The sequence below is a fragment of the Rhodobacter sp. TJ_12 genome, assembly GCF_020023995.1.
Taxonomy (GTDB): Bacteria; Pseudomonadota; Alphaproteobacteria; order Rhodobacterales; family Rhodobacteraceae; genus Rhodobacter.
Map to the genome: position 1 here is coordinate 223153 of NZ_NRRD01000002.1, position 97554 is coordinate 320706.

General features: G+C 62.0%; 90 protein-coding genes, 4 tRNA genes and 1 pseudogene (1 of these 95 only partly in view). 62 read left to right on the forward strand and 33 right to left on the reverse strand.

Annotated features, from left to right (window positions below; all coding sequences use genetic code 11):
• From lsrF to CKO11_RS03290, 6 genes are all read left to right on the forward strand, one after another.
• Nucleotides 1-191, forward strand: partial view of a 3-hydroxy-5-phosphonooxypentane-2,4-dione thiolase gene (gene lsrF, locus CKO11_RS03265; RefSeq protein WP_223632843.1) — the final stretch only. It extends 688 nt beyond the left edge of the window; only the last 191 of its 879 coding nucleotides appear in the window; its start codon lies beyond the left edge, outside the window; it ends in the stop codon at nt 189-191.
• A gap of 277 nt (nt 192-468) precedes the next feature.
• Nucleotides 469-2901 carry a putative bifunctional diguanylate cyclase/phosphodiesterase gene (locus CKO11_RS03270; RefSeq protein WP_223632846.1) on the forward strand — a complete coding sequence of 811 codons (2433 nt, stop codon included), beginning with the start codon at nt 469-471 and terminating at the stop codon, nt 2899-2901.
• Nucleotides 2898-3893 (forward strand): sugar-binding transcriptional regulator, encoded by a 996-nt coding sequence (locus tag CKO11_RS03275; protein WP_223632850.1) that lies wholly within the window; start codon nt 2898-2900, stop codon nt 3891-3893. The genes CKO11_RS03270 and CKO11_RS03275 overlap by 4 nt, the downstream gene beginning before the upstream one ends.
• 152 nt (nt 3894-4045) lie before the next feature.
• Nucleotides 4046-4122, forward strand: a tRNA-Asp gene (locus tag CKO11_RS03280).
• A 108-nt stretch (nt 4123-4230) separates the two neighbouring features.
• Nucleotides 4231-4307 (forward strand) — tRNA-Asp (locus CKO11_RS03285).
• Nucleotides 4308-4379: 72 nt separating this feature from the next.
• Nucleotides 4380-5645, forward strand: coding sequence for a glutamate-5-semialdehyde dehydrogenase (locus tag CKO11_RS03290; protein WP_223632851.1), 1266 nt, complete (start codon nt 4380-4382; stop codon nt 5643-5645).
• Nucleotides 5646-5759: 114 nt separating this feature from the next.
• On the opposite strand, the gene CKO11_RS03295 is transcribed toward CKO11_RS03290, so the two are convergent.
• A complete protein-coding gene (locus tag CKO11_RS03295; protein ID WP_223632853.1) occupies nt 5760-6812 on the reverse strand; it encodes a PotD/PotF family extracellular solute-binding protein in 1053 nt (350 codons plus the stop codon).
• A 155-nt stretch (nt 6813-6967) separates the two neighbouring features.
• Between CKO11_RS03295 and CKO11_RS03300 the strand changes: the two genes are divergently transcribed.
• From CKO11_RS03300 to CKO11_RS03325, 6 genes are all read left to right on the forward strand, one after another.
• Nucleotides 6968-8389, forward strand: a complete 1422-nt coding sequence (locus CKO11_RS03300) for a cryptochrome/photolyase family protein (protein WP_223632855.1) — start codon at nt 6968-6970, stop codon at nt 8387-8389.
• Nucleotides 8390-8496: 107 nt separating this feature from the next.
• Nucleotides 8497-8973 (forward strand): TrgA family protein, encoded by a 477-nt coding sequence (locus CKO11_RS03305; protein WP_223632857.1) that lies wholly within the window; start codon nt 8497-8499, stop codon nt 8971-8973.
• Between the two features lie 35 nt (nt 8974-9008).
• Entirely contained in the window at nt 9009-10148 is a 1140-nt protein-coding gene (locus CKO11_RS03310; RefSeq protein ID WP_223632859.1) for an NUDIX domain-containing protein, read from the forward strand.
• 86 nt (nt 10149-10234) lie between these two features.
• Nucleotides 10235-11263 (forward strand): cysteine synthase A, encoded by a 1029-nt coding sequence (locus CKO11_RS03315; protein WP_223632860.1) that lies wholly within the window; start codon nt 10235-10237, stop codon nt 11261-11263.
• A complete protein-coding gene (locus CKO11_RS03320) occupies nt 11260-13734 on the forward strand; it encodes a DUF3772 domain-containing protein (RefSeq protein WP_223632861.1) in 2475 nt (824 codons plus the stop codon). Before CKO11_RS03315 ends, CKO11_RS03320 begins: the two co-directional genes overlap by 4 nt.
• A gap of 89 nt (nt 13735-13823) precedes the next feature.
• Nucleotides 13824-13913 (forward strand) — tRNA-Ser (locus tag CKO11_RS03325).
• 480 nt (nt 13914-14393) lie between these two features.
• Here CKO11_RS03325 and CKO11_RS03330 read toward each other — a convergent pair.
• The 3 genes from CKO11_RS03330 to CKO11_RS03340 all read right to left on the reverse strand — a co-directional run bounded on the left by CKO11_RS03330 (nt 14394) and on the right by CKO11_RS03340 (nt 16534).
• Nucleotides 14394-15185 (reverse strand): hypothetical protein, encoded by a 792-nt coding sequence (locus CKO11_RS03330; RefSeq protein WP_223632863.1) that lies wholly within the window; start codon nt 15183-15185, stop codon nt 14394-14396.
• A gap of 417 nt (nt 15186-15602) precedes the next feature.
• Nucleotides 15603-15920 (reverse strand): DUF1992 domain-containing protein, encoded by a 318-nt coding sequence (locus CKO11_RS03335; protein WP_223632865.1) that lies wholly within the window; start codon nt 15918-15920, stop codon nt 15603-15605.
• Complete coding sequence (locus CKO11_RS03340; RefSeq protein ID WP_223632867.1) at nt 15917-16534, reverse strand: TetR/AcrR family transcriptional regulator; 618 nt, start codon at nt 16532-16534, stop codon at nt 15917-15919. Before CKO11_RS03340 ends, CKO11_RS03335 begins: the two co-directional genes overlap by 4 nt.
• 579 nt (nt 16535-17113) lie before the next feature.
• Between CKO11_RS03340 and CKO11_RS03345 the strand changes: the two genes are divergently transcribed.
• Entirely contained in the window at nt 17114-17605 is a 492-nt protein-coding gene (locus CKO11_RS03345) for a restriction endonuclease (protein ID WP_223632869.1), read from the forward strand.
• Nucleotides 17606-17715: 110 nt separating this feature from the next.
• Nucleotides 17716-17973: pseudogene (locus tag CKO11_RS03350) on the forward strand (integrase core domain-containing protein); the annotation flags it as partial.
• A 799-nt stretch (nt 17974-18772) separates the two neighbouring features.
• Here the strand turns inward: CKO11_RS03350 and CKO11_RS03355 are convergent.
• The 4 genes from CKO11_RS03355 to CKO11_RS03370 form a co-directional block, all read right to left on the reverse strand.
• On the reverse strand, nt 18773-19846 hold the full coding sequence (locus CKO11_RS03355) for a plasmid partitioning protein RepB C-terminal domain-containing protein (protein ID WP_223632871.1): 1074 nt from the start codon (nt 19844-19846) through the stop codon (nt 18773-18775).
• Complete coding sequence (locus CKO11_RS03360; RefSeq protein WP_223632874.1) at nt 19843-20736, reverse strand: ParB/RepB/Spo0J family partition protein; 894 nt, start codon at nt 20734-20736, stop codon at nt 19843-19845. Before CKO11_RS03360 ends, CKO11_RS03355 begins: the two co-directional genes overlap by 4 nt.
• Nucleotides 20730-21734, reverse strand: coding sequence for a recombinase family protein (locus CKO11_RS03365; RefSeq protein ID WP_223632877.1), 1005 nt, complete (start codon nt 21732-21734; stop codon nt 20730-20732). The genes CKO11_RS03360 and CKO11_RS03365 overlap by 7 nt, the downstream gene beginning before the upstream one ends.
• A 120-nt stretch (nt 21735-21854) precedes the next feature.
• Nucleotides 21855-22328: a recombinase family protein gene (locus CKO11_RS03370; protein ID WP_223632880.1), complete on the reverse strand. Its 474-nt coding sequence runs from the start codon at nt 22326-22328 to the stop codon at nt 21855-21857.
• A 104-nt stretch (nt 22329-22432) separates the two neighbouring features.
• Between CKO11_RS03370 and CKO11_RS03375 the strand changes: the two genes are divergently transcribed.
• Nucleotides 22433-22735, forward strand: a complete 303-nt coding sequence (locus tag CKO11_RS03375) for a helix-turn-helix domain-containing protein (protein WP_223632882.1) — start codon at nt 22433-22435, stop codon at nt 22733-22735.
• Between the two features lie 2 nt (nt 22736-22737).
• On the opposite strand, the gene CKO11_RS03380 is transcribed toward CKO11_RS03375, so the two are convergent.
• Both CKO11_RS03380 and CKO11_RS03390 read right to left on the reverse strand, forming a co-directional pair.
• The gene (locus tag CKO11_RS03380) at nt 22738-22905 is read right to left on the reverse strand and encodes a hypothetical protein (protein ID WP_223632885.1); all 168 of its coding nucleotides are present in this window, start codon (nt 22903-22905) and stop codon (nt 22738-22740) included.
• Between the two features lie 562 nt (nt 22906-23467).
• Nucleotides 23468-23746, reverse strand: a complete 279-nt coding sequence (locus CKO11_RS03390) for an SH3 domain-containing protein (protein ID WP_223632887.1) — start codon at nt 23744-23746, stop codon at nt 23468-23470.
• A 228-nt stretch (nt 23747-23974) separates the two neighbouring features.
• Here CKO11_RS03390 and CKO11_RS03395 point away from each other — a divergent pair, with 228 nt between their 5' ends.
• From CKO11_RS03395 to CKO11_RS03430, 8 genes are all read left to right on the forward strand, one after another.
• Complete coding sequence (locus CKO11_RS03395) at nt 23975-25177, forward strand: MFS transporter (RefSeq protein ID WP_411741987.1); 1203 nt, start codon at nt 23975-23977, stop codon at nt 25175-25177.
• Nucleotides 25174-25917, forward strand: coding sequence for a helix-turn-helix transcriptional regulator (locus CKO11_RS03400; protein WP_223632892.1), 744 nt, complete (start codon nt 25174-25176; stop codon nt 25915-25917). Before CKO11_RS03395 ends, CKO11_RS03400 begins: the two co-directional genes overlap by 4 nt.
• 644 nt (nt 25918-26561) lie before the next feature.
• The gene (locus tag CKO11_RS03405; RefSeq protein ID WP_223632894.1) at nt 26562-27272 is read left to right on the forward strand and encodes a tropomyosin; all 711 of its coding nucleotides are present in this window, start codon (nt 26562-26564) and stop codon (nt 27270-27272) included.
• A gap of 67 nt (nt 27273-27339) precedes the next feature.
• Nucleotides 27340-28371 carry a hypothetical protein gene (locus CKO11_RS03410; RefSeq protein ID WP_223632897.1) on the forward strand — a complete coding sequence of 344 codons (1032 nt, stop codon included), beginning with the start codon at nt 27340-27342 and terminating at the stop codon, nt 28369-28371.
• Nucleotides 28368-30812, forward strand: coding sequence for a lanthionine synthetase LanC family protein (locus CKO11_RS03415; RefSeq protein WP_223632900.1), 2445 nt, complete (start codon nt 28368-28370; stop codon nt 30810-30812). The genes CKO11_RS03410 and CKO11_RS03415 overlap by 4 nt, the downstream gene beginning before the upstream one ends.
• A gap of 405 nt (nt 30813-31217) precedes the next feature.
• Complete coding sequence (locus CKO11_RS03420; protein WP_223632903.1) at nt 31218-31622, forward strand: MerR family transcriptional regulator; 405 nt, start codon at nt 31218-31220, stop codon at nt 31620-31622.
• A 60-nt stretch (nt 31623-31682) separates the two neighbouring features.
• The gene (locus CKO11_RS03425) at nt 31683-32840 is read left to right on the forward strand and encodes an MFS transporter (protein ID WP_223632906.1); all 1158 of its coding nucleotides are present in this window, start codon (nt 31683-31685) and stop codon (nt 32838-32840) included.
• Nucleotides 32841-33028: 188 nt separating this feature from the next.
• Complete coding sequence (locus CKO11_RS03430; protein WP_223632909.1) at nt 33029-34153, forward strand: calcium-binding protein; 1125 nt, start codon at nt 33029-33031, stop codon at nt 34151-34153.
• A gap of 243 nt (nt 34154-34396) precedes the next feature.
• Here CKO11_RS03430 and CKO11_RS03435 read toward each other — a convergent pair whose 3' ends face one another.
• From CKO11_RS03435 to CKO11_RS03450, 4 genes are all read right to left on the reverse strand, one after another.
• Complete coding sequence (locus CKO11_RS03435) at nt 34397-34861, reverse strand: hypothetical protein (RefSeq protein ID WP_223632911.1); 465 nt, start codon at nt 34859-34861, stop codon at nt 34397-34399.
• Nucleotides 34858-35715 (reverse strand): hypothetical protein, encoded by an 858-nt coding sequence (locus CKO11_RS03440; protein ID WP_223632913.1) that lies wholly within the window; start codon nt 35713-35715, stop codon nt 34858-34860. The genes CKO11_RS03435 and CKO11_RS03440 overlap by 4 nt, the downstream gene beginning before the upstream one ends.
• A gap of 30 nt (nt 35716-35745) precedes the next feature.
• Nucleotides 35746-35943, reverse strand: coding sequence for a hypothetical protein (locus CKO11_RS03445; RefSeq protein ID WP_223632915.1), 198 nt, complete (start codon nt 35941-35943; stop codon nt 35746-35748).
• A gap of 222 nt (nt 35944-36165) precedes the next feature.
• Complete coding sequence (locus CKO11_RS03450; protein WP_223632918.1) at nt 36166-36885, reverse strand: FadR/GntR family transcriptional regulator; 720 nt, start codon at nt 36883-36885, stop codon at nt 36166-36168.
• 37 nt (nt 36886-36922) lie between these two features.
• Between CKO11_RS03450 and CKO11_RS03455 the strand changes: the two genes are divergently transcribed.
• The 27 genes from CKO11_RS03455 (at nt 36923) to CKO11_RS03585 (ending at nt 63645) form a co-directional block, all read left to right on the forward strand.
• Nucleotides 36923-37741 (forward strand): sulfite exporter TauE/SafE family protein, encoded by an 819-nt coding sequence (locus CKO11_RS03455; protein WP_317851792.1) that lies wholly within the window; start codon nt 36923-36925, stop codon nt 37739-37741.
• 234 nt (nt 37742-37975) lie between these two features.
• Nucleotides 37976-38743 (forward strand): SDR family NAD(P)-dependent oxidoreductase, encoded by a 768-nt coding sequence (locus CKO11_RS03460; protein ID WP_223632921.1) that lies wholly within the window; start codon nt 37976-37978, stop codon nt 38741-38743.
• Nucleotides 38744-38800: 57 nt separating this feature from the next.
• Entirely contained in the window at nt 38801-39580 is a 780-nt protein-coding gene (locus tag CKO11_RS03465; RefSeq protein ID WP_223632924.1) for a crotonase/enoyl-CoA hydratase family protein, read from the forward strand.
• Nucleotides 39581-39655: 75 nt separating this feature from the next.
• The gene (locus CKO11_RS03470) at nt 39656-40705 is read left to right on the forward strand and encodes a TRAP transporter substrate-binding protein (protein ID WP_223632926.1); all 1050 of its coding nucleotides are present in this window, start codon (nt 39656-39658) and stop codon (nt 40703-40705) included.
• A complete protein-coding gene (locus CKO11_RS03475; protein ID WP_223632928.1) occupies nt 40702-41235 on the forward strand; it encodes a TRAP transporter small permease in 534 nt (177 codons plus the stop codon). Before CKO11_RS03470 ends, CKO11_RS03475 begins: the two co-directional genes overlap by 4 nt.
• Complete coding sequence (locus CKO11_RS03480; protein ID WP_223632930.1) at nt 41235-42554, forward strand: TRAP transporter large permease; 1320 nt, start codon at nt 41235-41237, stop codon at nt 42552-42554. The genes CKO11_RS03475 and CKO11_RS03480 overlap by 1 nt, the downstream gene beginning before the upstream one ends.
• 12 nt (nt 42555-42566) lie before the next feature.
• Nucleotides 42567-43055, forward strand: a complete 489-nt coding sequence (locus CKO11_RS03485; protein WP_223632932.1) for a MarR family winged helix-turn-helix transcriptional regulator — start codon at nt 42567-42569, stop codon at nt 43053-43055.
• Complete coding sequence (locus CKO11_RS03490; RefSeq protein WP_223632933.1) at nt 43052-44881, forward strand: feruloyl-CoA synthase; 1830 nt, start codon at nt 43052-43054, stop codon at nt 44879-44881. The genes CKO11_RS03485 and CKO11_RS03490 overlap by 4 nt, the downstream gene beginning before the upstream one ends.
• 7 nt (nt 44882-44888) lie before the next feature.
• The gene (locus CKO11_RS03495) at nt 44889-45764 is read left to right on the forward strand and encodes an amidohydrolase family protein (RefSeq protein WP_223632936.1); all 876 of its coding nucleotides are present in this window, start codon (nt 44889-44891) and stop codon (nt 45762-45764) included.
• Complete coding sequence (locus CKO11_RS03500) at nt 45761-47371, forward strand: acyl-CoA dehydrogenase family protein (protein ID WP_223632940.1); 1611 nt, start codon at nt 45761-45763, stop codon at nt 47369-47371. Before CKO11_RS03495 ends, CKO11_RS03500 begins: the two co-directional genes overlap by 4 nt.
• 283 nt (nt 47372-47654) lie before the next feature.
• Nucleotides 47655-51443 (forward strand): proton-conducting transporter membrane subunit, encoded by a 3789-nt coding sequence (locus tag CKO11_RS03505; protein WP_223632943.1) that lies wholly within the window; start codon nt 47655-47657, stop codon nt 51441-51443.
• A complete protein-coding gene (locus CKO11_RS03510; protein ID WP_223632947.1) occupies nt 51436-52392 on the forward strand; it encodes a respiratory chain complex I subunit 1 family protein in 957 nt (318 codons plus the stop codon). Before CKO11_RS03505 ends, CKO11_RS03510 begins: the two co-directional genes overlap by 8 nt.
• 12 nt (nt 52393-52404) lie before the next feature.
• Entirely contained in the window at nt 52405-52857 is a 453-nt protein-coding gene (locus CKO11_RS03515) for an NADH-quinone oxidoreductase subunit B family protein (protein WP_223632950.1), read from the forward strand.
• A complete protein-coding gene (locus tag CKO11_RS03520; RefSeq protein WP_223632953.1) occupies nt 52857-53357 on the forward strand; it encodes a 4Fe-4S binding protein in 501 nt (166 codons plus the stop codon). The genes CKO11_RS03515 and CKO11_RS03520 overlap by 1 nt, the downstream gene beginning before the upstream one ends.
• Nucleotides 53354-53869 (forward strand): NADH-quinone oxidoreductase subunit C, encoded by a 516-nt coding sequence (locus CKO11_RS03525; protein WP_223632955.1) that lies wholly within the window; start codon nt 53354-53356, stop codon nt 53867-53869. The genes CKO11_RS03520 and CKO11_RS03525 overlap by 4 nt, the downstream gene beginning before the upstream one ends.
• Nucleotides 53869-54954 (forward strand): nickel-dependent hydrogenase large subunit, encoded by a 1086-nt coding sequence (locus tag CKO11_RS03530; RefSeq protein ID WP_223632958.1) that lies wholly within the window; start codon nt 53869-53871, stop codon nt 54952-54954. The genes CKO11_RS03525 and CKO11_RS03530 overlap by 1 nt, the downstream gene beginning before the upstream one ends.
• A gap of 196 nt (nt 54955-55150) precedes the next feature.
• Nucleotides 55151-55492 carry a hydrogenase maturation nickel metallochaperone HypA gene (locus CKO11_RS03535; RefSeq protein WP_223632961.1) on the forward strand — a complete coding sequence of 114 codons (342 nt, stop codon included), beginning with the start codon at nt 55151-55153 and terminating at the stop codon, nt 55490-55492.
• A 31-nt stretch (nt 55493-55523) separates the two neighbouring features.
• Nucleotides 55524-56102: a 4Fe-4S dicluster domain-containing protein gene (locus tag CKO11_RS03540; protein ID WP_223632964.1), complete on the forward strand. Its 579-nt coding sequence runs from the start codon at nt 55524-55526 to the stop codon at nt 56100-56102.
• A 16-nt stretch (nt 56103-56118) separates the two neighbouring features.
• Nucleotides 56119-58086 carry an anaerobic carbon-monoxide dehydrogenase catalytic subunit gene (gene cooS, locus CKO11_RS03545; RefSeq protein ID WP_223632968.1) on the forward strand — a complete coding sequence of 656 codons (1968 nt, stop codon included), beginning with the start codon at nt 56119-56121 and terminating at the stop codon, nt 58084-58086.
• Nucleotides 58086-58865: an AAA family ATPase gene (locus tag CKO11_RS03550; protein WP_223632969.1), complete on the forward strand. Its 780-nt coding sequence runs from the start codon at nt 58086-58088 to the stop codon at nt 58863-58865. Before cooS ends, CKO11_RS03550 begins: the two co-directional genes overlap by 1 nt.
• A gap of 3 nt (nt 58866-58868) precedes the next feature.
• Nucleotides 58869-59078: a CooT family nickel-binding protein gene (locus CKO11_RS03555; protein WP_223632972.1), complete on the forward strand. Its 210-nt coding sequence runs from the start codon at nt 58869-58871 to the stop codon at nt 59076-59078.
• Nucleotides 59075-59365 (forward strand): hypothetical protein, encoded by a 291-nt coding sequence (locus CKO11_RS03560; RefSeq protein WP_223632975.1) that lies wholly within the window; start codon nt 59075-59077, stop codon nt 59363-59365. The genes CKO11_RS03555 and CKO11_RS03560 overlap by 4 nt, the downstream gene beginning before the upstream one ends.
• Before the next feature lie 138 nt (nt 59366-59503).
• A complete protein-coding gene (locus CKO11_RS03565; RefSeq protein ID WP_223632978.1) occupies nt 59504-60196 on the forward strand; it encodes a Crp/Fnr family transcriptional regulator in 693 nt (230 codons plus the stop codon).
• A 56-nt stretch (nt 60197-60252) separates the two neighbouring features.
• The gene (locus CKO11_RS03570; protein ID WP_223632980.1) at nt 60253-60837 is read left to right on the forward strand and encodes a HupE/UreJ family protein; all 585 of its coding nucleotides are present in this window, start codon (nt 60253-60255) and stop codon (nt 60835-60837) included.
• Nucleotides 60838-60896: 59 nt separating this feature from the next.
• On the forward strand, nt 60897-61643 hold the full coding sequence (gene hypB / locus CKO11_RS03575) for a hydrogenase nickel incorporation protein HypB (protein WP_263298383.1): 747 nt from the start codon (nt 60897-60899) through the stop codon (nt 61641-61643).
• 5 nt (nt 61644-61648) lie between these two features.
• The gene (locus CKO11_RS03580) at nt 61649-61879 is read left to right on the forward strand and encodes a HypC/HybG/HupF family hydrogenase formation chaperone (RefSeq protein ID WP_223632982.1); all 231 of its coding nucleotides are present in this window, start codon (nt 61649-61651) and stop codon (nt 61877-61879) included.
• A 461-nt stretch (nt 61880-62340) separates the two neighbouring features.
• Nucleotides 62341-63645 carry an alanine/glycine:cation symporter family protein gene (locus CKO11_RS03585; protein WP_223632985.1) on the forward strand — a complete coding sequence of 435 codons (1305 nt, stop codon included), beginning with the start codon at nt 62341-62343 and terminating at the stop codon, nt 63643-63645.
• 144 nt (nt 63646-63789) lie between these two features.
• On the opposite strand, the gene CKO11_RS03590 is transcribed toward CKO11_RS03585, so the two are convergent.
• The gene (locus tag CKO11_RS03590) at nt 63790-64683 is read right to left on the reverse strand and encodes a LysR family transcriptional regulator (RefSeq protein WP_223632987.1); all 894 of its coding nucleotides are present in this window, start codon (nt 64681-64683) and stop codon (nt 63790-63792) included.
• A gap of 256 nt (nt 64684-64939) precedes the next feature.
• Between CKO11_RS03590 and CKO11_RS03595 the strand changes: the two genes are divergently transcribed.
• On the forward strand, nt 64940-66028 hold the full coding sequence (locus tag CKO11_RS03595; protein WP_223632990.1) for an alpha/beta hydrolase: 1089 nt from the start codon (nt 64940-64942) through the stop codon (nt 66026-66028).
• A gap of 152 nt (nt 66029-66180) precedes the next feature.
• On the opposite strand, the gene CKO11_RS03600 is transcribed toward CKO11_RS03595, so the two are convergent.
• The gene (locus CKO11_RS03600; protein ID WP_223632992.1) at nt 66181-68562 is read right to left on the reverse strand and encodes a methyl-accepting chemotaxis protein; all 2382 of its coding nucleotides are present in this window, start codon (nt 68560-68562) and stop codon (nt 66181-66183) included.
• A 369-nt stretch (nt 68563-68931) separates the two neighbouring features.
• On the opposite strand from CKO11_RS03600, the gene CKO11_RS03605 reads away from it, so the two are divergent.
• The 9 genes from CKO11_RS03605 (at nt 68932) to CKO11_RS03645 (ending at nt 79854) form a co-directional block, all read left to right on the forward strand.
• Nucleotides 68932-71175: a heavy metal translocating P-type ATPase gene (locus tag CKO11_RS03605; RefSeq protein ID WP_223632995.1), complete on the forward strand. Its 2244-nt coding sequence runs from the start codon at nt 68932-68934 to the stop codon at nt 71173-71175.
• A 431-nt stretch (nt 71176-71606) separates the two neighbouring features.
• Entirely contained in the window at nt 71607-72131 is a 525-nt protein-coding gene (locus tag CKO11_RS03610; protein WP_223632997.1) for a MarR family winged helix-turn-helix transcriptional regulator, read from the forward strand.
• The gene (locus tag CKO11_RS03615; protein WP_223633000.1) at nt 72128-72826 is read left to right on the forward strand and encodes an SDR family NAD(P)-dependent oxidoreductase; all 699 of its coding nucleotides are present in this window, start codon (nt 72128-72130) and stop codon (nt 72824-72826) included. Before CKO11_RS03610 ends, CKO11_RS03615 begins: the two co-directional genes overlap by 4 nt.
• A complete protein-coding gene (locus CKO11_RS03620) occupies nt 72826-74157 on the forward strand; it encodes an NAD(P)/FAD-dependent oxidoreductase (protein WP_223633002.1) in 1332 nt (443 codons plus the stop codon). Before CKO11_RS03615 ends, CKO11_RS03620 begins: the two co-directional genes overlap by 1 nt.
• Before the next feature lie 80 nt (nt 74158-74237).
• A complete protein-coding gene (locus tag CKO11_RS03625; protein ID WP_223633004.1) occupies nt 74238-75878 on the forward strand; it encodes a peptide ABC transporter substrate-binding protein in 1641 nt (546 codons plus the stop codon).
• Nucleotides 75879-75956: 78 nt separating this feature from the next.
• Nucleotides 75957-76907, forward strand: coding sequence for an ABC transporter permease (locus CKO11_RS03630; protein ID WP_223633007.1), 951 nt, complete (start codon nt 75957-75959; stop codon nt 76905-76907).
• Between the two features lie 12 nt (nt 76908-76919).
• Nucleotides 76920-77801 (forward strand): ABC transporter permease, encoded by an 882-nt coding sequence (locus CKO11_RS03635; RefSeq protein ID WP_223633009.1) that lies wholly within the window; start codon nt 76920-76922, stop codon nt 77799-77801.
• On the forward strand, nt 77798-78829 hold the full coding sequence (locus tag CKO11_RS03640; protein ID WP_223633011.1) for an ABC transporter ATP-binding protein: 1032 nt from the start codon (nt 77798-77800) through the stop codon (nt 78827-78829). Before CKO11_RS03635 ends, CKO11_RS03640 begins: the two co-directional genes overlap by 4 nt.
• Nucleotides 78826-79854: an ABC transporter ATP-binding protein gene (locus CKO11_RS03645; RefSeq protein ID WP_223633013.1), complete on the forward strand. Its 1029-nt coding sequence runs from the start codon at nt 78826-78828 to the stop codon at nt 79852-79854. Before CKO11_RS03640 ends, CKO11_RS03645 begins: the two co-directional genes overlap by 4 nt.
• Before the next feature lie 218 nt (nt 79855-80072).
• On the opposite strand, the gene CKO11_RS03650 is transcribed toward CKO11_RS03645, so the two are convergent.
• Nucleotides 80073-80657 carry an HD domain-containing protein gene (locus CKO11_RS03650; protein ID WP_223633014.1) on the reverse strand — a complete coding sequence of 195 codons (585 nt, stop codon included), beginning with the start codon at nt 80655-80657 and terminating at the stop codon, nt 80073-80075.
• A gap of 29 nt (nt 80658-80686) precedes the next feature.
• Here CKO11_RS03650 and CKO11_RS03655 point away from each other — a divergent pair, with 29 nt between their 5' ends.
• Nucleotides 80687-81649: a MurR/RpiR family transcriptional regulator gene (locus tag CKO11_RS03655; RefSeq protein ID WP_223633015.1), complete on the forward strand. Its 963-nt coding sequence runs from the start codon at nt 80687-80689 to the stop codon at nt 81647-81649.
• Nucleotides 81650-81656: 7 nt separating this feature from the next.
• Here CKO11_RS03655 and CKO11_RS03660 read toward each other — a convergent pair whose 3' ends face one another.
• The 9 genes from CKO11_RS03660 to trxC form a co-directional block, all read right to left on the reverse strand.
• Complete coding sequence (locus CKO11_RS03660; protein WP_223633016.1) at nt 81657-82367, reverse strand: aspartate/glutamate racemase family protein; 711 nt, start codon at nt 82365-82367, stop codon at nt 81657-81659.
• Nucleotides 82364-83281, reverse strand: coding sequence for an ABC transporter substrate-binding protein (locus tag CKO11_RS03665; protein WP_223633017.1), 918 nt, complete (start codon nt 83279-83281; stop codon nt 82364-82366). Before CKO11_RS03665 ends, CKO11_RS03660 begins: the two co-directional genes overlap by 4 nt.
• A 26-nt stretch (nt 83282-83307) precedes the next feature.
• Nucleotides 83308-84477 (reverse strand): ABC transporter ATP-binding protein, encoded by a 1170-nt coding sequence (locus CKO11_RS03670; protein ID WP_223633018.1) that lies wholly within the window; start codon nt 84475-84477, stop codon nt 83308-83310.
• Nucleotides 84478-84481: 4 nt separating this feature from the next.
• On the reverse strand, nt 84482-85312 hold the full coding sequence (locus CKO11_RS03675; RefSeq protein ID WP_223633019.1) for a carbohydrate ABC transporter permease: 831 nt from the start codon (nt 85310-85312) through the stop codon (nt 84482-84484).
• On the reverse strand, nt 85309-86211 hold the full coding sequence (locus CKO11_RS03680) for a carbohydrate ABC transporter permease (RefSeq protein ID WP_223633021.1): 903 nt from the start codon (nt 86209-86211) through the stop codon (nt 85309-85311). The genes CKO11_RS03675 and CKO11_RS03680 overlap by 4 nt, the downstream gene beginning before the upstream one ends.
• Before the next feature lie 32 nt (nt 86212-86243).
• On the reverse strand, nt 86244-87488 hold the full coding sequence (locus CKO11_RS03685; RefSeq protein ID WP_223633023.1) for an ABC transporter substrate-binding protein: 1245 nt from the start codon (nt 87486-87488) through the stop codon (nt 86244-86246).
• Nucleotides 87489-87532: 44 nt separating this feature from the next.
• The gene (locus tag CKO11_RS03690; RefSeq protein WP_223633025.1) at nt 87533-88957 is read right to left on the reverse strand and encodes a M24 family metallopeptidase; all 1425 of its coding nucleotides are present in this window, start codon (nt 88955-88957) and stop codon (nt 87533-87535) included.
• 875 nt (nt 88958-89832) lie between these two features.
• A tRNA-Ala gene (locus CKO11_RS03695) sits at nt 89833-89908 on the reverse strand.
• 95 nt (nt 89909-90003) lie between these two features.
• Nucleotides 90004-90471, reverse strand: coding sequence for a thioredoxin TrxC (gene trxC / locus CKO11_RS03700; RefSeq protein ID WP_223633027.1), 468 nt, complete (start codon nt 90469-90471; stop codon nt 90004-90006).
• Between the two features lie 69 nt (nt 90472-90540).
• Here trxC and CKO11_RS03705 point away from each other — a divergent pair, with 69 nt between their 5' ends.
• Nucleotides 90541-90723 (forward strand): hypothetical protein, encoded by a 183-nt coding sequence (locus CKO11_RS03705; RefSeq protein WP_223633030.1) that lies wholly within the window; start codon nt 90541-90543, stop codon nt 90721-90723.
• Nucleotides 90724-90733: 10 nt separating this feature from the next.
• Here CKO11_RS03705 and CKO11_RS03710 read toward each other — a convergent pair whose 3' ends face one another.
• The 7 genes from CKO11_RS03710 to CKO11_RS03740 all read right to left on the reverse strand — a co-directional run.
• On the reverse strand, nt 90734-91327 hold the full coding sequence (locus tag CKO11_RS03710; protein WP_223633033.1) for a thymidine kinase: 594 nt from the start codon (nt 91325-91327) through the stop codon (nt 90734-90736).
• Nucleotides 91328-91415: 88 nt separating this feature from the next.
• The gene (locus tag CKO11_RS03715; RefSeq protein WP_223633036.1) at nt 91416-92780 is read right to left on the reverse strand and encodes a DEAD/DEAH box helicase; all 1365 of its coding nucleotides are present in this window, start codon (nt 92778-92780) and stop codon (nt 91416-91418) included.
• 238 nt (nt 92781-93018) lie between these two features.
• Entirely contained in the window at nt 93019-93468 is a 450-nt protein-coding gene (dtd, locus tag CKO11_RS03720) for a D-aminoacyl-tRNA deacylase (protein WP_223633039.1), read from the reverse strand.
• Nucleotides 93465-94388: a carbohydrate kinase family protein gene (locus CKO11_RS03725; protein WP_223633042.1), complete on the reverse strand. Its 924-nt coding sequence runs from the start codon at nt 94386-94388 to the stop codon at nt 93465-93467. The genes dtd and CKO11_RS03725 overlap by 4 nt, the downstream gene beginning before the upstream one ends.
• Nucleotides 94389-94440: 52 nt before the next feature.
• The gene (locus tag CKO11_RS03730) at nt 94441-95568 is read right to left on the reverse strand and encodes a primosomal protein N' (replication factor Y) - superfamily II helicase (RefSeq protein ID WP_223633045.1); all 1128 of its coding nucleotides are present in this window, start codon (nt 95566-95568) and stop codon (nt 94441-94443) included.
• Nucleotides 95569-95583: 15 nt separating this feature from the next.
• Nucleotides 95584-96702: an SPFH domain-containing protein gene (locus CKO11_RS03735; protein WP_223633049.1), complete on the reverse strand. Its 1119-nt coding sequence runs from the start codon at nt 96700-96702 to the stop codon at nt 95584-95586.
• A gap of 9 nt (nt 96703-96711) precedes the next feature.
• Nucleotides 96712-97554: DUF2927 domain-containing protein (locus tag CKO11_RS03740; RefSeq protein ID WP_223633053.1), on the reverse strand; the 843-nt coding region annotated here is incomplete at its 5' end.

The following is a 97554-nucleotide window of genomic DNA, read 5'->3' on the forward strand; positions in this document are numbered from 1 at the left end:
TGCCCGAGCTTGAAGCGCTTGAAATGGCGTATAAAGCCATCGACCAAGGCGCGGCGGGCGTGGATATGGGGCGCAATATCTTCCAGTCGGACGCGCCGATTGCGATGATCCAGGCGGTCAACAAAGTGGTGCATGAAAACGCCACCGCCAAGGAAGCCTATCAACTCTTCCTCGATCTGAAAAACGCCTGAGCCTGCGCCCAGGCTAGGGCGATTTTCCCCTGTGCCCCGGCGCGCTTTGCGGGCCGGGGTTTTTCCTGCGTTGGCGGCACCTTGGCGGAAAGCCTAGACGCAAAAGGAGAGGTTGCGCGCAAAGGTGGATTTAGGGGGTTTCTTCTCGCCCTATAGGCGATAAGTTGCTAAACTGAATGTCTCGGGCGCGTTCCGGGGTCGTTTGTTCGAGTGGAAGGCGGATAAAGTCGTGGCGTCGCACCCTCCTCGTCAGGAACTCTTGTCCAGGGCTTGTGCCATGGCTTGCGCCGATGCGGTGCCGTGGCAGTTGCTGCGCACCGGCACGCAGGTGCAGATCTTGCTAGAGGGGCAGGGCGCACAACCGATCAGCTTTGCGCGCTTTGCCGAACGCTTTTTGCCCGAAGATCGCGCTGGGGTGCTTGGCTTTTTGGAAACCCAAGCCGCCTTGATGGACGCGCCAGAGATGCCGCGCGCGCCCGCGCGACAGATGTGCCGGATGCCGTGGGAGATTGGCTCTGACGCGGTGATGCTGAGCAGTCTTGAGGTCAGTGGGCGTGAAGCGCCGGGTCAAGGGATGTTGCTGCGGCTCGATACCTCGTTCGAGGCGGCGCGTGCCAATCTGGACCGGATTGGGGTCACCCCGGCAATGGCGTGGTCGGTCACCTATCCCGAGCGAGATTTCCGCGTGGCCGACACATGGGAGGCCCGGCTGGGCTATGCGCCCGGCGAACTGGCGCGGTTCAATTTGGAGGGGTGGGCGGCGATCAGCCATCCCGACGATGTGGCCGCCTATGAAAGCGACGAGGTGCAGGCGCGTTTGCGGGCCGGGGAGGCGGTGCAACTGCTCACCCGGATGCGCCATCGCAACGGCGCTTGGGTCAGTTTTCTGTCTTATGGGCGTGCGGTGCGCTGGCATGCCTCGGGCGCGGTGGCGCAGGTGATGGGCTGCGATCTGGATATGACCGCGTTTTCGGTCATGGAAAGCACGCTGGAACAGGAACGCGCGCGGCTGTCGCATGTGCTTGACACCCTGCCCACGGGCAAGGTGGTGCTGGACCCGGCGCGCCATGTGGTTTTTGCCAATCCCGAAGCTTGCGCCTTGATCGATGTCGCGCCCGGCGCGATCAAAGGGCAAGAGTTCTGCGCCCTGTTACAGGCGGGCGAAGGCCTGGATGAGCTGGAAGAGGCCTTGTCCGGGGAGGGGGTGTTCAGCCATCTGCGGCTGCATCGCCTGTGCGCGGGGCGGCGGCAGGTGTTGCAGGTGGATGTGGCGCCGATGCCGGATCCGAACCACCACGACCGGGTGTTGGTGTCGCTGTCGGACATCACCCAGCTTTTCGATCTGCAACGCCAGTTGGAACATTCCATCGAGAATGCGCGCTTTATCGCCACCCATGATCTGATGACGGGGCTACCCGATCGTTATCTTGCAATGCGGTTGCTTGATGATCTGATCCGCCGGTTTGACGGTGTGGGCGGGCAGGTGGCCGTGCTGTGCATCGAATTCGACAATTACCGCCTGATCAACGATACTTTGGGCCATGAAACCGCCGATCAACTGATCAAATCGGCCGCCAAGCGGCTGGAGGTTGGGCTGCCCGATGGCGCGGTTTTGGCGCGCATCAACGAGGGCGAATTCGTTTTGCTGTTGCCCGATGCCGATGCGCTGGCGGCGGAATCGCGCGGGTGGGAGATTGTGCGGGCTTTCGCGCGCCCGTTGCATCTGCCGCAGCGGCATTTCTTTCTGACGGCCTCCATCGGGGTCAGCCTTTATGCCGAACATGGCACCACGGCGGAAACGCTTTTGCGCAGCGCCGATATGGCGATGCATTGTTCACAAGCGCGCGGTCGCAATACGGTGACGGTGTTCACGCCCAAGGTCGGGATGCAGTTCGAGCGCCGCTCTGCCGTGGCGCAGGCGCTGCATCGGGCGCTTGAGGCGGGCCGGTTCGAGCTTTTCTTGCAGCCGAAATTCGACGTGTCGAACGGCATCACTCTGGTCGGGGCCGAAGCACTTTTGCGGCTCACCGACGAGGAATTGGGCGCAATTTCCCCAGGCGAATTCATTCCGGTGGCCGAGGTGGACGGGCTTGTGGCCGCGATCGATCTGGATGTGATGCGGCTTGCGGGCGCGATCTTGACGGGCTGGGCGGCGCGCGGGGTCGATGTGCCGCTGGCGGTGAACCTCAATGCGGCCACGCTAGATGAGCCGGGCCGGGCCGATTTGCCCGAACGGTTGATGCGCGCGGGGCTCGACCCGGCGCGGGTGATTATCGAGCTGACAGAAACCGGGCTGGCCGCGCCGATCGCGCAGCGTCAGCGCAACCTGTGTCGGCTCGAAGAGGCGGGCTATCGGATTTCCATCGATGATTTTGGCACCGGGCAATCCGCGCTTGGTGCGCTTCAGCATCTGCCGGTCACCGAATTGAAGATCGACCGGTCTTTTGTGCAAGCGCTTGATGGCGAAGAACCCGCACGCGCCCGTGCGATTGTGCAGGCGATTTTGGCGATGGCCCATGCCTTGGGGCTGCGCGCAATTGCCGAAGGCGTGGAGACCGAGCGCCAGTTTGAAATCCTGCGCGCAGAGGGATGCAGCCTGATGCAGGGCTTCTTGCTGGGCCGCCCGGTGGATCTGCGCACCTTCGAGTCGCTGTACCTTTCGGGGGCGGCGGCGCGACGGCTTGCGGGCGGCAGGAGGGATTCTGCATGACCTCGCCGCCGCACCATTTGCGCCGCCCCGATACGCCCGAATCGCGCGCCCGCTGGTTGCACGAGGTCGGCGGCCTTTCGGTTGCGGAAATTGGCTGGCGGCTTGGGCTTTCGGCAGAGCGGGTGCGGGCGCTGTTGGACGAGGGCGCGGTCGAACCGGTGACGATTCCGGGGGGCGCGGCGGGCGCACGGCTGATGCGGCAATTGTCGCGCCGCCTGCGCGAGATGTATCCGGCTTTGCGTGCCGTGCATTTGGCCCCGCTGGGCCCCGGCGTGCAGGACCCCGTGCCCGCCATCGCCAGCGCGGCGGCGCGGTGGCTGACCCGCTTGGTGCAATCGCGCGCCGCGCCGCAGGTGGTGGGTTTGTCGCATGGGCGTTCGCTTGCGGCGATGGTGCGCCAATTGCCCGAAATGCGTGCCCCCGATCTGTGCTTCGTGTCGCTGTTGGGGGAATTGACCCTGTCGCACACCGCCTATCCGCATGTGGTGATGAACTACCTTGCGCAGCGCTTTGGGGCGCAGGCCTTTCCCTTTCCGGCCACGCTCTACGTCGAAACGCCCGAAGAACGCGCCGAGTTGACGCGCCTGCCAGTGGTGCGCAAGGTCACCGATCTGGCGCGTGCCGCCGATATATGGATTGTCGGCATCGGTCGCGCGACCGCGCAAAACCAGCTTTTGGGCACCGGGATGATCTTGCCGGGCTGTCTGGCCAAAATCACCAACCAAGGCGCGCAATGCGAGATTTTGGGCCGCTTTTTCGATGGCGAGGGGAATGAGCTGGACACGCCCTTGGCGGCGCGCACGTTGTCGCCGCCGAAGGATCTGTTCGCCGGGCGGCGCATTGTGGGGCTTGCGGGCGGGCCGGATAAGGTTGCCCCGGTGCATGCGGCCTTGCGCGGCGGGCTGATTCAGGAACTGGTCACTGACAGCCGGACCGCAGTGGCGTTGTTGGATGCGGCAGAACAGGCCGATTACGCGCTGTTGCTGGGCTGACACGCGGCGCATTGGCCGCCGGGCGCAGTGGCAAAACCGGGCGTTGGCGCGCGCGGTGAAAAACCCGCCGATTTTCGCGTTTGAGTGCTTGACGGGGGGGCGCACTCTGCGTAGAAGCCTCCCACGCCCGAGCCAAGGCTTGGGAGAAATGCGCGGTTGTAGCTCAGTTGGTTAGAGTACCGGCCTGTCACGCCGGGGGTCGCGGGTTCGAGCCCCGTCAACCGCGCCACTTTCCAAAGCCCCTGCCTCGGCGGGGGCTTTTGGTTTTTGGGTCGCAAAACAATCTTTGTTTCCCGCTTGACGCCCCCTTTGCCAACGGCTATTTCCCGCCCATCGCGCGGTTGTAGCTCAGTTGGTTAGAGTACCGGCCTGTCACGCCGGGGGTCGCGGGTTCGAGCCCCGTCAACCGCGCCACTTCTTCCCCTTATCTTCGCTGGACGCTTCCGGTTTGCTCGCGTATCACCGCCGCAACCGGAGGGATTGACGATGCGCGATGAGCTGGATGCGAAAAACCTGATCGAGCAAATGGGCGCGGCGGCGCGCGCGGCGGCGGCAGAATTGGCCTGTGCGAGCGCCGAGCGTAAGCACGCGGCCTTGATTGGCGCGGCCTATGAGGTGTGGGACAACCGCGACAAGATCATCGCCGCCAATGCCGAAGACCTTGCCTATGGGCAAGAAAAGGGGCTGAGCCCGGCGATGATGGACCGGCTCAAGCTCGATGAAGACCGTATTCGCGGCATCGTCGATAGCCTGCGCGCGGTGGCCGAGCAGCGCGACCCGGTGGGCGCGGTGATCGCGGAATGGGATCAACCCTCGGGGCTGCATATCCAGCGCGTGCGCACGCCGCTTGGGGTGATTGGGGTCATCTACGAATCGCGCCCCAATGTGACCGCCGATGCCGGGGCGCTGTGCCTCAAGGCGGGCAATGCGGTGATCTTGCGTGGTGGCTCGGAAAGCTTCCATTCCTCGCGCGCGATCCATGCCTGTATGGTGGCGGGGCTGAAGGCGGCGAACCTGCCCGAAGCGGCGATCCAATTGGTGCCGACGCGCGACCGCGCGGCGGTGGCCGAAATGCTACGGGCGGTGGCCTATATCGATGTGATCGTGCCGCGGGGCGGTAAGGGGCTCGTTGGCCTTGTGCAATCCGAGGCGCGGGTGCCGGTTTTTGCGCACCTTGAGGGTATCTGCCACATCTATGCCGATGGCGCCGCCGATCTGGAAAAGGCGCGCAAAGTGGTGCTGAACGCCAAGACCCGGCGCACCGGGATTTGCGGCGCGATGGAATGCCTGCTGATTGACCGCAAATTCTACGACCAACACGGCGCGGTTTTGGTCGAAGACCTGGTGAACGCAGGGGTCGAGATGCGGGTGTCTGACGATCTGGCGGGCGTGGCGGGCACGGTGCCGGCACAAGCGGATGATTTCGGGCGCGAATTTCTGGATATGATCTGCGCGGCGAAACTTGTCGATGGTGTCGATGGCGCGATTGCGCATATCCGCGAATATGGCTCCAACCACACCGACGCGATCTTGACCGAAGATGACGAAACCGCGGCGCGGTTCTTTGAACGGCTTGATAGCGCGATCTTGATGCGCAACGCCTCGACCCAATTCGCCGATGGCGGGGAGTTTGGCATGGGGGCCGAGATCGGCATCGCCACCGGCAAGCTGCATGCGCGCGGCCCGGTGGGGGCGGAACAGCTCACCTCGTTCAAATATATCGTGCGCGGCGACGGCACGGTGCGCGGGTAAGGCGGGCCTGCGCCGTTGCCCCGGCTTTGGGGGCGTAGGGTGTTCTTCCGCCGGATTGCCGTATGAGAAGGGGCGCCCTTGGGCGCCCCGGTTTTGGGTCAGGCTTGAGGCCAATCAGAACCCGGCCTTGATCTTTTCGAACTCGGCCAGTTGGCGCTCGCGCAGTTGCGGGTCATTCGGCACTTGCGGCAGGATCGGCGCATCGACCGGGCCCAGACCGGCTTCGATCTGTTCCTCCATCGGGATCGTTTCCATCGCTTTCAGGCTGGCATGGCCATAGCCGATTTCATCCAAAAGCGCGCGCGCCGAGTCCGGGCGCAGCCACGAGTTCATGAAATCATAGGCTTTTTCTTCGACGCCCGGCCCGTCTTTCAGGTTCACATAGCCGCAGATGAAGCTCGACGAGCCCTCTGCCGCTTCGCGCTGGAAGGCGACTGGGTAATCATCGGCGCGCAGGTAAGCCACGCCATCGTTCCACGACCACGAAATCAGCACCTCGCCCGAGGCCATGGTCTGCGCTTGTTCCGACGGGTCGGCCCAGTAGCTCAGCACATTCGGGTGCACCTCGCGCAGCCATGCGGCGGCGGCGTCAAATTGCGCCTCGGTCACATCGGTCCAGTCGGTCACGCCGGTGGCCAGATAGGCCAAGGCCCAGACATCGTCCGAAGAATTGGGCAGCGAGATCCGGCCCGCATATTTCGGATTGGTGAAGACCTGAAGCGAGGCAACATCCTCTTCGGGCACCTCTTCGGGGTTGTAGGCAATCGCCGTGGCGCCCCAATCGGTCGGGATGAACCACACGCCCTCATCATCCGAGAAAATGCTCGATTTCATATACTTCGGGTCGATGCTGGCGAATTCGGGGATTTTCGACACATCCCACGGCTCGATCAGACCGGCATCGCGGTATTTCGACACCATCTGCGAGCAGGGGTGGGCGACATCGGCCTTAAAGCCCGAAGCCAGCTTTTGATAGGCCTCGTCGTCATCGCCATAGAAAGAATAGCTCGGGTGATCGCCATATTTGTCGATATAGCCTTGCAAGATCCCTTCGATCTCGAACCCGGCCCAATCGAAGACCAGCAGATCATCGTCGGCGGCCCGGACGGGGGCAGAAAGCGCCGTGACCAGCGCGGCGGAGGCAAGCAGCACAGTGGTTTTCTTCATTGTCGAGGGGTTCCCTGTTGGTGTGGTTTTGGGCACGCTAGACCGCGTCAAACGCGCCGACAAGGGAAAGTTTGACCGCTGCCTTGGGCGGGGTTTGGCGGTGCGTATCCGCCTTTTTCCTTGCCGAAACGCCCCCCAGCCCCCAGTTACCGCGCATGAGTGATGCAAAACCGATCCTGTTGTGGTTGCGCCGCGATCTGCGGCTGGCAGACCATCCGATGCTGACCGCCGCTGAAACCTCGGGGCGGCCGGTGATTGCCGTTTTCCTGTGCGATGATCTGGTTGCCAGCTACGGCGCCGCGCCGCGCTGGCGGCTGGGCGCAGCCTTGGCCGATTTTCTGCCCCGGCTCGAAGCGCTTGGTTGTCCGGTGGTGATCCGGCGCGGCCCGGCGCTGCAAACGCTGCGCGATCTGGTGGCCGAGGCGGGGGCGGGCGCGGTCTGGTGGAGCCGCGATCTGGACCCGGCGGCGGTGGCGCGCGACACCGAAATCAAATCGGCGCTTAAGGCTGCGGGTATTGAGGCGCGTTCGTTCGCCGGGCAGGTGATGTTCCCACCATGGGAGGTGCAAACGGGGCAGGGCGGTCCCTACCGGGTTTACACACCGTTTTGGAAAGCGGTGCGCGGCTTGCCGGTGGCGCCGCCCTTGGCGGCTATCAAAGCACTGCGCCCGGGGCCCGCGCTGCGCGGTGACCCGCTTGACGCTTTGGGGCTGGGGCGCGATATGCGCCGGGGGGCGGCGGTGGTCGCCAAACATGCCCGCGTGGGCGAAGCCGCCGCACAGGCACGGCTTGCGCAGTTCCTTGACGGTCCGATTGCCGAGTATAAGGCGCGGCGCGATTTCATGGCCGAGGCGGCGACCTCGGAGCTGTCTGAAAACCTTGCTTGGGGGGAAATCTCGCCCGGCCAGATCTGGCATGCGGGCCAGCGCGCACTGGCCGAAGGCGCGGCCGGGGCCGAACATTTCCTCAAAGAACTCGTCTGGCGCGAATTTGCGTGGCATCTGATGTTTCATTTCCCCGACCTGCCGCACAAGAATTGGCGCGCGGAATGGGATGCCTTTCCGTGGCGCGGCGATAATGACGATGCCGAGCGGTGGCGCCGCGGCATGACGGGGGAGCCCGTGGTCGATGCCGCGATGCGCGAGCTGTATGTCACGGGGCGGATGCACAACCGCGCGCGGATGATCGCGGCGTCTTACCTGACCAAGCATCTGATGACGGATTGGCGGGTGGGGCTGAAGTGGTTCGAAGACTGTTTGATCGACCACGATCCGGCGGCCAATGCGATGGGCTGGCAATGGGTGGCGGGCTGCGGCCCCGATGCCGCGCCTTATTTCCGGGTGTTCAACCCGGCGACGCAGGCCACGAAATTCGACCCCGAGGGCGCCTATCGCCGCCGTTGGCTGGCCGAGGGCAATCGCCATGCCCCTGAAACGGCGCGTGATTTCTTTGCCGCTGTGCCCAAAAGCTGGGGGCTGGTGGCGGGCGCGCGGTTGCCCGATCCGGTTGTCGATCTGGCCGAGGGGCGCGCGCGGGCGCTTGCGGCTTACGCCGATCGGGACAAATCAGCCTCCTGAAAACGGATCGTTTACTATCCTGCCACGATTGCGTCCCGATTCACGCCACAATCGGGCGTCAACCTATCCGCTGGACAGGTCTTTTTACGGTTCGGTCGGAGTATAACATGCAGAAGGTTGTTTTACGCGATACGCAGATGAAATTACCCACGACAGCAAAGCTGTTCGGGGGGCTGGGTTTGGCGGCAACAGGGTTTTTCGGGGCGCAGTTGATGGCGCAGAATCTGCCCATTGGGGCTGCGGTGAACGGTCTGGGCGGGATTGCCGCCTCGTTCGGGCTGATCTTGGGCTGGCGGGTGATCGGGATGAGCCCGGGCAAGGGTCTCTCGAAGGCGCTGGAGCGGGGCTTGCACGCCACGATCTATCTGGTGATCTGGACCGTGCTGTTTTTGGGCCTGATGCAGGTGCTGCACCGGATGGCGATGGGCCGCTATGATGCGCCCAGCGAGGCGATGCTGGATGTGTTGGCGCAAGGCATGGCGATGGCCGATGCGATCTTGCGGCTCGACTCGATCGCGGTGCTCTTTTTCGGCGGCATGGTTTCGGCTATCTTAGCCGAATGGGCGTGGAAACGCTGGCAATAAGCCCGCGCCCCTGACCGCAGAAGGGGCGTAACGCTTTGACCGAAATTTATTTCTTCTACGGCACATTGTGTCATGAACCGCTTCTCGCGGCCGTTTTAGGCGCGCGCAAAGCGCTTGCTCCGGCGCGGCTTGATCACCACGAGGTGCGCCATGCGCTGGATGTGGATGGCACCGATCTGGGCTATCCGCTGCTGGTCGAAGGCCCCGCGGGGGCCGAGGGCGGCCTGGCCGAGATCAGCGCCGATGAGGCCGAACTGCTTGATTGGTATGAAATCGGCTACCGCAAGGAGCGGCGCCAAGTGACGGCGGCTGATGGCACCGTGCACGCGGCTTGGGTCTATATTCCCGACACGGCGCGCTGGGGGATTGGCGATCTGTGGTCGCTTGAGGCTTGGGCCGCCGAAAAAGGCGCGCTGGCCACTTTGGCCGTGGCCGAGGTGATTGCCCTGCGCGGGCAGGTGCCGATGGAACAGGCTTTGGCGCGGTATCCGATGATCCGGGTGCGCGCGGCCTCGCGGTTGCGGGCCGAACAAGATGCGCGTCCGGCCACCTTGCGCCGCGCCCCCGCGCCGGGGGACATCGAGATCGAAAGCCTGCGCACGCCCTATGCAAAGTTTTTCGCGGTGGAAGATTACCGGCTGCGCCATCGTCGGTTCAACGGCGGCATGACCGCGCCCTTGGACCGCGCAGCCTTCGTTTCGGGCGATGCGACAGTGGTTTTGCCCTATGATCCGGTGCGCGATCAGGTGCTTTTGGTGGAACAATTCCGCACCGGCCCGCTGGCGCGTGGCGATGTGAACCCGTGGTCGCTAGAGGCGGTGGCCGGGCGCGTTGATGCGGGCGAAACCCCCGAAGAGGCCGCGCGGCGCGAAGCCGGGGAAGAAGCGGGGCTTACCCTAGGGCGCTTGATTGCCGCGCCATCGCATTACCCTTCGCCCGGAGCGAAATCCGAATATCTTTATTGTTTCATTGGCTTGTGCGATTTGCCCGAAACCGCGCCCGGCTTGGGCGGGCTGGAAGCCGAGGGCGAGGATATTCGCTCGCACCGGGTGAGTTTTGCGCAGTTGATGGCGCTGATCGAAAGCGGCGAGGTGGAAAACGGCCCGCTGATCGTGCTGGCGCTTTGGCTGGAACGGATGCGCGATCCGCTGCGCGCCGATGCTTTGGGCGCGTGAGCGCGGGCATGATCCGGCGCGGGGCTTGAGGGCGGCGGGGTTGCGCCCTACTCTTGCCCCCGACCCAGTATGAGCCAAGGACGACCATGACCTTTTTCCCCGACCTTGCCGCGATGATCGGCAACACGCCGCTGATCCGTTTGCGCAAAGCCTCCGAGGCCACAGGCTGCACGATCCTTGCCAAGGCCGAATTCATGAACCCCGGACAATCGGTCAAGGATCGCGCCGCCTTGTCGATCATCCGCGATGCCGTGGCGCGCGGCGCGCTGGCCCCGCGCGGCACGATTGTCGAGGGGACCGCGGGCAATACCGGGATCGGGCTGGCGCTGGTGGGCGCGTCGATGGGCTTTCGCACGGTGATCGTGATCCCGAAGACGCAAAGCCAAGAAAAGAAGGATATGCTGCGTCTAGCCGGGGCCGAGCTGGTCGAAGTGCCCGCCGCGCCCTTTTCAAATCCCGACAATTACGTGCACTACTCGCGCCGCTTGGCCGAAAAACTTGCACAAACCGAACCAAATGGCGCGATCTGGGCCAATCAGTTCGACAATGTAGCGAACCGGCTGGCGCATCTTCAGACGACCGGCCCCGAAATCTGGGATCAGACACAGGGGGCGGTGGATGGCTTTGTGGCGGCGGTGGGGTCCGGGGGCACTTTGGCGGGCACGGCGATGGCGCTTCAACCCAAGGGCGTGAAAGTGGCGCTGGCCGATCCCGACGGCGCGGCGCTGCACAGCTATTACACCACGGGCACGCTGAAATCCGAAGGGTCTTCGATCACCGAAGGGATCGGGCAGGGGCGGATTACGGCCAATCTGGAGGGGTTCACCCCCGATATGAGCTTTCGCATTCCCGATCGTGAAGCCTTGCCGCTGGTGTTCGATCTGCTGGCCTCAGAAGGGCTTTGCGTCGGCGGTTCGTCGGGGATCAATGTCGGCGGGGCAATCCGGATGGCGCAGGAAATGGGGCCGGGCCATACCATCGTGACGATTTTGTGCGATTACGGCACCCGCTATCAATCCAAGCTCTTCAACCCCGTCTTCTTGCGCGAAAAGGGCCTTCCGGTGCCCGGTTGGCTGGACCAAGATGGCCGCGCGCTGCCCGAGGTGTTCGCATGATCCGTCTTTGGCTTCAAAGCCTTGCCTTGGTGCTTGCCTTGGCGCTGCCGCTTGCGGCGCAAGATGACAATCTACCCGACTATGCGGCCTTCGATGCGGTGGCGACACAGGCGGAGGACGCGCTGTCGGAAACGAAGATCAGCGATGCACAGCTCAATACGCTGCGCGCGGAAATGGTCAAATGGCGCACGGCCTTTTCCGAGGCCCGCGATGTCAATGCCGATCAGATCGCCACGGTGAAAAGCCAACTTGCCGCCTTGGGGCCCGCCCCAGAGGAGGGCGCCACAGAAGATGACGTGATTGGCGCGCGCCGCACCGAATTGACCGAGCAACTGGCCAAGCTGCAAGCCCCCGGCATCACCGCGACCGAGGCGGAAAGCCGCGCCGACAGCATGATCCGCGCGATCGACAAAAGGGTGCGCGAACGGCAGGCCGACAAGCTGTTGCGGCTTTCACCCTCGGCGGCGAACCCGGTCAACTGGACCGATGCCGCCTCTTTGCTGCGCTGGATGGGGGCCTGGATCTATGACGAAACCCGTTGGCGTTTCACCCAGCCGGTCAACTATGCCGAGTTGCGCAACAATGCGCCGGTGATCCTTGGTCTTGTGGTGATGGCGCTGCTGCTTTTGGCGCGCGGGCGGCGCTGGATGATGCGCCTGACCGATTGGATGCTAAGCAAAACCGCGATGCGCGGGCGCAATATCGTTGTGGCGCTGGTCTCGCTTGGGCAGGTGATCTTGCCCACGCTGGGCGCGATCTTGTTGACCGTGGCGCTGGGGCAGACCTCTCTGTTCGGGCCGATCTTGACCGAGCTTTTGAATCTGGCACCGACGCTCGTCTTCACCGTGCTTATGGCGTGGTGGTTGGGGATGCGGATTTTCCCGGCGCGCCCAGAGGTCGAAAGTGCGCTTAATCTGGGCGAAGAGGGCCGGGCAGAGGGGCGCATTCATGCGTTGTCGCTGGGGCTTGCCTTGGCGGCGCATCAACTGGTGATGTTTTGGATCACGCCGCGCGCCGAAGATTATTTGGGCGGGGCGGGCAATGTCGCCTCCGACAAGGCGCAGGCGGTGGCAGAGCGCGCGGATGCGGCGCTGTCTGTGCTTCAGGCGCCTTTGCATATCTTTGCCGCCGTGGGTCTTTTTCGGATGGCGCAATTGCTGCGCCGACAGGCGCGTGGGACCACGGACGAAGATGCCAACGCCTTTCGCCGCAAGCTTTTTGGTTGGCTGGGCACCGGGCTTATATTGATTGCGCTGGCCGCCCCCGTGCTGGGCGTTGTCGGCTATGTCAGCGCTGCCGATGCGCTGATCTGGCCCGCGGTGCTGACGCTGGGGCTGTTTGCCGCCGTGGCGATAGTGCAGAACTTCTTGGCCGAACTTTACGTGACCGTGGCGCGTGGCGAAGAGGTGCGCCGCGACTCGTTGATCCCCATTCTGGGCGGTTTTTTGGTGGCGCTCGCCGCGCTGCCGGTCTTGGCGTTGATCTGGGGGGCGCGGGTCGAGGATCTGATCGAGCTTTGGACCTCGTTTAAGAATGGCATCTCGGTTGGCGGGGTGCGGATTTCGCCCACCTCTTTCATCACCTTTGCGGTTGTCTTTGGCATCGGTTACGCGGTCACCCGCGCCTTTCAGGGCGCGTTGAAAACAACGATCTTGCCCAAGACCAATATCGACAAGGGCGGGCAGAATGCGATCACCTCGGGCATCGGTTATGTCGGGCTGTTTCTGGCGGCGCTGATGGCCATTTCCACCGCCGGGATCGATCTCAGTTCCCTGGCCATTGTCGCTGGTGCCTTGTCGGTCGGGATCGGTTTCGGTCTTCAGACCATCGTGCAAAACTTCGTTTCAGGCATCATCTTGCTGATCGAGCGGCCCATTTCCGAGGGCGACTGGATCGAGGTCGGCGGCCAGCACGGGATCGTCAAGAATATCTCGGTGCGCTCCACCGTGGTGGAGACTTTCGACCGGACCGATGTGATCGTGCCGAATGCCGATTTCATTTCTGGCACGGTGACGAACTGGACCCGCGGCAACAAGATGGGACGGCTGATCTTGCCGGTGGGGGTGGCCTATGGCACCGATACCCGTCTGGTCGAAAAGATTTTGACAGATATCGCACAGGCGCATCCGCTGGTGATGATGAGCCCCGCGCCCTATGCGCTGTTTCGCGGGTTCGGGGCCGACAGTCTGGATTTTGAAATTCGCGCGATTCTGTCGGATGTGAATTTCATTCTCAATGTGAAGTCGGAGATGAACCACCAGATCGCCGCGCGCTTTGCCGAACACGGGATCGAGATTCCCTTCGCGCAGCGCGATATCTGGATCAGAAACCCCGAAACGCTTGTCGCGCAACCGGCCAAGGCCGCGCCCGCAGCCTCGCCATCCGTCTCTGCCCCGTCGTCCCCCGCGCCGCTGGGCCCAGCGGCGGGGCTTCCCGGCAATGAGGGCGCAGGGGATGGCGATGGTCGCTAAGGCGGCCTGCCTTCGGAACAGCCGGGCAATCGCGAAAAGGGGCGCAAATTCCCTTGCGAGCGCCCGCCTTTGCCGCTAAACCCGCCCGCGGACGGGTGGCCGAGTGGTCGAAGGCGCACGCCTGGAAAGTGTGTAGGCGGGGAACCGTCTCGAGGGTTCGAATCCCTTCCCGTCCGCCACTTGCCCTCGCGAAAGCGTTCTCTCGATCCGGCCGCGGCCGGATTTTTCTTTTGTTTTTAAGGGTTATGCGGGAGGGGCTGAGCACTGGCCCTCGCGCCAGGAGGCCCGGAAGCGGTCTCTCAGGGCCGATATTCTCTGGACCTGATGACTGCGCCGTTAAGGTGAATTTCTTGCAAGTAATGGAAAGTGTGAAACTTTTTGAGAGCGTCCGCTAAGCAGTTCGACGTGGGTGGGATCAGAAAAATATTATGAGCATTCCCGTCATCAGCCGCATCATTCGAGGCAGAAACAAGCGCGAACGGGGTGTTGGTATTTTTGTTGGGATCAGTAATCGCATCCAGCGGATTTGCCAGTAAAATATAGTCAAAACTGAGGATGTGGCGGAGGGGATGGGCCTGAGATCCAACCTTCTCCAGTCTAAGCCCTTGTTTTATATAACAATTTAAGATTGCTAGTACGCAGCGTCAGAATACCTGCACTCAGTTCCGCTTTTCCATGGGCAATGATCCTCCGAGGTCGATGCTTTCGACCCGGTCAAGCCAGCGATGCAAGAGCGCCCACGGGACTGCACGTCGCTTCTCCTCTGCCGCAAGCGCGTCTGACAGCTCCCCGATGAAACGGCTTGGGCCGACGAACTTCGAAGCGACGGAAAGGGGGAGATCGTTTGCCGTCTCGATACCCTTGGCCAAGTCCCGGATAGATTCAATCGACAGATCGAACGCAAAGATGTCCCCGGAAACCGCGGTTGGACTCGGAGAGAAGTTGCGGTCAGGAGCTGACCTTCGAAAAACTGCAGCAAGCAGAGCATTCAGTGTCTGCCCGCCCCAAGTCAAAAGCGTTCCCCCGTTCAATTGCCAACGAGCCGGGTCATACCCATTGAGACGTGCCAGCGCCCATATGATACTATGGCTCGTTGGCAGAGCAGGCCCAGTAGCCTTGATCTTCGCAAGCGGATGAGACCTTTTGGCGTTATCTCCGAGGTAAGCCGACCCATCGCCTCCCGCCAGCAGCCGTCGCATTGCACCAGCGTGGAACAGAGCGCCGCCTGTGGTAGCTGCGTCCGCGTCTCGGAATGCTGTGTCGCCGGTTCGAATATCGACGACGGAGCTGCTTACCCCGCCGGCAATGACTGTATGGATCCGACCCGCATCTCCCTCATCGATCAGGCGATCAGACGGCACGAGGGCCCCGCGCAAATCGACAAGACAGCCCGTCGACAGCATGTCATGCACGACCCGAGTGTGCTCGTCTGTTCCGGCCTCGGCAGCCAAATGCTTCTCCGTTAGGGAGCGGTCCTCACGAGTTGCGCGCCAGGCAAGGTTAACCTCGCCGCCGTGAACGAGCATGGCTTTAGGCGTTGGACCTTACGGCAAGCTGACGGGAAGCAGGGCGGCGCTTCAGGTCTAGGTCATCCTGAGCCGCGACAAAAAGGATATCCGAAACGAATCGACAGCCCCTCAGAAAGGAGATCGACATGCAGACTGTAATCGCCACAAAGCGCGCACCGTCGTGTGAGGTCATCATCGTCAAACAAACGGATATGCCCTCTATCACCTGTCATCTGGCGTGGTGTGACGCGCCTTGGTCCTCGGGACGCACAGATTGCCCGGCGTGCATGGGGCGCTCCTAAGGCGCGGTTCACGCTGATGCCCCTTGCTGCGCCGCCGCGTGATCGGTTCGAACCCAAACTAACGATAAAAGCGACGTCGTGCTTCTTGTTCAATGTCGAGCCGCAACTGCAGATCAGCAAGTTTCTTCATCGCTTGCTTGCGCCCCTCCTCATCAGCAGGGGCGGCGGCCAGAATGCGGGTCTGTTCCTCCACTGCTTTGCGTAACTGGATTTCACGCGGCAAGGCCCCGGCCTCGGCCATAATACGAAAACCAATGGCATCTGCGCTGCCATCACCAGCCATGTTCAGAGGCTTCCCGGCGCCTTTGAGGTCGTCGAGTTGCCCCTCGGCCTGTGCTTTCAGGATTTGGCGTTCGGCCATATCGGAAAATTTCATCGTAATTCCCCTTCGTTGATCTGCGTTGCCAGAAAGCCACGCTCAATCTCATCGAAAACCGGCCAGAACATCGCCAGTCCATCAGGTCCGCGAGGACCAAAAGCCGTTAGCGCGCCGGTGATGGCCAGTGCCGCCGGCTGCGGCACCAGATCGGCACGGAACACGCCCTGCGCCCGCCCGATGGCAAGAACCTCGACATAACGCTGACACCAGCCCTGCGCGAAGGTGTCGAGCATATCGGTCAGTTCCGGTTCGGTTGCTGCGATCTGCCGAAGCTGGGTATGGCAGGCCACCAGTTCCGGGCGATCGCGCAGGCTATCATGGTAAGCCTGTGCTTCCGCGCGAAGCTGCGCACGGGCAGGCCTTGAAGGATCTGGGGTGGGTGGCAGCAGCGCAAGGAAGCTATCTCGCGTGGCCTCTGCCACAAGTGCAATCATGGCAGCTTTGGTAGGCACATGGAAATGTAGCGTGGAAATGTTGATACCGACACGCGCAGCGACATCGCGGGTGCGGAGCGCAGCATATCCCCTTTCCAAGATAAGCGTCTGCGCTGCCTCAGCTATCATAGCCCGGCGTTGGCCTTTGCGCAGATAGAATTGTTTCTGGTCTCGCATGAATCAATCATATGATTGATTCATGGTTTTGCCAATGACAGCTTCATCTGCATCAGAGACATTCGGCACGGGATTTTGCTGCGCCGTGCCATGGACGGCCGCGTCGGGGAAGCCGCTTGCGGTATGTGCATCACCCCGAACAGCTGCAGATGGCCGTGTTCCGCGCGACTTGGGTGTTGACTGTGTGACCTGTGTTACCCGTTAGAATCCTACAGCAAAGCCCGACGCTTCAAGGTGGAAAACATGCCCGAAGGGAAAGGCAGCGAAGCGGGATCGACGGCTGCGGATGACGCGCTTGTTGCGTTTTTTGCGCGCGACAAGCAGGTGCCAGAATTTCGATGCCCGAGCGCCGATTTTCGTTTGGCGGCCCTAACGGCGCTTTAGGCCTTCGGACCAAGGGCAAGATCAAACGAAATCGCGGCTAGGGCCATCGAAACTCCAAGCACCGTCAGTGTTTTAACGTTCCGGTTGGATTGAGTGCTTCTGCCTCAGCACGATGCGACTGCGGTGGCGTGCGGGCAATTCCTGTTACGCAGCGCCAGCCCACGGCCCATTTTAGCGGCAAGTTTCGAGGGTTTCATGAGCAACGACGACATTAAAAGCCTCGGCAGCTTCGTTTGGTCCATCGCAGAACTGCTGCGCTGTGATTTCAAGCAATCGGAAAACGGCAAGGTCATCCTGCCCTTCGTGGTGCTCCACCGCCTCGATTGCATCCTTGAGGGAACCAAACAAGCCGTGCTCGATATGGCGGCCTCGCTGCCTGCCGATATGGATGACGACGCGGTCTACATTCAGGCGAAGCGTGACGAGCCGAGCTACAAGGTGGGCCGCCCCGATCTTCAGCGCTTTGTCGGCTCGCTGACAGGCGAAGGCGCGACTAAAGGGGTTTTTGTAACTACCTCCGATTTCTCGCGCGATGCAGTGCTTTACGTCGAGAAGGTGCAACACCGCATCCGGCTCATCAATGGACAGCAACTCGCGGGTCTGATGATCCAGTATGGTGTCGGCGTGCGGGCCCGGAGCACCTACACGATCAACTCGGTCGATGAGGACTATTTTGCAGAGGGGTGAGGTGAAGCGGCGAGCGAGGGAAGGCGTCAGAGGTGGCAATCTGTGACAAGTGCGGCGGCGAGATCGAGTTTCGCTATGTCGGGCGTGCTTCGGCCGCTTCACATCGGCGGTGGGCCTATGCCAACGAGGTCACGCTGGACTTCTCACGACCTGGAAAACCGACGGACAACGGTTTCATCGAGGCGTTCAACAGCAAGCTCCGGTCTGAATGCCTGAACGCCCACTGGTTCATGAGCCTTGCCAATGCCCGCGAAAAGCTGGAAGATTGGCGTAGACACTACAACGAAGAACGACCCCACAGCGCGATCGGATACAACGTCCCGATTGCCATGCATTATCCCGATGGCATCACCAGCCCGTCATCGTGAGACAGCCGGGAAAATCCAGCTTCCGGCGGTCCAGAGTTGGGGAGCCGAGCACTGCTATATTGATCCGAACGCCTACTGCCCGGTCTGTGGGGCGCGGGTGTATTTCTACCAAAGCCGTCACGGTGGACGGGTCTTGTCCGATGATGTTGGCTGGCCGTGGCCTAAGCATGGATGCATATACGACGATCAGCGCTCGGTCAGGTGACCTGCCACGGGATTTTTCCTCCAGCGTCGATGAGAGTCCGACCCAACCTGCTGTGCCTAGAAACTCTGGACCTCCCGAGGCTGGAGTTTTCGGGCCAACCGACGAAGAAACGGTCTAACATACGAGGGGAGGCGGGTATCGGGGTGGAGCGACCCGCGACCATACCTCAGCCAGGATCCTGTCCAGTCGCGCCTCGTCTTTCTTGAGGGCCGCGCGAGGTTGAAGCGGGTCCTGGCCGTCCTGACGGCTTCCAAGAAGTCCTGAGCGCCTTGGTGGCCCGCGCCTTCCTGCGTGACACCGTAATCGTCGGCTGAAGGGAGGGTCAGTGCGGTTCCGCGTACCCCTTCCGAAGGGAAGGTGCGCGCGCCATTGACTGCAACGGTATTGCGGCAAGATTGCCGCGTCGCGTTATCCGGATGTGATCCCCTTCCGGTGCGATTGTGCGGGCGGACCGGGCGAGGGGATCAGCCAGGAAACCGCAAAATGCGCGCCGTTGTATTTTGGTCAATGAATTGGGCCTTCGCGGTCATTCCAGCGCACAAGGTGTCGTCACCACCATGAGCCGCAACCATGTTTGCGCAAGCCATTCAGAAGTCACTCGCGGGTTCGCCGCCATCCCCGCCGCCGCGCTTGATCCGGCCCACAGTCCTGCGTCTGCTGCGGTCCTCGCGCTTGATCTGGGTCTGGGTCCCCGTTCTCAGATAGTTTCAGAATCCGCTCGTCTTCCGCCTCGTCTGGCCCTTCGGAAAACGGCTCCGGGCGGGACAGCGCCGCCACGATTCGACCAAACTCGCCGAGAATGTCGCCGTGGTTCTTTTCGAGATAGCGTTTGATCCGTTCATTCGTGAGCAGGCGTTCGACGTAACGGCCCGCGACCACAAGACGTAGATGATCGGGGCCAAGTGTCCCCTCGACCAGCTTGATGTTCTTCTGCAGGCTGGCCATCTCGGTCTTCATCCGCTCAGCTTGCGCGCGCGTGATACCAGGTGCTTCCGCCCGCGGCGCCGGTTCGACAAGGTCGTCGGCATCGGTCGCGGCCAAGATCGCCGCGCTATAGGCCACCGTGTAATTGTTCGCTGCGATCATCAGTTCGGCCGCCTGTATCTGCCGCAACGGCTTCATCTTGCGCAGGGACTTGAAACTGTTGACGGGGCAATGCTTGTCCTTCAGGAGTTCAGCAGCTTCGGGGCAGATGCCGTTCAGCAATGTCCGCTTTCGCCGGATCAACGCCACATCCACATTCAGAGCAGCAGCGATACGGGCCTCTGGCACACCACGCTCAATGGCCCGCAAGATCATCTTGTGTTCCTGAATTGTCGCGAGACGGCTGATGCGCTTGTTGTAGGTGAAGGACTCGTCGTCGGTGGCGACCAGGCAGGTGACGGTTTCCTCGCCCATCTCCTTCAAGACATGCAGGCGCACATGACCATCGAGCAGGATGAACCTGCCGTCTTGACCAGGAGCGCGCGCAACCACGAGCGGTTCGATCAAGCCGGCTTCGCGGATCGATGCAGCGATCTGCGCATACTTCTGGCTCTTGGGAACCGTGGTCGGCAGTTGCTTCACCGGCAGGATGGTGGCGATCGGGATCTGACGCAGGGTCGGCTCAAATCCTGGCCCCCGCAATGGGGCGTCATGGGGCGGGGGCGTTTTACCCATATGTGTCATGCCCGAGGTTCCTTGAGACCGTCGACGACCATGCCCGGCAGAGACCCCAACCCCTCAGCACGGAGCAAAGTGAGGAAATTCTCATCCTTGAGCAGGGACTGGAACGCTGCGTCGAGGAACAGCAGGTTGCCGCGCGTCGACTGCGCCCTGTGGATCATGTCCCGCTGGCGTTCTGCCTCGATACGATAGGCCCGGACCAACGCCGCCGATGTCATCCGCACGCCAGATCGTTTCGCGCTCGTGGCACCTTTTTTCTTGCCGTGCCGCTGGCGCAGGTCCACCAGCCGCCTTGCTTCCAGCAGCTTCTTGCCTCGCAATTCACCCGAGGCATAGGCTGCCTCCAGCGCTTTTTGCACATCTTTCTCTCCCGCCCTCGTGATATAAAGTGCAACACTGAGGGGCATCTGGCCGGTCTCCACCGCGATCAGGAGTCGTTCCTCGCCGCCCGCGATCAACTCGCCGATTTCGTGAACGTACGACCATGACAATCCGGTTTTCTCGGCGATGTCGTGGTCCGAGTATCCTCGGTCCCGCAGGATGGCGATATCCTGCAGCAACTCGAGCGGACGTTGCTGACGACGGGCGATATTCTCGATCACGCTACGCAGAAGTCGTTCGACCTCGTTCGCGTCCACGACGATGGCCGGGATGTGGGTTTCGCCAAGTGCAACATAGGCCTCCATCCGCCCCTGACCGCAGACCAGCCGATAGGCATCCCCTGACGCCGTGTCATCCTGCGCGACGGTGATCGGCTTCTTCAGCCCGACCTTGCCAATACTGTCCACCAGCGCGCGAAAGGTCTTTTCAGATCGTTCGCGCGGATTTTCCACGGTGATGGCCGCAATGGGGACAATCTGAACCTCGGCGTGGGGCTCGATATTGCTCACCATGGTGTCACCTCGGAAACGGAAACGCGCCGGGCCATGTCGAAGAAAAAGTCCAACGTTTCAAAACGGAAAGCGTCCAGCATTAGGCCATTCTCCTCTGCAAGCCCCAGAGGTTTGCTCCGCATCTCGAATTGGGGCAGCAGGTAGTAATCGAGCGCGTCAGTGTTCGTGCGGTTCATCCTGATGGCGATGGTGATGTCGGGCGCGAGGCCGGTGTCGAAGCGGATCTTCCAGCGCAAGCCGCCTGAGGAGGTTTCGCGACAGCGGGCGACGACGATGGATGCCGTGAATTCGCCGTTGATGGTCAGCAGGTCCGTCGCAGGGTTCCTGATCACGGCACCGCCAAGCCGGGTGATTTCGTGAATGACGCGCTCAATCTCGTCGCCGTGCAATTGCCGCAACACGCGGTTGGCTTCGATGTAACGATAGTCGCGATCCGGGGTGAACCCGACAAGGGAATAGGCCCTGAGCAGGCTGCCGAAGCGATGGGCATAGGCACCGCTGGACGGCATCCCATCTGTCTCATTGATCACCAGCCCGGAAATGTAGCCATGACGCTGGAAGAGCCGGGTAAGGCGCTCCAGCATCTCCTCATCCGAGAAGCGACGATTGCGCGCCGCGATGATGGCCCGCGCCTTTTGAAACTGCTTTGGCTCGACGATGGCCTCGAAGGCGCCGTCCGAACGGATCCACATCTCCGGGCCGTTGGCGACCCGCTTTCGCTTCAGCTTGAATGAGCGCCGGTTGTAGACGTTGTTGCCGATGTATTTCTCATTGGTCAGGATTTGATGGACGGTCGCGCGGGTCCAGGCCCACCCGAGATCGGTGAGGAGGCCGCGTTCATTCAATTCTTTCGCAATTTCGGTTTCTGACAGGCCCTTCTTCAAAAACTGGCTGTAGATCCAGCGCACCGTCCGGACCTCTTCGTCTGGTCCGGGAATCAAGACGACGCGATCAGTCTGAAGGCTTTTGTGCTCACCGCGCTTCAGTTCGGTTTTCACTTCGCCCCGCTCATTGAGCAGGGCGCGACGCAACCCGAAGCCCGCTGGCCCGCCCTGACGATAGCCGAGCTCAATCAGACGGCATTGGCCCGCGAAGACCTTTACTGAAAGCTCGCGGCTTTATTCGCCCGCCATTGCCCGCTTGACGCTTTTGACGATGGTGGAGGTCGGAGAACCATCGTTCTCGAATTGCTCGGCGCAATAGGCGACCTGCATTCCGGCCTTTCGGCAGCGATATTCGTAATAGGCAGATTCGTCGGTGTCCTGAAAACGTCCCCAGCGGGTGACGTCATAGACCAGAATCACGCTGAACTTTGCCTCGCCGGATTCAACATCGGCAATCATCTGCTGCAATGCCATCCTACCGCCGATGATCAGGCCGCTTTTTGCATCATCCGAATAGGTTTTGACGATCTTGATGCCGCGGCGTTCGGCGTAGTCGCGGATCGTCTGCGCTTGGTTCTGGGTTGAGTATTGTTGATGCTCGGTCGACATCCGAACGTATTCCGCAGCCAGCAACTGCTCGGACCGCTCGGTTTCTCCTCCGGATAATGGTGCTTTTCCTCGAGCCACGCCCGCCTCCCAAGAAATCATGTGGGCTGCTTCGAGCTGATGGCCCTCTAGCGCAGGCCCAAGTGCAAATACGAACTGCCGCTTTTCATGTCCTTCCCAGAATATTATCGAAGGAGGACGCAGAGATGCGGACCAAGACGGGCACATTTGTGCCGAAAACGGGCACAAATGTGCACCTTGAAGCGGATGTCGCTGACTATCGGACCGCCATTGCCGCGGCACTTCGGGACGAACTCGGCCTGACGCATCGAGCAGTCAAGACGGCGATGCGGTGGACGGGCGCCAGCGAGCGGACCGTGAAGTACTGGATCGCTGGCGAGCGTGGGCCCAGCGGTGAGCATCTGATCGCACTGGCCAGGCACTCGGATGTCGTGTTCCAGATGGTGCTTCTGCTGGCCGATCGGCACGACGACGCGAATGCCGAATAAGGTCAAGCCGCCACAGTGGCGGCGGGGAAGCCAAATCGGTCCACCGCCGCCAGACTTGATGTGTGGTGTTTCTTGGTTACGTTGAATAGACGTGCGACCGATGCGGCGAGGTTCAGGCTGATCGCTACATCACTGGGGTGTTCGAAGCGTTCGAACGGATCGAGGCCCATGGTGTCGCCTCAAAGCCGATCCCGGCAGAGTGCGGCGTCGAAGGGGGCTTCTTCCGGTACGAATACCACCTCGTCTATTGGTGCCGACTGTCTGACGGCGATATCGGTATCGTCGCGATTGTGCATGAGCGCATGCCTCAGATCGACAGGTTCGAGGAAGATTTTTGCGACTGAATTAGCCGCCGCTTACGCCCATGATGCTTGCATGATCCATCGGCGGTTTTTGCTGGTGGAGAAGGTTGGCAGTCAGGCCCAACCCCTTCGCCACGTGTACATTGCAAACCCGAAAACAGGTCCCTCGTGGGGCCTTTCTTTATGGAGCAAAGCGGTTTCAGGAATTTTTTGGCCTTAGGAAACCGTCCAAGCATATAGCGATAAATGCGTCTGGTGTCGCCATGGTGCCCCGCAAGCCAGTATTGCTTGGGCGGGGGATGATCGGCCAATTCCCTGCCGCCGCAAGGCTGCCGCCGCTTGCCTTCGCCAAGCTTCATGCCGCCATCCACGCGTCTGACCACTTCGGCATTGGAGGCGGGCGTGTCGTGTCGGCGAGGGACAGGCTAGGTCAACGATGCGCGAGATAATCCGCCGAAACATATCCCGAGACACTGGGTTTGTCGGTGAGGAAGACCCTGCACCAGACCTTGCCATTGGTCGTCACGCAGGTCTGGCGAGTGAGGCGCGTCCCATCGGGCAGGCCGATGATAATCTGATGGTCGAGGCCGGGGCCTTCGCGCAGCTTGAGCAGGTCATCTGGTCCGGCCCCTTTGACCACGGCACCAGAACCGGCCGCGCATCCGGTCACAATCATAAGGGCAAAAAGGGCAGCAAAATGGGTCTGCATGGTCAGTCCTGACTTGTTTCGCCTTAGTTACGACATCGCCGCGCGGAATGACAACGGGCTTGGGCGCTTGCCCTCGGCGATGCGATCCAATTTTCTGACGATCCGGGGGCCGCAGAGCGCGGGACGGATGCGCCTTTGTGCATCGGCGAAGCGGTCGCGGGCTGCGACACCGTGCACCGAGTTTGGCCCGAAACCGTTGGCCCGATGCTGCGACACTATCGCGCCAGAATGGGCTTGGGGGCGGCGCGGGGCACATTGTATTGCTTGCGATCATTGCACTTAGAGGTGCCTCCACCCCTTCACAGATCGCAGATTACATTGTTTTACGCTGCTGTTTTGCTTCTTTCCTGCGCCTATGGCATCAGTCTTCCGCTGATTGCGATCGCGCTTGACGGCATGGGCGCTTCGACGCGGCTCATCGGTCTTTCGGCGGCCATGCCCGCCTTGGGTTGGCTCCTAGGGCTTCCGGTGATCCCTTTGGCCCCTCGGCGCCTGTCCCTGACACGATTGGCCCTCGCGCTTCTGGGGGTGGCATTCGCTGCTTGGGGCGCGATGGCGTTGCAGGCCGAGCCGTGGCTTTGGGTCGGGGCGCGGTTTCTTTTTGGCGGGGCCGTTGGTCTTATCTATCGGCTGATCGAATATTGGCTCACCCTCACGGTGCCCGAACCACGGCGCGGTCGCGAAATTGGCTTTTACAACGCGACCTTTCTTGGCGGCATCATCCTCGGATCGGCTTTGCAGCCGTTGCTTGGCGTCGGCCTCTTGGGCTTTGGGTCGGTTGCCGTGCTGCTTGCGAGCGTTGGTGTGGCGCTTTTGCACCGTAACCTACTGACCGCGCCAAAGGTGCATCTGTCTTGGCGCCCGCAAGATTTTGGCGCGGCGCTGCGGCTTGCCCCGCTTGCCATGGCCGCAGCCCTCGCTTTCTCTATGTATGAGGACATTCCGGCTTATCTTTTGTCGCTTTTCGCGCTGCACCAAGGTATGGGCGAGGGCGTCGCGGCACTGACGCTTTCGGTCTGCGCACTTGGCGCGCTTACGGGCGCGGTGCCGTTTGGGATGCTCTCTGACCGGATCGGCCGTCGCCCTGTGCTTTTGCTGGCTTCGGGCATCGGGCTTGGCGGCGCGGTGGCGATGCCGTTTTTGGCTGCGGTCTCGACGCCACTCTTCCTTGCGGGGCTTTTCCTGTGGGCCTTTGGCATTGAGGGGATTTTTGGCGTTTCGCTCGCCCTTTTGGCGGACCGCTTTCGCGGTGAAGATTTGTTGCGTGCCAATCTCGCCTATGGTGTGGTCTATGCGCTTGGTGCGCTGATCGGGCCCCTTTTTGCTGCGAACCTGATGCAGGCAATCGACCCGCAAGGCGTGTTCCTTGCCGCCGGGCTGATTTTTGCCGCGCTGATCGTCGTGACACTCAGCTTTGGGAGGCGGCCATGAAAACCCAGCCCCTGCTTGATCTGGCCGAGGCGATGGCGCAGGCCAAAGACCCGTTCGCCCCCTTTTCGAAGTTTCTTGGGGCGCGCGGCGGGCGCGGCTTCTTTTACGGCTTCGCGGCGCTATCGACCGGCCTCGCCCAGATCCGCTCTGGCGAGGGGCTGCATTTCCGCCACAGCTACAGCCGTGAATGGGAGGATGTCGTCGGCCCGCAGGCGCTGATCGACAACGACCATTCGATCGAGGCGATGGATAATGGCGAACGCATGGTCGAATGGATGCCAACCGACTGTGCAACCTGGCTTGAAACACTCAGCCCAAAGCAGCGACGCCAGTTCGAGATCGAGGCCGATCTGGGCATGATCTATGGCACCTCGCTTTTGCTCGATGGTCATCCGGCGGGCTTTTCCGGCATGGGGATTTGGATCGAAACGCAACGCTCCCCCGAAATGTTCCGGCGGGGCTGGAACAAATTCGGGGCCGAGCTGACAGCGGCTTCCAACCTGCTTGATGTTGCCGTGCGCGAGGCGCGGCCGAACCTGTTGGTGCGTTTGACCCCGCGCGAGATCGATTGTCTGAGCTGGCTTGCGCATGGGCTGCGCCCCAAAGAGATTTGCTGGCGTCTTGGGATTTCGGAAAAAACCTTCGAGAAATACATCACCTCTGCCAAGGCCAAGCTGAAATCGCGCACCCGCGATCAGGCGTTGGCCAAGGCGGTGTTGCTGAAGCTGCTGCCGCTGTAGCCTTTGCGCGACATGGGGATTTTTCCCCAATTGGGCGTGCGCGTCGGCTTTGTTAGCTCTGTCTTGCTGCGCAAGGGGAGAGTGGCCCCACGCGCCATTTTTCGAGGATGTTCCTGGGTTAAGTGCGCATTGGTCTGTCCCGTCACAATTTTCGTGGCGGCCGCCTTGTCAAACGCAAGCGTGGAGTGGTGAGCCTCGCACCACTGATGGCCGCGGGCGCTGTCGGAAACGCCAATGCCGCCGTAAGCGGCGCGGGCTGCGGCGCGCCTTTGGTCCGCCGGCCACCGCGGGGGCGCGCACGGAACAGACTCACGCGGCGGGGGTGGCATTGTGCCAGTTTTGCGAAGCGCGGTGTGACTTCGCACAGCCATGCAGCAGGTAAGGCGCCGACCGCCCATTTGCTGGGCGTCTCATCCCCCGTGACGCCGTTTTACGAAAGGGTCACGCCGGTCATCCTGCCGCCGGGGGGCATGCGTTTGCACGCCTATTTTCGGAATTTAAATCAGATGGTTGTCGCCAGATTGTGCGGCGCGGTGGCGCGAGGCAACACGTGTTGCGTGACCTTTGGTAGGGAAAAGCTCCGTTGACAAGTGGGGAGGCGTTGCACAGGCTTCTACCTGTAGTTGTGTTGTGAGATTTGAAAAATGAAACGCTTCAAAATTAAAGAGCTCATCGTAAAACTTCCCACCGAAGGCTTCGATAAGACAGGCGAGTTCGATGGCAAAATTTGCAAGCAAGTGACGTTGTTGGAGTGTCCGGGGGGCGCAACCCGTGTGGACCCGGGACCGATTACCGATGGCCCCGTGGACCCCTGTCAACAAGTCACCCTGCTGAACTGTGCCAATCAGGCGACGCGGATTCAATGTGAGCTGACCCAAGTCCGAGAGCCTTGCCAACAAGTGACCTTGATTGATTGCGCGAATGGCGTGACAAAGCAAACCTGCGACGGGCGGACGATGATCGTGGATTGCCAGCAGGTCACCTATCCCAATTGTAACGCCTCCGATGTCGGCGTCTTTGGAACCTTCTATGGGCCGCGTTGCGGGTGCGGCGGTTGCTCGCCAATCCCCTGCACCAAAACCGAACCGACGACACTAGAAACCTGTCCGGTTACAGGCAATGCGAACGATGATGCGGCGCTTTTCGTGGTCACGCGAGAGATTGATCGCATGCCGCTGGAATCGCTGTCTGTGCTGAAATCTCAATTGTCGGATGTCCTGCGTCGCACCGAAGAGGCGGAAAAGAAATATACGCCGTCTACCCCGCAAGAGTTGGATGCGGCAGAGGCCCAGTTGAAAGAGGCCCTGGCGGAAGTTGAGAAGCTTCGTGCCGAAATGAAAAACAAGTCCGAGTGATTCTTGCATGCAGGATGTTGCATTGCGGCCAGCCATTTGGGCGGCCGACGTTTTGCGGCAGGCTCTTATGGGGCATGCCTGGGTTCGAACGGGTCCGCTTTACACCGCGCAACAGGCGCGTGATCTGGGGACAGAACTGCCCGATGGCTTTGTGGGGCTTGTGCGGCGCGAAGATGATCGTGTCTTTGCCGTTGATGGGGATGGTTTCGCGCTTCTAGAGGCCCTAGACACCCCTAAGACTTTGGATCGGCGCGCGACTGATAAAAACCTTGTCAGGGCGATGGCAGAATTTGCCATGGACGGGGTCATCGCGCCGGCAAGCGCGAGCGCCGCAGCCCCGCGTTTTATCGAGATGTTGCCAAGCTTGGTTTCACCAAGCGCGCTGGACGCGGTGTCGCGCAATGTGCAGCGCTCCTATGAGGCGATCGACTTTGCCCTCGATTGGTCGGAGATTTTGGGGGAGAGCCTGTCGGCAAGTCTTTACGTTTACGGGCGCAGACAGCCCCACGACGGCGTGACAGGAGCCGATCTGGAGCATCTGGCCGCACAGATTGACAAATGGGCGGGCCTTGAACGGGTCATGGCGTCCGAATATTGGCAAGGTTGGCATGGTGCATTCGACAGCCCGTGCCGCCACAAGCTTTACGTAAGTGCTGATGCCTCTCCGGCGGGGCTTGCTGATGCGTTTGCCGCCTTGCCCGCGCTGCCGCGTTTGCGTGGCGCCAAAATCCCCGCGCAAGCGTATCACTATGGGCGGCCCGATTATTGCGTGCTTTATTTGGCGGATGAGGCGGACGTGCCGATTTGGTCTGCGGCCCTGCGCGAGGCCCTGTCGCATATGGACGGTCTGGGGCTAAGTTTCACCACACCATTGGATCGCAAGGGCGTTGTCTCGCTTGGCGTTGACCTGCCAGATGAGCAGGACGCTTCCCAAAGCCATCGCGCCCGTCAATCCGGGCTGATTGCACATCATATTCACGCAGCAACCCAAAATAATGCCACCCGGGACGACCGGAAGCATGAACTGCACTGGCGTTTGTTTCTGCACGGCTATCTGGGGGCGGGTTGCATTTCTATCGAAGGGAATGGGGCACCGTGAACCAGATCGATCAGATTTCCGCTGTAGAAACCGCACCTGCCCTCTACCGCCTGCCGGATGGGGTCTTCTTTCGGCCTGCCACCCACTTGGGCGCAGAACACATGGCGGCGGTGAATGCCGCACCCGAAGATGTGATCTTGATGCGCAGGGGGGCGCGGGAACGCGACCAATTGATCAGTGCCGAGGTGGCGGATCTCTTGCGCTTGTTTTCGCAGCCTTTGACCATTGTGGATGCGGTTGTTCAATTCGCTGAACAAAGCGAAACCCCCGCCGAGGAAATCCTTGAAGAGGCTTTTCCGGCGTTTCAGTCGCTGGTTGAGCGGGGCTTCTTGGTTCCGGTCACCGAGACGGAAGAGGAACGTCCCACGACGCTGGACATTGGGACCGTTTTTGCTGAGCGTTATGAAGTTGCAGCGCTTCTGCGCAAGATGGAAGATACGGAAGTTTACCGCCTGCGCGCGATTGCAGGCACAGCAGCAGACACGGGCGCAGATCCAGCCCAAGGCGCAGATGCTGGGGCCGAACCGTCTGATTTCGTTTTGAAAATCTGCCATCGTGCCACGCGGCGTATGGTCAACCTGATATCGCGCGAGGTGGCGATTTTAAAAGAGCTGGCGGATGCGGATTATTGCCCGACTTATGTCGAGCATGGCGTTCACGAAGACCGGCCCTTTGTGATCATGACCTATCTGGATGCAGAGACGTCTCAATCCCTGACCGACCGCCTGTTAAACGCCGGCGGCCCCGAGGCGGTTGTGCAAATCAGCAAAAGGATCATGTCGGTATTCGCGGATCTGGGGCGTCGCGGCATCATGCATGGCGATGTTCACCCCGGAAATGTCATGGTGTCCAAAGCGGGCGCTGTCTTCGTGATCGATTTCGGGCAATCCCGTCTGCTCAAAGGCAAGCTTTCGCGCCATACGGCTGGGCGGGGTGCGGTTGACATCTATTACGAACCAGAGCTTGCCGCCGCCCTTGCCAAGGGGCAAGAGACCTTTCCGCCCGCAGTAGAGCAGGGGCAACAATTCACCGTTGCCGCGATGCTCTATCGGTTGTTGACCGGGCAGGCACATGTCAGGCTGCCCGCCTTGCGCAGCGAGCTTTTCCCTTTCTTGGCCGATCAAGTGTCGCGCCCGTTTCCGCAAAGTGTGAACCGGCGTGTTGCCAAGTTGGAGCCGGTTCTGAAACGCGCCTTGTCCAGCGCACCGGAAGAGCGTTTCCCAAGTTTCGCGGCTTTCCATAGCGCGTTTGACGAAGCGTTGGCGACGGAGGCGCCGCGATGCGTCGCGGGCCATGCAGAGCTGGCCAACCGCTATTTCGAAACGCTGAGCGCGCCCGATAAACGGTTTTTGTCCAATGGTTTTCTGGATCCTTGGTGCACGCTGAACAACGGGATGATTGGTGTGTCCTTCGCGTATCAAAGGCTAGCCGAACTTGGCTGGGCGCATCGGGGGCTTGCGTTGGCGGACGCTTGGCTGATTTGGGCAGAACAGATGGCCAGCGCGCCGCAGGCGTTCACAAGCCGCGACCGGGAAATCCGCTCCGACACGGTTGGCCGTGTCAGCCCCTTTCATACCGTGTCGGGGCTGCATTACGCCAGATCGTGCCTTGCCGCGCAAACCGGCGATGTCGCACTTTATGGCGAAGCGATTAAGGCCTTTGCCAGCAGCATTGATGCCCCCTGTCTCGAATGGGATCTGACGCTGGGCTGGGCCGGGGTCACCTTGGCGTTGGCTTTCATGGTCGCCAAGGGGCAAAAGGCCGGTTTCCCAGACACGGCACTTTCCCCGGCCAAGGCACTTTTGCATGAACGCATCGCCAGACAGGAAAGCTGGTTGCAGGCACAGCCCGCACCCGCGGAACTAACCCGTGATGTGTTTTTGGGGGTTGCGCATGGCCCGCTCGGCCAACTGCATGCCGCGATTTTGGGGCATCAGGTCTTGGGCACCACGCCCGGGGACATTTGTGTTCAGCGCTTGGAACAACTGGCCGATTGCGCGGTGCGGATGGACGATATGGTGATCTGGCCCCGCATGGGGGGCGGGTTCAGCTATGGTTACGGGGTTCACGCCTATTCAAGCTGGTGTAACGGCAGCGCCGGTTTCGCCATGGTCTACAGCCACGCCGCAAAGGTGTTCGACCGGGCCGATTTTCGAGATATCGCGCTGGGCGCGGGCCTGCATGCGTTGCGCAATGACATCCAGTATCCGGATCTTTGCTGCGGCACGGCGGGGACCGCCTACGCCATGCTGTCTCTTTATCGGGCAACGGGGGACGCGCTTTGGGTAAGCCGTGCCCAAGATGCGGCCGATCGCGCCTTGGAGCATTCTCGGTCCTACGAACCAAGCGGTGCGCTTTATAAAGGGGAATTGGGCGTGATGTTGCTGCAACTAGACATCACAGACCCGGAAAATGCACGAATGCCCTGTTTTGAAATGTGAAAACCGCGCACTCGCCCCAAGGCTATGATTTCAAGGCCCGGAATCCCTTGGGGCGAGCGAATTTGATTTTGGCGGCGGCGCGTGGGGCGCGGTGCGTAAAGGCTCCGTGAAAGGGGCCTGTGATGTTGCGGCCCCGCCTGCGCGGCCTTTGGCAGGAAGGGAACGGCAGATCGCGGTGATGTCGGGCAGCGAAACCCTTGACTAAAATCTACACCCAACGTAAGAATCTGTTGTGCCCATGTGGGGGATTGTCTTCCTCTTGCCCAAATTCGTGGGGGTCGCCTACTCTTTTATAATTTGCCCTGTGCCGCACGCGCGAAAGCGAATGGCCCTGATGATTGAACTTGCGTTTACACGACTGATGCCTGCCTTGTATCGTCACCTGACGTTAGAAAAGGAAAAGACATGCCTGGCGCAGCGATGAAAATAGGAGAGCTTGCTAAGCGGGCAGGGGTCAGCCACCGCACCATCCACTATTATGAATCGCGTGGTCTGATTTCGCCAATGCAGCGCGAGGGGGCCTCGCATCGGATGTATGAGGAAGAGGCTTTTCAGCGCCTAGAGAAAATCTCGGCCCTCAAGCATCTTGGACTGTCGCTTGAAGAGATCGAAGAGGTTCTTGATCTCTATTTCGAGGACACGCAGAGCCATCTTGCGGGCAAGAAGCGCGTGATCGAGATTCTCAAGGCGCAACTGGCCAAAACCGATGCGCAGATTGATGAGCTGGCGCAATTCCGCAGCGACCTGATCCGCAACATCCGCCATATGGAGCGTCTCTACGAAGACGCGCATTCGCCGCACTCTGCCTAAACAACAGGGGCATTCGCCCCGCTTTCCGCCCTAAATCTTCAGCTAACGTAAGGAAAAGAAATGACGCTCCGTCACACGTCTCTTGTCGTCTTGCTGATGCTCACGGCGATAATCGTCGTCGGCCAGCTTTACATCACCATTCCCCTCACCGATGCCATTGCCGCCCAGTTTGCCACCGAACCGGCGCTTGCCGTGTGGTCAGGCACGGCCTTCGGCTTCGCCTACGCGGCCGGGTTTCTGCTTTGGGGCCCGCTGTCCGACCGGGGCGGGCGACGGCGGGTGTTGGTGCTCGGCCTTGTCTGCACCGGGGCGGTGACCGCCGCGTTAAGCCAGGCGCACGGGATCGAAGCCTTTCTCGCCGGGCGCGCCTTACAGGGGATTTTTGCCGCAAGTTTTCCCCCGGTGGCCCTCAGCCTGTTGGCAGAGGTTTTGCCGCCCGCCCGGCGTCCCTTCGGTATCTCTCTGATCAGTTTTGCCTTTTTGGCTGCGGCCCCGATCGCACAGGTGATTGGGGCGGCGCTTGCCGTGCCGCTGACCGCGTTCTTGCTTGTTCTGGCGCCCGCCTATGTGGCCATGGCCGCCGGGATCGCGCTGGTGCTTCCTGCTGCGCCTGCACCGGGCGCGGCCATGGCGGCGGCCCCTAACGGCGTGGGGCAAGGCTTGCTGAGAACGCCCCTTATCATGCTGAGCTGGGGCGCGGCGCTCACCGTGCTCTTTGGCTTCGTGACGTTTCAGGCGGGTACCGCCGCGGGGCTTGGCGGCGGCTTTGATCCGCAACTCGTCCGCCTTGTCGGGCTGCCCCCGCTGGCGCTGAGCCTCTTTGCCGCCGCGCTGGCCAAACGCTTGGGCGGTCCGACCGTGCTGGCGCGCCTAGGTTTGGTCCTTGCCGCTGCGGGGCTTTTGCTGGCGGGGCTCTCTGGCCCGGTCACGTTGGCTGCGGCGGTTCTCGTCTCTGCCGGTGTCGGGCTTGTGGTGCCCGGGCTGATCGCAACGATTGCCGGTGCGGCCAGCAATGCCAACCGAGGCCTTGCACTGGCGCTTTATACCTTCTCGCTCTTTGTGGGGGCCAGCTTGGCGCCGCCAGTTAGCCGCGCGCTTGCGCCGCTGGGGCTTTGGTCGCTTTACGGGCTTGCGGCAAGTTTGCTGCTGGCGGCGGCTTTGGGGTTGTTTTGGGGGCAGCGCCGTCCCGCGCAGGCCCCGCAACCGATCCAAAATTGAGATATTGTGGAAAGGAGCTTCCCGATGACTGCCCCCTTTTCTCTCTGCTCCGCTTTTGCAGGCGCTGCTTCCCAGCGGTTTTGCGCCCGCCCGACCGGTAGGGCAAACCGGAACCCACCTTGACTTTTCACATATGGCTGCGATTCTTTGCCGCAGGATAGATCGGAATCACAGGGGATAGGGCCGCTATGTTGCTTGTCAATTTTTACGGGAATACATCAAGTTTCTTCGACGAAGCCTTCTACAACAGTTACACTGATCTTTTCGAACCGGATGTTTTAAGTATCTCGAGCACCGAAATCGTGCTCGAAAATCCGTCCAGCGGCTTTCAAACAACCTTCTCCGGCAGCGGCTTTCCTTTGGATCCGGAAAACCAGCCCCTCACCGGAACGATTACCTCTTTTTCCGTCGTGACCGACGGTTCGGTGTCCGGCTTGCCGGTGGTTGAATTCACGGGGATCAGCTGGGCGCTTGCCGATTTCGTCACCGCGCTCGATTCCCTATTTGAAGATGATAACGACGCACCGCTGAAAACACTGCTGAGCAGCCAAGACATCACGATTGATGCAACCACTGCGAATGCCGCGTGGATTGATAGCTTAGATGGTGTGACCTCCAACGTAGAGTTCTTGGGCTCGGCATTCGACGATGAAACCGGGGGCGGCTCTGGGAACGATCGTCTGATCGGCAATGCAGGCGCCGACACGCTGGATGGCGGGGACGGGCGCGACACGCTGTCGGGCGGCGACGGCGATGACTTCATCTTCGGGGGCGCCACCGCAGCCGACCGCGGCGACGTGATCTACGGCGGTGCGGGCCATGACAGCGTCGACGGCGGCTACGGCAATGATGAGCTGAACGGCGGCACCGGCAATGACACGATGGAAGGCAATTACGGCGCCGACACCTTGATCGGCAACGACGGGGACGATTTCCTCACCGGTTCGGTCTATTCGGATCTGATCTTTGGCGGCGACGGGCTCGACTTCATCAACGGCGGCTTCGGCAATGACCGGGTGAACGGCGGCGCAGATGCCGACCGGTTCTACCACACCGGGATTGCAGGCCACGGAAGCGACTGGATTCAGGATTTCTCCTCGGCTGAGGGCGATCTGTTGCAATATGGCGGCGCCGGCGCAACCCGGAACCAGTTCCAGGTCAACTTCGCCGAGACCCCCGCCGGGACCGAGGCCGACGAAGCTTTCGTCATTTACCGCCCGACGGGTCAGATCCTTTGGGCGTTGGTCGATGGCGCCGCGCAAGACAGCATCAATATCTTGATCAATGGGCAGAGCTACGACCTCTTGGCGTGATACGAAGCCGGTCAAGCCGCAGGACGTGCCATGCGCAGGCAAGCTGCGCTTTCGCCTCTTGCGGCTTGGCTCTTGACTATCAGCAGGGCCGCATGGACCGCAGTGGCAAGCGGTCATGTCAATTCCGCGATGATCGAAGGTCTTGCGGCGGTGTTGCGAACACTGCTTGAGACGCGGCCTGCCGGTGCAACAGCCCCGGACTGTCTGCGCAACCGCCTTGTAGGTTACCACTCCGCCTTGGGGTTAGATCTGATGCCGTAACGGGTCCAATTGAGGGCACGGCCCGGTTTCGAACACGGCGACAGCAGGGTGATAGCTGGGCGATAGTCCGACCGAATGCAGCAAAAGATAGCTGATATGGCCGAACAGCAAACGCCTATAGGGGAAATCCGTGTGGATACGCCCCCGATAAAGGTAGCCAAGCCGATCGGAAGTGGCGGCACGGGTTTCGAACAGGCCCAAGAATTGCCCCTGCGGATCAGCGGGCGCAATCCATAGGCTGCAAGACGGCCCGGATGCATCTGCGTAATCGGCTTGTTCAGGATAGACCAGTGTCAACCCTTGCGCCGCGAAGGCCTCGGTGATTTCGGGCGCATACAGCGCAGCCCGCCACTGATCGCTGGCCTGCTGTTCCAAGCTTCCCATATTATACTTGAAGTATAGGGGAAACAGCATCGCCAGAAGGATAAGAGCGCCTGCCTTAATCATGCGGCCACGCGACGGCTGGAAGCCAAAATGGGCAGTGTCACCATCCACACCAGCGTCGCCATCGCCACATATTGCGACCCGGTCCCCGAGTGCAGATAGTCAAAAAGATCTTCGTAGCGCACCATGAAGAAAAGCCGCGTCCAGTTGATCAGCACTACCCCGGCCAGCCCAACCAAAAGAAGCGGCCAATTCGCAAACGGACGGACACGATTGATCGATGCCAGCACCAGCCAAGCCAGCACCATGTAAGAGATACCATGCACAGAAGAGCAGCCCCACAAAATGGTCACGGTGTTTTCCGCACCCGTGGGGATGATCGTATTGCCGTTTACCGGATACCCCGCAGCAAGCGACACCACAAAGGCGTCTGCCACCAATATCGGCGCGCCAATCAGTTTGACCGGAATAAGCCCCCAGAAACCGGGCACCGCCATATAGGCAATCAGGCCGCCCAGTTGTTTCGACGAGCGCATCACCCGGACCCCGACAACCGTCACCGCGATCCACGAAAACCATGTCATCGGCACATAGATCAGGGCAATGACGATCGCCACGATCGCCCAATCGCCCCAGCGGGGCGACAAGGGGGCGATTTCGATACGCGCTAGGCGCCATGCGGCCCACAAAGCCGCAAACAACAAGATCGGATTAATTGCCCCACCAGACAGCAGGGCCGAAACCAAGCCTTTTTCCGCCACATGTTCGGTGACTTCGAAAAAGTTGGCATTGACGAAGGCCGATAGCAACAAAAGGCTGTAAAGGGTTCCGCGCGGAAGGCTTTGAAAAGCCGCGCGGAACACGCGCTCAAAGGCGTTACGGCTGTCAGCGGGAAAGCTGTCCGATCCAGACCGCATCTTGGGTGACCTTACCCGCCTTGTCAGAGCTTAGGGTTTGCGGTTTTTATGAACAGCATAAGCCACAAGGCCGCCGACGACCAAAAGCCCAGGGGCAAGAACCGGCAAGGGCGCGCCGACATTGCATTGCCAGCTATTTGAGTGGGCACAATTGGCTTTGGCCGACGCCGGCAATACACTCAAAACCACAATAGCGGCGGCACCGGCCGCACAAAGAAACTTCTTCATAGTTAAACTCCCTACGGCAATTGCCGCAGTTGAACACGACCCATCCCCCGGATCCCGAGGTAAACAAGACGTTAACAGCAACGCAGCCGCTTGGCAATTGAGTCGAAAATAAGGCGGCGGCGCTGAAAGGGGCCGTGGGGATTGGCCCTGCGCCAGACTTGCCCGCAGCCCCCGATACTGGCCTTTGGCCAAGCGCGCCCCGCCGAAGACCGGCCAAGCGTCTCAATCAATATCAATGGGGGTCTGAACCGTCTTCTCATGGTGCGGCAAGCCCATGGCTGCTGCAATCGTTTGCAGATGGGTGCGCATCGCTTCTGCCGCCGCCAGCGGGTTCGCGGCTTCAATCGCCGCCACGATAGCGGCATGCTGATCGCTGTGGAGCGTCTGAAACTCGTCCGGGGCGATGCGCCGATAGGTTTGGTCCCATGCGCGTTGCCACGCCACACGGCGCCGCGCGCCTGACAGGTAAATCAAGAAACCGATCAAAACGGGATTGCGCGAGGTTTCCGCCACGGCGCGGTGGAACGCATCATCAGCCTGTTCGCAGGCCGCCCGATCCTGCGCGGTGCGCCCCGCGGCCACTTTCGCCCGCAAATGGGCAATATCGCTGGCCTCGGCGCGCAACGCCGCCTGCGCCGCGACCTGCGGTTCCAGCATCAGACGGGCTGACATCAGATCCGGTGGCGTCGCCCCTTCGATCAAAAGCGTTTCCCGGATCGGCAGATGCGCCGGGCGCCGCCCCCGAAAGGTGCCCTGACCAACGTGGCGCCAGATTTCGCCCTCGGCTTCCAGCGTGGCATAGCAGGCGCGCAGCGTTTCGCGGCTACATCCAAGGGTGGCGCACAAGGCGCGCTCGGGCGGCAACCGCGCCCCGTTCTCCGGTGCAAGCTGATCAAGCGCCGCGCGGACCTTCGGCAAGACAGCTTTGAGGCTTTTGCGCAACGGCCCCTCCGATCAGACCAATTTGCAGACCAATCTAATGGCAGGCAAAAGACATGTCATCGCCAAAGGAGGCCTGCCCGATGCCGAAGACGCCCCGACCATGACGCTGTTTGATAGTCTTTTGCTTGTCAGCGCGGGCTTTGCCGCAGGCCTGCTTAATGCGGTGGCCGGGGGGGGCACCTTCCTCAGCCTGCCAGCGCTGATCTATGTGGGGGTGCCCCCGGTTAGCGCCAATGCCTCTGCCACATTCGCGGCTCTGCCCGGCTATATCGGCAGCGCTTGGGGCTTTCGTCACGATATGCAGCGCGAAGGCGCCCTTCCGCTCTGGGCGCTTGCAGGCCTTGGCATGGTTGGTGCGGTTTTCGGGGCGCTTTTGCTGACCGTGACCTCCAGTGAAACTTTCCTGTGGGTCGTTCCGTGGCTGTTGTTGCTGGCCACCGCGCTGTTTGCCTTTGGTCAACATTTGCTGCGCGCCATCCAAAGCCGTGGCGGGGGGCAGGTTGGCGTTGTGGGGTCCGTGGTGGCCATTTTGGCGATGTCGCTTTACGGCGGCTATTTCAACGGCGGTCTGGGGATCATGTTGCTCGCAACCTTCGGGGTGATCGGGTACGTTAACCTGCATGGTATGAACGGGCTGAAGAACGTCTTGTCGGCGGTTGTGTCGCTGGTCTCCACCGTGACGTTTATCGCCGTTGGTTTGATTGCCTGGAAACCTGCAATTGTCATGGCCATCAGCGCGACCGTGGGGGGCTATCTGGGCGCGACCCTAAGCCGGCGCATCGTGCGAACCGATCTTTTGCGCCACGGCGTCACCGCCATTGGGCTGATCATGACCGCCGTGTTTTTTGGGCGCTGACCCTGAAAAGGGCCGGTGCTGACCGCATGGGGCTTGGGCGGCAAAGCTGCACTCTAAATAGAGTAAGAAGCAATTTAAATCAGCATATTAAGTGATTTTCGGGTCGGGTTGTTATGGTCTTTCTTATCCACAAAAGGCCAGATGAAAAGCCACGCGGAACACGGCTTTCAAAGGCCGTTGACAGAAATGAATGTGTGCGTATTGTTATTGGCAGTAACAGTTTTGGTGGTGACGATGTTTGCAGGGTTCGAAACGGCACTGGTCACGGGGGGCGGCAGCGGCCTTGGACGTGCAACGGCACAACGGCTTGCCGCCTCTGGGTGCCGGGTCGCGGTTTTGGACCGATCCGCAGACCAAGCTGCTGTCGTGGCCGCCGAGATTGGCGGCGTTGGTTTGACGGCAGATGTGTCATCGCAGACGAGCGTCGCAGCAGCCTTTGCCGAGGTGACAAAAGCGTTTGGGGCGGCACCACGGATCGTTGTGAATTGCGCCGGGATCGGCACCGCGGCGCGGATTTTGCCGCGCGACGGCGCTTTGCCGATTGAGCTTTTTGAGCGCACGCTGAAGGTCAACTTGCTTGGCACCTATATCGTCATGAGCCATGCGGCGCAGGCGATGGCCCCGCTTGAGCCGGTTGGGCCCGATGGCGCGCGCGGGGTGATCATCACAACCGCCTCTGTCGCGTGGCAAGATGGCCAGATCGGTCAGGCGGCCTATGCCGCGTCCAAAGGGGGGGTGGCGTCGCTGACCTTGCCCGCCGCACGAGAACTGGCCCGGCTTGGCATTCGCGTCATGTCCATCGCGCCGGGGCTGTTTGAAACCGCGATGACCGCAGGCCTGCCGGATGAGGCGCGGGCGGCCATTTCGCAATCCATCCCCTTTCCACAACGCCTTGGCGCGCCAGAAGAATTTGCGCGCCTTGTCACGCAGATCGTCGAAAACCCGTTTCTCAATGGCGAAGTGATCCGGCTCGATGGCGCGGTGCGCCTTGCCGCGCGCTAAGCGCCGCTTGCGGCCGATCTCCGGCCGGAGCCCGAACACCCACAAGAAGGACAGACCATGAACCGCCCGATGACCCGCCCACTTCTGGATATCGCCCTTGAGGGGCCAATCGCCACTTTGACGATGAACCGCCCGGGCAAGCGCAACGCGATGTGCGACGGGCTTTTGGCTGAAATCGAGGCGTTTTTTGCGGCCCCGCCCAAGGGCTTGCGGGCGATCGTCTTGACCGGAACCGAGGGGCATTTCTGTTCCGGGCTGGATCTTTCGGAACATGTTCAGCGCGATGCCGAGGGCACGATGCGCCATTCGCGCAACTGGCATCGCGTTATGGATCTGGTGCAGTTTTCCGGTGTGCCGGTGGTTTCGGCGCTGTTTGGCGCCGTGATCGGCGGCGGGCTTGAACTGGCGACCGCAACCCATGTGCGGGTAGCAGAACCCTCGACCCGGTTCCAACTGCCCGAGGGACGGCGGGGCATCTTTGTCGGCGGGGGCGCGACGGTCCGGGTGGGCCGGATTTTGGGCGCCGATCGGATGTGCGAAATGATGCTGACGGGGCGCAGCTATACCGGCGAAGAGGGGCTGCGGCTTGGTCTTGCGCATTATCTTGTGGGCGAGGGAGAGGCTCTGGCCGAAGCGCGCCGCTTGGCCGAACGCATTGCCGAAAACGCCCAGCTTTCGAATTTCATGATGATCCAAGCGCTGTCGCGGATCGACGATATGCCGCGCCAAGATGGTCTTTTTGCCGAAAGCCTTTGCGCCGCCGTTTCGCAGACAAGCCTTGATGCCGAAGAGGGGCTGCGCGCCTTTCTCGAAAAAAGGCCGCCGAAGTTCAGGTAGGCCGCGCCTCGGCGAGAGGCGCGGCGACCGACCGCTCGGCTTGGGAGGGCCGGGCGTCATGGAAGGGAGGACAACATGACCACGAGAATGACCCGTCGCGGGATGCTCGCGACGTTTGGCGCGGCCTTGGCCACGCCCGCCTTTCTCCGCCGCGCGACGGCGGCAGAGGTGACGCTGCGGCTCCACCATTTCATGCCCGCGATGACCTCGACCCAGACCCAAGTGTTTGAACCTTGGGCGAAAGAGCTGGCCGAGGCCTCGGACGGGCGGATCGAGGTGCAGATTTTCCCCTCGATGCAGCTTGGCGGCAAGCCGCCGCAATTGGTCGATCAGGTCCGGGGCGGCACCTGCGACATGGCTTGGACGCTGACCGTTTATACGCCCGACCGCTATCTGGTGGCCGAGACGCTGTCTTTGCCCTTCATGGCCACGAGTGCCAAACAAACCTCTGCGGCGATGCAAAGCCTGATGAGCGAATTCGGTCAAAACGAATATCGGGGTGTGAAGCCGCTGGCTTTCCATACCCATGCTGCGGGCAAGTTTCACATGTCGAAGACTCCGATCATGGGGGCGGCGGATATGAAGGGCCTGCGGGTGCGCAGCCCCAACAAGACGACGGGCGATCTGTTGGCAAGCCTTGGCGCGGAGCCGGTGTTCTTCCCGGTGACCGAAATGGTCGTGGGGCTTTCGAACGGCGTCATCGATGGCTGCTGTCTGCCCTATGAGGCGGTGCCCGCGCTCAAACTACATGAGCTTACGCATGAACATTCGGCGGCAGCTTCCGGGGCGCGGGGGCTTTATACCAACACCTTCGCGCTGGTGATGAACGAGCGGGTCTATGAGCGCCTGCCCGATGATCTGCGCGGTGTGATTGATGCCGCTTCGGGGCCGGTGTTGTCGGACCGGATGGGCAGCAATTTCGACACTTCCGAAGAGGTTGGGCGGCAAGCCGTGCTCGCGTCGGGCAATGCCATTCACGAGATCCCCGCACAAGAGATTGCCCGCTGGCGCGAAGCGGCCGCGCCGATCCATGAAAACTGGACCCGCAAGCTTGAGCAAGCCGGGCTGGATGGCCCCGCGATCATGGCGCGCGCCAATGCGCTTTTGGACGGGGCCACATCATGACCCAGGCAGAGACCATGTATGACGTGCAGGCGCCGCCGCTACGGCGCTCACTCTGGCAGCTTTGCACCCTGTCGGCGGGGTTGGGCGGGGCGGCAATTTTTGCCGTGTCGCTGGGCGTCTCCGCGTCGGTCGTGATGCGCAATCTGGGGTTTGGCGGTTTGCGCGGCGATTTCGAGATGACAGAGATCGCCAGTGCGGCCTGCGCCAGCCTGTTTTTGCCTTTGTGCCAGTTGCGGCGCGGGCATGTGATGGTGGATCTTTTCACCGGCTGGTTGCCCCGCCGCGCTCGCCTGCCGCTGGATGGCGTTTGGACGCTGCTTTTTGCGGTGTTTTGGGCGGTTGTGGCTTGGCGGCTCTGCCTTGGGCTGGAAGATATGCGCGCCTATGGCGATCGCACCATGCTTTTGGGCGTGCCGGTCTGGTGGGTTTACTGCCCCGCGATTTTTGGCACCGGGCTGTCGGCGCTTGTGGCGTTTGACAGCGCGCTTTGCCTGCTGCGTGGGCGCGAGCCGCAAACGGAGTGCGCGTGATGGATCAGACCCTGATCGCGCTGGTGATGATCGCGGCCATGCTGACAGCCGTCTTTTTGCGTGCGCCGGTGGCGCTTGCCATGGGCGGGATTGGCGCGGCGGGCTATATGGCGCTTTCTAGCGCGCCCGCGCTGTTGAGTTATCTGTCCTCGGCTTGGCCGGATAAGTTCATGTCCTATGAACTCGCCATCGTGCCGCTGTTCATCCTGATGGGGAATATCGCCACGCGCACGGGCATTTCGGCGCGGATATTCACCGCCTCCAACGCATGGATCGGGCATTATCGCGGCGGGCTGGCCATGGCCTCGGTCGCAGGCTGTGCGATGTTCGGCTCGATCTCGGGCTCTTCGCTGGCGACGGCCTCGACCATGGCGCGGGTGGCTTTGCCGGAAATGAGCCGCAGCGGCTATTCTGGGGCGCTGGCGGCCGGTTCGCTTGCGGCGGGTGGCACGCTTGGCATCCTGATCCCGCCCTCGGTGGTGTTGATCATCTATGCGATGCTGACCCAGCAAAACATCGTCAAACTGTTTCTGGCCGCGACCATCCCGGGCACATTGGCGGTGATCGGCTTCACCTTGGCGATCATGATCTGGGTGCGGCTGTTCCCCGAAGAAGGCCCGCGCCACGCCCGCGCCTCGCTCAAGACCCGGCTACGGGCCTTGGCGGGCGTGTGGTATGTGGTGGCAATTTTCGGCGGTGTGCTGGGCGGGATCTATGGCGGGTTGTTTACCCCCGCCGAAGGGGCCTCGGTCGGCGTGGTCGCGATTGCGCTCGCTGGGGTTTTGACGCGCGCGCTTGGCCCCAAGGTGCTGCTAGAGTGTCTGATCGACACGGCCGTTTCTTCCGCGATGATCTTCGCCATCGTCTTTGGCGCCGATCTGTTCAATGTGGCGCTGACCTTGTCGCGCCTGCCCGTGGCGCTGGCCGATTGGGTGGGGGCGATGGGGCTTGGCGCGATGACCGTGCTTTTGCTGATGATCGTCTTTTATCTGCTGATGGGCTGCGTGATGGACAGCCTGTCGATGATCTTGCTCACGGTGCCGGTCTTCTTTCCCACGGTGATGTCGCTCGATTTCGGGCTGACGCCCGAGGCGCAGGCGATCTGGTTCGGCATTCTGACGCTTGTGGTGGTGGAATTGGGCATGATCACGCCGCCCGTCGGGATGAACCTTTTCGTCATTCGCGCGATGTCGCGTGAGATTTCTTTGGGCCAGATCTTTCGCGGCACCACCCCCTTCATCGTGTCAGAGTTCAGCCGGATCGCCCTTTTGGTGGCCTTTCCGGGGCTGAGCTACTGGCTCGTGCAAATTTTGAACTGAAAGGACCGCTGAATGAAACGCATCAAAACAAGCCCCGCCTCGGCCCCCGTGCTGAAGGATGCGAACCTGCGCAGGTTCATGGGCTACAATATGAAGCGCGCCTACCTGACCATAGATGCCGGGCTGCGCCCCGTGCTGGAGGGGCTTGGCCTGCGCCCGGCCACCTTTTCGGCCTTGGCGGTGATTGTCGATAACCCGGACATCACCCAGACCATGCTGGGCCAAGCGCTGCATATCGAGCGCTCGGGCGTGGTGCTGATCGTCGATGATCTGGAAGCCGCCGATCTGATCACCCGCAACAAGGTGGAAGGGGATCGCCGGTCCTACGCTTTGCGCCTGACCTTGAAGGGCCGCAAGCTTTGGGCGCGCGCGCGCCAGATGGTCGAAGATCATGACAATCGCGTTCTGGCCAGCCTGAGCCCGCAAGAGCGGATTTTGCTCAAAGACCTGCTCAACCGCATCGAGATCGCCCCCCTCGCAGACCCCGGAGAAACGACATGAATATCGTCACTCAGAACTGCACGCTCTCTGACGCCCATCTGCCGCATCGTGTCCGGCTCGATTACCGCGACGATGGCGCGATGATCTTACGCTCCGCGCATCCGCTGGACCCGTCGGTGGCCTCGACCGGGGATTGGTTGCACCGCTGGGCCGCCGTGACGCCGGACCGGGTGTTTTTGTCGGAACGCGCGGGCGCGGGATGGCGCGAACTGACCTATGCGCAGGTCTTGGCGCATGTCCGGGCGATTGGCGCGGCGCTTTTGGCGCGCGGGCTTGATGCGAAAACCCCGGTCGTGATCCTGTCCGGCAATGGTATCGACCACGCGCTGATTGCCTTTGGTGCGCAATATGTGGGCGTGCCGGTCGTGCCGGTGGCCGAGCAATATTCCCTGATCCCCGAGGCGCATGCGCGGCTGCGCTATGTCTTGCGCAAGGTGCGCCCGGCGATGGCCTTTGTGGAAAATGCAAAAACCTTTGCCGGGGCCTTGGCGCTGCCCGATCTGGACGGGGTCGAGATCGTCGCCGCCCAAACCGAAGGCGCGGGGCGAGCCGTCACACCCTTTGCCGATCTGCTTGCCGCGAAACCTGACATCGAGCTTGATATCGCCCATTCCAAGGTTGGGCCGGATACTGTTGCCAAGATCCTTTTTACCTCGGGCTCGTCTTCCGATCCGAAAGGGGTTTTGACCACGCAGCGGATGATGTGCGCCAATCAGGCCCAAATTGCCTCGGTCCTGCCGTTCCTGAAGGCCCGCCCGCCGCGCATTTTGGATTGGCTGCCGTGGAACCATGTTTTCGGCGGCTCGCACAATCTCAACATGATGCTCGCCAATGGCGGCACGCTTTGCATCGATCATGGCAAACCCACCTCTGCGGGTTTGCCGACCACGCTCGCCAATATCCGTGAGAGTATGGGCACGATGGCGTTCAACGTGCCGGTTGGCTATTCCATGCTGGTGCATGAGATGGAGCAAGACAAAGCTCTGCGTGAGGCGTTTTTCCAAGACCTCGATTTGATTTTTTACGCCGGCGCGTCGTTGCGGCAAGAAGTCTGGACCCGGCTCGAAGAGATGGCGCGCGACGTTAGCGGCCGCGTGCCCTTGATGATTTCAAGTTGGGGTTTGACCGAAACCGCACCCGCTTGCGTCATGCTGCATGAGCCGGTCACGCGCTCGGGCCTAATCGGTGTGCCCTTGCCGGGGGTCGAGGTGAAGCTCTTGCCCGACCCCGATCTGCGCTGCGAAATCCGCGTGCGGGGGCCCAATATCATGCCCGGTTATTTCGAAGATGCCGAACGCTCTGCCGCCGCTTTCGATGATGAGGGGTTCTTTATCACCGGCGATGCGGTGCGCTTTGTCGATCCGCAGCACCCCGAACGCGGGCTCGTCTTCGATGGGCGCGTGTCTGAAGATTTCAAACTGACCACGGGCACGTGGGTGCAGGCAGGGCGGCTGCGGATGGAAGCACTCGAACAGCTGCGCGACCTTGTGCAGGATGTCGTGATTTGCGGCCATGACCGGGGTGAGATCGGGCTCTTTATCTTCCCCAAGCCTGATCATGTTCATGGCGACAACACCTCGGAAGGGGCGGTGATCGACCCGGTGTTGCAAATCGAGATCGAGGCCGTGATGCGCGACATGGCCCGGAAGGCGACTGGCTCGGCCAAGCGCATTTCACGCGCCCTGATTTTGGCCGAGCCGCCTTCGCTCAAGGATGGCGAAGTGACCGACAAAGGCTCGCTCAATGTGCGCAAGATCATCACCCGCCGCGCCGATCTGTTGGAGCGGCTTTATGACAACGAAGATCCCGGCCTGATCCGGGTGTGAGGCTGACATGCTTGATTTTACCAATCTCCGCGCGATCGACTTTCATACCCATGCCGAAGAGCCCTGTGGTTGCCACGATGATGACGGCTATGACGATCTACAATCTTCGATGGCGCAATACTTTGGTGCCCCTTGGACCCATCCGCCCACGATCCCGCAAACCGCCGCGCATTACCGCGCGCAAAACATCGCCGCGGTGATCTTTCCCGTCGATGCCGAACGCGAGACGGGCTATCGGCGGTATCGCAATGAAGAGGTGGCCGAACTCGCGGCAGAGCATTCTGACGTGCTGATCCCCTTTGCCTCGATTGACCCGCATAAGGGCAAGCTTGGCGCGCGCGAGGCCCGGCGTTTGGTGGATGAATTCGGCGTGCAGGGCTTCAAATTCCATCCTACGATGCAGGGCTTCTTTCCCAATGATCGCATGGCCTATCCGCTTTACGAAGCGATTGCCGAAACCGGCAAGCCCGCGCTGTTCCATACCGGGCAGACCGGCGTTGGTTCGGGGATGCGCGGCGGCAACGGGATGCGGCTGAAATATTCCAACCCGATGTATATCGACGATGTGGCGGTCGATTTTCCCGATATGCCAATCATCTTGGCGCATCCCTCTTTCCCTTGGCAGGAAGAGGCGCTCTCGGTCGCCACCCATAAGCCCAATGTCTGGATCGATCTTTCGGGTTGGTCGCCCAAGTATTTCCCTGAAATTCTTGTGCGGTATGCCAACACGCTTTTGAAAGATCGGATGCTGTTTGGCTCTGACTGGCCGATGATCGCGCCGGAAAAATGGCTGGATGCCTTTGAAAAGGCGGGCTTTCGCGATGAGGTGCGGCCCCGCATTCTCAAAGATAATGCGCTCAAACTACTGGGGGCCGCGCCATGACCGCTTTTGCAGCCCCGGTGGAAGATATTCTTTTCGCGTTCGAGGTGGCGGGCGCACCGCAATTGCCCGATTGGGATGGCGATCTTGCGCAAGCTGTGCTCGATCATTTTGCCGCCTTTGCGCAAGGCGAAATCGCGCCGCTTGATGCGCCCGGCGATGCGCAGGGCTGCCAGTTGGAAGCGGGACAGGTGCGCATGCCTGATGGGTTTGGCCATGCCTATGCCAATTACGTGGACCAAGGCTGGCACGCGCTGTCTTTGCCCGAGGCGCTGGGCGGGCAGGATGCGCCCGCGCCCCTTAGCGGCGCTGTGTCAGAGATTTTTGCCGGCGCCTGTCATGCGCTGGAAATGGTGACGGGTCTGGTGCCGGGGGCCGCGCGCGTGTTGCTCCGCTTCGGCTCAAAGGCGCAACAGGCCAAGCATTTGCCCGATCTTGCCTCGGGCGCAGCGCTGGCGACGATGTGTCTGACCGAGCCCGGCGCAGGCTCAGACCTTTCGGCCATCCGCACCCGTGCGAAGCGGGTGGGGGAGGAATGGCGGATCACCGGGGAAAAGATTTTCATCTCGGGCGGCGGGCAGGATATGTCTGACAGCATCCTGCATCTGCTCTTGGCCCGCACCGGCCCGGTCGCGGCGGGGGTAAAGGGATTGTCGCTGTTTCTTGCGCGCTCTGGCGGGGCCTTTGGGGCGAATGGGGTCACGGTGGCCCGGCTTGAGGAAAAGCTTGGCCTGCATGCTTCCCCCACCTGTCACATGGTATTTGACAACACAGCGGCGGAGTTGATCGGGGACGAGGGCGCAGGGCTTACCGCCATGTTCACGCTGATGAACCACGCGCGGCTGGATGTGGCCTTGCAAGGCGTGGCCCATGCGGCGCGGGCGCATCGGATCGCCTTGGCGCACGCGTTGGACCGTCAGCAGGGCCGCTGCCCCGATGGGCGCCCCGCGCGCTTGGTGGATCATGCCGATGTGCGCCGCATGTTGGACCGGCAAAGGGCGCTTGAACTGTCTAGCCGGGCCATGTGCCAATTGGCGTTGGTCGAAATGGCGCGTGGCACCCGGCCCGAATTGCTCGAATTCCTGACCCCGCTTGTCAAAATTACCGCGACCGAGGCCGGGATCGAGGCGGCGGATCTCGGGATCCAGATCCTTGGGGGCTATGGCTATTTGACCGAATATCGGGTGTCGCAAACCTGGCGCGATGCCCGGATTACCTCGATCTACGAAGGCGCGAACGGCGTGCATGCGGGCGCTTTGGCCGGGCGGTTGTTGCGCTGGAAAGGCGGCGCGGCGGCCACGGCTTTCGCTGAACTGGTGCGCGACTTGGCCCCAGATGCCCCCGATGTTGCGCAAGCGCTGGCGCAATGGCGGGAGATGCGCTCCGAATTGCTGATTGCGCCGGACCCGGGGGCAAAGGCGTGGGCGTTTGCCCATGTCTCTGCACGGGTGCTGACGACAGCCTTGTGGCATCGCATGGCCATGATGGCCGATCACGCGCCCGATCCCGCGGAAATCCGCCGTCTGGCAGCGCTGCATCTGCCCGCATCTGCCAACGGGGCGCGCGGGGCTGCGGTGCGCCAAGTCGCGCCATGTGGATCGCTGGGCTGAGATCGCGCCGAAAAGGGCGTGCACGCGCGACCAATCGGGTGGGCTGCAAGCGCAAGGGCGGCTGCCCGCCCTAGATGCCCCGATGAACCGCCCTCTCCCCCGGCCGCGCCGAGACCGCGCCCCTGACAAGCGGGCGCTGTCGGGCGATTGGCGCGGGGCAGGGGCCTCGTTCGATTTCGCCTGCACTGATTTGGCGAACTGTCACGCCCCTGACGGAACTTGCGGGGCAATGCGCCCATGATCGTCGCGACAGATACCTTTCTCGAACTTGGCGGGCGCGATGATGATTTCGATACCCCTTCTGGGCTGGCTTGGGCTGGCGCTCCTTTTGACGGGCGAAATCGTCGCCCTTTGGCAGATGCGCCATCTCTATCGGATGCTGCTGGCCTCGACCTTGGCGGAAATCGGCTATGCGATGCTCGCCTTTGGCATTGGCACGGCGGCAGGAGACGCCGGTGCGATCTTGCATCTGGTGTTTCAGGCGGTGATGCGGCTTTTGGTGCTATTGGCCGCGCGCCAACTTGTGCAGGCGGCGGGGTCAGACCGGCTTGAGGATTTGCGCGGCAGCCGCGCGCGCGCGCCCTTTGCCGCGCTGATGTTCGGTTTTGGCATGTTCTCGGCAATGGGGCTGTCGCCCTTTAAGGGGGCATTGTCGAAATTCGTCATTCTCTACAGCGCGATTGAGGCCGGAGATTGGCCGCTGGCGCTGGGCGGGACAGTGGCAAGCATCCTTGCCATCCTTTATTTCACCCGTGCGATTCAGGTGGTGTGTTTCACCGCCGCGCCTGGTGCGCTGCCAGCGGACGAACCGATCCGGTTCTGGCCCAAGGCCCTGCGCGATCTGCCGATCTTCTTGCTTGCGTTGGTGACCATCGCGCTGAGCCTCTTTCCCGAACCCTTCTTGCATTTCGCCACCCATCTGGCGGGGCTTGGCCCGCATGCGCTCCCGGAATTTGAAGGGGCGTGGAGCGCGGCGGTCTTGCTGCCCTATATCGGCGGGTTTGCGATCTACCTGATCGGGCGGCGCGCGGCGGGGCTGCGCGACATCGCGGCGGTGATCTTGGCGCTGGCCACCTTTGCCCTTGTTGCGGTCCGGCTCCAACCCGGCGACCTTGGCGATTTCTTCGCGCTGATCTTTGCCGGTATTGGTCTGGCTGTGACGCTTTATTCGGTGCGCTACATCGCCCACAGCCATGCCATCGGGCGCTACTGGTTCTTCCTGTTCTTGATGATCGGCTCGATGATCGGCGTCGCGACCGCAGAACATCTGGGCAATTTCTACGTGTTCTGGGAACTGATGACCTGGACCTCTTACCTCCTTGTGATCCATGAAGAGACCGACAAGGCACTGAAAGCCGGGGCAAAATATTTTTTCCTGTGCACCGGTGGCGCCTATGTGATGCATTTTGGCATTTTGCTTTTGCATGCCGAGCTTGGCACGTTCGATCTGGCGGAGATTGCCGTGCGGGTGCCGATGCTGTCGCCCGGTGTGGCGGCGGTGGTGCTTTGCACCTTTCTTGTGGGGCTGGGCGCCAAGGCGGGGCTTTTCCCGCTGCATTCCTGGCTGCCCGATGCCCACCCGGTTGCACCTTCTGCAATCTCGGCGCCGATGTCGGGGATTTTGACCAAAGCGGGGCTTTTGGGTCTGATCAAGATCCTGTTTGCGGTCTTTGGCACCACGGCGCTGGCGGGCTATGGCCATGTGTTTGGCCTCACCGGCCCCGGCGCAGTGCTGGTGGCCTTAGGGGGCATCACCTTCTTGATCGGGGAAATTCAAGCCTTCCGGCAGACCGATCTCAAGCGTCTTTTGGCCTATTCGACGCTGGCACAAGTGGGCGAGATCACCATGGTGATCGGCGTTGGCACCTCGCTGGCGCTGACCGGCGCGCTGATGCATGTGGGCAACCATGCGCTGATGAAAACGCTGCTTTTCTTGGCGGCGGGGGCCTTCATCCTGCGCCGGGGCGAACAAAGCCTCAGCGCGCTGGCGGGCATCGGTCGGGTGATGCCGGTCACCGCTGTCACGCTGGGCCTTGGGCTCTTGGCCATCATGGGGGTGCCGCCCTTTGGCGGCTTTGTCGGCAAATTCGTGATGATCCAAGCCGCGGTCGATGCGGGCCAGCCCGGCATTGCGGCGGTGATCTTGGCGGGCGGCGTGATCGCGGCGGCCTATTATGCGCGCATCCTGCGGGTCGTGTTCTTTGCCCCCTATGAAGGCCCACCGGTGACCGAGGCGCCGCTTTCCATGCGCCTTGTGCTGGTTGTGCTCGCCGCGCTTGTCACAATGAACGGTCTTTGGCCGCAGGGGCTTTTGGCACTGGTCACCCCGGTGGTCGCCACGCTTTCGGGCCCCTCTGGCCTTGCGCCGCTTGTGCTGCCGCCTGTGGTGATGGGCTGGAGCCTTGCCGCCGCCATTGCCTGCCTCGGGGCGCTGGCCGTCTATGCCGTCGGCCGCGCCGCGCCGCGCTATGCGGGCCACGCCGCCGTGGCGGTGATGGCGCTCGCGCTGGCCGCGATCCTTTTGCAGGCGGAGCGCTATGACCTGCTGTCCTTTTGGTTCGCGATCCTGATCGTCACGGTCGGCGCCGCGAATCTGCTGTATTCGGTCGGCTACATGGCGCATGGCCATGCGCAACCACGGTTCTTCCTGTTTTTCGTGATGATGATCGGCGGGCTGTTGGGCGTTACCGCCTCTGACAACCTGTTCAGCTTCTTCGCCTTTTGGGAGATCATGTCGAGCTGGACGCTTTATCTTGTCATCATCCACGAAGAAACGCGCAGCGCCCTGCGCGAGGGAACGAAATACTTCCTTTTCAACTTCGCGGGCGCCAGCTTGATGTTCCTGGGCGTTACCATGCTCGCCTCGGGCGCAGGCAGCTTTGATTTTGCCGCTCTGGCACCGGCGTTCGCCCACCCCAGCGGCTGGATGATTGCGGCTGCGGCGCTGACCTTGGCGGGGCTTTTGATGAAGGCCGCGCAACTGCCCGCGCGGATCGATTGGCAAATGCACCCGGCTCCGGCGCCGACCCCGGTCTCTGGCTATATCTCGGCGGTGCTTTTGAAGGTTGGCCCCTATGGCGTTTTGAAACTTTTTGCCGCGCTTGGGGGCGCCGCCGCCTTCGCCCGCATGGCCGAGGCCAGCTGGATGCCAAACCTGATGACGCTGACCGCCCTTATTGCGGCCATCACGCTGCTTTATGCTGGCGCGATGGCGGTGATCGAGACCGGGGTGAAAAGGATCCTGATCTGGTCCACCGTCAGCCAGCTTGGTTATGTGCTTTTGGGGCTTTCCATCGGCACCTCGCTTGGGGTTGCGGGGGGGCTGTTGCATGCGGTCAATCACATGCTGGTCAAGGATGTGCTGTTCCTTGTGGCGGGCTGCATTCTGGCGCAGGCCCATGTCGAAAGCCTGAATGATCTGGGCGGTCTGGGGCGGCGCATGCCCATCACCTTCACCCTGTTCCTGATCGCCGGGCTTTCGGTTGCGGGCATTCCGCCCTTGGGCGGCTTTGGGTCGAAATGGCTGATCTATCAGGCCGCGTTCCAGTCCGGCCATTACCTTTTGGGCCTTGCCGCGCTGATGTCGAGCCTGTTCACGCTCGCGGCGGTGCTGAAATTCGCCCATGCGGCCTTTATGGGCCAGCTTTCGCCCGCCGCCGCAGCAATGACCGAGCCGCCTTTGGTGATGCGCCTGCCGATGATGGCACTCTTGGGCGCTAGCCTTATCACTGGGGCCCTGCCGGGTCTGATCCTTGTGCCCATCGCCAAGGTGCAGACCGCGCTGGGGCTTGAGGCGGTGTCGGCAAGCTGGCTTGGCGGTTTGCCCGGCCCGCTGGGCTGGCACCCGCTGGCGCTCAGCCTGTGCCTTGGGGTCACCACGCTGGCCGCTTGGGGCTGGATGCAGCTTGCCCGTGGCGGACGCGCGCCAAGCCATATCCACGCCTGCGGCGTCACCACCATTCCCGATGCGGCGCTGCATGTGCCCGCCGCCGCCCTTTACGAAACGCCCGACCGGCTCTTACGCCGCGCGCTGCATGCCCGGCCTGCTCAGGAAAGCACGCATCATGACTGACACTTTTTCCCTTCTTTTCGCGGTGCTGATCTTCCCCGGAGGGCTGTTCGTGATCGCGCTGGGGCTGGCGCTGAAGGGCGTGGAGCGGCGCGCCATCGCGCGGTTGCAGCGCCGCATTGGCCCGCCGCTGGCCCAGCCAGTCTTCGACATGATCAAGCTGATGCAAAAACGCACGCTGATCCCAGATACGGCCAATGCGCTTGTATTCCTCGCCGCGCCTTTGCTCGCCGTGGCAAGCATGGCGGTGGCGGCGGCGCTCATCCCGGTGCCGGGGCTTTATGCGCCTGACCCACGGCTGGGCGATCTGATCGTGCTCTTTTACCTTATCACCGTGCCCGCAGTGGCCTTGATGCTTGCAGGCTCCTCTTCCGGCTCGCCCTTCGGCGCGATCGGCTTTTCGCGCGAAATGGCGATCATGCTGGCGTATGAGGGGCCGATCTTGCTGGCCATCACCGCTGTCGCGCTGCATGCGGGCGCCGAGATGGGCCAGCCCATCGCGCTGAGCCTAAGCGAAATCGTTGCTTGGCAGCGCGCGCATGGCGCCTTTTTGCTTGACCCTTGGATGTGGCCCGCCTTCGTCACCTATCTGACCTTCATCCCCGCCAATCTCGGCATCGTGCCTTTCGATATTCCCGAAGCGGAATCAGAAATCCTCGAAGGGCCGCTTGTCGAATATTCCGGCCCGCCGCTTGGCCTGATGAAACTGGCCTCGGCGATGAAGGCTGTCGTCGTCCTGGGCCTTGGCGTTGCGCTCTTTTTCCCCGCCGGGCCCGAGGGGCTCGCCGGTCTCGTTCTGTTCGCGCTCAAATGCCTTGGCCTTGTGCTGGCGGTTGCGGTGCTCAAGGCGGCGGTTGGGCGGATGCGCATCGATCAGGCGGTGGTCTTTTACCTGAAATGGCCCGAGGCGTTGGGGCTTTGCGGCCTCGCCCTTGCCATCTGGCATGCATGAGGAGCCAATGCCATGAACTTCCTGTCTAAAATCACCCCAAGGATCGTGGCGAAATCGCCTTGGCTCTACCGGATTAATGCGGGGTCGTGCAACGGCTGCGATGTGGAACTGGCCACCACCGCCTGTATCCCGCGCTATGATGTGGAACGGCTTGGCTGCCAATATTGCGGCAGCCCCAAACACGCCGATATCGTGCTGATCACCGGCCCGCTGACCGCGCGCGTCAAAGACAAGATGTTGCGCCTTTACGACGAAATCCCCGATCCCAAGGTCACGGTGGCCGTCGGGGTTTGCCCGATCTCGGGCGGCGTGTTCCGCGAAAGCTATGCGATCGAAGGGCCGATTGACCGCTACTTGCCGGTGGATGTGAACGTGCCCGGCTGCCCGCCGCGCCCGCAAGCGATCATCGAGGGCATCGCCCAGGCCATTGCGATCTGGCGCGCCCGGATCGGGGAGGCGGCATGATGGCATTTCTGAAAATCTTGCTCGACAACCTGCGCAAGGGCCCCGCGACCGAGGCCTTTCCCTTTGGCGAGGCGCCAACCCCGCCTGCCTATCGCGGCAAGGTGGCGTTTGATGCGGACACCTGCACCGGGTGCAAAATGTGCGAACACGTCTGCGCAGGCGGTGCGATCCGGTTCGCCGAGGATGACGACGGGCTGCATTTCCTGATCTGGCACAACACCTGCATTTCTTGTGGGTTGTGCGAATATTACTGCCCGACCAAGGCGATCACGCTGACGAACAATTGGCATCTCGCCCATCCGCAAAGCGAAAAATACACCCAAATCGACCACGGCACGGTTGCGCAATGCCGCTGCACCGAATGCGGCACCGCCTTCCTGCCTGCGATCCCCGCCCTGATGGATCTCGCCTATCGCGGGCAAAACGACCGAACCAAGGCGCTGGCCGGGATGTGCCCGGATTGCCGCCGTCGCGCCACCCTTTCAGGAGCCAGATCATGACCCCAAACCAAACCCTGCGCGATGCGCTTTTCGACCTTGCGCGTGAATTTCGTGGTGCGTTTTGCCTGCGGGAATCGCAAAGCGGCCTCTCGGGCTGGCTGACACTGGAGACGGCCGACGATTTGACCGCCGTGGCCACGGCGCTCAAGACTTTGGGCGCGCGGCTATCGATGGCCACGGCGATGGCCGCCTCGGAACGCGGGGCAGGCCGGGTGATCGCGTGGCATTTCGACATCGACGGGTCCACCGTAACGGTCAAGCTGACCGTGCCCGAGGGCGGCACCGTCGCCAGTTTGGTGCCGCTGTTTCGCAATGCCGACTGGCACGAGCGCGAATTCATGGAGCTTTACGATATCGCCGTCACCGGGCGCAGCGACAACCGCCGTTTGTTCTTGGATGAAAGCGTTTCGGGGCAGGTGATGGACCGGCTGATCCCACTGTCGGTGCTGTCGAATGCCGCCTCGACCAACATGCTGTTTGAAAAACTTATCACACGGCGCGAGGTGCTGTGATGCAAAGCTATGAAATTCCGGTCGGCCCGCTGCATGTCTCGCTGGAAGAGCCGATGTATTTCCGCATTTCGGTGGAAGGTGAAACCGTCACCGGGTTGGAGGTCACCGCAGGCCACGTTCATCGCGGCATCGAATATCTGACCACCAAGCGCAACATCTACCAAAACCTTGCGCTGACCGAGCGGGTTTGTTCGCTATGTTCCAACAGCCATCCGCAAACCTATTGTATGGCGCTGGAAGATATTGCGCAGATCGCAGTGCCCGAGCGCGCACTTTATCTGCGCGCCATTGCCGATGAGATCAAACGCGTCGCCTCGCATATGTTCAACGTGGCGATCTTGGCCCATATCGTCGGCTTTGAATCGCTGTTCATGCATGTCATGGAAGCGCGCGAAATCATGCAAGACACCAAGGAAACGGTGTTTGGCAATCGTATGGATATTGCCGCCAATGTGATCGGCGGGGTGAAATACGACATCAGCCGTGAGACCAGCGCCTATATCCTGCATCAGCTCGACCGGCTCGAACCGATCTTGCGCGAACAGATCCGCCCGATTTACGCGACCAACCGCTCGATCACCGCGCGCACCAAGGGAATTGGGGTAATCGGGCTCGATCATTGTATCGATTACGGGCTGATGGGGCCGGTGGCGCGCGGCGCGGGCCACGGCTATGATGTGCGGCTTGCCGCGCCCTATGGCATTTATCCGCAGCTGGATTTTGAAGCCGTCAGCTACCCCGATGGCGATGTCTGGTCGCGCGCCATGGTGCGCCTTGATGAGGCATTGGTGGCGATTTCCTTGATCCGGCAATGCCTTGCCAAATTGCCCGAAGGCCCGCTTTCTGTGGGGCCGCTGCCGCATATTCCTGCTGGCGAAGCCGTGGCCAAAACCGAGGCGCCGCGCGGCGAGCTGATCTATTACCTCAAGACCAATGGCACCGACACGCCTGAGCGGCTGAAATGGCGCGTGCCCAGTTACATGAACTGGGACGTGCTGCAGGTGATGATGGACCGCGCGCGGATTTCGGACATTCCGATGATCGTCAATTCCATCGACCCCTGCATCTCCTGTACCGAGCGCTGAACCACTCCTCGACCCCAGCGCTCCACCGGCCCCGCCCCCCGAAGGCGGGGCCGGTGTGTTTTCTGCTGCTCTCGGCTTGGTCTAGGCCTGATCTGGTCTGCCTCCCCGCGCCTTTTCACGTTTTTGTCAGGCAGAAGACAGATGCGCCGCCATGTCGGGCGTAGGGTTTTTCTATCAAGCCGGGGGGAGCCCGAACATGCATGAGATGGCGATCTGTTGCGCGCTTGTCGAAGCGGTCGGTGCCGAACTGGCGCGGCGCGGCGGTGGGCAGGTCGAGACCGTGCGGATGTCGATTGGGGCGCTGCAGGGCATCGAACCGGATCTGCTGATCTCGGCCTTTGCGCTTTTGTCCGAAGACACGGCCATGGCCGGGGCCGCGCTCGCCATCACCCGCCGCCCGGCCCGGTTGCAGTGCCGCACCTGCAAGGGAGAGCGCGCGGCAGACCGCCATTTTCACTGTGCAAGCTGCGGCGGCACGGAGGTCAGCCTGTTGCCCGGCAAGGGCATGACGCTGGACGAAATCATCTTGCGCCACTGAGGCGCGTCACAGGAAAGGGCGGAAACCGATCATGCCGCACATACCCGAAAACGCCATCATCCACACAGATCCAGACCGCTGTCTGGGGTGCCATTCCTGCGAGATCGCCTGTGCACTCGCGCATTCGGGCGGGCAAGATATCGTCTCGGCCACCGCCGGGCGGGTGCCGCTGCATCCGCGTAATATCGTTGTCTCCTTTGAAGGGGCGACGATGCCGATGCAATGCCGCCAATGCGAAGATGCGCCGTGCACGCAGGTCTGCCCGACCAATGCTTGCCGTCAAGCCGATGGCCAGATCGAAATCGTCGAGCAACATTGCATCGGCTGCAAATTATGCGTGATGGTCTGCCCGTTCGGGGCGATTTCAGTGCGCGCGCAGGCCGATGCGGCCCCCGATCCCGATGGGCTGACCAACCGCGGCGTCGCGCTGAAATGCGATCTGTGCAAATCCTGGCGCGCCGAAACCGGCAAAGAGGCACCCGCCTGCGTGGAAGCTTGCCCGACCAAGGCCATCGAACTGGTCGACATGGCAAAATATCGTGACGCGCTGCGCAAGGCGCGCGCCCGCGAACTGGCGCAATCCCATCGTTCCCTTCGTCTGAATTTCTGAAAAAGGAGGCTCACGCATGAGCTGCCTCGACTGTTCTCAATGTTCCACCGACCCCTGCGCGACCGAGATGCTGAAGATCGCGGAAGCCGAGGGGATCGGCACGGCCTGGAGCCGCGCCGCCGCACAAGAGCCGCAATGCGGTTTTGGCACCACCGGCCTGTGCTGCCGCATCTGCATGAAGGGGCCGTGCCGTATCGATCCGTTCGGCAACGGCCCGCAATATGGTATCTGTGGTGCCGACCGCGATACCATCGTGGCGCGCCATATGGTGCGGATGATGGCCTCGGGCGCGGCCGCGCATAGCGAGCATGGCCGCCATATCGCGCTGGCGCTTTTGCACCTGAGCAAGGGCGAGTTGAAAGATTACGAAATCCGCGATGTCGAGAAACTGCACGCCATTGCCGCGCGCCACAAGGTGGCGGTCGAGGGTCGTGAACTGAGCGAAATCGTGCGCGACCTGGCCGATCTGACGCTGTGGGATTTCCAAAACCAAGATTACAGCGCGCCGGTGAACTGGCTTGCCGCCTCGTTGCCCGCGCCGCGGCTGGAAAAACTCGGGAAATTGGGCCTTTTGCCGCATAATATCGATGCTTCGGTGGCGCAGTCGATGTCGCGCACCCATCTGGGCTGCGACGCCGATCCGACCAACCTGATCTTGGGTGGCTTGCGGGTGGCATTGGCCGATCTGGATGGCGAAATGCTGGCGACCGAACTTTCGGATGCGTTATTTGGCACGCCGACCCCCACCGTGACCCGCGCCAATCTTGGTGTGATCAAACGCGATGCCATCAATATCGCGGTCAATGGCCACAACCCGCTTTTGTCCGAGATCATCTGCGATATCGCTGCCGATATGGAAGACGAGGCAAAGGCCGTGGGCGCGACCGGGTTCAACGTCATCGGCGTGTGCTGCACCGGCAACGAGGTGATGGTGCGGCGCGGTATTCCGCTGGCCACCAACTACCTGTCGCAAGAACTGCCAATTCTGACCGGCGCGCTTGATGCGATGATCTTGGATGTGCAATGCATCATGCCCTCGCTGCCGCGGGTGGCCGAATGTTTCCACACGCAGATCATCACCACGGACAAACAAAACAAGATCGCCGGGGCCACGCATGTGGATTTTGAAGAACATCACGCCTCGGAAAACGCCAAGGAAATTCTGAAACTGGCGCTGAGCGCCTATAAACGGCGCGATCCGAAGCGGATCAACATTCCCAATCTGCAAAACGAGGCGATTGTTGGCTTCTCGACCGAGGCGATTGTGGCCGCGCTTGGTAAGGTGAATGCAGAAGATCCGCTGGCGCCGCTGGTCGACAATATCGTGGCCGGCAACATTCAAGGCGCGGTTCTGTTTGCAGGCTGCAACAACACCAAAACGCAGCAAGACAGCGCCTATCTGGAACTCGCCAAAGCCTTGGCCGCGCGCGATATTCTGGTGCTGGCCACGGGCTGCGCGGCGGGGGCCTATGCCAAAGCCGGCCTGATGACCCAAGAGGCCACGAACACCTATGCCGGGCCGGGGCTCAAGGCGGTGCTGACCGCCGTGGGCGAAGCCGCCGGGCTTGGCGGACCGCTGCCCTTGGTGCTGCATATGGGGTCTTGTGTCGATAACTCGCGGGCGGTTTCGCTTGCCACGGCGCTTGCCAACAAGCTGGGCAAGGACATCTCGGACCTGCCGATTGTTGCCTCGGCGCCCGAGGCGATGACCGAAAAAGCCGTGGTGATTGGCACTTGGGCGGTGACGTTGGGCCTGCCCACCCACCTTGGCACGATGCCGCCGGTGGCAGGCTCGCAGGTGGTGGCCGACCTTCTGACCACAACCGCCAAGGAACTCGTTGGCGGCTATATGATGGTCGAGACCGATCCGGCCCTTGCGGGTGAAAAGATCTTTGCCGCCATTCAGGAACGCCGCGCCGGGCTGGGCCTGCCCACCGCGACATGGGGGCCGAAAGCCCCGGCATCTGGGCTTGCGAGGATGTGATGAAGATTGCGGTGACCGGCAAAGGCGGTGTCGGAAAATCAACGGTGACGGGCCTTTTGGCCCGCGCCCTCGCCGCCGAGGGCTGGCAGGTGATGGCGATCGATGCCGATCCAGATGCCAATCTTGCTTCGGCGATTGGCTTGCCTGCGGATCGGCTTGCGGACCTCAAGCCGATCTCGAAGATGGTTGATCTGGCCAAGGAACGCACCGGCGCCGATGGCGCGGGCAACCATTTCATCTTGAACCCGAAAGTGGATGACATCCCCGATGGGTTCAGCGTCGACCATGCGGGGGTGAAGCTTTTGCGGATGGGCACGGTGGATCACGCGGGCACGGGCTGCGTGTGCCCCGAACATGCGCTGATCCGCACGCTGTTGCGCCACATTCTGACGCGGCGGCGCGAGGCGGTGCTGATCGATATGGAAGCGGGGATCGAGCATTTCGGGCGCGGCACGGTAGAAAATGTCGATCTTCTGGTGATCGTCGTGGAGCCGGGCAGCCGTAGCTTTCAGACGGCCACCCAGATCGAGACGCTGGCGCGCGAGCTTGGCATTGCCAACCTTGCCTTCGTAGCAAACAAGGTTGACAGCGCCGAAGACGAGGCCTTCGTGCTCGAGAACACGGCGGGGAGAGAACTCCTCGCCGTGTTTCCCCTCGACCCGCAGGTGCAGGCAGCAGACCGTCGAGGTCAGTCTTTCTATGACCATCCGGGCGGCCCCGCGCGGGCGGCAGAGCTGGCCTGCGCGCTGCAAAAACGGCTTGAAGTGCAGGGGGTATAAGCGATGTGTCTTGGAACCGTGATCTTGGCCGAAAGCGATCTCAGTCTCGCGCAAAAGCTCTCCGATGTGATCAGCGTCGAAGTCGCGCCGGGGCTGGTGCGGGTGCGCACCCTGTTTGACGAGACCCATGATCTGCATGGGGTGACCCTGTGCAGCATCGACCTGTCCAAAGGGGTTACGATCACCCTTGCCCATCAGGAGGATGCAGCATGACCCCGCAAGAAAAGGCTCGGGTGCGGCTGCGCCATTTCCTCGCCCATTGCGCCGAACACATGCAAGACCATGCCCGCGAGATCGAGGGACAGTATGCCCAGATCGGTGACCCGGAAATCTGTGGTCTGATGGAACGTGCGGTGGTGGAAATGGCGCGCGCCAATGCCGCGCTGGAGGTGGTGCTGGCGCGCCTTGATGACAGCCCCATAGCGCTGCGCGGGGGCAGTTACGCGCTGAACGACCCGGCTGCGGCGCCAAAAGCGCCCCCCGCCCGCACAGAGGCCTAAGCGTAATGCAGACCCGCCGCGCCCCCTTGGTTCAACGCCGCGATCGCAACGCGACCCTTGGCAGGGGCGTCTTCTTCCTGTCACATCTGTTGAACGGCCGCTTGGCCCGATGGGACACAGCAGAAGGGAGACTGTGATATGCCCCCCCGCTTTGGAATTGCAGATGTGCTCACCAGCCGCGCAGGCGACGGCTTCTTCAAAGGGTTTCATGCCCGCCGTCATGGCAAAGGGGCGATGATTTGCACCGGCGAGGGGGATGAAAACGGTGTTTTCGTCGTCATGGATGGCCGCTTGCGCGCCTATATGATCGGCGAAGACCGCGAAATCACGCTTTTTTATCTGATCCCAGGCGACATTTTCTGCACCCATTCGGGCTGCCTTGTCGAAGCGGTGGAACCGAGCGAGACGCGTTTTGCCGATCTGGCCACCTTCAAGCGCAAGCTTGAAGACTGCCCGTCGATCTCGTTCGGGCTGGTGTCGATCTTGGGGCGTGCGATCATGTCTTGCATGCGCACGATTGAAGATTTGATGTTTCACGACATCAAGCAGCGGCTTGCGGTGTTTTTTCTCGATCACGCTGAAACCCAAGGCAAGCCCGTCGAGGGCGGCACCCATCTGGCGCTTGGCCTGACCACCGAAGAGATCGCCAATATGATCGGTTCGGCGCGTCAGACCACCTCGACCGCGCTCAACAGCCTGATGAAGGAGGGCTATCTCAAGCGGCTCAACCGCACCGAATTCCTGCTGCGCGACGCCGAGGGTCTGCAAAATCTCGCCACCGGCGAGGATGTCCGCAAAGCGCTGCGCCAGCTTAAGACCGAGCCCCCCTAGGGGCCCCATTCCGCGCGGTTCCCGCGCGGCCCGGACTTCAACGAAAGGAACTTCCCATGTCCGTCAAGACCCTCTTCGCTGCCGCTGTGCCGGCAGCGGCCCTGATCGTGCTGCCCTCTGTCGCGCTTGCGCACCCCGGTCATGCGCTGGGCACCAGCTTTGCCGCTGGCGCGCTGCACCCGCTGACCGGGCTCGATCATGCCCTTGCCATGGTGCTTGTCGGCGCGCTGTCGGTGCAACAGGGGGGCGCCGCGCGCTGGGCGCTGCCCGCCGCCTTCGTCGCCGCGATGGCCGCGGGGATCGGCCTTGGCGCTACCGGGCTTGCCCTGCCGCTTGTCGAAGCGGGCATTGCCGTTTCGCTGGTGCTGTTTGGGTTGGCCGTCGCCTTCGGCTGGCGCGCGCCCTTGGCCGCCGCGTCATCGCTTGTGGCGGTTTTCGGCCTTTTGCACGGCCATGCGCATGGGGTCGAGGCGGGCGCTGGTTTTGCGTTGGTTGCGGGCATGTTGGGGGCCACGGCGCTTTTGCACGGCACGGGCATTGCCCTTGGTTTGATCGCCCGGCGCCATGGGGTACTGGCGCTGCGCCTGCTGGCGGGCGGCACGGCCTGTTTCGGCCTTGGGCTGATGGGCGCCGCGATCTGAGAAAGAAGACCCCAAGACGGCCGCGCCTTGCGGCCGTCGATGCAGCAAAGGAGGGCGCCATGTGCGGCACCTGCAATTGTGATCACCACCACGGGGAAACTGGTCCCGCGGCTTTGCCTCTTGAAACGACGGGGCCGCGCACGATCCGGCTCGAACAGGCGATCTTGGGGCGCAATGATGCGCTGGCAGCGCAAAATCGCGCCGCTTTCGATGCCCAAGGCCTCTTGGCGCTGAACCTGCTGTCTTCCCCCGGTTCGGGCAAGACCACGCTTTTGTGTGAGACGATCCGCGCGCTCGCGGGGCGCTTGCCCACCGCAGTAATCGAAGGCGATCAGGAAACCAGTTTTGACGCGGACCGCATCCGCGAGACTGGCGCCCCCGCCGTGCAGATCAATACCGGCAAAGGCTGCCATCTTGACGCGGCGATGATCGCGGATGCCGTGGGCCAGCTTGCCCCGGTCCGGGGCAGTGTGCTGTTCATTGAAAATGTGGGCAATCTTGTCTGTCCTGCCGCCTTCGATCTGGGCGAGGCGGCGCGAGTGGTCGTGCTTTCTGTCACCGAAGGCGACGACAAGCCTTTGAAATACCCAGATATGTTTGCCCATGCCGATCTGATGATCCTCAACAAGATCGACTTGCTGCCCTATCTCCGCTTTGATGTGGCGCGGTGTCTGGAAATGGCGCGGCGGGTCAATCCGGCGCTGCCCTGCTTGCAGCTTTCCGCCACCACCGGGGAAGGTTTTGACGCCTGGCTTGATTGGATCGCGCACCAATATACCGCACCGCGGTGCGGCGCGGGGCATTAAACGCCATGTGTATCGCGGTTCCTGCGCAACTGATTGCCCTTCTGCCCGAAGCCATGGGGCAGGTCTGTGTCGATGGCCGGCGAGAGGAAACAATCAGCCTTGCATTCGTGCCCGAGGCAAAACCGGGGGATCATCTTCTTTTGGCCACGGGCTTTGCAATCGCGCGCATTGAGGCGGGCGAAGCCGAAGCCCGTGCGACGGCCCTGCGCGAAATCGGCTATCTGGCGCCGCGTTAAGAACAGGCGCTGGCTACATGCATCCGGCGGTCTTGGCCCGATGGTCAGGATTGGTGCGACATAATTGAAGGCACAGCGCAGGGCATCGCATCTGAGCGTGAAGAAAAGGCGCGCGCCAGACCGGCAAAGCCACGGGCGCGGTTGCGCTTTCGGAGCCTGTGCCGCAGGCCGATTTCGGCGTTGTCCCCAAATGCGCCCGTCGCCTGAGACGGGCGTTACGCCTCAAGTGGCTGTCCCGCGCTCCGTGAAGGTGACCGGGGAATTCGCGGGTTGATCTTGGTCCCGATGCGACCGTAAGGGAGGGCCGCGAAAAACAGAACAATATCCCCGCAGCGCGCGGACGGACTCACGCTGATGCCTTGTTTCGTGGAAGCACGCGCGCGGGACAAAGAGGAGACGACCGTTTGGAACTGATACTAGGTTTCTTCAACTGGCTAAACGGTATTGTTTGGGGCGTTCCGATGATCGTCTTGATCATTGGCACTGGCCTTTTTCTTCAGCTTCGTCTCGGCTTCATGCCGATCCGCAAGCTTGTTTATGGTTTCAGGGCGATTTGGAAAAGCCGCACGCCCGGCGCGGATGCGGAAGGCGATATCACCCCTTATGCCGCGCTGATGACCGCCCTTTCGGGGACCATCGGCACCGGTAACATTGTCGGTGTGGCAACGGCCATTGCGGTGGGCGGCCCCGGGGCGCTGTTTTGGATGTGGGTCACGGCCTTTGTCGGCATGGCCACGAAATATGCCGAGGTGGTTGTCGCGGTGAAATACCGCGAGGTTGACGACAAGGGCGAGCATGTCGGTGGCCCGATGTTCGCGATCAAGAACGGTCTGGGCAAACGGTGGCACTGGCTCGGCACCGCCTTCGCGCTGTTTGGCGGCCTTGCGGGCTTTGGCATCGGCAATATGGTGCAAGCCAATGGCATCGCCAGCGCCATTCAGAATTCTTTCGGGGTGCAGACATGGATCACCGGGGCCGTCTTGACGGTGGTGACCGGTCTGGTCGTTTTGGGCGGGATCCGGCGCATCGGCGCGGTGGCGCAAAAGGTCGTGCCGTTCATGGCGGTCATCTATCTGATCTGCGTGCTGTTCGTTTTGGTGCTGTTTGCCGGGAATATTCCCGCGGCTTTTGCCACCATTGTGCATGATGCCTTTACCGGCACCGCAGCCGCAGGCGGGTTCCTTGGCGCCAGCATCATCATGGCGCTGCAAAAGGGCGTGGCACGCGGCATCTTTTCGAACGAAGCGGGCCTTGGCACCGCGGGGATCGCACAGGCGGCGGGTTCCAGCGCAAGCCCGGTGTTTTCGGGCGTGATCGGCATGATGGGCACCTTCATCGACACGATCATCATCTGCACCTTGACCGGGCTTGCGATCATGGTCACCGGGGTTTGGACCAGCGGTGAGACCGGGGCGCTCTTGTCCTCGGCGGCGTTCGAGGCCGCCATTCCGGGCTATGGTGGCTATTTGCTGACCATCTGTTTGGCGCCTTTTGCCTTCACCACCATCTTGGGCTGGGCCTATTATGCCGAGAAGTGCTGGGAATTCCTGCTGGGCACCGTCAGCGAAAAGCCGTTTCGCGTGCTGTGGACCATCATGGTCTTCTTCGGCGCGACCTTGAGCCTCGATTTCGCTTGGTTGGTGGCGGATACGCTCAATGCCTTGATGGCGATCCCGAACCTGATTTCGCTGCTGCTGCTGTCGCCGGTCATCGTGAAGCTGACGCAAGACCATTTCGCCCCCGGAAGCGCCGAAGCCCGGCTGTGATAAAAAATGTGCCGGGGCATCCGCCGGATGCCCCGCACCCTCGAAAAGGATGCAAAGCCAGTCCACCCTTGCCTGCCTTTGCCGTAACCTGATCTTTGTTCACATTGCTTTTGGGGCACTGCCGTTGGGCGGTGGGGCCTTACCTTACCCCGTGTGACGCAAGGCCTCCAAGACCGCTTTGAACGCGGGCGAGGGCTGGCGTCTGTTTGGATAGTAAAGGTGAAACGGGTCGAAAAAGGGACAATAGGCGTCGAGCACCTGCACCAGCCGTCCGGCCTTGAGATGCGGCGCGGCAAGCTCCACTGGCATATAGGCGCAGCCAAAGCCCGCAAGCGCGGCCTCCAGCACCAAAAAGACATTGTTGAACGCCAGTTGCCCATCGACCTTCACGCGCAGGTCATGGCCATTCTCTTGAAATTCCCAAGCAAAAGATCGTTTGGCGGATTGCAAAGTGAAGTTGATGCAGGGCAGCTCCGCCAAGTCGCGCGGGTGCTGCGGTTTTGGATGCGTCTCAAAGACTTGCGGCGCGGCCACGACGATGTATCGCAACGGCGTGCCGATCCGCGCGGAAATCATATCCTTCGCCAAATGCTCGCCCCGGCGCACGCCGGCATCGAAGCCTTCGGCGACAATGTCGTTGAACCCGTTATCCAGCGTGATTTCCACCTTGATATCCGGGTTCGCGCGCAAAAGCGGTTGCAGCTTGGGCCAAAGCACCTGATCGATCCCAAGGTCCGACGACACGAGGCGCACCGTCCCCGCAGGGGTTTCGCGCAGCGCGCCAAGTTCATCAAGGTGTGCATCGATCTGGCCGATGTGATGGCTGATCCCATCCAGCAGGCGCTGTCCGGCCTCGGTCGTGGCCACGGCGCGGGTGGTGCGTGTCAACAGGCGCACCCCCAGACGCGCCTCCAACTGGCGGATCGTGTGGCTGAGCGCGGATTGTGACACCCCCAGACGGGCGGCGGCCCGGGTAAAGTTCCTTTCCTGCGCCACGGCCATGAAGGACCGCAGGTCATTGAGGTTTGCGCGCGACACGTCCGGCCTTTTTGATGCAGTATTTCGTTTTATCATTATCGATTGCATTTGGTTCACGATCAATGCGCCGCGTAGGCCGAGACAAAGGGCAGGGGGACGTGGCGGTTCCAAACGGGTGCAGCTTGCGCCAAAGCGGGCTTGGCGGCCGATGGGCATTCATGAAAATTGCTCATTACGACATCCCGACTGATCCCCCTAATCGTGCAGTCAGTTCGCCCCACCTTAACCGCAGTGACAACAATCACAGGGATGAACCATGACTGACACACAGCACCTTTCTGCCGAAACCGATGGCACGAACGAAAGCCGTCGGAACCTGCTGAAAATGGCGGGGGTCAGCGCTGCCGCCGTCGCCGCCGCTTCTTTCGGCGGCCCGCTGCGCGCCCAGACCAGTGATTGGGACAAGACCTTCCCGCGCAGCGATGCGGTTGACCATTCCAAGGTCGAGTTCACGAACCGTTATGGCATCACGCTGGTGGGCGATCTTTATATGCCCGCCAAGCGCCCCGACGGGCCGATGCCTGCGCTGGCAGTGGCGGGCCCCTTTGGGGCGGTGAAAGAACAAGCCGCTGGCCTTTACGCACAGATCATGGCCGAGCGCGGCTTTGTCACGCTTGCCTTTGATCCGTCTTACGTTGGGGAAAGCGGCGGCCAGCCCCGGTCTGTTGCCTCTCCCGATATCAATACCGAAGATTTCATGGCCGCGATCGACTATCTTGGCCTGCATGATGCGGTCGACCGCGAACGGCTTGGCATCATCGGCATCTGCGGTTTTGGCGGCATGGCGCTGAACGCGGTGGCCGTGGACAAGCGGGTGAAAGCGGTGGCCACCACCAGCATGTATGACATGTCCCGCGTGATGGCGAAGGGCTATTACGACAGCCTCTCCGATGCGCAGCGCGCCGAAAACCTTGCCGCGATGAGCCGCCAACGCTGGGAAGACGCGCAAAGCGAAAGCCCCGCGCTGGCCGGCGGGCTGCCCGATAGCCTTGAGGGGATCGATGATCCGGTGATCCGGATGTATCATGCCTATTACAAGGACCCGGCGCGCGGCTATCACCCGCGTTCGGTGAATTCGAACGACGGCTGGACCGTGACCAACCCGTTGTCTTTCATGAACATGCCGTTGCTCACCTATATCGACGAGATCGCGCCGCGCCCGATGCTGGTGATCGCCGGTTCCGAGGCGCATTCGCGCTATTTCAGCGAGGACGCGGTCGCCGCCGCTGCCGAGCCCAAGGAATTGATGATCATCGAAGGGGCCGATCACGTCGACCTTTACGATCAGGTGGACATCATCCCCTTTGATAAGCTTGAGGCGTTCTTCCGCCAAAACCTCGCCTGACAGCCGCAAAACGCGAAAGGGCGCGGCCTGCTGGCCGCGCCCCGTCTTGTTGGTTCTGGGCAAAGCTGTGCTTTGAGCCCCTGACCAATGCGACATCCCGATGGCTACGCTTGCGCGCGAAAATCGCTGCCGACCAATAGGCCGGCAGCGGCTCAGGCGCTTTTGCGGGGGGCCTCTTGATGGGCTTCCCAGCCGCTGAACCGCGCCACCAGATTGCCCAGATCGGCCACGGCGGTGGCAAGCGAGCTTGTGGCGGCGGTGGTTTCTTCGAACATCGCCGCGTTTTCCTGCGTTGCAGTGTCAAGCTGGCTCAAGGCTTTCGTCACTTCGGAAATGCCCTGTTCCTGTTCGCTCGCACTGGCGGCAATCTCGCTCACGCGGCCCGAAATATCCGACACCGCGCCCGAGATCGTTTCGAGTGCCGTGCCGCATTCACGCACCAAGGTCACGCCATCGCGCACCTGATTTCCGCTGTCGGCGATCAGCGTGCCGATTTCGGCGGCGGATTCGGCGGCGCGCTGCGCCAGTGCCCGCACTTCCGAGGCGACAACGGCAAAGCCGCGCCCCGCTTCGCCCGCGCGGGCGGCCTCGACCCCGGCATTGAGCGCCAAAAGGTTGGTTTGGAAGGCGATATCATCGATCACATTGATGATCCGGGTGATCGCATCCGAAGAGGCCTCGATCCGCTGCATCGCCTCGACGGCGGCGCGCATTGTTTCTTGCGAGCGTCCCGCCCGGTCACAGGCGTCATGGGCCAGCGCGCGCACGCTGTTGATCCCCGAATTCGTCTGCCCGACCGCGGTCAGCATTTCTTGCATCGCCGAAGAGGTTTGATCCAGCGAGGCGGCCGAGGATTCGGTGCGCCGCGACAGGTTCACCGCCGCATTGGCAATTTCGTTGCTGTCGGTGCGAATGCTGTCGGTCGCGGTCGAAATTTCGGTCACGATTGCGCAAAGGCTTTTGGCGGCGGCGTTAAAATCCATCCGCAGCGCTTTGTAGGCCTCGTCGAAGAACCCTTCGATCGTCACATCAAGCCGCCCATCCGCCAAGGCCCGCAGCGAGGCGCTAAGCGCTTCGACCACCTGCCGCAACGCCTCGTCGGCGCGGGCGCGTTCGGCATCGATTGCGGCGCGTTGCGCGTCTTCGGCGGCGCGTTGTGCCTCTTCGGCCTCGCGGGCGCGTTCTAGTTCTTCGCGTTCGCGGGCGGCCTCCGCCACGGCGCGTTCGCGCTGGCGCTCGGCGCTGGCTTCGCGTTCGGCGGCCAGACGGGCATCGGTTTCGCGCGCCGAGACCAGCGCCTCGCGGAACCGCTCCAGCGTGCGGGCCATGCGGCCAACCTCGTCGCCACGTTCCCGATGCGGCACGTCATGATGCAGATCGCCTTGGCCCACGGCATCCATCGCCTCTGTCAGCCGTGTCAACGGTTGACTGACCGAGCGCGACAAACGCATCGCCAATGCTGCGGCAGCCGCCATCACAGCCGCCCCGATCACCATGAAAATCAACGTCATACGGCCCAGCGGCGCCAACAGATGATCGGCGCTTTCACTGGTCAAAAGCGCCCATCGTGTGCCCAAAAAATCGAACGGACGATAGGCGATGAAACGATCCCCCGCTTCGTTGGTGATCCGCATCACGCCGGTTTCGCCCGCCAACGCAGCTTGCACGGCGGCATCGTCTTCGCGGGTGGTGAGAATGTCATCCTCGGGTGTCGACAAGAGGTCGGACCGCAGAAAACCATCCGTGCCCACAAGATAGGCTTGCTTGGTGTCGGTGCCATCACTGACGTTTTGCAAGGCCGCGTTCATCGCCCCGATCGGCAATTGAATCGCAATCACCCCCAGCGTCGCGCCGCTGTCATCCACCACCGGCGCGGCAATGAAGGCCGCTGGCGCATCATGGCTGGGCGCATAGGGGGCAAAATCGCGAAATGCCGCCGCATCCTTGCCCGACAGCGTTAGCGCTTCGCGGAACACCACGCCCAGATCGGTATCTTTCCAAGGGCCGGTTTGCAGATTGGTGGCAAAATCGAGTTCCTTGAACACGGTATAGACGATGGTGCCCGTCGGATCGATTAGGAAGATGTCATAGAAACCGCGCTCGGCAAGCCGGGTGGCTAGGCCAGGATGCAGATCGGCGTGCAGTTGATCATAGGTGCTGCCATCGCCCGTCGAGACCAACAGGTTCTTTTCGCCCAGCGGATTGGGATTTTCCTCGATATAGGCCGCTTGCAGCGACGCGCGGGCATCGGGGCGCTGGTCATAGGCGCTGGACATGGCCACAAGCGCACTCTGGATCGAACGATCCTGCGCCATCGATAGCAGATCGGCCCGCGTGCCCTTGAGCAAAAGATTGAGCGCCTGTTCCGGCCCCCGGGCCAGCGTGGCGAGCGTGGTTTCAGAGCCACTGATCAGCGTTTGGCGTGTGCTAAGATAGGCGGGCAGGGCCGTGCAAGTTGCCGCCACAAAGGCCACCACTGTCATCATCAACGGCAATCGGTGAGACAGATCCAGCGCTGTCAACTTGGCAAACATCGGCGGTTCCTCGTTACAAATCACTCGAACACCGGCCAAGAACTAGGGGCAAATGCTTAATATGCGGCAAAGGTGATTCAACAAAATAGCGCGGGACCATCAGGCAAGCGCATGGTTTCGGCCTGATGCGCAAAAGATCAGCCGGAGCAGCACCAAAACGCGGCAACTTCTGATCGGAGCCTTTGCTCCTTGGTGCCGTTCCGTCGGGCTAAGGGCCCGATAAACAGCATCGGGGCGTCTTCTTGGGGCAAACGGCCCCCAAGATCGTTAGCGTGCGCAAGGCTGCGCCCCCTCGAATATGGCTTGAACCGAAAGCTGCGCTAGGTCGTATATCGGATTGTGATCGAAGCCGGACGACGGAGCGCAATTATGACAAATGGGCGCGCAATGCAGCGCGAGTGGCGCGTGACAGGAATGGATTGCGGCGCATGTGCCGCAAAGGTGCGCGGCGCCGTCGAACGGCTGCCCGGCGTCACGGAGGTTGACGTGGCACTTATGGGCGAACGGTTACGGCTGTCGCTTGATGAGGCACAGACATCGGCTGAGCATATCGAAAAGGCCGTGCGCGACGTTGGTTTTGGTATCGCGCCCAAAGGCGCGCCGCCGGAACGGCCCAAGGGGGGCTTCATCTTGCCCGAGGACGCCTTTGCCGAGGGTGCGACACCTCCAGAGGCTGACGCGGAAGGGGCAGGGGCCCCGGCGCCCGCCATGGCAGCGCCGACGCCATGGTGGCACAGCGCAAAGGGCCGCCTTGTTCTGCGCACCGGTGGTTTGCTTGCCATGGCTTGGGCATCGCGCCTGATCGTCCCGGCAGAGATCGCGCATTGGGTGTTCATCGTGGCCACCCTTGTCGGGATTATGCCCATTGCGCGGCGCGCTATTGCAATGGCGCGGGCGCGCATGCCCTTTACGATCGAGATGTTGATGACCATTGCCGCCAGCGGTGCGCTGGTGATCGGGGAGCCGGAGGAAGCGGCGCTTGTCGTCTTTCTCTTCGCCGTGGGCGAGCTGTTAGAGGGTGTTTCTGCGGGCAAGGCGCGCGACAGTATCCGGGCCCTCTCGACGCTTGTGCCAAAGACGGCGCGGCTTGAACAGGGCGGAAAAATACGGGCGATCTCGGCCGAAAAACTTGAGATCGGCCAAGTCGTTCAGGTGCGCCCCGGGGATCGCGTGCCCTGCGATGGCGAGGTGATCGAGGGCATTTCGGGCGTTGATGAAAGCCCGGTGACCGGAGAAAGCGTCCCGAGCCTCAAGGAACCGGGCGCGGTGGTCTTTGCCGGATCGATCAACGCCGAGGCGCTTTTGCGTGTGCGTGTCACAAAGGCCTCAGAAGACAACACCATCGCCCGCATCGTGCGCCTCGTCCAAGAGGCCGAAAGCGCGCGCGCCCCGACCGAGCGGTTTATCGACCGGTTCAGCCGGATTTACATGCCTGCCGTGGTTGGCTTTGCGGGTCTTGTCGCCATCGTGCCGCCGCTGGCCTTCGGCCTGGCCTGGAGCGAATGGACCTATCGCGCGCTTGCGCTTTTGCTGATCGGGTGCCCCTGCGCCTTGGTCATCTCGGTGCCCGCCTCGATCGCCTCGGCTCTTTCGACCGGGGCACGCAATGGCCTTTTGATGAAGGGGGGCGCGGTGATCGAAGCCGCAGCCCGCACCACCCATGTCGCCTTTGACAAGACTGGCACGCTGACGCTGGGCAAGCCGCGCGTGACAGATGTGTCTGCGCTGACCGGCAGCGAAGATGTGCTGATCGCGCGTGCGGCTGGGGTCGAGCGCGGTGCGAGCCATCCGCTGGCTCAGGCGATCTGTGCCGAAGCCGCGCGGCGCGGCGTTGATGCGGCGCCTGTTTCTGGCGGCCGCGCAATCCCCGGCAAAGGCGCGGAAGCTTTTATCGACGGAATGACCCTTTGCGTGGGCTCCGCGCGGCTGGCGCAGGAGCGCGGTGTGCTCACGGAGGACCTTCGGGCCCGGGTGGCGGCGCTCGAAGCGGAAGGGAAGACGGTGGTCATCGTCTTGCTTGACGACGCGCCCCAAGGTCTTATCGCGCTGCGCGACGATCCCCGCGCCGATGCGGCGGATGCGGTCGCGCAACTCCATGCGCTTTGGATCTCTCCTGTCATGCTGACGGGTGACAACGCCCGCACGGCGCAGGCCATCGCTGCGGGGCTTGGGATCGCGCAGCGCTCGGGCCTTTTGCCCCAAGACAAGGTGGCGGCAATCCAAGCCTTATCGCAGGACGCCCGGGTGATGATGGTCGGTGACGGGATCAACGACGCGCCCGCGCTTGCCGCCGCAGATATTGGCGTCGCGATGGGATCGGGCAGTGATGTCGCGCTAGAGACGGCCGATGCGGCGATCTTGCGCAACCGCGTCAGTGATGTGGCGGGCACGATCCGCCTTGCCCGCGCCACGATGTCCAACATCCGCCAAAACATCGCGATCGCGCTGGGGCTCAAGGCGGTCTTCCTTGTGACCACGGTCTTCGGGATCACGGGCCTTTGGATTGCGGTCCTCGCCGATACTGGTGCGACCGTGCTGGTGACGATGAATGCGCTTCGGTTGCTTTTCTTCCGCCCGACCGATGCGCCGGCCCCCAAGGTGCGTGCCGCATAAAAGGCTGGGGATGCTTGCGCCAATCACGCATCCGCGACGCTTTGGCCCCCAGCCCCGGAACAACGCTCGTCTCGCTTTCGCGGGGCCGAAGCGGCTGTTCTAGGTCCCGCCGGTTTTTGCCCGAAATGCGCGCCCCTGCGATGCGGCGGATCTTGGCAGATCAAGCCCATTCGGGGCGCGTTGGCAGGTCTTCATGCCGATCTTGGCAAGGACGAGGGGGCCGGTTCCTGCGGGTCGCTCTCGCGGCTCTCGACCGCTTCTTTGTCGCAATACCGTGAGACTCGCGCCTAAATTCTGTGCTTTCGCGCTCTAATCGCGCGGAAATGCGCGTCATGCAAAGTTTTTGATAGCGCAATCATCCCGTTTGTCGCGGTCCTGTTTGCACAATTGTTGTCAGTGGCAATTGTGGTCGATGACAAGTGGAGGGGACCATGCAACCGAGCGACAGCAGCGCGACCGAGAAAATGGACTGTTTTGACGAAATCTGCCTAGATGTTCTGAACGAGCGGCTTTCGTATTATCTGCGCGTGCTCAACCTCGGGGTGGCTTCCGATCTGGATGCGCTGATCGCCCATCTGCCGGTTGCGCGCGGCACTGGCAAAATCTCGACGCTTTTCGCGGTGATGCACCAGCCGGGCATTTCGGCAAGCGAGATCGCCCCCTTTGCGGGCAAAGATGCGCCGGCCATGACCCGGCTTGTGGATCGTTTGATTGACGATGGTCTTTTGGAACGGCGCGCCGATCCGGACACGCGCCGCCGTCAATGTCTGTTCATTACCGAACAGGGGCGCGCGGTGATGGATCAGGTGCGCGCGGTGCTCGACACGGAACGCGCGCAGATGTTTGGCGTGTTGAGCGACGAAGAACATGCCGAAGCGCTGCGCCTGATGCGCAAGATGGCAGCGGGCTATGTGCAACGCGCCTTGCCTGCCACGCGCAGGGGGGGCAACAAATGAGCGGCGTGATGCTGATCACCGGGGCGAGCCGGGGCATCGGGCTTGCGGTGGCGCGTGAAGCGCAGGCACGGGGTTGGTTTGTCTCGCTGGGGCTGCGCCAGCCCGAGCATTTGCCCAAAGGTCTTGATGCCAGCGCCGCCGAAACCGTGGCCTATGAGGCAAGCGCGGGCGGCGAGCGCGATTGGGTCGCAGGCGTTTTGGCGCGGCATGGGCGGGTGGATGCTCTGGTGTGCTGTGCGGGCGTGCTGGAACAGCAAAGCATCGTCACCGAAGACGAGGCCGCCGTACAGCGGCTTTTTGAGATCAACGCCCATGCACCGCGGCGCTTGGCGGCGGCGGCTTGGGCCCCACTACAAGCGGCAGGCAACGGGCGGATCGTGATCTTGGCCTCGCTTTCAGGCAAGCGCGTCAAAGGAAAACGCTCCGGCCTTTATGCTTTTTCCAAATTTGCGGCGGTGGGGCTTGCCCATGCGCTGCGTCACGAGGGTTGGGCCGATGGCATTCGTGCCACCGCGATCTGTCCGGGCCTTGTGAACACCGAGATGGGGACGCGCGCCGCGCATGGCGATATCGACGCCGCCACCATGACCCAGCCCGCCGATCTGGCCCGGCTGGTGCTTGAAACGGTCGGTCAGCCCGCAACGCTGTCGCAGGCCGAAATCTCCCTTAATTGCCAACTGGATGGACTTTACTGATGCCTGGCCCACGCGTAACCCCCGTTTACGGGGATGAAAACCTGCCCGAAAAGGTCGATGTCGTCGTCATCGGCGGCGGGATCATCGGCGCCTCAACCGCGCTTGAACTGGCCGAGCGCGGCCTGAAGGTCGCGCTGTGTGAAAAGGGCGGGATCGGGCAAGAACAAAGCTCGCGCAACTGGGGCTGGGTGCGGATTTCGCGCCGCGACCCGAAAGAAATCCCGCTGATGGCAGAAACGCTGAAGCTGTGGCCCGAATTGGCCAAACGCACCGGGCGCGATGTCGGCTACAAGCAAGCGGGCATCATGTTCGCGGCCAAGACCGACAAAGACATGGCCAAGTTCGAGCGCTGGACGCGCCACCTTGCGCCGGTTGGGTTGAGCGCCGAAGTGATGAAGCGCGATGCTTTTGATACGGTCATGGGCGGTTGCGAAGAAAAGGTCAAAGGCGGCCTTTTCACCGCCGTTGATGGCCGGGCCGAGCCGCAACTGGCCGCCCCCGCGATTGCCGAGGCCGCGCGCGCGGCGGGCGCTTCGGTGCTGACCGAATGCGCGGTGCGCGGGGTGGAAACCTCGGGTGGGGCGGTGAGCGGTGTCATCACCGAACGCGGGCCGATTGCCTGCGATGCGGTGGTGCTGGCGGGCGGGGCTTGGTCACGGCTCTTCTCGGGCAATTTCGGGCTCGAACTGCCGCAGCTTAAGGTGCAAAACACCGTGCTGCGCACCAGCCCGATTGAGGGCGGCCCGGAGCCCGCCTATTGGAATGACACTTTCGCGTTCCGCAAACGCGCCGATGGCGGCTATTCAATTGCCGATGGCTCGACCAATATCGCGCATTTGACGCCCGACAGCTTCCGTCTGTTCAAAACCTTCCTGCCCGCCTTCTTGCACACGATTGGCGATGTCAGCCTGCGGCTTTCCGAGCGCTTCGTGATCGAGGCCGTGACCCCGCGGCGTTGGGATCTCGATGAGCCGAGCCCGTTTGAATACACCCGCGTTTTGGACCCGAAACCGGATCGCAAGCTGCTGACGCGGATCTTGCAAGATGCCGCAAGCCGCTTCCCGATCTTTAAAGGTGCGAAAATCTTGCAAGGCTGGGCGGGGCTGATGGATGTCACCCCCGATGCCGTGCCGGTGATTTCGGGCGTGGATGGCAAACCGGGCTTTTACATCGCCACGGGCTTTTCCGGTCACGGCTTTGGCATTGGCCCCGGTGCGGGCCGCTTGATGGCGCAACTCGTCACCGGCGAAACGCCGATGGTCGATCCGCATCACTTCCGCTTCTCGCGCTTTAGCGATGGGTCCCGCTTGGTTCCCGACGACGGGTTCTAAGCGCGCCGCGCCAGATCCCTTGCCGAGGGCGCCGCAGAAGCGCCCCGGTCCCCTCCACCTAACGTCTGACAGGAGATCTTATGACGTCGAAATCTACCCTTTCCCATCCCAGCCGTCGCGGCTTTTTGGGCATGACGCTTGCGGGCGCTGCCGGTCTGAGCTTTGGGGCGATGCCGCGCCTTGCCCAAGCGCAGGCGACTGGTCAGGTGATTGTTGGCATCAGCCAAGAGCCCACCGTTTTCAACCCCCACCTTCTGCATATTGAGGTGGATGAAGGCGTGCATTGGGCGGTTTTTGATCCGCTGTTCGCGGTCGAACCCGATGGCACCTTCTCGCCGCGCCTCGTGACCGAAGTGCCGACGGTAGAAAACGGCGGGATCTCGGAAGATGGCACCGAATGGCACATCAAGCTCAAAGAGGGCGTCACCTGGCATGACGGCACGCCGTTTACCGCCGAAGATGTGAAATTCACGCTTGAGTTGCAACAAGACCCGGATTTCCGCGCCGCGCGCCGCGCGGGCCATGAGCTGATCGAAGAAATCGAAGTGCTCTCGCCCACGGAATTGCGCTGGAAAATGTCGCAATCCTATGCACCTTACATGGCGATCTTGTCGTGGACCTTCATCATCCCGAAACATGCCTTTGACGGCGTCGATGCCAACGAAGCGCCCTTCAACCAAAGCCCCATCGGCACCGGCCCCTATAAATGGGACAGCCGCTCGCCGGGCAACAATATCCAGCTTGTCGCCAATGCCGATTATCACGGCTCCAAAGCCTCGATCGAGCGTGTGGTGATTAAATATGTGCCGGATCTGACGGTGCTTTACACCCAGTTCAAAACCGGCGACGTGGATGTGATCGCGATCCAAGGCATCTCGCCCGATCACGCGGCAGAAGCCAGCAACCTGCCGGGAAAAACAGCGGTGCAAGTGCCGGTTGGCACGATCGAAACGCTGTCGCTCAACCTTGGCAACCCGGTGCTGGCCGACAAAGCCGTGCGTCAGGCGCTGTATCTGGGCGTCGATAAAACCACGATCATCGACGCGCTTTACTACGGTCTGCCGACGCCCACCGAAAGCTATATGCCGCAGCAAAGCTTCTATTACACGCCGGACCTGCCCGCGCATGTCTATGACCCCGAAGAGGGCAAGCGCGTGCTGGAAGCGGCGGGCTGGACCGTTGGGGCCGATGGCATCCGCGAAAAAGACGGGCTGCGTCTGTCGTTTGTTTGCTCGACCACGGCGGGCAACCATGTGCGCGAGCAATTGCAGCAGTTCTTGCAGCAAACTTGGCTCGACATGGGCATCGAAATGAAAATCGCCAACTTGCCGCCTGCGGTGATGTGGGGCGAGCATTGGATGCAATCGCAATTCGATATGGCGGTTGCGGGGTTGATCTTCCTCACCGGGCCCGATCCGGACACCTCTACCTTCATGCGCTCCGATGCGATTGCGGCGCAAGGCGGCGGCGGGCAGAACACCTTCCAATACATCAACCCGCGCGTCGATGAACTGCTTGATAGCGGGGCCTCGATGGTGTCGCCCGAGGCGCGCAAACCGGTCTATGCCGAGCTGCAACACCTTGTGCGCGATGAATTGCCGTTCTTGCCGCTGTTCCAGCGCAACGAAGGCCGCGGCCATGATGAAAAGCTGCAAGGCTACGAGCCCAACATCAACGTCCGCATCACCTTCTGGAATATGCAGGACTGGTCCTGGGCCTAACCGCCGCTCAGGCCACACTGCGCCCTCCGGCCCCGGTGCCGGGGGGCGTGTCTTTCCCACCCAGCCAGGAGACACCAGATGTTGCGCTTTCTGCTTTACCGGATCATCCAGGGTGCCGTTCTGCTTGTGATCGTTTCGATGATCGGCTTCGCGGTGCTCAACCTCGCCCCCGGCGGGCCGCTTTCTCAATATGCGATGACGCCCGGTATGACCCAAACCGAGCTGGACCATATTGCCGCGCAAATGGGCCTCGACCGCCCCATTCCGGTGCAATATTTCGACTGGTTCACCCATCTTCTGGTCGGCGATTGGGGCGTAAGCTACCGCGACCAAAGCCCTGTTTTGGATGTGGTTTTCCGCCATCTGGGCGCGACCTGCCTGCTCATGGGCACCTCGACGGTGATCTCTGTGGCGCTGGGCACGGTGGTTGGCGTTTTGGGCGCGCTCAAACGCTATTCGATTTTTGACTATGCCGCGACGGTGGGGGCCATGATCGCGCTGTCGATCCCGACCTTTTGGTTTGGCTTGGTGGCAATCTTCTTCTTCTCGCTCAAACTCGGCTGGTTGCCCGCGGGCAATATGTTCACGATCGGCGATGAATCCTTCGCCGATTACGCGATCCACCTGATCTTGCCCTCGGTCGTGCTGGCGCTTGTCAATGTGGCGATCTGGAGCCGCTATATGCGCTCGGCCACGCTTGATGTGATGGACCAAGATTTCGTGCGCACCGCCCGCGCCAAGGGCTTGCCGCGCTGGCGCATCACCACCGCGCATATCATCCGCAATGCGCTGATCCCGATGATTACGCTCGCGGGTCTGCAACTGCCCACCATCATCGGCGGCGCGCTTGTCACCGAAACCGTCTTCACCTGGCCCGGGCTGGGCCGTCTCTTCATCGATAGCCTTGGCTACAATGACTACCCGGTCATCATGGGGCTTTTGATGTTTTCCGCAATCCTCACCGTGGTGGGCAACTTTCTGGCCGACATCTTTGTCGCCGTTGCCGATCCGCGCATTCGTCTGACCTGATCGGAGGGCTTCATGACGGCACTTCCCGCCCCCGCCCGCTCCGCGCGCCTTGCGTTTTGGCGTGGCCCGCGCATGCGCAAGTTCATGCGCCATCACCTTGCCATGATTGGCCTCTTTCTGATCATCGTGCTGACCGCCGCGTGCTTCATTGGCCCCTATCTGCTGCCCTATGATGAGCTGCATATCGATCTGCGCGCGCGCTTTTCGCCGCCGCTGACCGGAGACCACATCTTTGGCACCGACCCGCTGGGCCGGGATTTGGCGGCGCGGCTCTTTGCGGCGGGGCAAATCTCGCTTGCTGTCGGCTTTACCGCGATGATCCTCTCCACGCTCATTGGCACCGTGATCGGCACGCTTGCGGGCTATTTTGGCGGCTGGACCCGCACCGGGCTGATGCGCATTGTCGATGCGTTCTTGTCCTTCCCCTCGATCTTCTTGATGTTGACGCTTGCCGCCTTTGTGCAGCCTTCGCCCGGCATGATCACGCTGATCATCGCGGTCACAAGCTGGATGGAGGTCGCCCGGATCGTCGAGGCCGAGGTGCGCAGCCTCAACCGGCGCGAATTCACGCTGGCCGCCAAAATGATCGGCGCCAGCCATCGTTGGATCATGCTGCGCGAACTGCTGCCCAATGCCGCCGGGCCGATCATCGTCGCCGCAACGCTGACTGTCGCCCGCGCGATCTTGCTGGAGGCCTATATCTCCTTCCTTGGCTACGGCATTCAGCCGCCGCTGCCCTCGTGGGGGAATATGCTCAACAATGCCCAGCAATACCTTGATAGCGCGCCGTGGCTTGCCATCGTGCCGGGGGTGGCAATCACCCTTGCCGTGACCTCGTTCAACTTTATTGGCGACGGGCTGCGCGATGCGCTGGATGCGAGGGTTGTGGAATGAGCGATCTGTCTCAAACCGTGCTGTCGGTGCGTAATTTGCAAGTCTCGTTCCGGGGGGGCGATGGCCTCGTCCGGGTCGTGCATGGGGTGGATTTTGACCTTAAGGCGGGGGAAACGCTTGCCTTGGTGGGGGAATCCGGCTCTGGCAAATCGGTCACCTCTTTCGCTTTGATGCGGCTTTTGCCGGACCCGCCGCGCAGCCAGATCAGCGGCCATGTCAGCATTGGCGGGGTTGATCTGCTGGCGCTTTCCGACCGGGATATGGAAAAGATGCGCGGCCCCCGGATCGCCATGATCTTCCAAGAGCCGCTGACCTCACTCAACCCGGTGCACCGGATTGGCGATCAGATTGCCGAGGCGATCCGGTTTCACCGCAAGATGACCCGGCGCGAGATTGAGGCGCGGGTGCTGGAACTGCTCAAGCTGGTGGGCATCCCCGAACCCGCCAAACGCATGCGCGCCTATCCGCATGAGCTTTCGGGCGGCATGCGCCAGCGCGTGGTGATCGCCATTGCGCTGGCGCTGGAACCCGATGTGCTGATTGCCGATGAGCCCACCACCGCGCTTGATGTGACGGTGCAGGCGCAAATTCTTGATCTGCTGCGCGAATTGCAAACCCGCACCGGCATGGCGATGTTGTTTATCACGCATGACTTTGGCGTGGTGGCCGAGGTCGCGGACCGGGTGATGGTGATGTATTCGGGCCGCATCGTCGAAGAGGGCGCGCTCGATGACGTGCTGGCCCGCCCTCGCATGCCCTATACGCGCGGGTTGCTGGCCTCGGTGCCCCGGTTGGAAACGGCGGGGCTTGATACCGGGCCTTTGGGCACGATCGAGGGTTTTGTGCCCAGCCCCAACGCTTTGCCGCCCGGTTGCAGTTTTGCGCCGCGCTGCGCCTTTGCCCAAGAGGGGCTGTGCACCAGCGCGATGCCGGAACTGGCCGCGCATGGTCAGCCCCACCATCCGGTGCGCTGTGTGCGCGCCGCCGACCCTGCGCTTTGCGCCGATTTGCAGGAGCTTCAGCCATGACCCGCCTCAAACCGCTGATCGAAACCCTTGGGCTAAGCAAGCATTTCGCGGTGCGCCAAGGCCTGTTGGGCCGCGCCACCGGGGCCGTGCGCGCCGTGGACGAGGTCAATTTGCGCATCCATCGCGGCGAAGTGGTCGGGCTTGTGGGGGAATCCGGTTCGGGCAAATCCACGCTCGGTCGGGTGATGATGATGGCCGAACCGCCCTCCAGCGGCTCGGTGATTTATGATGGCTATGACATCGCCGCCAGCACCCCGCGCCAATTGCATCCGTTTCGGCGCAAGATGCAGATGGTGTTCCAAGACCCTTATTCTTCGCTCAACCCGCGTATGACGGTGGAAGACAGCCTGACAATGCCGCTGCGCTTTCACCAGCCAGAGATGAGCGCGCGCGCGCGGCGCGACAAAGCGGCAGAGGTGCTGGAATCGGTGGGGCTCTCGCGCAGCACGATCACGCGCTACCCGCATGAATTTAGTGGCGGCCAGCGCCAGCGGATCGGCATTGCCCGCGCGCTAATGGTGGACCCGGAATTCATTATGGCCGATGAACCGGTTTCCGCGCTGGATGTTTCGGTGCAGGCGCAGGTGTTGAACCTGTTTTCCGAAATCCGCACGCGGTTGGGGCTGACGCTTTTGTTCGTGACCCATGACTTGGCTGTTGTGGGGCATATCGCGGACCGGGTGGCGGTGATGTATCTGGGCCAGATCATGGAAATCGCGCCCACGCGCGCGCTCTTTGCCGCCCCCGCGCATCCCTATACCGAAACGCTGCTTTCGGCGGCGCCTGACCCGGTTTTGGGGCGCAACCGCAAGCGCATTGTGATGAAGGGCGAACCGCCGAGCCCGATGAACCCGCCCTCGGGCTGCGTGTTCCGCACCCGTTGCCCCTATGCGGTCACGGCTTGCGCTCAGGCCCGCCCGCTGCTCGTGGAACGTGCACCGGGCCATGCCACGGCCTGCATCCGCGATGACATCACCCTGACCCCGGCGGTGCGCGATACGCCCAAGCTTCAGGCGCATGCTTGATCAGCGCCAAAAGGGGATGATCGGGGCGGGCAGGATGGCGGAAAAAGGTCTTTGGGTCGTGGTCGTCTAGGGGACGAGGCGACGCCAGCCCTTGCGGTTGCGGCCATGCGCGTGGCTTTGCGCGCCCCCTTGGGGGTCAGCCACGCCCCTCCGGCACCGACTGGGTGTAAAGGCTATCACCCCCCGTTGCGTGCCAGACGGGCCGCTTTGTCTGCCCGCTATTTCCGGCACCGGCGGAAGAAGGGCAGCCGCGCTGTGTCTTGCAAAAGCGCATCGGCGCAAAAGAGATCAGCATAATGCAAGATCAGCACCTCGGGGTCCGGGCCGCGCAGCGGTGCATGGGTGGCATGGGTGGCCACGGCTGCGATGATGTCTTCTTCCACGCCAAGTTCCGCCAGCATCAAGGCGCCAAGCACCCCATGGGGGATCCGCGCGGCAACTGGCGTGTCGATATCTGTCCCTTCGACCCGATCCATCAGCAGCGGTTTATCCAGATCATGCAGCAGCAAGATCGCCAGCAACCGGGCGCGATCCACCCGCCAGCCCCATTGCGTCTGTGCTGTTTGATAAAGCGCAAGGCCCGCCTCGATCACATCATTGGTGTGATCGACCAGCCGGGCTTGCGAGCCATGCGAAAACGGCACATCGGTGATCGCGGTATAAGACGATGCCGCGAGCATTGAGCCCCAAGCCGTCAGCGCCGCATGGCGCAACGGGTCGGGCAATTCGCACAGGCGCGGAAAGGCCGCCTCAAGCGCCGCGCGGGTTTTGACATCGGGTTCAACGATACTGTAGCTTTTCATTTCCGGTCGCTCCCGCTTATCGTGCTGCTATGACAAAAAAGAACCTCAAGCCCTCGGTGGCAGGCAGCACGGGCCCCAAAGCGGGGAATGCTGCGTCTCGGGGGGGCGAGCGCGCAGGGGCGCCGCAAGATCTTGCCCAGACGCTGGAAGCGCGGGTCTACCGCGCCTATGCGGGGCTGACCCGCTCGGAGCAGCGGCTGGCCGATGTGCTGTTGGAACATCAGATGGAGCTGCCCTTGGTCACGGCGGCGGAGCTGGCCGCGAAGGCTGGCGTGTCCAAAAGCACGGCAGCACGGTTGTTCCGCGCCTTGGGCTATAGCAGCTATCCCGAGGCGAAGCGGGCGATCCGATCCGAGCAGTTCTGGGGCTCGCCGCAAAGCGGGCTGGCCGCGCAAGAGGAGCCGGGCGATGCCGCCCCCGCGCGGATGATGGAGGCCGATCTCGAAAACATTCGTCAGACCTTGGCGGCCATTCCGGATCAGAAGCTGATCGACTGCGCGCAGGCGATGGCAAAGGCGCAACGCATCCGCATTTTGGGTATGCGCAGTGGCGAAGGGCTGGCGCATCATGCGGGCCACTATCTGACATTGGTGCGTGCCGATGTGCAGGTTCTGGAAGTGGGCACTGGCGCGCTGTCGCGCGCGGTGGCCGAATTCGCGCCGGGCGATTTGCTTTTCGTCATCGCCTTTCGCAGGCGCCCGCGCGCACTGGTCAAAATTCTTGAAGCTGCGCGCGCTGCGGGGGCGCAAACGCTTTTGATCACCGATCTTTCGGCTGCGGCCAGTGCAAGGGTTGCCGATATGACCTTGCGTTGCCGGACCCAAAGCCCCGCGCCCTTCAATACGTTCACCGCAGCGGTGACGCTGATCAACGCGCTGGCGTGGCAGATGCATGCGCAAATGGGGCCGCAGGCGCGCGAACGCTATCGGCTGATCGACCGGCTGGTGGGGGAATTCGACGATGTGTCGACCCCCGCGCCGCTCGATCTGTAAGCCGGGCTTAGGCAACAAGATGGCCCCGCGTGGGCCGTGCCCAAACCCCGAGACGCGAGGTTTGCGCCCCTTGTCGCGCCAGGGTGCTGGCAAGACCGATCGCGGCGCCGACCCCCTCGACCACCGGCAGGCCATGTTCCGCCTCCAGCGCACGGGCGAAATCGGCCATGCCCGCGCAGCCCAGAACAATCGCTTCGGCGCCGCCCGCTTTGGCGGCGCGGATGTGATCGGAAATTGCATCGCATGCGCCCGAGGCCGGATCATGCAGTGCCAGCACCGGGATATCGCTGGCCAGCACATTGGCGCAACGGTCCGCGAACCCATACCGGGTGGCATTGTCGCGCAGCACCGGGACCGAGCGCGTCAGCGTCGTGACAATGGCGAACCGATGCCCCAACAGCGCGGCAACATGCATCGCCGCCTCGCCAATCCCAATCACCGGCCCCTCCAGATAGGCGCGCGCCGCATCCAGCCCGGTATCATCGAAACAGGCTATCACATGGGCCTGCGCGCCCGCCTCTTGCGCGCGGCGCATCGCGGACAGCATTCCTGGCACCGCCAGCGCGCCATCAAACGGCCCCTCAATCGCATCGGGGCCGTGCCGCGATTGCCCGGCCAAGATCTCCACATCCGGCGCGGCAGCGGCGCGGGCGGCGCGGGCGATCCCCTCTGTCATCGCGGCGGTGGTGTTGGGATTGGTGATGGCGATGCGGATCATGCCAGCTCTCCGGGCGCAAAGGCGCGTGTGGGGGCTGGATCATTCAGCTCTTCATAGGGGATGGGCGCGGCGGTCAGATGCGCATCCGCAATCCCCTGTTGCCAGCGCGCATAGCCCGCCGGATTGATGCGCGGCACGGTATACATGCCCTGCGCGCGGTATAGATCGACCACTTTGACCGCAATCTCGATGTCGAGCGCGGGGAAGGTCCGGGTCAGAAAATCGCGCATGCTGTCGGCGGGATGGGCATTGACCCATTCCATGCCCCGCCCCAGCGCCCGCGCAAATCGGCTCAGCCGCGGATCATCCGGGGCCATGCCTTCGGTGTAATAGACGCTCCACGGGATATCGCCGCCATCCACCGCGAAAATCGTGGTGACATGGCCCTTGCCCGCCGCCGCATAAGTCAGCGCGCCGGGCAGGTCGACCAGAAGATAATCGCCCATGCCGCCCGCGAAACACTCCGACAAGATGCCCGCGTCCAGATCTTGAATATAGTTCACCTGCTGCGGATCGACGCCCGCTTCGCGCAGCATCATTTTCAGATAGATACCCACGCTGGCCCCGTTCGAGCCTTTCATCAGCACGGTTTTTCCGATCAGCGCCTGCGCATCGAAATGTGGCCCGCCATCCGGCGCCTGCCGCCCCAGCAGCGCAAGCGGTGCGCGGTTCGAAACCTGTGCAAAAGGCACCAGCCGCCGGCCGCGCCCGTGAAACATCGACGGCACCCAGATCCCGCCCAGCGCCGCCTCGGCCGCGCCGTCACGGATATGATCAAGCACCAGATCCCAAGGCCGTGGCACGACCTCGGAAACCTCTAGGTTTTCCGCGGCGAAATAGCCCTGTTCCACGGCCACGTAATGCGGCAGGTAGTTGAGAGAATGGCCAGTGGCCGAGACAAGGAACCGATCCATTGCGGTCTCCGGTTGTGAGGAAAAGGTCACGCGACAGCGCTGGCGGGGGTGGGCACGGCAGGCAGGCGGTGACCGGTCGGTTTGTCAAACCAGCACGCATCGGCGTCGGCGTAATCCAGACTGCAGTCATCGCCCCAGTCAAAGCCCGGATGGCCCGGCATGCGCACGAAGATCAGATCCTCGGTGTTGATCCCCTCGGTTTCGCCGCCCCCCAGACGACAGCCCAGAATGGTTTCTGCGCCCAAACGCTCGATCACGGCGACACGGGCCTTCATGCGCCCCGCGCCCACCGGCTTGAGCACCAGCTTTTCGGGGCGCAGACCAAAGATGGCCGAGGTCGCCCCCGAGGGGCTTCCGGCGTGATGCTCCCATGTCGCGCCTTGTGCGGTCAGGGTCTTGCCGGTGATATGCACCGGGATCAGGTTCATCGGCGGTGCCCCCACGAACCGCGCCACAAAGGTGTTGGCGGGCGCATCATAGATTTCATCGGGGGTGCCGATTTGCTGGATGTGGCCGCCGTTCATCACCACGATACGGGTCGCCATCGTCATCGCCTCGACCTGATCGTGGGTCACATAGACGAAGGTCTTTTTCACCTTCTGATGCAGCGTGGTAATTTCCGAGCGCATCTGCGTGCGCAGCTTGGCATCAAGGTTCGAGAGCGGCTCATCCAACAGATAGAGCGACGGATCGCGCACCAACGAGCGCGCCAAAGCCACACGCTGGCGCTGCCCGCCCGACAGGCTGGCGGGGCGGCGGTCCAGCAGCGGGGTCAGTTCCAATTGCGCGGCAATCTTTTCGACCGCCTCTTTCACCTCGGGGCGGTGCATCACTTGCCAGCGGTGGAACAGGTTCACCAGCGGGATGTGGTGCCATTTGCGGAACTGGTCCATCACCAGCGGAAAGGCGATATTGGCGCGCACCGTCATATGCGGATAAAGCGCATAGGATTGGAACACAAAGGCCACACCGCGCTGTTTAGGCGTCCAGTCATTGGCAAGCTGGCCATCAAAAAGAAGCTCGCCCCCGGTGATTTCGGACAGCCCCGCGATCATCCGCAAAAGCGTGGATTTCCCACAGCCCGACGGCCCCAGAAGCACGAGGAATTCGCCATCCTCGACGCTCGCGTTAAAACGCCGGATCACCGTGTTGCTGCCGAAGGTCTTGGAAATACCGTTGAAGTCGATCTTGGGCATCGGATCACCCTTTCACTGCGCCGGAGGTCAAGCCTGCGACGATCTTGCGTTGCACGAGAAGGAAGAAGGCCACCGCCGGCAAGGAGAAGACGAGCGCCGCTCCCATCACCGCCGAAAGCGGGGTTTCATATTGGCCGATGAAGCTGGCAAGCCCCACAGAGGTCGGCCACAGGTCGCGATCCATCAAGAAGGTCGCGGCGAACAAAAACTCGTTCCAGCCCGCAAAGAAGGAAATCACAGCCGCCGCCGCCAGCGAAGGCGCGATCAGCGGAAAGACGATGAAGGACAAGATCCCCATGCGCGGGCAATTGTCGATGATCGCGGATTCCTCGATTTCATAGGGGATCGCATCCATCGCCCCCTTGAGGATGAAGGCCGCTACCGGCAGCGAAAAGCCCACATTCGCCAGCACCAGACCCCAAAGAGAGTTCAACAGGCCCAGCGAAATGAACATCGCATAAAGCGGCACGACCAAAAGCGCCTCGGGGATGACTTGCGTCATGAACAGCAAAAAGCCGATCAGCCCGCGCCCGTGGAATTTGAACCGCGACAGCGCATAACCTAGGATCGAGCCAAGCGTCAGGCTGAGCACCGTGGTGCCCGCCGCAATCAGCCCGGTGTTGACGAGCCAGCGCAGGATCGGCACCGCGGCCAGTTCCTCCAGCAATTCGGGCAGGTTCGACAGTTGCGGCCAAGGCACCTGCCCGGTGTTGTAAAGCTGCGAGTTCACATTCAGCGCGGTGGACGCCATCCAATAGATCGGGAAGCCCGCAAAGACGACCAGCACCAAGATCAGGCAGACGCGCAAAACGGCAAAGAGGGGATTGGTTCTCATTTCGACATCACCTTCGCGCGGCGGCGTTCAAAGACAAAATGCACCGCAGCCACCAACAGCGCGAGCGCAAGCCCAACCGCGCCATAGGCCGAGGCCAGCCCAAGATCGTAGTCCTCAAAGGCCGTGAGCCGGATTTGCACCACCAGCGTCGAGGTGGAGCCGATCGGCCCGCCGCCGGTCAAAAGGTAGATGATCTCAAACCGGCGGATCGACCAGACCGCGACCAGAAGCGACACAAGCTGCATTGTTGGCAGCACATGCGGCAAGGTTACATTGCGAAACACATTCAGCGCATCGGCGCCGTCGATCCGGGCCGCCTCGCGCACCTCTTCGGGGACAGATTGCAGCGCGGCCAGCATCACCAGCATTACGAAAGGCGCAACCTGCCAGACCGTCACGATCATGATCGAGGGCAGCGCCCAATTCATCGAGGTAAGCCACTGGATGCGGTCAAAGCCAAGGAATTGCACGATCTCATTGGCCACGCCGGAGGGGCCGTTATAGATCCACAGCCAGATCAGCGTAGCCGCCACATTGGGCACCGCCCAGCCAAACAGCAAGATCGCGCGGACAATAGACCGCCCCTTGAAGGGACGATCCATCGCAAGCGCCGAGATTGTGCCGAGCGCCACCCCGAAAATCACCGTCAGCAGCGTATACAGAATGGTGACATGCAACGAGGTGTAGAACTGGCTGTCGGTGATCAGCTCGGCATAGTTGGCAAGGCCGATGAAATCGCCCTTGTTGGGGTTCATCAGGCGCGTATCTGTGAAGCTCATCCACATCTGGCGGCCAAGCGGCCAGAACATGAACACCCCCAGATAAGCCATGGGGACCGCGACGAACGCATAGGGCACAAGGCCCAAGAGGCGATCACGCGAAAGAATGTTTCGGGTCATAGGTCGCGGTCCTCATCCTGAGTGGCCGTGGATCAGTTGAAATCCTTGTGGATCTCGGCTTCGGCCTCGGCCAACGCTTCTTCAGACGTTGCCGCGCCCAACAGCACTTTTTCCAAGGCGGTCATCACCGGGCGCATGATCGAGGTGGTTTCCAATTCATACCCCGGGATCAGGGTCGTGCGCGAGGTTTTCGCCAGTTCCGCGAATTCGGCGGCCCAAGGGTTCTCGGCTTGGAAGGCATCGGTCACCGGCACATCGGTCGCCAGCGCATCCGGGCCCGAGGCCGCGCGCAGCGCCTGTTGACCCTCGTCCGAGATCAGCCACGCCAGGAAAGCTTTCGCCTCGGGCTGCGCCTCGGAGAATTTCGACAGACCAAGGAAGATTTGCTGGTGCGCGCCGGGGTTGGCAAAGGGCAGCGGCGCCGCGCCCATATCCGCCGAGGGCAAGGCCCCGCCCGAGGCGATATTGAGCGAGCCACCAGAGTTGTCGATCGAGAAGGCCACTTGTTGCTCTTTGAAGCGGGTGCGCTGGGTCGTCATCGGGTCGCCGATCGGCATGATGCCCGAGTCATAGGCGGCCTTGAACGCATCGAAGGCGGCAACCGCTTCGGGGGTGTTGATGGTCAGATTGCCTTCGGAATCGACCCAGTTCACCCCGTAGCCATAGGCCCAGTTCTGGAAATCCATGAACCACGCGCCAAATTCGTTCATCGAATGGCGGCCGGTGAAGCCAATCGCCCCGGTCGCTTCCATCGTGGCTTTGGCGGCTGCGATCATGCCATCCAGATCGCTCGGCACTTCGACGCCGGCTTCTTGCAAAAGCGCTTTGTTGAAGATCAACGCGTACACGGCGCGTTGCCAAGCGATGCCCAGACGGGTGCCATCGACCACGCCATTGTCATTGGTGGCGTTGAGGTTGGTAACGCCCTCTGTCACATCATCGAGCGGCACGAGGAACTCTGCCCCCACAAGGCTGTAAAACAGACCTTCTTGCACGATCATGATATCGGGGCCTTGTTGCGCGCCCATTTCGGTCATCAAGCGGTCCGCGTAATCTTTCGACGGGATCGCCTCTTGTTCCAAAACGATATCGGGGTGGCTTTCTTCAAAGGTTTTCAGCGCTGCCCAGAGGTTTTGGCCCCGCAGCGCGTCAAGCCATTGCGAGTTGGCGATAACCAGCGTGGTTTTATCCGCAGCCATGGCGGGGGCCGTCAGTGCACCGGCCAAAATCGCGGTGGCGGCCGCGCCAGCCAGAAGGAAACGTCGGGTGAAGGTCATGGAGAGGTCCTCGTTGTGTTGGACTGAGAGGGAGGGTTGGGGCGTCACACCGAGACGCGATGCACCCCGAGCGGCACGTGACACGAGAGGTTCTCTGCCCCTGTCTGCGTCACGAGATAGCAATCACCGATATTGGCACCGGCTTTGAGCGGGTCGAGCCATTGCGAATGCAGAACGAAGGTCATCCCTTCTTCCAGCGTCGCATGGTTGTTCGACTGAATATTATAGGGCGGCATTTTCGCCATCGAGACCGAATGGCCGACATTGGGGTTATGCGGCCCCTTGGTGGCGGGCCAAACATGATTGATGCGCCGCCCCATCGCTTCCCAATCGGGGTTGGGCACGTATTGGCTGGGCACTTTCAGCGGCGCGCCGCCTTCCCCCGCGCTCCAGTTATAGGGCATGGTGCGGCTGTCGGCATCGCTCAGATAGCCGCGCGCGATATAAGGGTCAAAGGAGGCATTGGCGATGTCCGAGATCAGCGCGCCGGGGCGCACCAGCGCCGCCGCCTTTTGCACCCCTTCGGTGCACATCGCCAGAACCTCTTCTTGCGCATCGGTGATCTCGCCCACGGCAATCATCCGCGCGATCTGCGCGCTGTAGCCATGGTATTGCACCGCCGAGATATACAGGTTGATCAGATCGCCGGGGCGCACGACATGGCCATAGGGCTTGCCGCAGGCGGTGCCCCAAGGGTTGATGCCGATTTGGTAGCCATCCCCCGTTTCGCCGCCGCGCGCCATTTGCGCGAAGGTGAAAGCGGCATAAATCTCGTGATCGGTCACGCCGGGACGAATGACGTGATAGGCCGCTTCCATCCCGATACAAGCCAATTGCGCCGCGGCACGCACCACCGCCTGTTCGGCCACCGAGCGGCGCCGCTGCATCCGGTCGACGATATCGTTGCAGGCCACAAAGCGCGTGCCCGCCATCGTTTCCTTGAGCCCGGCCCAATAGGGGGCCGAGGTCGCATCGCCGATCAGCCCGATCTGCGCACGGGCAAAGCCCCGCTCGTTCAGATGTGCGGCCACGGCTTCCACCACCCGATCCAATGCCCGGCCGGGGCGGTTGTAGGTCTCCCGTCCCCAGGTGCCGATCTGCCAGATATCTTCCACCAAAACCGGCTCTCCCGCCGGGGGCAGAACGACCGAGCTGGAAAAGACCGAAAACAGGCCCAGCGGCTTGTCACTATCGGTCGGGATCACCAGCACGCCTTCGCGCGCCCAGTCGCAGATATAGCGCAGGTAGGAATTTGAGACCTTGTAGGAGCCGATGCTGTCGGCATGCACCAAAATCACATCATGTCCTGCCGTCGAGGCCTCTTGCCGGATCCGGCGCAGACGGTCGGCAAATTCGCCTTCGGGAAGGGGTGGCACGGGCTGGAAAACAAAGCTTGGTTCAAACCCATCCAGCAGCCGTTCCATTCGGGGCGAAGTGTGGCGCGGGCGGTCAAGCGAGGTCAGGGTCATCGAAGCGGCTCTTTCAGCAGGGGGCACCAAGCGGTGCGGATTTCTTGCACTCAAAAGCAGCGACGGGCGCGGCGACAAGACAAAGTGCACCGCGCCGAAAGGGGGTGCCTAAAATTTAGCCGACCCGCAAAAGTTCCATTTTGACGACTTTCCTGCGCCATCTTGCGCCCAAAGTCGTCAAATCGGGAGTGTGCATTTAATATTTGATTTTGTTGTCATAATCAGAGGTGATCTGGCGAAAAACGCCGCAAATCTGCAATTTCATGCGCCTTTCGGGCTAAAAAATTTCATTGCGCGAAATGTGCCTGTGATGCCCAAACAAGCAATCTATAAATCCTCTGGGTCGTTTCAGGGCCGCGTCTTTGCCTCGCAGCACAAGGGCGAATCCCTCCGTGGCAGCGCTTTTCTTTGTAGCGGCGCAAGACAGGCATAGGTTCCAGTCAAAGAGTCGGCCCGTGTGCAAAGATCACGATTGCGGCGTGCAAGATGGCAAAGAAGACCGTCTGGGGGCACTGTTCCTATCTTTCGGCGGCGCGGTCCAACCCAAGTGCTCCCATCCCCGGGCCCAAAGCAATGTCTATCGCTTTGGGCGATACCTCAGTGCATCAGAAGGCCAGATGGTGACACATGTCGCTGTCGCCCTTTGGCCGGAGAAAGGTCGCGCGAGGGGGGGCGCGTCTTTTGCGCGGAGATCTAGGTTCAAAGCACGCAGAAGAAATGCCCGAAGCTCGCCGCCATTCCTACCCACATTCTCGCCTTAACTCGGAGGAAGGTGGCGTCGGCAGAAAAGCATTAAAACGCTTCAACCTGCCAGCGCGCCAACAACAGGGAGGGCCTAGCGAACCATTCAGAACCAGTATGTTATGGAGACGGCTTGGTGGAGCTGAGGGGAATCGAACCCCTGACCTCATCATTGCGAACGATGCGCTCTCCCAACTGAGCTACAGCCCCTCGCCGTGGGGGGTGTTTCGCCCAAGGCGCGGGCATTGTCAAGCGGCTCTCTTGCGCGCGGACAAGATTTTTTGACCTGCCTCGGGGCCGGGGGCTTAGGCCCGTTTACGGGCCGTTGCGTTGCCCTTCGTGCCCAGTTTGGTCTTCGCAAAGGCGACCAGATCGGCCGCGGGGCGCGCCCCCGCGGCACGGGCCACTTCGCGCCCTTTTGCAAACAAAATGAAAGCGGGGATGCCTTGAATGCGGTGGCGTTGTGCCGCGGCGGGATGGGCCTGCGTGTCGATCTTGGCCAGACGCACCTGACCGGCCAATTGCGCCGCCGCCGTTTGAAATTGTGGGGCCATCTGGCGGCAGGGGCCACACCACGGGGCCCAGAAATCCACCAGCAATGGCACGTCATCGCGCGCCGCCTTGCTCAGCACATCGGCGTCGATGGCGCTGACCTTGCCCGTCATCAGCGCCGCACCGCAGACCCCGCATTTCGGTCCTGCACCAAGTTTGTCGGCCGGAACCCGGTTTGCCTGCCCACAGTCGAGACAGGTCATGCGCAGCCCTTCTGCCATCTTGGCCTCCGTTGCATTCATGTTGTAGAATATATCGGAGCCGATCGGATGAATTGCAAGGAGCCCGAAATGATTCGTTGGCGAGACCTTTCCCCGGCCCGGCAGGCCGCGCTGCAAATCTCGTATGCGGCCGAGATGGCCCGTCAGGCGCGCAGCTGTGACATGAACGAGAAAATCGCCCGGTTCGCCGCATGGTTGGCACCGCAGGGGATCAGCTTTGCCGTCGAAGATTTGCCGGCGGGGCGCCGCTAGGGCTGCACCTTTACTGGAGGGGCAGGTCTTCGCCCATCGCCGCGCGCCAATGGCGACGGCACAAGGCGACATAGGTTTCATTGCCGCCGATCTGCACTTGGGCGCCATCGCGAAGCGCACGGCCATCTGCCCCCATCCGCACGACCATTGTCGCCTTTTTCCCGCAATGACAGATCGTGCGCACCTCGCGCATTTCATCGGCGAGCGCGAGCAACGCGGCCGAGCCCGGGAACAAGTGACCGCGAAAATCGACCCGCAGCCCGTAACACATCACTGGAACGCCCAGATCATCGACGGCGCGGGCCAGTTGCCAGACTTGCGGCTCGCTCAGGAATTGCGCTTCATCAACAAAAACACAGTCGCATGGGCCGGATTCCCGCCTATTCTTGACCAATTCGAACATATCGGTGGTTTCATCAAAGGTTGCGGCCTCGGCCGCGATGCCGATCCGGCTGGCAATCCGCCCGGTGCCCGCGCGCCCATCAAGCTGCGCCGTCACGAGCAAGGTCTGCATCCCGCGTTCGATATAGTTGTAAGACGCTTGCAGCAAAAGCGTGCTTTTGCCGGCATTCATCGTTGAATAGTGGAAGTAAAGCTTGGCCATGCGCGCTTATGGCAAGGGCCGGTGGCGCAGGCAAGGCCGGCAAAAGCCGGGGTGGGGCCGGGCCATGGGATCGCCCGGCCCCCAAAGATCAATGGCCGCGCTGGGCGCGCGCCGGGCGTTTCGGCGCATCGCCGCCGCCTTGGGCGGGTTTCCCCTTGCCGCGCGGCGGGCCGCGCCGTTTTTGCGCCGGTTTCGCTTCCCCGCTGGCGGGTTTGGGCTGGGCGACACGTGCGGGTTTCGGCCCTTGACTGCGATGGGGTTTCTTGCCCCGGTTTTGTTGGCCGGGCGGCGGGCGGGTGCCGCCTTCGGGATGCACCTCGCCGCCAATCACCGGAATCCGCGCTCCCATCGCCGCTTCAATCGCGCGCAGATCGGTCATTTCCATCGGCCCGCAAAAGGCCACGGCGCGGCCATCGCGGCCCGCGCGCGCGGTGCGGCCAATCCGGTGGACATAGTTTTCCGGCACATTGGGCAGGTCGTAGTTATAGACATGGGCGACCTGTGGAATATCAAGCCCGCGCGCAGCGACATCGGTCGCCACCAAAATCTGCACCTCGCCCGCGCGAAACGCCGCCAGCGCCCGTTCCCGTTGCCCTTGGCTTTTGTTGCCATGGATCGCGGTGACCGAAAAACCCCATTTGTCCAAAAGCTTGGCCAGTTTGTCCGAGCCGTGCTTGGTGCGGTTGAAGACCACGGCCAATTCGCCGGGATGGCGCGAGACATATTCGGCCAGAAGCGCGGCCTTTTCGCCTTGTGTGGTGAAATGGATGCCTTGGTCGATCTTGTCGGCGGCTTTCCCTGCAGTCGCCACCTCGATCCGCACCGGGTCCTTAAGGTAACTTTGCGCCAGTTCTTCCATCAGTTTCGGCATCGTGGCCGAAAACAGCAGCGTTTGCCGTTTTTCCGGGATCAGTTTCGCAATCCGGCGCAGCGCATGGATAAAGCCGATGTCAAGCATCTGATCGGCCTCATCCAGCACAAGGTATTTCGTTTCGCTGAGCACCAGCGCTCGCCGCTCAATCAGGTCGATCAAGCGGCCCGGCGTGGCAATCAGCACATCGCAGCCTTTGGCGAGCCGTTCGGCCTGCACATTGAGCGAGGCACCGCCCACCACACGCTGAATGCGCACCGGCGCATCTTTGGCATAGGCGGCAAGATTGTCATGGATTTGGCTAGCCAGTTCGCGCGTCGGCGCCAGCACCAGCGCGCGCACGGTTTTGGGGGTGGGGCGTTTGCCATAGGCGATGATGCGCGTCAGCATCGGCAGGCCAAAGGCGGCGGTCTTGCCGGTGCCGGTTTGCGCCAGTCCCAAAATGTCGCGCCCCCGCACGATATGCGGGATGGATTTCGCTTGAATCGGGGTGGGCTTGTGCAGCCCCAGCCCATCAAGATTTTGCAAGAGCATCGGCGCCAGGCCGAGATTGTCGAAGTTTTCCAAAAAGATGTCTTTCATCATGCGCCTTGGCGCAAAGGATGTGCTGCACAAGGGCGCACAGAGGGTGCCCCCGGAACTCCGGGGGAAGGCGGGCGGGCGGTGCAACCTGCACCCGGCCCCCCGCGTGAATGTGAGGCCAATGACCCGGTTCGGGCGCCTGTCTGGCGCGGCTGCTCACGCGGCAGCGAACACGGGATGGTTGTGAGGTGGGGCTTTGCGGCCCCAAAGTCAAGGAAAACTGACAAAATGCCGCGATTTAGGGGCGGTCTGCGGTGTCCATCCAGATTGTGACGGGGCCATCATTGACCAAGCTCACGGCCATATCGGCGCCGAATTCACCATTTTCGACCGGCAGGCCCAGCCCGCGCAAAATGTTGGAAAAGTGCTGGTAAAGCCGGTCGCCCTCTGCGGGCGGGGCGGCGGTGGAAAACCCCGGCCGGTTCCCGCGCGCGGTATCTGCGGCCAAGGTGAACTGGCTGACCACAAGACAAGCGCCGCCGATATCTGCGATGGCACGGTTCATCTTGCCCGCCTCATCCTTGAAAATGCGCAACTTGGAAATGCGCGTGGCGAGCTTTTCCGCCTCGGCCTCGGTATCGCCCTGCATGGCGCAGACAAGGATCAAAAGGCCCGGTCCGATTTCACCGGTAACCCGTTCGTCTACTTCGACTTTGGCGCGGCTGACGCGCTGGATCAGGGCTCTCATAGCAGCTCCTTTGCCCAAGGTGGGTTGGCGCCTGCGCGGCTGACGGTGATGGCGGCGGCTTGCACGCCCAAGCGCAGGCAATCTTGTAAAAGGGCGCGATCGGCCCCGGCCAGCGCGGTTTTGTTCAGCGCATCGGCTCGGCTGAGCGCGGCCAGAACACCGGCGTTAAAGGTATCGCCCGCGCCCACCGTATCGACCACCTCCACTTTGCGCGAAGGTTCGAAAAGGGCAAGATCGCGCGTAAATACATGTGCGCCTTTGGCTCCTTCGGTGACAAAAACCAGCCTTGGCCCGCAGCTCAAAAGCTGCCCGGCCAGCGCTGCGATGTCACCGGGGCCTGCGATCCAACGCAGATCCTCGTCCGAGACTTTGACAATATCGGCCTGTGCGATCATTCGATTCAGCCGGGCCCGATAGGCCGCCGTGTCGCGGATGAAACCGGGGCGAATATTGGGGTCGATCATCGTCACGCGGTGCTTTGCCTCGCGCAGCATCAGCGCTTCATATGCGCTGCCGCAAGGCTCCACCGGCAGGGAAATCCCGCCAAAAAACAGCGCGCGCACCGTATCGGGGATAAGCGGCATGTCATCGGGCGTCAGCATCCGTCCGGCGGTGTTTTCATCGTAAAAGGCATAGCTTGCATGCCCATCGACCAATTTGACGAAGGCTAGGGTCGTGGGCTTGTCAGAGCGGATTGCCAGATTGGCATCGACACCAGAAGCGCCCAGCGTAGCCACCAAAACCTGCCCGAACATGTCGGTCGAAATCCCTGACAAAAAGCCCGCAGGCGCGCCCAGCCGGCCCAGTGCGATCGCCGTGTTGAACACCGCGCCGCCCGCATGGGGGGCAAAAGCCGGTTCGCCCGCCGTGCTTTGGCGCGGCAGCATGTCGATTAGCGCTTCTCCACAACTCAGGATCATGTCGCCCTCCGTTTTCCGATCCATAGCGGGAAGCCGGGCGGGGTGCAATAAGTCACGATTGTTGAATATTTCCCCAAAAGGCCAAACCGCCGATCACCAGCGCGACCATCGCCACGGCAAAGGCGATTTTCCAGACCGACCAAGGCCGATCCCCGCGCACCTGTCCGGTCTGGGCGTTGACAACGAAGCGGTAGGATTTGCCACGGTATTTGTAGGCGGCGGTCCAGACCGGCAGCAAGATATGTTTAAATGTTTCATCGCTATAGGCAGTCTCGACGGTATGAATGCGCTGTTCGTCACCGCCGATATCGCGGCGCACGTCGCTTGCGATCACCCGGGCCATTTCGGCGCGGCCTTGCGCATGCCCATCGGGCAGATCGACCGTGTAGCCCTCTGCCGCGAAGCCCGCCAGAAAATCGGGGCGATAGGGGGCAAGCGCCGACAGATCCCATGGCGCCAGCGCGCGCAAATAGCCCGGCGGCAGCGAGCGCGCCGCATAGACCAGCACATCGTTGAACGCCCGCACTACATGGCCCGAGGCCGGGCGCCAGCGGATGCGGCGTTCCCGGGTGGTGCGGTTTTGCATCTTGCCATTCACCCGCACGCGCATGGTTCGGCTGACATAATAGGCATCGCCCCGTTCGCCGGTGTAGCGGCTTTGCGTTTGTGCATCGAAGGTCCAAAACGGCGCATAGATCCCGGTCATCTTGCGCCCGCGCCGGGCATATTGCACCAGCCCATTGGGCGCGAACCACAAACGCCCCAGCCAGTGTCCCACAGCTTTGCGTGCCTCGGCCTCGGTGAGCACGAAAGGCACCACGCCTTGCGGTTTGATCTGCCGCTTTTCGCCCGTATCGACCACGACAGGCGTTGCACAAAACGGACATTCTGAAGCGTGATTGGCCCCCTGAAATGCGATCTCAGCTGCACAATTGGGACATTTGACGCTGCGGTGGGTTTCCAACTCCGTTGTGGGCAAGCGCGCGGCCAAACCGCTGGCCAGATCGATTTCACGCAGCCGCGCTGTGCCACGCCCCACGGCATTGGGGATCGGCTGGGCATAGCCGCAATAGTCGCACACCAGTTGGTCTTGGCCGGGGGCAAAGCGCAGATCGCCGCCACAGCAGTCGCAGGGGTAATGGTGTTCGCGCGCGCTTTGCGAGACGATGGGCACGGACATGGGCGGTCTTCCGGCTTAGACGGGCGGGGGCGGGGGCGCGATGGTGAAAAGCTGGGCCAGTTCGGCCACGAGGCCCGCCTTTTGCCAGCCGTCTTGGCCCGCCGTCCAGACCAGCGTCTCCCGGCTAAAGCTGCCTTCGTGCACCATACGGCCCAGATGGCCGCGACCGTAAGGCCCCTGTGTTTGGCCGTTCACCGCCAGATGCCAGACCTTCTCGACCGGCGGCGGGGGCGGCGGCGGGGCCATCGTGGGTGCCGCGGCGGGCTGCGCAGCGGCGGGCGCCCCCCAAGGGCCTGCCGCCATCGCGCCCATGCCCGCAGCGAGGCCAGCTCCCATTGTTGCGCCCATCGTGGCCCCCATCGCAGAGCCCGGCTGGGCCAGCGCTTGGGCGGCATTGAATTGCATATAGCGGTTCAGATCGCCCACCACGCCCATCGCGGTGCGCTGGTCGAGAACCGCTTCCACCGCTTGCGGCAGGCTGATGTTTTCGATGTAAAATTCGGAGATCGACAGCCCATAGGCCGCCACCAGCGGATCGATCGCCTTTGTCACCAGCTTACCCAGATCTGCGGTATTGGCGGCCATATCCAGCACCGGCACGCCCGCGCTGGCCAACACCCGCGAAAATTCCTGCACGATCACATTGCGGATCTGAAAAGAAATCTCATCGGCGGTGAATTCACCATCGGTGCCGACGATTTCCGTAAGGAATTTGGCTGGGTCCACCACACGCATCACATAGGTGCCAAAGGCGCGCAGCCGCACCGGGCCAAATTCCGGGTCACGGCAGATCACCGGGTTCTTGGTGCCCCATTTCTGGTCGGTGAACCGGGTGGTGTTGATGAAGTAAATCTCGGATTTGAAGGGCGAGTTGAAACCATGATCCCAATGCTGGAGCGTCGTCAGCACCGGCATATTGTTGGTTTCCAACAGATAAAGGCCCGGCCCAAAGACATCGGCCAATTGCCCCTCATGCACGAAAACGGCGGCTTGCCCCTCGCGCACGGTCAGCTTGGCGCCGTACTTGATTTCATGGCCTTCGCGTTCAAACCGCCAGACCATCGTATCGCGGGTGTCATCGGTCCAGTGAATAACATCGATGAATTCGCCGGTCAGAAAATCGAAAATGCCCATTGGGTCCTCTTAGCTGCCGCCCATCAGTTCCGTGGCGATGGTGGTGATGATCGGGCGCGCCTCGGCCTCGGTCATGCCGGGGCGCAGGCGCGGGTCGTAAAGCATGCGCAGCAAAAGCTCGTCATGGCGGGTCAGCAGCGCGAATTCCTCGTCATCGTTGAAGATCGAGGGGCGGGCGTGCGGGTAGTCATTGGCCAGCCCCATGCCTTGGGCCAGTTCCTCATGCACGCAAGACCGGCGCAGGGTCGGCGGATGTTCGGCCCGGATCACCGCCACCGCGCGCGAATAGGCGGGCGTGGCGCCTTCGGAAAAGGCAAAGACGACGCAAAAGGTCGAAGGGGCGAGATTGGTGATCGCATCGACCGAGGCCGGATCGATCCCCGGCACCAGCCGTTGCAGTCGGGGGCCCAGCGCGCGCCGTTCGTCTTCATTGACCACCAGCACGGTGTAATTCCCGCCCGCAGTGACCATTTGCACCGGATGGCGCGTGGCCCCGGCAAGCCGCCCGGCATAGGCCGAGATCACCGCGCGATCCTCTGTGCGCTGCGCGACCGGGACCGAGGCGCCAAATTCCACCGCCATCCGCACCGGCACCTCCCACCGGCGCAGCCGCGAGGGGGTGGGGCGCGCAACATAGGTGCCGCCAAAGGCGGAATATTCATCATAAAGGGCGATATGAATGAAATCTTCGATCAACTGATGCGTGGCAAAGGGGGCATCGCGCGGCGCCACATCCAGCCGCAAGAGGCCGCGCCCTTTCAGCGTCTCTTCGATCTGTTTGTAATAGGCCTCGATGGCCAAGCTTTCAGGGCTGCGCGGGGTGGCGGTTTCGGGCGCATCGGGGGCCGGGGC

Bases quoted from the DNA above. Each gene is read 5' to 3' on its own strand.
- CKO11_RS03710 (WP_223633033.1), bottom strand. From the start codon at position 91,327: ATGGCCAAGCTTTACTTCCACTATTCAACGATGAATGCCGGCAAAAGC.
- CKO11_RS03520 (WP_223632953.1), top strand. From the start codon at position 52,857: ATGGCATTTCTGAAAATCTTGCTCGACAACCTGCGCAAGGGCCCCGCG.
- CKO11_RS03690 (WP_223633025.1), bottom strand. From the start codon at position 88,957: ATGACCCTGACCTCGCTTGACCGCCCGCGCCACACTTCGCCCCGAATG.
- dtd (WP_223633039.1), bottom strand. From the start codon at position 93,468: ATGAGAGCCCTGATCCAGCGCGTCAGCCGCGCCAAAGTCGAAGTAGAC.
- CKO11_RS03670 (WP_223633018.1), bottom strand. From the start codon at position 84,477: ATGCCCAAGATCGACTTCAACGGTATTTCCAAGACCTTCGGCAGCAAC.
- CKO11_RS03380 (WP_223632885.1), bottom strand. From the start codon at position 22,905: ATGGGCCTCGATCCGTTCGAACGCTTCGAACACCCCAGTGATGTAGCG.
- CKO11_RS03405 (WP_223632894.1), top strand. From the start codon at position 26,562: ATGAAACGCTTCAAAATTAAAGAGCTCATCGTAAAACTTCCCACCGAA.
- CKO11_RS03655 (WP_223633015.1), top strand. From the start codon at position 80,687: ATGACAAAAAAGAACCTCAAGCCCTCGGTGGCAGGCAGCACGGGCCCC.
- CKO11_RS03305 (WP_223632857.1), top strand. From the start codon at position 8,497: ATGCAGAAGGTTGTTTTACGCGATACGCAGATGAAATTACCCACGACA.
- CKO11_RS03500 (WP_223632940.1), top strand. From the start codon at position 45,761: ATGACCGCTTTTGCAGCCCCGGTGGAAGATATTCTTTTCGCGTTCGAG.
- CKO11_RS03345 (WP_223632869.1), top strand. From the start codon at position 17,114: ATGAGCAACGACGACATTAAAAGCCTCGGCAGCTTCGTTTGGTCCATC.
- CKO11_RS03540 (WP_223632964.1), top strand. From the start codon at position 55,524: ATGCCGCACATACCCGAAAACGCCATCATCCACACAGATCCAGACCGC.
- CKO11_RS03705 (WP_223633030.1), top strand. From the start codon at position 90,541: ATGATTCGTTGGCGAGACCTTTCCCCGGCCCGGCAGGCCGCGCTGCAA.
- CKO11_RS03465 (WP_223632924.1), top strand. From the start codon at position 38,801: ATGAACCGCCCGATGACCCGCCCACTTCTGGATATCGCCCTTGAGGGG.
- CKO11_RS03430 (WP_223632909.1), top strand. From the start codon at position 33,029: ATGTTGCTTGTCAATTTTTACGGGAATACATCAAGTTTCTTCGACGAA.
- CKO11_RS03485 (WP_223632932.1), top strand. From the start codon at position 42,567: ATGAAACGCATCAAAACAAGCCCCGCCTCGGCCCCCGTGCTGAAGGAT.
- CKO11_RS03550 (WP_223632969.1), top strand. From the start codon at position 58,086: ATGAAGATTGCGGTGACCGGCAAAGGCGGTGTCGGAAAATCAACGGTG.
- CKO11_RS03715 (WP_223633036.1), bottom strand. From the start codon at position 92,780: ATGAAAGACATCTTTTTGGAAAACTTCGACAATCTCGGCCTGGCGCCG.
- CKO11_RS03530 (WP_223632958.1), top strand. From the start codon at position 53,869: ATGCAAAGCTATGAAATTCCGGTCGGCCCGCTGCATGTCTCGCTGGAA.
- CKO11_RS03605 (WP_223632995.1), top strand. From the start codon at position 68,932: ATGACAAATGGGCGCGCAATGCAGCGCGAGTGGCGCGTGACAGGAATG.
- CKO11_RS03375 (WP_223632882.1), top strand. From the start codon at position 22,433: ATGCGGACCAAGACGGGCACATTTGTGCCGAAAACGGGCACAAATGTG.
- CKO11_RS03505 (WP_223632943.1), top strand. From the start codon at position 47,655: ATGATTTCGATACCCCTTCTGGGCTGGCTTGGGCTGGCGCTCCTTTTG.
- CKO11_RS03290 (WP_223632851.1), top strand. From the start codon at position 4,380: ATGCGCGATGAGCTGGATGCGAAAAACCTGATCGAGCAAATGGGCGCG.
- CKO11_RS03650 (WP_223633014.1), bottom strand. From the start codon at position 80,657: ATGAAAAGCTACAGTATCGTTGAACCCGATGTCAAAACCCGCGCGGCG.
- CKO11_RS03640 (WP_223633011.1), top strand. From the start codon at position 77,798: ATGAGCGATCTGTCTCAAACCGTGCTGTCGGTGCGTAATTTGCAAGTC.
- CKO11_RS03460 (WP_223632921.1), top strand. From the start codon at position 37,976: ATGTTTGCAGGGTTCGAAACGGCACTGGTCACGGGGGGCGGCAGCGGC.
- CKO11_RS03515 (WP_223632950.1), top strand. From the start codon at position 52,405: ATGAACTTCCTGTCTAAAATCACCCCAAGGATCGTGGCGAAATCGCCT.
- CKO11_RS03410 (WP_223632897.1), top strand. From the start codon at position 27,340: ATGGGGCATGCCTGGGTTCGAACGGGTCCGCTTTACACCGCGCAACAG.
- CKO11_RS03475 (WP_223632928.1), top strand. From the start codon at position 40,702: ATGACCCAGGCAGAGACCATGTATGACGTGCAGGCGCCGCCGCTACGG.
- CKO11_RS03620 (WP_223633002.1), top strand. From the start codon at position 72,826: ATGCCTGGCCCACGCGTAACCCCCGTTTACGGGGATGAAAACCTGCCC.
- CKO11_RS03275 (WP_223632850.1), top strand. From the start codon at position 2,898: ATGACCTCGCCGCCGCACCATTTGCGCCGCCCCGATACGCCCGAATCG.
- cooS (WP_223632968.1), top strand. From the start codon at position 56,119: ATGAGCTGCCTCGACTGTTCTCAATGTTCCACCGACCCCTGCGCGACC.
- CKO11_RS03610 (WP_223632997.1), top strand. From the start codon at position 71,607: ATGCAACCGAGCGACAGCAGCGCGACCGAGAAAATGGACTGTTTTGAC.
- CKO11_RS03680 (WP_223633021.1), bottom strand. From the start codon at position 86,211: ATGACCCGAAACATTCTTTCGCGTGATCGCCTCTTGGGCCTTGTGCCC.
- CKO11_RS03295 (WP_223632853.1), bottom strand. From the start codon at position 6,812: ATGAAGAAAACCACTGTGCTGCTTGCCTCCGCCGCGCTGGTCACGGCG.
- CKO11_RS03390 (WP_223632887.1), bottom strand. From the start codon at position 23,746: ATGCAGACCCATTTTGCTGCCCTTTTTGCCCTTATGATTGTGACCGGA.
- CKO11_RS03725 (WP_223633042.1), bottom strand. From the start codon at position 94,388: ATGATCCTGAGTTGTGGAGAAGCGCTAATCGACATGCTGCCGCGCCAA.
- CKO11_RS03570 (WP_223632980.1), top strand. From the start codon at position 60,253: ATGTCCGTCAAGACCCTCTTCGCTGCCGCTGTGCCGGCAGCGGCCCTG.
- CKO11_RS03685 (WP_223633023.1), bottom strand. From the start codon at position 87,488: ATGACCTTCACCCGACGTTTCCTTCTGGCTGGCGCGGCCGCCACCGCG.
- CKO11_RS03315 (WP_223632860.1), top strand. From the start codon at position 10,235: ATGACCTTTTTCCCCGACCTTGCCGCGATGATCGGCAACACGCCGCTG.
- CKO11_RS03495 (WP_223632936.1), top strand. From the start codon at position 44,889: ATGCTTGATTTTACCAATCTCCGCGCGATCGACTTTCATACCCATGCC.
- CKO11_RS03510 (WP_223632947.1), top strand. From the start codon at position 51,436: ATGACTGACACTTTTTCCCTTCTTTTCGCGGTGCTGATCTTCCCCGGA.
- CKO11_RS03360 (WP_223632874.1), bottom strand. From the start codon at position 20,736: ATGGTGAGCAATATCGAGCCCCACGCCGAGGTTCAGATTGTCCCCATT.
- CKO11_RS03355 (WP_223632871.1), bottom strand. From the start codon at position 19,846: ATGACACATATGGGTAAAACGCCCCCGCCCCATGACGCCCCATTGCGG.
- CKO11_RS03490 (WP_223632933.1), top strand. From the start codon at position 43,052: ATGAATATCGTCACTCAGAACTGCACGCTCTCTGACGCCCATCTGCCG.
- CKO11_RS03660 (WP_223633016.1), bottom strand. From the start codon at position 82,367: ATGATCCGCATCGCCATCACCAATCCCAACACCACCGCCGCGATGACA.
- CKO11_RS03555 (WP_223632972.1), top strand. From the start codon at position 58,869: ATGTGTCTTGGAACCGTGATCTTGGCCGAAAGCGATCTCAGTCTCGCG.
- CKO11_RS03595 (WP_223632990.1), top strand. From the start codon at position 64,940: ATGACTGACACACAGCACCTTTCTGCCGAAACCGATGGCACGAACGAA.
- CKO11_RS03300 (WP_223632855.1), top strand. From the start codon at position 6,968: ATGAGTGATGCAAAACCGATCCTGTTGTGGTTGCGCCGCGATCTGCGG.
- CKO11_RS03425 (WP_223632906.1), top strand. From the start codon at position 31,683: ATGACGCTCCGTCACACGTCTCTTGTCGTCTTGCTGATGCTCACGGCG.
- CKO11_RS03340 (WP_223632867.1), bottom strand. From the start codon at position 16,534: ATGCGAGACCAGAAACAATTCTATCTGCGCAAAGGCCAACGCCGGGCT.
- CKO11_RS03455 (WP_317851792.1), top strand. From the start codon at position 36,923: ATGGCAGGCAAAAGACATGTCATCGCCAAAGGAGGCCTGCCCGATGCC.
- CKO11_RS03645 (WP_223633013.1), top strand. From the start codon at position 78,826: ATGACCCGCCTCAAACCGCTGATCGAAACCCTTGGGCTAAGCAAGCAT.
- trxC (WP_223633027.1), bottom strand. From the start codon at position 90,471: ATGGCAGAAGGGCTGCGCATGACCTGTCTCGACTGTGGGCAGGCAAAC.
- CKO11_RS03675 (WP_223633019.1), bottom strand. From the start codon at position 85,312: ATGAGAACCAATCCCCTCTTTGCCGTTTTGCGCGTCTGCCTGATCTTG.
- CKO11_RS03635 (WP_223633009.1), top strand. From the start codon at position 76,920: ATGACGGCACTTCCCGCCCCCGCCCGCTCCGCGCGCCTTGCGTTTTGG.
- CKO11_RS03335 (WP_223632865.1), bottom strand. From the start codon at position 15,920: ATGAAATTTTCCGATATGGCCGAACGCCAAATCCTGAAAGCACAGGCC.
- CKO11_RS03665 (WP_223633017.1), bottom strand. From the start codon at position 83,281: ATGGATCGGTTCCTTGTCTCGGCCACTGGCCATTCTCTCAACTACCTG.
- CKO11_RS03730 (WP_223633045.1), bottom strand. From the start codon at position 95,568: ATGTCCGTGCCCATCGTCTCGCAAAGCGCGCGCGAACACCATTACCCC.
- CKO11_RS03735 (WP_223633049.1), bottom strand. From the start codon at position 96,702: ATGGGCATTTTCGATTTTCTGACCGGCGAATTCATCGATGTTATTCAC.
- CKO11_RS03600 (WP_223632992.1), bottom strand. From the start codon at position 68,562: ATGTTTGCCAAGTTGACAGCGCTGGATCTGTCTCACCGATTGCCGTTG.
- CKO11_RS03440 (WP_223632913.1), bottom strand. From the start codon at position 35,715: ATGCGGTCTGGATCGGACAGCTTTCCCGCTGACAGCCGTAACGCCTTT.
- hypB (WP_263298383.1), top strand. From the start codon at position 60,897: ATGTGCGGCACCTGCAATTGTGATCACCACCACGGGGAAACTGGTCCC.
- CKO11_RS03480 (WP_223632930.1), top strand. From the start codon at position 41,235: ATGGATCAGACCCTGATCGCGCTGGTGATGATCGCGGCCATGCTGACA.
- CKO11_RS03565 (WP_223632978.1), top strand. From the start codon at position 59,504: ATGCCCCCCCGCTTTGGAATTGCAGATGTGCTCACCAGCCGCGCAGGC.
- CKO11_RS03585 (WP_223632985.1), top strand. From the start codon at position 62,341: ATGATCGTCTTGATCATTGGCACTGGCCTTTTTCTTCAGCTTCGTCTC.
- CKO11_RS03320 (WP_223632861.1), top strand. From the start codon at position 11,260: ATGATCCGTCTTTGGCTTCAAAGCCTTGCCTTGGTGCTTGCCTTGGCG.
- CKO11_RS03395 (WP_411741987.1), top strand. From the start codon at position 23,975: ATGGGCTTGGGGGCGGCGCGGGGCACATTGTATTGCTTGCGATCATTG.
- CKO11_RS03525 (WP_223632955.1), top strand. From the start codon at position 53,354: ATGACCCCAAACCAAACCCTGCGCGATGCGCTTTTCGACCTTGCGCGT.
- CKO11_RS03370 (WP_223632880.1), bottom strand. From the start codon at position 22,328: ATGATTTCTTGGGAGGCGGGCGTGGCTCGAGGAAAAGCACCATTATCC.
- CKO11_RS03270 (WP_223632846.1), top strand. From the start codon at position 469: ATGGCTTGCGCCGATGCGGTGCCGTGGCAGTTGCTGCGCACCGGCACG.
- CKO11_RS03625 (WP_223633004.1), top strand. From the start codon at position 74,238: ATGACGTCGAAATCTACCCTTTCCCATCCCAGCCGTCGCGGCTTTTTG.
- CKO11_RS03630 (WP_223633007.1), top strand. From the start codon at position 75,957: ATGTTGCGCTTTCTGCTTTACCGGATCATCCAGGGTGCCGTTCTGCTT.
- CKO11_RS03560 (WP_223632975.1), top strand. From the start codon at position 59,075: ATGACCCCGCAAGAAAAGGCTCGGGTGCGGCTGCGCCATTTCCTCGCC.
- CKO11_RS03420 (WP_223632903.1), top strand. From the start codon at position 31,218: ATGCCTGGCGCAGCGATGAAAATAGGAGAGCTTGCTAAGCGGGCAGGG.
- CKO11_RS03535 (WP_223632961.1), top strand. From the start codon at position 55,151: ATGCATGAGATGGCGATCTGTTGCGCGCTTGTCGAAGCGGTCGGTGCC.
- CKO11_RS03470 (WP_223632926.1), top strand. From the start codon at position 39,656: ATGACCACGAGAATGACCCGTCGCGGGATGCTCGCGACGTTTGGCGCG.
- CKO11_RS03435 (WP_223632911.1), bottom strand. From the start codon at position 34,861: ATGATTAAGGCAGGCGCTCTTATCCTTCTGGCGATGCTGTTTCCCCTA.
- CKO11_RS03580 (WP_223632982.1), top strand. From the start codon at position 61,649: ATGTGTATCGCGGTTCCTGCGCAACTGATTGCCCTTCTGCCCGAAGCC.
- CKO11_RS03615 (WP_223633000.1), top strand. From the start codon at position 72,128: ATGAGCGGCGTGATGCTGATCACCGGGGCGAGCCGGGGCATCGGGCTT.
- CKO11_RS03445 (WP_223632915.1), bottom strand. From the start codon at position 35,943: ATGAAGAAGTTTCTTTGTGCGGCCGGTGCCGCCGCTATTGTGGTTTTG.
- CKO11_RS03400 (WP_223632892.1), top strand. From the start codon at position 25,174: ATGAAAACCCAGCCCCTGCTTGATCTGGCCGAGGCGATGGCGCAGGCC.